We start from the raw sequence: 81,905 nt of genomic DNA on the forward strand, positions 1-81,905 counted from the left end.
CGACGGAGGAAGTGTGGGACGAGCTTCTGGACGTGAACGTGAAGGGAATGTTCTTCTGCGCGCGGGCCGTCGCTCCGTACATGAAGCGGAGCGGCGGCGGCTCGATCGTCAATCTCGGCAGCATCGCCGGGACGACGGGGCTCGGCTCCTCGCTGCCTTACGCCGTCGCGAAGGCGGCGGTTCACGGGCTGACCCGGTCGCTCGCGAAGGCGCTCTCCCCGGATATCCGGGTCAACTGCGTCGTTCCGGGCGCCGTCGCGACCCGATGGTGGGAAGGGCGGGAAGAGCAGATGAAGAAGCTCGCGCCGAAGCTGCTGCTGCAGCGGATCGCCGAGCCCGAGGACATCGCCCGGCTGATCTGCGCCGCGCTGGAGCAGGAAGCGATGACCGGGCAGCTGATTACGGTGGACAGCGGACAGACCTTGTAGGGAGAGGCGGGCGGGCTTTAAGCGCCCGCCTTCTTGAAGTACCGGTAAATTTTCTCCAGCTTCGCCGCGTGCCTCCCCTTCGGGCTCTCCATGTTCCCGAACTCGAAGAACTTCACCTTCTTGATGCCCACGTAACGGAAGAGGGCCCTTCTCATGAGCGTCTTGTGCGCGTTGTTCAGCCAGAACAGCGGATAGAGCGGCGGCCCCTTCATCGTCGAGACGCATACGACCGACTTCCCCTTGAGCAAGCCTTCCGGAAGCAGCTTCCCGCTGTCCCGGTAGGCGAAGTTCGCCGCGAACATCCGGTCGATGTATCCGAGCAGCATCGCGGGCGGCCGTCCCCACCAGATCGGGTAGATCAGCACGATCCGGTCGGCCCGCAGGAGCTGGTTCCGGTACTTCTCGAGGGCCGGATCCTTGTGCATATCTCTCCGGCGCTTGTTCTCGTTGAAGACCAGCACCGGATCGAAGCCCTCTTCGTACAGGTCGAGCACCTGCACCTCCGAGATTCGCGGGTTCTCGCCGCTTCCCTTCAGCACTTGCTGAAGGAGAGCGTAGCTCAGGCTCTGATGGTTCGGGTGCGTGTAGATGACCAGCGTTTTCATGAAGTCCACCTCGTTAATTATCATTTGATAAGCAAATCCTACCACCTCCTTCATTTAGTTGTCAAATGATAATTGTATTTCGATAACCAATTTGGTATCGTGGCAGAAAAGAGGTGATTCCGTGGACCAGTCGGAACTGTTCCGGAAGTTCGTCGACTTCACGGCGGCCGTCCATCAGGTCAAGCACAAGCTCACGCGCGACATCAAGCTCGATTCCGTAACTCCCGTGCAATACGGCATTCTCGAATACGTCGCGGTCAGCCAGCCCGTCACCCTGAGCGACATCAGCGACTGCCAGCAGCTGTCCATGCCGAACGCGAGCCGCGAATTGAAGAAGCTCTCCGAGCTGGGGCTGTGCGAGAAGTTCGCCGCGGCGGACGACCGGAGGAAGCAGTACGTTCGGCTCTCCGCCAAGGGACAAGCGATGATGGACGAGGCCTTCGGGCGCGTCGAGGTCCGCTTCAAGGAGCGGATCCGGGGCGCGTCGGACGAGGAGCTGGAGGAGATCGGCCGGGCGCTCGAGCTGCTACGGTCCAAGGTGTTCGATCCCGGGCGGCGGCCGGACGGGTGAAGCGGCGGGCGATCGGGGGATGAGGGGCGCATGACTCCTGGAACGAAGACAAGCTCTCCGGATCGGACCGGAGAGCTTGTCTTGCGCGTCGCGCGCGATTTATTCCAGCGAGCCCATGAATTCGTCGAGGTCGCGGGCCGCCTTCGATTGGTTGCATTCGTTGCACGCGCAGACGCAGTTGACCGGGGTCGTGTGGCCGCCCTTCGCGCGCGGCAGCAGATGGTCGATCGTGTCGCCGTATTGCCCGCAGAAATGGCACGTGTAGTTGTCCCGCGTCAGGATGAGACGGCGGAACTCCTTGTTGCTGTAGATCCGGCGGATCGTATGCCGGTTGACGACGACGGCCGCGTGCTCCTTCACGAGGGTGATCGCCAGCTCCGGATCGACCTCCTGGTACCAGCGCCGGCCGTTGTCGGTCTTGCCGCGCATGCGAATGAAGCCCTGGCGCGTCGGTCTCAAGGCGGACGCGTCGCCGGGATCGGTCTTATGCGATTTGGGCTTGATCTCCGCGGGCGCCGCGGCGGCGATCTCGGCGGCGGCCGGCTTCTTGGCCTTGCCCTTGCCGCGCCTGCGGCGGCGCCGCTTCGCCGGGCGTTCCGCCGGCGGGGAAGCCTCCGCGGGCAGGGCGGCCGACGCAGGCGAGCCGGCAGCCTCCAGCATCGCCGCCGTCCGCGTCTCCGCCTCGGCTGTCGGCGTCCCCTGCGGCGGAACGCCGGCAGGCCGCGGATCGCTCTCCGTTCGCGGAGCGGCCCCCGCCTTCCGGGCGGCCGCCGTCCGGACCGCTTCCGAAGACGCGGCTTCCGCCTCGGCCAGCTTCCGCCGGCAGGCCCGGCAAGTGCCCCGGCGCCGCAGGCGCCCCGCCCTTCGGCCGCTTCTCGGGAGGAACTCCGAGAGCGGCTTGTACGTCCGGCACTGCGCGCACAGCTTGAGCGCCGCGTCCGGCTCCTGTCGATGAACATCGGTAGTCGTCATAGTAGCTTAAGTATACCATATTTGCCTCTGCGGGGATTATCGGAGAACGCGGCAAGCGCCGGGTCGGCCGCCCGCTTCTCAGCTTCCCATGCCGCTCTCGCGATACCACGCTACCGTATCCCGCAGCGTCTCTTCCAGAGGCCGATACGCCAGCCCCAGCTCCCGGACCGCCTTCGCGCCGCTCGTACGCTTCCTCTCCGTCATCACCTTCAGCTCTTCCACGGACAGAGCCGTCTCCTTGTTCCTCCAGGAAGCGATTCTCTCGCTCATCCAGGCGGAGAAGTAGACGAGGGGGAGCGGGTACTTCTTCGCGGGGCCCCAAACCCCGGACACCTTCTCCAGAATGCGGAACAGCTCCTCCAAGCTCGTATAATGGGCCGACAAAATGTAGCGCTCCCCGCCCGGCGCCCGATCGGCCGCGCGAATCATCGCGGCCGCCGCGTCGCGGGCGTCCACGACGTCGATGCCGGAAGGGAACGAGCCCGGAAGCTTCCGGCCGAGGAAGTTCAGCACCAGCTGCCCGCTCCCCGTCGGCCCCGCGTCTCCCGGGCCGAACATCCAGGCCGGGTGTACGGTGACGATCGGAACCCGATGGCTCCGCGAGAACTCCTCGATCGCCAGGTCGCCGACGGCTTTGCTCCGGCCGTACGGGTTAAGCGCTTCGTCCGGCTCCATCCGGTCGCTCTCGACGCTGACTTCCCCATCCGGCCTCTTGCGGATCGTCGCGTTCGTGCTTGTATGGACGATTTTGCCCACTCCATACTTCTCCGCCAGCTCGAACAGACGAATCGCGTTCGCGACGTTCGTCTGCTCCAGGCCGCTGCGATGGCTCCCCTGGCGGAACGACTCCCGGAAGTAGGCGGCCGTATGGAACAGCGCGTCGCAGCCGTCCATTCGGCCAGCCCACTTCCCCATATCCCCGAGATCCCCCTCGACGATCTCCACGTTGGCCAGGCCGCCCAGCATCCTCGCCGCCTTCTCGGCCGACCGCGCCAGCGCCCTCACCTGCCAGCCTTGCTCGGCCAATTGGCGAACGAGGTTGTTCCCGAGCAGTCCCGTCCCTCCCGTGACAAAAGCGCGCATCCTCTTCATCCTCTCTCAATTATTTATTAGTCAATAAATAATGGGGCAAAAAAAAGAAGGCCGGGAGAAGCATGCGTTAATCGCCTTCCATCCCGCCCTGCGCCCGCGAGCCTTTCCTTGTCCGTCCTCATTCTTCCATCGAGTTCGAGGCGCGATCGCATTCAATTTTATTTATTGATAAATAAATCATATCCGAACGGAGGACTCCCGTCAAGAAGTCCCCTCCAAGCTCTCCCGCCATGCTCTCTCGCCTGCGCCCCGTCAGGCCTCACCTCAGATGATCGACGATCGCGCGCCCGGCCGTCCTCCCCGTGAACAGACAGCCTCCCAGGAAGGTGCCTTCCAAGGCGCGGTAGCCGTGCATGCCGCCGCCCCCGAACCCGGACGCTTCGCCGGCCGCATAGAGGCCGGGGATCGCGCTGCCTGCGGAATCGAGCACCCGCCCGGACAGATCGGTCTGCAAGCCGCCGAGCGTCTTGCGGCTGACGACTCGCAGTCGGACGGCGATCAGCGGGCCGTTCTTCGGATCGAGCAGGCGGTGCGGCCTGGCGACCCGAATCCAGCGGTCCCCCCGGTAACGGCGAGCCCCGCGGATCGCCGCGATCTGAAGGTCCTTCGCGAACGCGTTGTCGATCTCCCGGTCCCGCGCGAGCAGCTGGCGTTCGATCTCCGCGAGGCTCAGCAGGTTCGCTCCGGCCCGCTCGTTCATCCCGGCGACGAGCTCGGCCAGGCTTCCGGCGACGACGAAGTCCTCTCCCTTCTCCATGAACGCCCGCACCGGAGGGGCAGCTCCGGGCAGCGCCCGGCCGAGCACCTGCCGGACGCTCTTCCCGGTCAGGTCCGGGTTCTGCTCCGAGCCCGAGAGCGCGAATTCGCGCTCGATGATCTTCTGCGTCAGAATAAACCACGAATAGTCGAAGCCCGTTCTCCGGAGGGCCTCCAGCGTGCCCAGCGTATCGAAGCCGGGGAAGTTCGGAGCGGGGAGGCGGCGACCCCGCGCGTCCAGCCAGACCGAGGACGGGCCGGGAAGGATGCGAATCCCGTGGCGGGGCCAGACCGGGTCCCAGTTGCGGATGCCTTCCGTGTAGTGCCACATGCGGTCCCGATTCACGAGGCGTCCGCCCGCTTCCTCCGCGACGCCCAGCATGCGGCCGTCCACGTGCGCCGGCACGCCGGAGAGCATCTCGGCGGGAGGGTCGCCCAGCCGCTCCCTCGGCCAATTCGCCCGAATGAGATCGTGGTTGGCGCCGATTCCCCCGCTCGCGACCAGCACGGCCCGCGCCCGGTACTCGAACGAGCCGGCCGCATCCGCCGAGCTTGCCTCCCCGCGCGCCGCCGCGCTCGGGACGAGGATGGAACCGCTTGCGCCGACGACCGCTCCTTGCTCCCGGATGAGGCGCTCGACGCGGTGGCGCGGCCGGTAGTCGATCCGTCCGTTCCGCCGATGCTCCATGATCCGCTTCTCGAAGGGAGCGACGATCGCCGGCCCCGTCCCCCATACGATGTGGAACCGGGGAACGGAATTGCCGTGACCGTCCGCCAGATAGCCTCCCCGCTCCGCCCATCCGACGACGGGGAAGAAGCGGATTCCCATTCCGCGGAGCCAAGCCCGCTTCTCCCCGGCCGCCCAATCGACGTAGGCTTCCGCCCACTTCCGTCCCCAGTAATCCTCGTCCTCGTCCCGATCGAAGCCGGCGGAGCCGAACCAATCCTGCAGGGCCAGCTCCCGGGAATCGCGAATGCCCATCCGCCGCTGCTCGGGCGAATCGACCAGGTACAGCCCGCCGAACGACCACCATGCCTGGCCCCCGAACGACGCCTCCGGCTCCTGGTCGAGCAGCAGCGTCTTCCTCCCGCCGTCCGCGATCTCCGCGGCCGCCGCCAGTCCCGCGAGCCCCGCGCCGATCACGATGGCATCGTACTCCATGGCCCGACCCTCCGCTTCCTCTTCGTCTATGCAGCAAAAGGCAAGGGACTCGCTTCCCTTGCCTAGGCTCTCAGCGTAAAAATACGATATCGTTCCGCGCCTGTCAATCCCTGGACGAGGTGCCGGTCTTCTCGCTAGCCTTCTATTCGACGACGGCGGTGACGATCGCCCCGCCGATATTGTCGCCGGATATCTCGTACTCGCCGCTCTCCGGCACGGGGACGGTCGTCTTCCCCTCCACGGGATAGTACGAGATCCGATACTGCACGCCGTTCACCTTAGCGGAGAAGACCTTCTTCTCCTTCAGGAACTCGAGGTACTCCTCGAGGGCCAAATTCCTCTTTTTCATAATCGCGCTATGGGGGAGCCCGACGTAACGGAAGTGCCACGGCTCGAACTTGATGCCCGTAATCTCCGTCTTGTCCTTCGGATAACGAAGGATGAACCCGTACTTCCAAGCGTTGTCGCTCAGCCACTTGCCTTCGGGCGCCCGGCTCATCTCCGATTCGGTCGATCCGATATCGAGGGACAGGCCCAGATTGTGCTCGCTGTGCCCGGCCGGCATGGCCGAATCCGCCCCCATCTCGCGGAACAGCTCCTCCTGCTCGTCCTCGGTCCGATAGCCGCTGCTGATGAGGAAGTGGCTCACCCCGTCCCGCTTCGCGGCCGCCGTCATCGCCAGGAACTTCTCCGCGATCGAGCGCGACAGCCGGATCGAGCCGTCCAGCAGCCCGTAGCCCCGCACGAGCTCCTTGTTCCCGTACAGCTTCACCACGTCGGTCACCACGGCCTCCGGACGCACGGGATGGTCCTGGTCGACCAGAATGAGCGAGCCCCGGTAGACCTGGTCCTCCGCGATCTCGATCGTCGGAGTCGTCTCCTCCGGAACGGCCGGCTCCGCCTCCGGTACCGTCTCCTTCGGCCGCGTCCTCCCATTCTCCGCCTTAGCCGCCCCGGTCTCCCGGGGAATCTCGATTCCCGGCGCCGGAACCGGATTCGCCTCCGCCGCTTGCGGCAGCTGCCGGACGAGCGCGTAGCCTCCGATCAGAGCCGCGATCGCCAGCCCGATGGCCCGCTTCTTCACTGTCGTTCTCCCCTCTCGATAACTCAATACTATAAGATTAGGGAGAACAGTTTAATAATTTCCCGGCAAACTCTTTAAACTTTCCTTAAAAATGTCTGGCAGCCTCCAACAAAAGACGCCCTCGCGGGCGCCCTTCGCGTTCTTCTATTCCCGTACCGCCGACAGCGCGGCATCCAGTGCCCCGATCACCCTGTCGCACCAGAGGTCGAACTCCGGGTCCTCGACCTGATGCTCCGGATGGTCCAGTATATAACGCACCGTCTGCCTGATCCCCTGGTCGAGCCGGGTCGTCGCCACGAAGTCCGGAACGAGGCGCTTCAGCTTCGAGTTGTCGAAGACGACGGAATTGGCTTTGTCCCCGAGCAGGCCGCCCCGGTAATCGACTTGGCCGCACGCCGCGAGGAACTCCGAGGACACGTGCACGGCCCGCAGCTTGACGCCCAGGGCATCGGCGATCGCTTCGTAGATCTGGTTCCACGTCACCGTCTCGTCCGAGGTGATGTGCACCGACTCGCCGATCGCGTGCAGGTTGCCCATCAGCCCGATGAAGCCCTTGGCGAAGTCGCTGTTATGCGTCATCGTCCATAAGGAAGTGCCGTCGCCGTGGATGATAACCGGCTTGTTCTGCAGCATCCGCTTCGCCACCTGCCAGGTTCCCTTCTTGCCGTGCACGCCGAGCGGGATCGAGCGTTCGTCGTAGGTGTGGCTCGGCCGGACGATCGTGATCGGGAAGCCGTTGTCGCGGTACTGCTTGATCAGATATTCCTCGCAGGCGATCTTGTTGCGGGAATACTCCCAGTACGGATTGGATAGAGGAGTGCCTTCGGTGATCCGGTAATCGGACAGAGGCGTCTGGTAGGCGGAAGCGGAGCTGATGAAAATGAATTGCTTCGTCTTCCCGTTGAACAGACGGTAATCCCTCTCGAGCTGCGACGGGACGAACGCGATGAAGTCGGCCACGACATCGAACTCCAAGTCCCGGATCAGCTCGGCGACCTTCGCCTCGTCGTTGATATCCGCCTGAAGAATTCGGGCTCCTTCCGGCAAGGCCCCGTTGCGGTTGCCCCGGTTCAGCAGATACAATTCGCAGCCTTCAGCCAGCAGCCGCTTCGTAATGGCCGTGCTGATCGTCCCCGTTCCTCCGATAAAAAGCGCTTTCATAACTCCACCTCCGCATGTTGGTCCAAACGAGTATCATCGCTTGCCACCCCTAAGATAACACGCGTTCATAACGATTACAAACCCCTTCCCGGGCATGGCCCGGGAAGTTGAACTTTGAGCGCCGGCGACCGGAAGCGTCGGGCGCGGCCTTCGCGATCTTGCCGTTCTACTCCCGGCGGGGCGCGATCGCGTGCAATTTCGGACCCGGAAGGTATACTGAAGGAATGAGGCTTGGCCAAGGAGGAACGTACGATGGGCACGGACCGAATCGAATACCGGCATACGGCGCCGAAGTCGCTTCTGAACAGGGGCACCGGCTTCCTCTCCGGATACAGCCACTCGCTGAACCCTTACGCGGGCTGCGCGTTCGGATGCTCCTACTGCTACGTGAGACGGATGCCGGTCGCCGCGTTCCGCGGCGCGGAATGGGGAGCCTGGGTCGACGTCAAGCGGGAAGCGGCGGCTCTCCTTCGCAAGGAGCTTCGGCGGGAGAAGGCGAAGGGGCCGGTCACCCTCTTTATGTCTTCGAGCACGGATCCTTATCAGCCGATCGAATACAAAGAGGAGATTACGCGCTCGCTGCTCGAAGTCATGGCGGAGGACCCGCCGGACTTCCTGTTCGTGCAGACGAGAAGCCCGCTCGTCAGGCGAGACGCCGATCTCTTCGCCCGGCTCGGACGGAAGGTCCGGGTCAGCGTCACGGTGGAGACGGACCTGGAGGATATCCGGAAGCGGTTCTCGCCGGCCGCCCCTCCCATTCCCGCCCGCCTGAAGGCTCTGAAGGAATTGTCCGCCGCCGGCATTCCCGTTCAGGCGACGATCGCGCCTATCCTGCCGAGCAGCGAGCGATTCCCCGAGCTTCTGAAGCCGGTCGCGAATCGGGTATGCATCGACGACTACTTCATGGGGGACGGCAGCGGAGGCCGCCGGACGCGCAGCTTGGGCATCGAAGCGATCTATCGGGAGCTCGGTCTGGAACAATGGTACGGCCCTGACGCTTACCGGATCGTCTACGAGAGAATGAGGCGGGTCTATTCGGAAGAGCAGCTCTTCGTCAGCCGCGATGGCTTCGAACCCTAAGAGGGGCTAGTTAAAAGATGGATAAAAGCTGCAACTTCTCCTATTCGTTCGCGTAGAAATCAGAGACTTCCAAGTCGTGAATATCTTAGCTCTATCTATTCTACCGAACAAGGAGTGCACGCCCGAATGAAGCTCAAGAAGATCAGCGCCTTCCTGCTCTCCCTCGCGGTCATGCTGTCCGCGTTCTCGGCCGCCTCCGCCGCCGAGAAGAAGCCGATGACCGTTCTGGTGAACGGAACCGCGGTTCCGACCGGCGACTGGCAGCCCGTCGTCGAGAAGGGGACGACCTTCGTTCCCATGCGCCCGCTGTTCAGCCAGCTGGGAATCCAGCTGGATTGGAACGGCCGGACGCAGACCGTCACGGGCACCAAGGATAACCTCACGTTCACGATCCAGATCGGAAGCCCGAACGCCACGGTGAACGGCCAGCCGAAGACGCTCGCCGCGGCGCCGCGGGCGATCCGCGATTCCGCTTACGTGCCGCTTCGCTTCATCGGCGAAGCGGCCGGCTACAAGGTCGGCTGGAATTCGGCCGCGAGCACGATCACGCTGGACTCCGCCGAAGCCCAATCGGCCGGCAGCACTGGATTCCTGTGGAAGACGGAGAAGAACGGCAACACCGTCTACCTGCTCGGCTCCATCCACGTCGCCAACGAGGCCATGTACCCGCTCCGTCCGGAGATCGAAGCCGCCTTCAAGGCGTCCGATTACCTGGGCGTCGAAGTGGACATGTCCAAGCTCGACCAGGCGGCGATGCAGAAGCTCGTGCAGAGCACCGGCGTCTATTCGGACGGCACGACGCTGAAGGATCACGTCTCGGCGGACACCTACGGGAAGGTCGTCGCCATCCTGAAGGGACGCGGGCTGCCGGAGAATTCGTTCGACACGTTCAAGCCTTGGGTCGTCGCGCAGACGATTCCTTCGCTGCAGATGCTCGAAGCCGGCTATCAGTCCGACCTCGGAATCGATATGTACTTCATGCAGAACGCCGCCAAGCAGAACAAGCCGATCGTCCAGCTGGAGACGGCCGAAGAGCAGCTCGGCATGTTCGACGGCTTCTCGGCCGGACTTCAAGAGGAGATCCTTCTCGAAGCCATCAACGCTTACAACAACCCGAGCCAAAGCGCCGGAACGGCCATCGACGAGATGTCCAAGATGTGGGTCGAAGGGGACGAGGAAGCGCTGGTCGGCCTGACGAAGGCGACCGCCGCGAAGCCGGAGTACTACAAGGCGCTCGTCGCCGACCGCAACGCCGGCATGCTGGAGAAGATCGAAGGCTATCTGAACGGCGAAGAGAAGAAGAGCTACTTCATCGTCGTCGGCGCGCTCCACATGCTGGGCGACGACGGTCTCGTGACGAAGCTGAGAAGCGACGGCTTCGCGGTGGAGAAGCTGTAACGACAAGTCTGTGGGATAGAGGAACGGGCCGCCCGCGGGGCGGCCTTTTTTTTGTGCGGACGACCCTTGCACTAGCGGAACTTGTCCTATTCGATTTGGATTCGGACCCGTCTGTCTCGAGAAGGCGCTTGGCTTGAATGCGTACGGAAAAACATACAGTTCCCTCTCGAAATGGCGCCTTACTTGAAGAGTGTATGAATATTCATACAAACTCCTCCTCGATAAGACACCTTCCTCGAAGGGTGTACGAAAATTCATACAAATTCTTCTTCAATTAGGCACTTTGCTTGAAGAGTGTATGAAAATTCATACAAATTCCTCCCCGATAAGGCACCTTGCTCGAAGGGTGTATGAAAAATCGTACAAAAGCTCACCATTCGAAAAATCGCCGCCTGCTTGACGGAACCGCGCGAGGTTCCGCCCTCTATCGCGAACTGGCCTCCCCGCCATAGCTCGCGGTTCTTCCGCATCGCCCGATTCTTACGACCTCCTCGCGCCGGGACGGCCGACCGGGCCTCCGCCCGGACCGAGGGTCGCGCGATCGGCCATCGGAACGAGGCGCGGCCGGCGGCCCGCCCGTGCCAGGACGGCCAGCCGGGCCGCCCCGAGCGCCAGCGCCGCGATCGGCGCCAGGAACAAGGCATGGCCGTATCCCGGAAGGAACAGCCGGACGACCGGCCAAGGAACGAGCAGCCGGGGCACGAGCGCCAGCACGGCTCCCGGAATGAGAAGATAGAACGCGACGATGAACAGGATTCGCGCAACGCGTCGCACCGGCCCGCCCGCGGCCTTCGGATCGCGGCGGAACAGGCGGAAGACGGACCATACGCCCGCCGCAGCGACGATTAGCAGAATCGCGTTCAGGATCGCGAAGATTCTCGTGTAATCGGACGGGACCGGAACGGGCGGACGATCGTGAACGAGGCTGCGAATTCCCGTCAGAATCGCGTCGTAGGAATCGATATGGAAGAAATCCATGGCATTGATCAGAAGAACGATTCCGTATTCGCCGTCTATCATCATTTTCGAATAGGTATTCTCGGTGGACCCGTCGTGAGAGACGACGCCCCCGCCCGTCGTCCACCCCATCGCGTAATGCATGCCGTCCCACATGTAAGCGGCCGGAGCGTGCATCCGGTTGACGCCGGCTTCGGAGAGCACCTCCCGATCCTTGTATCGTCCTCCGTTCATCTGCGCGATCAGGTAGTTCGACATGTCCGCCGCGCTGGACACGAGGTACCCGGACGGTGTCGTGCCCGGGTGATGGGCTTGCTTGGTCGGAACCATGAAGCCGAGCACGGGCTGGTATCCGGTCGCGACCTCGCCGGCCGGCGCCTCCTCGGCGGAAGGATAGCTGCTCGTCATGCCCAGCGGCGCGAAAATGCTCTCCTTCACGTATTGGCCGAAGGGCATGCCGGATACGGCTTCGACGATGCCTCCCAGAATATCGTAGTTCAGATTCGAATACTGATAGGCGGAGCCGACCGGGCTTGCCAGCGAAGTGTTCCGAAGGCTCTTCAGATGCTCTTCCAAGGGCTTGCCCCCGCGGGTCAGGGAGACTTGCCCGGAATGGGTGGACAAGCCGCTCGTCTGGAACAACAGGTGCTTGACGAGGATGCGCTTGGAAGCCTCTTCGTCGGCCAGCCGGAACCAGGTCAGATAGCGCTGGACCGGAGCCTCGAGATCGACCTTCCCCGCCTCGACGAGCTGCATGACCGCCAGCGCCGTGATAGACTTGCTGGTTGAGCCGAGCACGAACGGAGTCTGCGGCGTCACCGGCTGCCGGTCCGGACCGGAGATGCCGTAGCCCTTCGTATAGAGAATGCGGTCGCCCTTGACGATCCCGATCGCCGCGCCCGGAAGACGCAGCTTTTCGACCGATTCGTTCATGAATTCGTCCACTTTGTCGTACAAAGTTTTATTCGCTTCCGGCTCGGCCGCGGCCGGCGAAGGGAGCCCTCCGGCCAGCGTCGTCAGCGCCGCGATCGCGAGGATGCCGCGGGCAAGCATCGATCTTAGCTTGAAATTTCTCATCATCCTGTCTCCTTGCGAAGGGCAAAATGGAGAGCGCCCCCTCTTCTATGCCGTAAGTATAAGCGATCTCCGCCCGGTCTCTAAGCGATTTACCTTACAGCAGACTTACAGTTTTGTAAGAGAAGTCCTCGAAGTTCGCGATTGCTAGTTGGTCTAACTGCAGGGAAACTTCTAACAAAACCTTACTCGACAAGGGGTCATTCCGGATGAAGGCAGCATTCCGTTCCGGCAGCCACAAATGAAAGCGCATTCAAACAAGAATATGCTTCGGTAGCGCGCTTCGACAGCACGCTTCAAAAATAGGGTTCTTAAATTAGCCTTGAATTACTGTCCAGTCCATTATATTCTATTGCCAATTCCATACAGGGACGGTGTTCGCTTATGGCATCTATCGAGGACAAGCTCCGAAGCGCCGGAATCGTTCTGCCGGAGGGCAGCTCGCCGGCGGCCAACTATACGAATTGCGTCTTGGTTAACGGATTGCTGTTCGTCTCCGGCAAGGGACCATCGGGCAACCCCCGCGGCAAGCTCGGGGCCGACTATTCCACGGAGGAAGGCTACGGGTTCGCCCGATCGGCCGGGATCGAAGTGCTGGCCGCCGTCCGGGAAGCGGTCGGCAGCCTGGATGCCGTGAAGCGAGTCGTGAAGGCGCAGGGCTTCGTGAACGCGACTCCCGACTTCGCCGAGCACCACAAGGTGCTGAACGGCTTCTCCGATCTGATGACGGAGATATTCGACGAACGCGGGAAGCACGCCCGGTCCGTGTTCGGGGCCAACTCCTTGCGAGATCAGTTGCCCGTTATCGTGGACAGCATCTTCGAGGTCCGAGCCGGCTCCTGACGGACGGCCCGGCCTCTCCCCGGTATCGACCGGCTCAACGCATCGTCGGGCTTATGCATGTCGGCTTAATGGTGTCATCCGGTTTATGGCGTCGTTCCACTCAAGGCATCGTCCGGCCCAAGTCCTCGGCGCCGTCGCCCTCTCCGCCGCTTCGCTTGAACTCGATATGCATGTATCCCCACCCGCACATGTCGTTCAGCACCGTCCCCAGCGTCCGTCCGTGGTCGGACAGCTCGTACTCGACCTTGGGCGGGATCTCGGGGAATTCCCGGCGCACGATCAGGCCGTCCTTCTCCAGCTCGCGAAGCTGATGGGCGAGCATTCCTTGCGTGATGCCCGGAAGCAGCCTTCTCAGCTCCCCGAACCGCTTCGTTCCTTCATGAATCAGAATGAACAGAATCAGGGGCTTCCACTTGCCCCCGATCGCTTGAAGAGTCGCCAGGATGCCTTCCGTGCGTTTCGGATCGCGCGTTTCTTCCCTCATTTTCTCCTCTTCCCTTCGTTCCGGTTTATCCCTCTTGGCGGAATCCTCTTGTAGGTTACTTTAACAGAGTACGCAGCGATTAAACAGTACGACGGCAATGCGTACCTAGTACGTTTTACCGTACTATGCGCGGGCCTTAAAGGTACCGGCGACCGTACCAAGTACGTATAAACTGCGTACTTTGCAACCGCTTCGCTGTCCGCAATAATGGGGGTGTACATCGCGATGTAACACCCGAATCGAAAGGAACCCCCGTTATGAAAATCATGCTGATCGCCGCGCATCCCCAACTCGATCGGTCCCGCGCCAATCAAGCCTTGCTCGGCGAGCTCAAGGAAGACGCCGACATCTTCATTCGAGACCTGTACCGCGAATATCCCGATTGGAACATCGATGTGGAGAAGGAACACCGCTTGCTGCTGGAGTACGACCGGATCGTATTGCAGTTCCCCTTCTATTGGTACAGCTGCCCCCCGCTTCTGAAGAAGTGGTTCGACGACGTCCTGACGTTCGGCTGGGCGTTCGGCCCCGGAGGCGACCGTTTGTTAGGCAAGGAGTTCCTCGTCGGCACGACGGCGGGAGGACCCGATCGCTCTTATCGCGCGGGAGGCGACAACCGGTTTACGGTCGATGAGCTGCTGCGGCCGATCGAGCGGACACTTACCAAGTGCAACGGAACCTACCTTCCCGCCTTCGTCGTTTACGACGCCAATCAAAGCGCGGGCGCGGAGCTCGCCCGCGAGGCTCGCCGGTATGCGGAGCATATCCGGACGCCGCAGTCCGCCCTCGCCCACTAAAATGCCCAAGAGGCCACCCGGCAATGGGATGGCCTCTTCGGATTCACATCTTGTCCGCCGCGATCAGAAGGAAGATCGGCCGGCGGGCTTCGTCCCGCATCTCGGGGTACTTGGCCAGCAGTTCCGGCGCGGGCCCGGGTTCCGCCACCTTGCGGATGGCGAAGCCGGCCTCGATCAACGCGTTCAAGTGGGAAGCGACGGTGCGATGATACTTGACGACGTCGTGCCCGAGGAAGCGGGCGCGCCGAGAGCCTTCGTCGAAATAATGATCGACCGGCCAGTGCAGCCGCTCTCCGTTCGGACCGTAGTGCCAGTCCTGGGCGGCGAGGGCCGTGAACACCGGATGCTCGACGGAGAGGACGAAGGAGCCCCCCGGAGCGAGGATGCGGTGCACCTTCCGGCAGACGTCCTCGAAGCTCTCGACGTAATGAAGCGCGAGCGAGCTGATCACCGCGTCGAATTCCCCTTCCGGGAAGTCGAGATCTTCGATCGCCATCCGCCGGTATTCGATCGCCGGGTCGTCGGTGCTCTCCCGGGCGCGTTCGAGCATCTTCTCCGACAGGTCGATGCCGACGACCGCCCGGGCCCGCCTCTCGCGGGCGTACCGGCAATGCCAGCCGTAGCCGCAGCCGATGTCGAGCACCTTCTTCCCGTTCAGGTCGGGAAGCATGTCCCGGAAGACGGGCCATTCGCCCGCGGCTTCCAGTCCGCCGGCCGAACGGGGCATTCGGCTGTAATTCTCGTAGAACCCGGGGTCGTCGTATTTGTTCTGCCTCATGCGAGACTCCCCCTCATCGGCTTACATCATGACCAGCAGGTAGAACAGGATCGCGATCACGAAGCGGTACAGGGCGAACCATTCCAGGCGGAGGCGCTTGATGATCTTGAGGAACGTCACGACCGCGATCATCGCGACGATGAAGGCGGTGACGAAGCCGATCAGGAACAGCACCAGATCGTCCGCCGTCAGGAACTCGCGGCTGTCCCACAGGTCGAGCGCCGTCGCGCCGAGCATGACCGGCACCGAGATCATGAAGGTGAAGTCCGCCGCTGCCTTCTGGCTCGTGCCGAGCAGCATCCCCCCGGAGATCGTCGAGCCCGACCGGGAGAAGCCCGGCCACAGCGCGAGACATTGGAACAACCCGATTCCGAACGCTTGCCCGTAGCTGATATCGTCCGTCTCTTCGGCCGTAATCCTCCGCTTGACCCGGGCGGCCACGATCATCAGCACGCCGCCGGCGACGAGCGAGATGAGGACGGGGCCGGAGCCGAACAGATCGTTCTTGATGAAGTCCTTGGCGACGAGATACACGACAAGCGCCGGGATCATGGCCAGGATCATGTGGACGGCGTTGATCTTCTTGCGGGAAGAACGGGAGGAGAAGTCGAACTTGACCAAGCCCTTCAGAATGTCCATGTAACGGCCCCAGTACAGCACGAGAACCGCCATGACCGCGCCGAGCTGGATCACGATCTTGAACGTGTCGGCCGCTTGTCCTTCGAAGCCGAGCAGGTCTCCGAACAGAATCATGTGGCCCGTGGACGATACGGGGAGGAATTCCGTCAAGCCTTCGATGGCGCCCAGAATGAGAGCGCAAATGTAATCGTACATTTTCGAACGAGTCCGCCCTTCCAAATAAACTAGAATCCCAATAGAATCCGACAAACGAGGCAGCGATAGGAGCATAGCGCCCTCTTCGATTGTAAACAGATTAGCCGGAGTTCACAAGTTTACGGAGTCCTTAGCCCGCCAGGCCTACCTCCGCGCGTCTCTATTCTATCGCCCGATTCTTTATTCCCGCTTTCCCGCTTCTTAAAAGTTTATTAATTTCCGCCAGGGGGCCTGTCCGCAGGCCAAAAAGGAGGAGAACCCTCTCCCGGCCGGGCGGGGAGAGTCCGTTCCTCTCGCGTGTCCTTGCGATGCCTGTCGAGTTCCTTCCTCGCGCCTTCCTCGTTCCTCGTTAATCGGACTCGGACGGGACGGCGCTCCCGGCGCCGACCGGGCGAACCTCGGAAGCCTCGCGCTCCTTCTCCGCGTGCAGGACGGCCAGCTTCCACCCGGCCGCCACGTTCACGACGGCCAGCGCCCCGAACAGGAAGTAATCTCCCCATGGCTCCGGAAGCAGCAGGTCGGCCAACAGCCATCCGCCGGTCACGCCAAGCCCCAGCGCGGCTCCCTTCCAGCCAGCAATCAAGCGATCGATCCTCATTCGCACAACCTCCCGTTGGTAAGCTCGAGCTCCGCGAATGCGCAGGCCAACCCGCGAAGGGCCTCGTTATCCTTCTAAAAACCAGTTTATGTCGGACGAACGGGCGAATATGCTTGCCGCAAGGAGGGTTCATAGGCGGCCCCCTCGGGCTTCCGGGACAAAATAACGCCTATACGATTCGTTCGAATCGAAAATCCGCTGTTTTTGGCGAATTAGCGTCTCCTCGGTTCGTTAGCCTCCTCCCCCGATCGAAACGGGAACCAGGCCAAAAGATAGAAGCTCAACGCGGCGCAATCACCATAGAGACAGGCGACTCTGTACCCGGATAACATACGGTGTGCGAACGGGACAGCCATCGATAAAAAAACAACCGAAAAGGCGACGGATCGCCTTCCGGTTGCTCTGGGATAGTCTTCGCGAGGATCAAGCGTGGAAGTCGAGGCCCGAATGAACGGCCTTGACGTATTCGGCGCGGATGCAGAAGTCGCCGAAATGCTCGCCTTCAAGCCGCTCCTTCGCGTAGCGGTTGAAGATCGGCCGCAGCTCCCCGAGAATCTCGGCTTCGCCGATGTTCTCGCGGTACAGCTTGTTCAGCCGGTTGCCGGAGAAGCCGCCGCCCAGGTACATGTTGTACTTGCCGGGAGCCTTCCCGATGAAGGAGAGCTCCGCCAGCGCCGGGCGGGCGCAGCCGTTCGGGCAGCCCGTCATCCGGATGACGATCTCGTCGTCGCGCAGGCCCGCTTCGTCCAGAATCAGCTCGAGCTTGTCGAGCAGCGTCGGCAAGTACCGCTCCGACTCCGCCATCGCCAGGCCGCACGTCGGAAGAGCGACGCAGGCCATGGAATTCCTCCGGAGAGCGGAATAGGCCGCCCCGTCCGTCAGCCCGTACGCTTCGATGAGCTGCTCGATCTTCTTCTTCTTCTGGCTCGAGACGTTGCCGATGATCAGGTTCTGGTTCCCCGTCAGGCGGAAGTCCCCCGTGTGAACCTTGGCGATCTCGCGCAGGCCGGTCATGAGCCGGTAGCCGTCCTCGTCCTTCACGCGGCCGTTCTGGATGAACAGCGTGAAGTGCCACTTGTTGTTGCTGCCCTTCACCCAGCCGTAACGGTCGCCGTTATGGTCGAAACGATACGGGCGCGCCTCCTGCAGCTTCCAGCCGAGCCGCTTCTCCAGCTCCTCGACGAACCACTCGATGCCGCGGTCGTCGATCGTATATTTGAACCGCGCGTGCTTGCGGACCGAACGGTCGCCGTAGTCGCGCTGGATCATGACGGTCTTCTCCGCGAGGTCGACCGCCTGCTCCGGCGTAATGAAGCCGATGACGCGCGCCAGCTGCGGGTACGTCTTCGGATCGCCGTGCGTCATCCCCATGCCGCCGCCGACGGCGACGTTGAAGCCGAGCAGCTTGCCGTTCTCGTGGATGGCGATGAAGCCGAGGTCTTGGGAAAATACGTCGACGTCGTTAGACGGCGGCACGGCGATGCCGATCTTGAACTTCCGCGGGAGATAGACGGGACCGTAGATCGGCTCCTGCTCTTCTCCGTCGCGGCTGTCGACGACCTTCTCCTCGTCCAGCCAGATCTCGTGATACGCGCGCGTGCGCGGATCGAGATGGTTGCTGATCGTCTTCGCCCACTCGTAGACTTGCTCGTGAACCTCGGATTGATACGGGTTCGGATTGCACATGACGTTGCGGTTGACGTCGCCGCAGGCGGCCAGCGTGCTGAGCAGCTCCTTGTTCACTTCCTGGATGAGGCTCTTCATGTTCCACTTGATGACCCCGTGAAGCTGGAAGGACTGCCGCGTCGTCAGGCGGATCGTTCCGTTCGCATATTTGTGCGCGATCCGGTCCATCATAAGCCATTGCTCCGGCGTGACGACGCCCCCGGCGGCGCGCACCCGCACCATGAACTGGTATGCCGGCTCGAGCTTCTGCTTGTTCCGTTCGTTGCGCAGATCGCGGTCGTCCTGCATATAGCTGCCGTGGAACTTCATGAGCCGGTTGTCGTCCTCGGAGATGGAGCCGGTAATCCGGTCCTTCATCGACTCCGTGAGCGTTCCCCGCAGATAGTCGCTTCGGCGCTTGATGTCCTCGACGTCGCTGTGAGGCGCGCTGTTCGGCGACAGTAGGTTGTTGTCTGACATTGCCTTATGCCTCCTTGCTGATCTATGGCCTGCCTCGGGTTCGCGGGTCCGCGAGTCTTAGTAGACGTCCCGTTGATATCTCTTTTGCTGCTTCAGCTCGTTCAGGTAAGCCGCCGCTTCCTCGTCGCCGAGTCCGCCTTCCTTCTTCAGGATGGCGATCAGGGCGTTATGCACGTCGTGCGCCATCTTCTTCTCGTCGCCGCAGACGTAGACGGCCGCTCCCTCTTGCAGCCACCGGTACAGCTCCTTGCTATGCTCCAGCATGCGGTGCTGCACGTACACCTTCTCGTCGGTGTCGCGCGAGAAGGCGACGTCCATGCGGGTCAGCACGCCTTCCTTCAGCCAGCGCTGCCATTCGACCTGGTAGAGGAAGTCGGTGGAGAAGTGCTGGTCGCCGTAGAAAAGCCACGTTTTGCCCGCGGCCCCGGTCTCTTCCCGCTCGCCCAGGAAGGCGCGGAACGGAGCGACGCCCGTGCCCGGCCCGATCATGATGATCGGCGTGTCCGGGTTGGCCGGAAGCTTGAAGTTCGGGTTGTCCTGCACGAACACCGGCAGCTTCTGGCCCGGCTCCAGCCGTTCGGACACATAGGTCGAGCAGACGCCGTAGCGGACGCGGCCGTGGGACTCGTAATTCACCTTGCGGATCGTCAGGTGCACTTCGTCCGGATACGCCTTCGGGCTGCTGGAGATCGAGTAGAGGCGCGGCGGAATCTTCCTCAGGATGCCCAGGAACGCCTTCGCCGGAACGCCCTTCAGGTCGTAGTCCTGCGCCAGATCGAGCAGGTCCCGCCCCTTCGCGTATTCCTTCAGCTCCGCTTCGCGTCCGGCGGCGAGCAGATCCTGGAGCCCGCTGTGCGGAGCGAGCGCCGCCGCTTGCTCGATGAGCGGCTTCGTCAGCACGGTGATCTCGTAATGCTTGGTCAGCGCTTCCTTCAGAGGACGCTCTTCCGAGCTCTTCGGAAGCGGAACGGATTCGTCCGGGTTCCATCCCATCGCGGCGATCAGCTCTTCGACGAGACGCGGATGGTTCTGCGGATAGACGCCCAGGCTGTCGCCCGGCTCGTATTGAAGGTTCGAGCCTTCCAGCGAGAGCTCGAGATGGCGGGTCTCCCGCTGGGAGCCGCGGCCGTTCAGGTTCAGGTTCTCAAGCACGTCGGCCTCGAACGGGTTCGAGCGCGAGTATTCGGAAGCGGTGCCGGCCGTCGGGGTCGCGGAAGCGCCAGGGGCCGCCGCTTGCGCTCCGGCGGCGCCGGAGGCTTGGCCCAACGCGGCGAGGACGCTGTCGATCCACTGGCCGGCGGCTTCTTCGAAGTCGACGTCGCAGTCGACGCGCGGCGCGAGGCGCTTGCCGCCCAGCTCTTCGAGGCGCTGGTCGAAGTCTTTGCCCGTTTTGCAGAAGAATTCGTAAGAGGTGTCGCCCAGCGCCAGAACGGAGAACGGCATGCCCTCCAGTTGAGGCGCTCTCTTGCTATGCAGGAACTCGTAGAAGGAGATGGCGTTGTCGGGCGGATCGCCCTCGCCTTGCGTGCTCACGACGACGAGCAGGTTGTCGACCTTCTTGAGCGTGTTCGGCTTGAAGTCGATCATCGCGGAGAGCGTCACCTGGAAGCCTTGTCCTTGGAGCTTCTCGGTCAGCTTCTTCGCGATCTTGTGGCTGTTCCCGGTCTGCGAACCGAACAGCACGGTCACTTCCTTGGAGACGGCCGGCGCGGCGGCGGCCGGAGCCGGCTGCGGCGCGCCCGGAACGATGGCCGTCCCGGCCGGAGCGCCCGCGCCCTGGAGCGCGGACAGATAGCCGCTCAGCCAGATGCGCTGCCCTTCCGTCAGAGTGGGCAGCAGGCGGTTAAGCAGATCCACCTGCTCTTGCTGGAACGGACTGTTTGTTACTTGAAGCATGAACCCCACACACCTCGCTCGCATGTCATCGGTGATTTCCCGATCATTCTGATATCCTTTTCAGGCATTGTACTATCCAAGGTACCATGCCGCGCGGCCGGTAACAAGTCAAATGATTTTATAGCATTTATAAGCGGAGGCAATAGATCGGGCGGGGGTCGCCGGCGTTGGCCGAGCCGTCGGGAGTCCGGCATCGGGCCGGCATGGGCCGGCATTGGAAGGCCGGCGGGAGCGTCGGCGGGACTGGTGACGACGAGACGTCTCCGGAATCGACGCTGATCGGCGGCGCGATCCATTGCGCCGATCTCCTCTCCATTCAGTAATTTCTATAATGATGCAGAAAAGAATTCTCGTCCCGAACCGCGATCCCCTTCGCGGCCGGCCCCAATCAAAACGAGCCCAAGTCGCGGACTTGGGCTCGCCATGCGTGCTTGCTGCCTTATGGGGAACGCCTATCCCCCTCCCGCCGATCCGGCCCTCCGCCTCCGCCGCTCGCTTCCGTTACGGCGCGGGCGCAGACTCGAGCCCCTTAAGGTGCGGGCACGGATTCGGGCGCAGGCCCGGGGGCGGCGTCGGGTTCAACCGCAGGCCCGGGGGCGGCGTCGGGTTCAACCGCAGGCCCGGGTACGGCATCGGGTTCAGCCTCCGGCCCGGGGGCGGCGTCCGTCTCGGCCGAAGGCTCGAGCTCGGTTGCGGGCGCCGGCGCCGGAACGATCCGGATATCGTCGATGAAGGCGGTGTTGTCGCCCGTCGTCGTCGTCGCCGCGAACCGGACCTTGTGCTTGCCCGGCGCCGCGAACGTGAAGCGGTCCGTCGTATAAGCGGCATAGCTGCCGGACGACGGCGCGAACGAGCCGACCGCCTGGTCGTCGACGTAGACGGTGAACTTCTGCTGCCCGCCGAAGCCGGCGCGCCTGGAAGCCTGGAACGTAATCGCGTACGTCCCCGCCGGGAACAGAGCCTCTTGGCTGAATTCGCCCGGGGCGCCGTTAACGGTCTGCAGGTAACCCGCCTGCGTCCCTTCCGGAGCGTCGGCCGCGCCGAAGACGCTGCCGTTGCGGATGACGCCCGCCGTCGCGGCGAAGGTCCACGGACCGGCCGTGCCGCCGAACTTCACGCCGTTGCCGTTCGTCACGGCCGGCGTCTCGAAGCCGCCGTTGCCGATCTCGGCCTGCTCCGGAATAGCGATGCGCTCGATGCCGACCCCGTCGATCCAGGCCGTGCCCTCCCCGCCCGCGGCCGAGAACCGGATCTCGTGCGCTCCGGCGTCCACCGTGAAGAAGTCCGTGCCGAACGCCTTGTAGCTTCCCGCCGGAGGCGTATACGTACCGACGACCCGATCGTCCACCCGCACCTCGATCGCCCGCGTGCCGCCGGTCGCGGCCCGGAAGTTCAAGGCGTACGTGCCCGCCGGGAATTCGACGCTCTGAACGAACGATCCGCCGTCCGTCACGTAAGCCGCCTGCACGCCGAGCGGGGCTCGCGGCGCGCCTTGCCCGCCGCTGCCGCGGATGACGCCGGAGTTGGCGTCGAAGCTCCAGCCCGCGGTCGGGCCGGCCAGCGCTTCTCCGTCCGCGACGGCCGGCGTCTCGAAGCTGCCGTTCGCCGCGTACGGAGCTTCCGGTTGGACCGGCAGCGTAATGCGGACGTCATCCAGGAAGGCCGTGTTGTCGCCGGTCGTCGAGGCGGCCTGGAACTTGATGACGTGCCGCCCGCCCTCGGTCGCGAACGGCTCCGTCCGATACAAGACGTACTCGCCCGTCGTCGGGGCGTACGAGCCGATCACCGTGTCGTCGAACAGAACGTCGAACGTCTGCGTGCCGCCGAAGCTCATCCGCTTGGCCGCCTTGAACGACATCTGATAGGTGCCCGGCTTGAAGTTGATCGACTGGCTGAACCAGCCGTTCACGCCGCCGTCCGTCTTCAGATAGCCGGTCTGGACGCCTTGGGGCGCGTCCGGCGCCTGGAACACGGAGCCGTTATGCTGGACGCCGGCGCGCTCCGTGAACGTCCAGCCGTTCGTCATCGGGCCCCATCGGGCCGAGGAGGTCGCCGGCTTCTCGAAGCCCGCGTTGTAGAAGGTTACGACCGGAAGCTCCTCCGGAACGTCCGGGCTGTAGAAGCAGCGCTTCGGCACGCCCGGAGCCGGGTCGCCGAACACGTCGGCGCTGCACTCCGTTCCGTCCGTCAGCACCTTGTAGTTGAACAATCCGTCCGCGCCGAACGCGACGATCGCCTCTCCCTGGAAGTCGCACCTGCCTTGGCCTTCGTACATGCAGAAGGTATATCCGTCCGGCGAATTGCTGACGTCGCCGATCTGGTAGAACGCCGAAGCCGTGCCCGAAGGCTTCTTGCCCGCCTTGAACGCCTTGGCCTTGTACAGCGCGAGCGAGCCGTTGTTCAGAATGATCGGTTTGGTATACAGAGAAGAAGATTCGGTCGGCGTGCTGCCGTCCGTCGTGTAGCGAATCTGCGCCCCCGGCGTCGCGGAGGTCAGGAACAGCGCCTCGGCCGACGGATACGGTCCCGGGGCGAGGCTGAACCGGGGCGCCTCGACGGTGCTCGGCACCGACCTCGGCAGCACCTTGACGAGCGAGATCGCGTAAGCGGACGGATCGCGGACGCTGGCCGCCTTCACGGCGACGTAAGTCTCGTCCGTCACGTTCGGCGCGTGGTAAACCCCGGTGTTTTTGTTAATCGCGCCTTTGTTCTTCGGATCTCCCTTCTTGTCGCCGACGATGCTCCACGCGACGCCGCCCGCCTTGTCGACGACTTCGGCGCTCAGCTGCAGCTTGTCGCCCGACTTCACCGTCGGCGTCAGCGGCGACACCTTCACCTGCGTCGCGGAAGGGGCCGTCGTATAGACGATGACGCTGTAGTCGCCGCCGATGCCGGCGTCGCGGAACGACGTTCCGGCCCGGAACGAACCGGAGGACTCCGGCAGAACGGCGTTGCCTTCCGGCACGACGTCGCTCCGGTATTCGTGCTTGGCGAACGTCTTGTTCACCGCGAGGGAGCCGAAGTCGAACGAGACGTCCTTCGCGGCCCCTTCCTTGCTCTCCAGCAGAATCGTATAGTTGCCGTCCGGCGACTTGAAGGCGGCCGCGCGTACGTCGGGGGAGTCCGTCTCCACCTTCAGCACTTGGCTGTGCGCCGGAATGTAGCGGGTCAGCAGGCCGCCGATGTAGAACGTCTTGCGGGGCTGCATGCCGAGCAGCAGCGAATCCCACATCGTGTAGTTGCCGTTCGTCCCGCCGAACGGATCCGGGCTCCACGTGCCGTTCAGCTGCCAGATAAGCGCCGAACCCACGCCGGAGTTGGCCGCCTGAATGACGGAGTTGGCGTAGCCGGCGTTCCAGTTGCTGTCGTTGTCGCCCGCCCAGCCGAATTCCGTCAGATGGACCGGCTTCCCTTGGACGAAGTTCTTGCGGGTCCGGATCTGGCCGCCCAGCCCGTCGTAGCTCTCGCCGTACACATGGAAGCTGTAGGCGTCGAAGACGTCGCCGGCGTGCTCGCTCATGTACTGCGTCCAGGCCGGGGCGCCGGACTCTTCGGGTCCCCAGATCTGAACCCGCGAGCGCAGGCCGTCCGCCGCGAGCCGGTCGCTCGCCTTGCGGGCCATCTCGGCGTAATACGCCTGCTGGTCGCCGGGAACCTCGTAGTCCCAGCTGCCGTTCGGCTCGTTGTAAAAAGTCAAGTATTTGACGTTCGAGTATCCCCGCTCGTCGAGCAGATGCTTCAGCAGCGCCGAAGCCGAGGCCGCGTAGGCGTCCAGATCCGCGGGCGCGCTCTCCGCCTGCGGAACGTCGGGGAACGTGAACCAGTCGTGGACCTTCGAGCCGTTTTTCCACCCGAAGTCCAATTCGATCTCGGTGCCGGCTTCCTTGAAGGCGTCGAGGTACGCGTAGAAGCCCTTCATCTCCGGACTGTCCCACGTATAGACGCCCTTCTCGGGCTCCATCCAGTCGATCTGGAACCAGACCCGCGCCACCTTCGGGCGCACGGTCAGAATCCGCTTGCGGTCCATCTCCCAATGCGCTTCCGTGTAGCCGAACTGCGTCGTTCCCTTCATCAGGTTCGCGGGAATGACGTTCACCCCGACGCCTAGAAAATCGTCCTGCACGACCTGGTCCGGATGAACGCGGACCGCAGCCCGGATCGGCTCGGACGCGCCGCCGATCTCTTCCGCGCCGATCTCCGCCGCGGCGGACGCTCCCGCGGGAATCGCCGACGGCAGCAGCAGCGAAGCGGCCAGCGTCAACGCCGCCGCCGTTCGGGCAACCGAATGCTTCACTCGATTCATTCCGATTCTCCTCTCGATTCGAAGCGACATGGTTGTTGCAGAGCCGGTTCGGCCCTTCGCGGCCTCGTCTCACCTCCCCGCTGTCCGTCTTCTTCAATCTTAAAGGCGGGTAAGCGCTTGCAAAATGAACATTCTGCGGATTGGCTTGAACGGTTTGCGCCTGGCCGCCCGCTCCCGCCGGCGGAGATTGAACGATCTTGAGAAGGAGTTGAATAATCTCTTCGCGGGCATCCGCGCGAAGGCTGTCTAGGGCGGCAGACGCCGCGGAATCTCGGCAGCTCGGGCGGCAGAGGAGGCGCCGCATTCCTTCCATAGCCGGGAATGCGGCGAGGCGGGCTGCCTGCTTCCGGCGAATCGAAAAAGCGGGCCCGCGCCCCAGGAGGCGCAGACCCGCTTGCTTCGTTCGCCGGCTGCCGCCGCGGCGGCCCGGAGGTCCGGCCTTAGTCCTGCAGGCCGTGCTCCGTTCGGAGCCGCGCGACTTCGTCGTTGTAGAACTTCGTGAACTCGTCGGCCCCGGCCTTCTTGAAGGCCGCGATCGCGTCTTGCTTGTTCTTCGCGAAGGCGGCGTCGTCCTTGGACAGGATGATCTTGGCCGCCTCCCGGGCCGCCAGCTCCTTGAGCGCCGCTTCTTTCTTTTTCCAATCGTCCGTCAGCGTCACTCCCGGCACCGTGTTCCGCTTCAGAATCTCCTCGTCGGACATGCCGTTCATCCAGGTCGTGAACGTGGTCAGCTTGCCGTCGTTGATCATCTTCTCGAACACTTGACCCGAATACTCCGCGCCGTAGTGCTGCGCGAAATCCTTCTCGAGCGGAGTCGCCGCCTTCGCCAGCGCTTCTTCGGTGTTGAACAGGTTGACCGGCTGGCCGTCGTTCGGGTTGACCATGTCGCCGCCGAGCCCGATGATGTTCAGGTCGAGCCCGAGCCCGGACGATTCGAGCGCCGCGCCGCCCGCCGCCTTCAGAGAGAGGGTCTCCTCGGTCAGCGTCGGCTTGCCGTCGACCCGATTCCAGTCCTTGCCTTCCGCGCCGTTGTACATCGTGCGGGCGCCGTCCAGCGAGAAGATGTAGTTGAGGAAGTCCATCGCCTTCTCGGGGTTCTTCGAGCTCTTCGAGATCGCGTACGACTTATCCTGCCAGCCGAGCGGGTTGACGCCGCCCGTCCAGGCGAGCTTGCCGGCCGGCACGACGATGAAGCCCTTGCCGTCGCTCGTATGCTGCGCGTTGAAGTCGCCCATCGCCCAGGTGGCGGGTCCGACCACGAGCTGTCCGGCCGTCGCCTTGGCCATGTAATCGTTGTTCTTCATTGTGAACGAGTCCGGATCGAGCAGGCCCCTGCGCTGAGCCTTGTTGTAGAAGTCCATGGCGGTCCAGAAGTTGGAGCTCTCGTCCGTCAGCACGCTGATGAAGTCGTGCCCGCCGACCTTCGCGGCCGTCAGGTCGCTGGTCGCGCCGGTCAATTCCGTGAACGTAAGCGGCGGAATCAGGTACGGCCACAATCCCCAGTCCTGCCACATCGAGACGCCGTACACCTTCTTGCCGTCCTCGGTCGTCGGATGCTGCTGGACGATCTGCTCCAGTGCGTTCAGAAGATCGTCCATCGTGTTCAGCTCGGGAGCGCCGATCTCCTTGTACCAGTCCCAGCGGATCGTCGGGCCGATCGTGATCGGCTTGACCGCGGTTCCCGGCTTCGGCTGCACCTGCGGCGGCAGGAAGTACAGCTTGCCGGTGCCGTTGCTCCAGTTCTTCTTGCTGTACTCGACGACCGTACCGATGTTGGCGGAGATATCCTTGCCGCGCTCGGCCAGCATGTCGTCCATCGGAACGATGAGGTTGCCCTCGATCAGCTGCTTCTGGTACTTGTTGACGTCCGCCCGGACGATGTCCGGCAGGTCGCCGCTCGCCAGCAGCACGTTGAACTTGTTCTCGTCGGCTTCGACGTATTCGATCTTCACGCCGACCTTCTCGGCGATCGCCTGGGCGACCTTGCTGTCCGGATACTTGTTCCACTTCGTGCCCGGCTCCATGACCAGCACCCGCAGCGTGACGAGATCCTCCTTCTTGCCGGAATCCGCCGTCGCGGATGCGGAAGGCGATCCGGAAGAGGATGCGCTCGGACTCTCCCCTGCCGCGTTGTTCGAACCCGAATTGCCGGAACATGCCGAGAGCAGCAGCGCCGTGCTCATCAGCATGACGGCGGCCGGCTTCAGTGCGCCTTTCTGTCTCATTCGGTGAACCCTCCTTGTAGGAACTAGAGATCTATAATTATCGGCCTATGGGGCCGGATAATCCAATACCGGGCCGATCGGCGCCGGGCCAATCTACGACCGGATAGCGGCAACGGGGTCAGCCCTTCACCGCGCCCATCATGATGCCTTTGACGAAGTACCGCTGCAGCAGCGGGTAGACCAGCACGATCGGCAGCGTCACGAGCATCGTGATCGTCATCTGGATCGACTGCGGGGTGAGCGTGCGGACGAGGTCGCCGCGGTTCAGCTGCTCGGTCGTCGCGTTCGCCAGGTTGCTGGACTGGTTGAGGAACGTGTACAGAACGAGCTGCAGCGTCTGAAGCTTCGGATTCTCCACGAGGAAGTAGTTGTCGAACCAGGTGCTCCACTGCCCGACGGCGGCGAACACGGCGATCGTGGCGATGATCGGCATCGAGAGCGGGAAGATGACGCTCGTGAAGATGCGGAAGTAGCCGGCCCCGTCGATCTTCGCCGATTCCTCCAGGGAGGCGGGAAGCTGCTCGATGAACGTCTTGATCAGGATGACGTTGAAGCCCGCGAGAGCGCTCGGCACGATGTAGAGCAGGAAGTTGTTCTGCAGGCCGTACGTCTTCATCGTCAAGTACCAAGGGATAAAGCCGGCGTTGAAATACATCGTGATCAGAACGAAGCGATAGACGTACTTGCGCAGCAGCATCTCTTCCTTCGTGATCAGGTAGGCGAAGAACGAGCAGCAGAGCACGGTGATGATCGTTCCGAGCACGGTCCGGGACAGCGACACGATCGCGGCGTCCTTGATGCCCGGCAGGCCGATCGTCTTCTGGTACGCTTCGAGCGAGAAGCCGGCCGGCCAGAAGGTGACGCCCTTCTGGGCTTCGATGGAATCGCTGATCGAATAGATGAAGATATAGTAGAACGGATAGATGGTCGCGAGAATCAGCAGCGTCAGGACGAAGTAGTTGATGCCGTTGAAGGCCGCGTCCTTCCAATGGATCGGGCGCCTGCGCCGCGTTCCGGCCGCGTCCGTCCGGCCGGCCGCTTGCGTGCTTGCGTGGGAATTCATGGGCGGTGCTCCTTTCTCGGCTGCCGGTTACACGATGCCTTGGCCGCGGAATTTCTTCGAGAGGAAGTTGACGGTGAACAGGAGAAGGATGCTGATGACCGACTTGAACATGCCGACGGCCGTCGAGTACGAGTAGTCGCCCGTGACGAGGCCGAGCCGGTAGACGTACAGGTCGAGCACTTCGATCCGGTCGGCTACCATGACGTTGCTGAACACCAGGTATTGCTCGAAGCCGGCGGACAGCAGATTGCTGATCGAGAGCAGCAGCAGGACGATAAACGTCGGCATGATGCTCGGAATCGTAATGTGCCCGATCGTGCGCAGCCTCCCCGCGCCGTCGACCTTGGCGGCGTCGTACTGCTCGCTGTCGATGCTGACGATCGCGGCCAGGTAGATGATGGCGCTCCACCCGACTCCCTTCCAGAGCAGCAGCAGCGTCTGCACCGTCCATACGCGTTCGTAATTGCCGAGCACGTTGACCGGAGTGTCGCTGATGCCCAGATGGGAGAGGATCGTGTTGACGGCTCCCTCCGTGCTGAACATGCTGAACGCCAGGGCATAGACGATGATCCAGCTGATATAATGGGGCAGCGTCGACACCGTCTGCACGAGCCGCTTGAACCACCCGCTCCGGACCTCCGACACCATGACCGCGAACAGCATCGGGATCGGGGCGGTCAGAATCGAGAGGAAGCTGAGCGCCAGCGTGTTGACGAGCACCGGTCCCATCCGGGGATCGCTGAACATATCCCGGAAGTTCTGAAGGCCGATGAATTCGGTCTGGTTAATCGGGATGCCCGGATGGTAGTCGAAAAAAGCGTAGGTCCAGCCGAACAACGGCACGTAGTTGAAGGCGAGAGCGAACAGGACGAAGGGCGACGCCATCAGCAGCAGCTTGACTCCGTCTTTGCGGAAGTGCTTCGATCGGGCGGCCGCTTTCGGTTTTTTCGCCGTGAGGGTGAGGGCCATGGTTGTTCTCCTTTGCTCGGGGTCTGTCTCTCTATGCCTTAATGATAGCGCTTCAACCCTCGGCCCCGAATGAAGGATCTGACGATCTCGTTGAAAAAAAGCGGGGAGCTCGCGGCTCCCGATTTGAACGATTTAACGATTCGGTTGAACGATTCTCATGAACCCGATTCGGTCGCATCTAAACGGCCGAAGGGCAGCTTCCGCTGCCCTTCCTCCTTCCCGATATTCCGTTACGCTCCCCCGGCGGGGAGGCGCACGACGACCTCCGCCCCCTTCTCCCTCGGCTCGAAGCGAAGCCCGTACTGCGGCCCGAAGTAGAGCCGGATCCGCTTGTTCACGTTGCTCAGGCCGATCCCGCCGCCTCCTTCGGACGCCTGCTGACTCTCTCCGGAATCCAGCAGGCGGTTGAGCTCATTCAGCCGCTCCGGCTCGATCCCGACGCCGGAATCCGTCACCCGGATGCGCAGCTCCCCGCCCTCGGTCTCCGCCGCGATGGCGATGTAGATGGCGCGGTCCTCCTCCTGCCTGCCCGCGGCGATGGCGTTCTCGACGAGCGGCTGCAGGATGAACCGAGGCACTCGGCAATCGAGAACCGGCTCGTCCACGCCGATCTCGAAGCGGATGCTGTTGTTGAACCGCATGTTGATGATCTTGATATAGTTCTCCAGGTAGCTCAGCTCGTCGCGCAGCGAGCACATCGGGTCCTTGCTCTTGAACACGGGCCGGAGAATGTTGCCGAGCGCGACGATCGTGTTCACGATGTTGTCGGCCTTGATCATCGTCGCCATCCAGCGGATCATATTGAGCGTGTTGTACAGAAAATGAGGATTGATCTGATACCGCAGCGCCTCGATCTCCAGCTCCCGCTTCGCCTCCTGCATGCGGTTGTTCTTGTCCAGCAGGTCGACGATGCTGAGCGACATCTCGTTGAACCGCCGGACGACGATGCCCAGCTCGTTGTCGGGGACCGAATCGAACGTGACCCCGAGCTCCCCGCGGCTGACGTCCTTCATCTTCCCGGCCAGCAGCCGAAGGGGCTTGATCATCTTGCGCAGCCAGAAGTACGAGACGGCGAACATGATCAGGATGCTGCACAGGAACACGGCGATCAGAATGCGCTGCACGGCCAGAATCTGCCCGGAATACAGCTTCAGCGGAATCTCCTTCACGGCGTACCAGCCGGCGTCCTGAAGCTTGTAGTAGACGAGCTGGTACGAGGCGTTCCCCGCCTTGTCGTCGATGCTGCCGTAATCCGCGGCCTGCTCCTCCGAAGGCCGGAATACGCTCCGGGTGCCGATTCGCTCCGGCCGGCTGCCCGACAGGATGTTCCCTTGCGCGTCGACGATGTACATGTCGCCGTCCGACGGATCGAGATCCGCGGAATAGAGGGAAGCCAGGTACCGTTCGTCGACGTTGAAGATGAGGGTGGCGCTCGTCTTCGGGTCGTAGATCGCCCGAACGCCGCGGATCATGCTGAAGAGCGTGCCGTCCTTGTCGCCCGTCAGGTAAGGGTTGAAATACGATTTGCGCAGGCCGCCCTGAATAATCATGTCCGGGAACGCCTCGACCGAGCGCTTGAACACCTCGGAGCCGAAGAAGGTCCGGTTCCATTCCTCCTTCGACTGAACGAGCGTCGTGTCCCCGCTGCCGCCCATCGCTCCCTGGTTCTCCGTCGTCAGGTAGATGGAATGAATATAGCCGTAGTTGCTGATGAACTTCTCGATCTGAGCGTGGAGCATGTTCTTGTAGCCCAGGAATTCCAGCTCGCTTTTGTCCGACAAATGGAGCAGCATCTGCTGGATCTGGTCGTCCAGCAGGAACAGCTTGGAGAGCCGGTCGACGTCGCCGACGAGCCCGTGAATGTTGTGGTCCACCTGCTGGAACTGCTGGTACAAGAGCCGCTGGTTCTGGTCCTTGATCTGGTTCAGCATGAACGTGTAGATGATGTAGGACGCCGCCGACAGCACGACCAGGCTGATGATCATGAAGAACACGATCAGCTGCGCGCGCAGGCTCTGCGGCCGAAGACGCTTCGCCAGCTTCATGCGTCGGCCTTGGCGCCGGCTCCGGTCAGCCATTCCCGCCGGTATTCGTTCGGGTTGAGGCCCGTCACCTTCTTGAACACCTTGCTGAAGTACGTATACTCCGGCGAGAAGCCGACGGCGACCGCGATGTCGGACGACTTCATCGGCGTGCCGGCCATCAGCTCCTTCGCCCGCTCGATCCGGTACCGGTTCAAGTAGTCGATGAACGTGATTTGCAGTTCTTTTTTGAACAGGTTGCTCAAGTACCCGGCGCTGAGCTTGACGTAGTCCGCGACCGACTGCAGGCTGATATTCTCCGCGTAATGCAGCTTCACGTACTGGATCGCCTTCGCGATCTCGTCGCTCATCTGCAGCCGGCCGTGCGCCTGCTTCGCCAGCTCGGCGACGTAGGCCGCCGCCTCGTCCAGCATGCCGGGCAGCGTGTCGTTGTCCTCGATGCGCTCGGTGATGTTATAGAGCAGCGCGCGCTCGTTCTGGTTGCTGTCGTACATCTGCGTCGCGACCCACTGCACGAACTGGAACAGGGCGATCGTCACCGTCTTCCGGTCGCCCGCCTGCTCCTCGATCGAGGCGAGCCAGCGCTCGTACTCGTCCTGCTTCGCCTTGGGCAGCAGCGAGCGGATCGGCTCGTAACGGCGCAGGGCCGCGAGGCGGCTCCGGACGCCGGACGTCTCCGCCGGCTGCCCGGCGGCATGCAGCTGGCCGGGTCCCGCCAGGAACTTGCGGCCCAGCGCCTGCTGCGCTTCCGCGTGCAGGGAAGGCAGGGAGGCGTAGCCGCTGCGCACCGCGCTCGTCCCGAACGAGACGGAGCCGTTGAAGTACGTCCGGATCGCGTCCTGGATGTGCTGCAGGACGACGCCGGTCTCCCGGACGATGCCCTGCTCGGAATGAAGATCGTCGTAAGCGAACAGGAGCAGGTAGCGGTTGTCCTCGAGGTGGAAGGCCTCGCCGCGCTTGTGAACGGCCAGAATCTCGCCGAGGGCGTTCAGGATCGACATTTTGACCAGATGGCCGTGCTCGTCCTTGAACTTCTCCTTGATGCGGGAATACCGGTCCAGCTCCATGACGCATGCCTGGAGCCGGACCGGCGACAGCCGCAGGCCGTTGCGGGCGACGAACGCGGCGAATTCGTCGGCGCTGAAGATGCCGTAGAAGAGGAAGTCCTTCAGCATCTTCTCCTTGACCAGGTCCAGGTTGGTCGGATACGTCCCCGGACCCGGCCCCGGTCCCGTCCCGGCTCCCTCTCCGGACGAAGGCGCGGACGCGGACCCGGAGCTGCCGTCCCGCTGGGCGAGCTCCTCCGCGACTCCGCTCAGCACGGAGGCGATCTCGTCCTCGGTCATCGTCAGCTTCAGGATGTAGTTGGAGACGCCGAGCGACATCGCCTTGCGCGCGAGCTCGAATTCCTCCAGGCAGCTCAGCACGACGACGCGCGTGCGTTTGTCCCGCTCGCGGATCCGCTCGATGAGCTGCATCCCGTCCATGCGGGGCATCCGGATGTCGGTGATGACGACGTCCGGCTTCTCCCGCTGGTAGAAGTCCCAGGCCGCCTGGCCGTCTTGAAGGTCGGCGGCGACCTCCATGCCGAAGCGGCTCCAGTCGACCGAGTTCTTGAGGCCGAGGCGGACGAGCATCTCGTCTTCGACGATCAGCACCCTATGCATCGCGCACCTCCTTCAGGCCCAGCACCCAATCGCAGCCCCGGCCGCTGGACGGCGCGTCGAACCGCCGGATGCCGTCCCGCGCGTACCGCCCGGCTTCGGACGTCGCGCCGGTGCGCGGATCGAACCAGAACGCGTCGACTTCGACATCGGCTTCTTCCGCCTGCCCAAGCCGCCCGAGATCGACCTCCGCGAACAGCCCGTTCGGGCAGTAGACGAGCGCTCCGCCCTCGACGCGGGCCGCGACCATCCGGTTCGAGCCCGGGAAGTTGCGGGCGAGCACAGTCGGGTCCGGAACGAGCGTCTCGAAGCGCCGCTCTTCCATGAGCGCCTTCACGTGCCGCATCTGGCTGGCGCCGGGCCGGTTCAGCGCCGTCTGCCAATCCATGAGGAAGAACGCCCCGGGCTCGGTCATGTCGGCCGAAGCGCAGGCGCCGCCGCACATCGACCAGACGGAATGATGGCCGTACGTGTGGCCGCACGCCCCGGACAGCGCCGCGTAGTAGGCCGCCCGGCGCACGTCCGCTTCGTCGAAGTAGCCGTTCGCCGGATCGAAGCCGATCGGGATGTCCTCGTAGCACGGCTCCGCGTCCAGCGTCGGCTTGACCGGCAGCCGCGCGTAGTCGGCCGCCACCCGCAGGTCGTTCGCAATGGCCGCTTCGCCGTGGCCCGATTGGATCATGTTGAAGTCCAGCCACGGGGCGTCGTGCAGGTGATAGGAGGAGGACTCGGCGCCCTTGGGGTGGAACGTGCGGAGATGGGCGCCGCCGTCTCCCTCCCGGAGCCCTTCCGCCATCGCCTCGACGATGGCGAAGTGCCGGGAGGTCTGCAGCGGCCGGTCGCCTCCCAGCACCCAGACGATATGGGGGCGGTCGCGGTACCTCTCGCCGAGCCAGCGGCCGTAGATCCGCGCGTTCTCCGGCGTGAAGATCTCCGGCCCCTTGCCCCACATCCGGTTGAACTTGTCTCCCCACGTCGGCAGCAGGGCGACGTACAGGCCGAAGGAAGCGGCGGTCTCGACGACGAAGTCGACGTGATCCCAGTAGCTGTTCGGGCCTTCGACGTCGGGCTCGGCCGGGTCGGGCGCTCCGGAAGCCCCGAAGCGAAGCGGCAGCCGGCCGTAGGCGTTGCCCGTCGTGACCCCTTCGAATTCCGCCAGCGCCACGGCCTGCACCGTATTGAAGCCCTGCCCGGCCCGGGTCCGCAGATACCGCTCCGCTTCCTCCCGGTTCAGCTTGTGGAACAGCTCCCACGCCGTATCCGCCAGCCAGAAGAACGGCGTCCCGTCTTCCCGCTCCAGGTAGCGTCCGCTCGCATGAACGCGAAGCCGCTGAATCGTACTGCTCATAGCCGAACACCTCCGCTTCGTACGCCTTTATATCCAATAGCATCCAACAACAAACAACAGTTTATGATAGCCTAAGCATAACACAAGAACGGCGGGCCTTGTATCCGAAAAATGAAGCCGCTCTAAAGGCGGCCAAGAGCGGCTTGAGTCGGCTGAATGCGGCTAATTGCAGCTATTGCAGCTATTGCAGCTATTGCAGCTAAGCGCGGTGAAATGCGGCTAAATGCGGTTAAACGCGGCTAGGAGCGGAACGCGAACGCCCGGGCCGGATTGCGCCGCATCAGCTTGCGAAGCTGGGCCTCGTCCGCTCCGGCGCGCGCGAGCAGCGGCAGGAACCGCTCCGCGAGATGCGTCAGGCCCGGCGTTCCGCCGTAGGCCGCCAGACGGGCGCGCGTCGTATCGAGCCCGAGCAGCAGCCGGTCCTCGAGCCCCGCGGCCAGCATCCGGGCGATCCATTCGGCCTCGGCCTCGTCGCTGTGGTATTTGTAACGGCCGATCGTGTCGTACTCGAGGTACGCGCCTTCGCCGGCGAGCTCGAGATGCGCCTTCGGATCGTCCAGCTTCCGGTCCAGATGGCACAGAATGATCGCCTCGGCCGGCACGCCCCGCTCCCGGTAGAAGCCGAACAGCCAGCGCGCCTGCTCCGGGCTCTCCGTATGGCACATGATCGGAGCGCCCGTCGCCAGCGAGGCGCCGGCCGCCGCCGCGAACCACCGCTTGTCGGGGTCCGCCATCCGCTCGGCGTCGACCGCCGTCTTGATAAGGCCGGCCCGGGCGTCGACGCGGGATGCCGCTTCCGGCTCCAGCCGGTCGGTGCCCGCGAGCATGCCTTCTTCCAGCTCGCCGACGAACAGCCGCGTCAGCTCCTCCTCGCCCAGACGCCGAATCCAGTGGTCCGGCGGGTAGAACGCGAGCTTGTGGAAGCCCGTGGAAGCGACCGCGTGCACGTCCGCCTCGGCGGAGACGAGCGCCAGCTCCGCCTCCATCCGGCCGCAGCCGAGAGGTTGGGCGTCGACGACCGCCCGGCCGCCGGCGTCGCGGAACTCCCGCAGCTCGCGGAGCGTAAGCTCGTAGTCGTCGATGCGCAGATCCGCGTTCACCGTCTGCGGATGGCCGGGGGCGAGGAACAGATGCTCGTGGCTGTGGCAGAAGCCGAGCTTCTCCGGCGGAATATCGCCGCGCACCGTGCGGATGAAGCCGCCTTCCGCGCTCTTGCTCGCCTTGCCGGCGCCATCGCCCGTCCTTCCCGCGCCGCCGATCGCCCTTCCCGCGTCCGCGCCCGCCCTTGTCTTGCGCTCCATCGGGTTCCCTCCGTTCGGCGAATTCCCTCTCCTTGTCCCCCTAACCGGCGTTATACGAGAGAGAAGACCCAATAATAGAATTCGTTCCAAGCCCGCGTCTCGCCTTCCTGCACGTACTCGAGCCGGATCGCGAGATCCGTCTTGCCCGCCGTGTAAGCGGCCGGAATGTCGAATTCGTCCTCCAGCCAGCGCTTATACGGATTGCGGTCGGCGTAGTACCAGCTTCGCTCCTTCACCCGGACGCCGTCCACGTAGACGTTCGCCCGCTGCCGCCCGGTCGCCTGGTCGGATCTCCGGCGGAGACGGACGCCCCGGTTGCGCGGGTCGACCGATACCACGAACTCGCTGCTGCCTTCGGTCTCGTGCCCGGTATCGCGCAGCACGCGCCCGGTGCCGTCCTCGTATTCGCTCTCCAGCGTATAATACCCCCGGCTGCCGGCCGTCCGGTAGACGTGCGCGCCCTCGGACGCCTTGTTGCCGACGTCGAGCTCGTCGGTCAGAACCATCCCCGGCCCGTCGACGCCGTAATAGAACAGAACGCCGGAATGCCTCAGGTACTGGTTGTTGTACTCTCCCGACTCGATGCCGAAGACGAGCTCCCGTTCGAAAGGATACCAGTCTCCCCCGCACAGCCGGACCATCGACCAAGGGTTGTCCGGCAGCCCGTCGTACGCGCTGGACGGGTTCGTCTCGGGCGGCGTCGGGAAGCCCCACCCGTAGCACACCCAGCTCTCGGAGCCGTCGCTCTCGACCTGGGGCGTGGCGTTGCCGTCGATGCGCACGCGAACGTCGCCCTCGCAGCTGATGACGTTCGGCTTGCGGGCCCAAGCCGTTACGTGGCCGGCCACGAGGTGGCCTCTTCCTTCGATGCGGCCGATGAGGCTGTCCGCTCCCGGCGTCGCCTTCGGCCCGTAGTAGGCGGACGACCGGAAGTAGCCCGCTTGCCCTTCGGCGTACGGCGGCGAATCCGGATCCGCCTTCGAGTATCGCGTCTCCCACCGGGCGAACCGGACGGGCTCGGTCCCCCGGTTGATCAGCTCGATGCGGGCGCCGCGCCAGTACGGCATCGGGAAGTAGTTGTAGCAGCTTCCGTCGGCCCGCCGGCCGTGCGACAGCACCCCGACGGGGTTGTACCCGAGCTCGTTCGCGAAAAAAACGCCCGCCGGACACTCCACGTCCGGCTTCTCGTGCCCGTCCCACGCCGCGCGGACCCACAGCTGCCCGAGCCAGCCTTCGCCGCCCGCGCTTGGTTCCGATTCCGGCTCCGGCTCCGCCAGAATGGCGGCCACGCAGCCCGCGCCGCGTTCGTCCAGCGCGAGGACGGACTCGCCCGGCGCGATCGTCAGCCCGCGGAGAACCGCGGCTTCGTACGGCTTCGCGGGCGCCGGCTTCGGGTCCTCGCCGACCCGGCTCCACCTCTCCAGCACGCGGCCGTACGGCTCCCGGCCGGTGAACGTCTCGATCCCATCCGCGTCCGCGTACGAGTGGCAAACGACGTGGCCCCACCCTCCGTCGCCCTTGTTCGGACCCTTCAGCCGGAGGTCCGTCGTGATGCGGCACGACTTGGCGTACGGCATCGGCACGAAGCTGCGCACGACGCGGATCGGCCCGCGCCCGTTGTCCTCGGGGCCGAGATACGCGTCCGCGAGCGGCCTTACGAACGGCGGCTTCGTGCCGAACTCCGAAGGCTTGATCTCGAAGCGAGGCGTCTCCTCGCCGTCGAAGTAGAAGCGGAACGTCGGCTCCTCGCTCTCCGGGTAGCGATGCTGCACGAAGTTGTAAATGCAGCCGGGACCGTCGACGTCGAAGATGACCCATTCGCGCCCTTCCCGGTACAGCCACCAATCCCAATCCGCGTTGAAGCCCTGCTTGTCGATGCTGCCCTCGTATCTGACCTGAACGCCGTCCCGAAGCGCCGGCAGCAGATCGAATCGCTCCAGATTCGCCAGTCCTCTCGGCGGCGGTGTCTTGCTTGCCATATTTGTCTCCTCCGTCCTTTTTTGGGCATTCCGAAGAACCAGACCGCTTCGCCGGAAGCGGTCTGGCAGTCAGGGTCGGGCGATCAGCCGTACAGAGGACCGTAGGCGGCGCAGGCTCGGAAGTCGGCGCCCTCCGGGTCCTTCGTGCCGAACGCGCTCCACGAGCTCGGACGGAACAGGCGCTTCGCACCGACGTTGTGCATGTTGACCGGAATGCGGAGAATGCTCGCCAGCGTGATGAGATCGGCGCCGATATGGCCGTAGCTGACGACGCAGTGGTTCGAGCCCCAGTTCTCCATGACCGCGTAGACGTCGTCGAACGCGGGGTCGCCGGGCACGAGGTTCGGCGCGAACCAGGTCGTCGGCCACGTCGGCGTCGTCCGCTCGTCCAGCTGGGCGTGAACCGCTTCCGGCAGCTCGACGGTATGCCCTTCGGCCAGCTGCAGCACCGGCCCGAGCCCTTCGACGAGGTTGATGCGAGCCATCGTAACCGGCATCCCGCCCCGCGTCAGGTAGTCGGTCGAATGGCCGCCCCCGGCGAATTGATCCATGTACGTCGGCCGCCAGGACGTCGCGGCGAGGCAGCGGTCGATCTCCTCGTCCGCGATCTCCCAATGCGGCTTCAGCGCCGGCTCGCCGTCCCGCATCATCTCCCCGGTGCCGTCCAGCGCGGCCGGGCCGGAGTTGATCAGGTGCAGGACGCCGCCCGCCGCCCGCCCTTCGAGCCGATGGCCGGTCGCCCGCTCCACCGCCTCCGGGCTCCAATACGCTCGGACGTCGGCGAAGATCTGCGCCGTGTTCGTCAGGTAATGCTGGAACAGCATCGTCGCCGCGTTCAGGTTGTCGTTCTCCGTCGCGACGATGTACGGCTCGCGGGCTCCGTTCCAGTCGAACGAGCTGTTCAGCACCGCCTCCAGGAAGTCCGCGCTCGGGAAGTGGTCCGTCCACTCCCGCTGGCCCTGGAACCCGGACGCGATCGCGTTGTAGCCGTACGCCTCCTCCTCGTGCCCCATCTCGGCCAGCTTCGGATTGCCGACCATCAGGTCGCGGACGATCAGCGCCATCTTGACGACCGTCTCCCAGTTCCGCTCCTTCCGCTCGTCCGGAATGACGAGCTCCGCCGGGTTCGGATCGGGGCCGATGCGGCACTTCTCGCGCACCCAGGCGAGAGCGGTCCGGAACTCCTCGGGATCGTAGATGCCGCGTTCGATGCGCCTCGTCACCTCGGTCATGTCGACGTAGGCGTTCTTCATGCCGAGGTAGCGCCGGTAGAACGAGTCGTCCACGATGCAGCCCGCGATGCCCATCGACACCGAGCCGATCGACAGGTACGACTTGCCGCGCAGCAGCGCGGCCGCGAGGCCCGCCCGGGCGAACTGCAGCAGCTTCGCCTGCACGTCGTCCGGAATCGTGCGGTCGTCCATGTCCTGCACGTGGCGGCCGTAGATCTTGAACACCGGCAAGCCCTTCTGGTTGTGGGCGGCATGCAGCGCGCCCATGTAGACGGCTCCCGGCCGTTCGGTGCCGTTGAAGCCCCACACCGCGTGCGGCAGCTGCTTATTCGTCTCCATCGTCTCCAGCGGGTAGCACCAGCCGGACGCGACGGTGACCAGCACGCCGACTCCTTCCTTCGCGAAGCGGTCCGCGCATTGCGCGGCCTCCTTCAGGCCCGAGATGCAGACGTCGTTCACGACGCACTCCACCGGCGACCCGTCGGGATACCGCAGCGTCTCCGACAGCAGCCGCGCGGCCTCCCGCGCCAGCTCCATCGTCATCTCCTTCGTCGCCGCCTTCACCAGCTTGCGGCGGTCGATGATCGGCCGGATGCCGATCTTGGGGAATCCGTTCTCATAGCGATGCGCCAGATCCGCCACTGTTCTCTCTCCTCCGCTCTATTTGTCTCCGATGCCGAGCCGCTCCTGACCGGATCGCGATCAACCGAGACCGTACTCGGCCATCTTGCCGCGGATGAAGCGGACGCCTTCGGCGACGAGCACGTCGCCGCTCGGGGCGAGCTGCCGCCATACCCACGTGTTCATGTTGTCGGTCACGTCGACGAACGACTCCAGCGCCGCGTACCCGGCATAGTTCAGCTCGGCCAACGCCCGGAATATCGCGTCCCAATCCACGAGCCCCGTCCCCGGGATGCCGCGGTCGTTCTCGCAGATGTGGTAATGGATCAGGTCGGCGCCGGCCGCCTTCGTCGCTTCGTAGAAGCTTTTCTCCTCGATGTTCATATGGTAGGTGTCGAGGTGGATCTTGATGTTCGGCTCCCCGATCATCGCCTTCAGCCGCAGCGCCTGCTCGCACGTGTTGATCAGGTTCGACTCGTAGCGGTTGACCGGCTCCAGCCCGATCTGCACGCCGAGTTCCCTCGCGTAGACGGCCGCTTCCCGCAGCCCCTCGGCCGCCCAGTTCCACTCGTCCTCCGTCGGTCGGGCGTTCGCGTTCTTGACGTGCTCCGAGTAGACGACGCCGGAGAGGTTCGTCTTGCCGATCTCCGCCGTCGCGCGCGCGCAATCCTTCAGGTATTCGATCCCCTTGGCGCGAATGGCCGGGTCCGGACTCGTAATGTCCGTGCCGCGAAGCAGCACCGTCGACGTAACGGCGTCGAGCTCCGCGTCCGCAAGCCGCTTCTTCACGGCGGCCGCGTCGAACGTGTCCAGCGTCATGAGCGGAATCTCGATAAAATCGAGCCCGAGGCGCTTCACCCGGTCGATCAGATCGAGCGTGCCGTTGCTCCATTGGGAGCACCAAGCGTATGCATGAATGCCCAGCTTCATCCCGTCTCCACCCCGTTCAAATGTTGTAGAACTTGCCGGGAGGCCATAACCCCCATCTTGTCGACGGCCTGCATCGTCGAGGCGGCGCAGTGCGACCCGACGACCAGCCGATCCGACGCCAGCAGCCCGGGACGGTCCGGCGGCTCCTTCTCGAACACGTCGATGCCCGCTCCCCAGATCCGCCCGCTCTCCAACGCTTCCAGAAGAGCGCTTTCATCGATGAGGCCGCCCCGCGCCGTGTTGACGAGAACGGCCGTCGGCTTCATGAGGCCGAACTCCCGCTTCCCGATCATGTGGCGAGTCTCCGACGTCAGCGGCACGTGCAAGGTGACGAAGTCCGCCTCCCGGAGAAGATCGTTGACGGCCGGCACATACGTCACGCCGTTCGCCGCCGCGAACGCCTCGTCGCGGACGGCGTCGTAGGCGAGCACCCGCATGCCGAAGCCTCCCGCCCGCCGGACGACCGCCTTGCCGATCTGGCCGAGCCCGATAAGGCCCAGCGTCCGGCCGTTCGCGTCGACGGCGGTCCGCTTCGTCCAGTCGCCTTCCCGGCAAGCGCGGTCGATCGGCACGACGCGGCGCGCGGCCGCCAGCAGCAGTGCGAACGTATAGTCCGCCACGGCTTCCGTGTTGGCCCCGGCCGTCGTCGTCACTTTGATGCCCCGCTCGGCCGCGTAGCCGATATCGATATTGTCGGTGCCCACGCCGTATTTGGCAATGACCTTCAGCCGCGGCGCCCGCTCCAGCACCTCGCGGTCGAGCGGATCGACGCCGACGATGACGGCGTCGGCATCGGCGATGCGCTCGATCATCTCTTCCTTGGCCAGGATGCGGCCCGTCGGGTTGCGCACGACCGTCAGCCCCCCCTCGGTCAGCAGATCGAGCGGCTCGGAGCTGTGCGCGGCGAAGGATCGGGGCGTGACCAGCACGTTCATGCCCATCGCGTATCCCTCCTTACGCCCACTTGGGATTGTCGACGATGGCCGGCTTGCCGCCTTGTTCCACGACGATTTTCCGGAACCCCTTCGTCTCGATGCTTCCGTAGTCGTGCCCGGCGTCCGCCCGGAACGCGTAGAACGTAATGAGCGGCTCCGTTCCGGTGTTGACGCTGCGGTGCGCGTACCGTCCCGGCACGTAGACGGCCTTGCCCGGGGAGAATTCCTGCGCGTCCCATTCGCCCTCGGGGTTCTCCATCAGCATGAGGCCGCGGCCTCCGATGCAGTAGTACACCTCCGCGGTGTCGAGAACGGTGTGGAAGTGCCCCTTGGTCATGTAGTACTCGTCCCCGACTTTGCCCGGGTAGACGATGCTCGTGCCGAAGGCGAGGTTGCCGGCGGTCTCGGTAATGCCGAGCTCGTGGAATTCGTAGAGCAGCGGATTGCCTTGCGCGAGCAGCGCCTCGGTCGCCGCGTCGTCGGCGTACATCCCCTTCATCTGAGTCAGATAACGCTTGAGAGAAGGCTTCGTGTCGGACAAGCCGTTGTTCAGGCTGAAGTAGACGGCGAACGGATCGGGATTCGCGGGATTGGCGGGGGTTGCGCGGTTTGCTTGGTTCGGGGCGAAGCTCATCTCGCTTCCTCCTTTCGATTCTGTCCCTGCTGTTGCAGCTCCTTCGCGATCCGCTCGAGCCGCAGGAACGTCGGCCGGTCGATGCGGAGATGGAACACGTCCTGGATCACCTGGGTCCAGCCGTGAAGGAAGTAAATCCAGCCGTCCTCGACGCGCAAGCCTCGTTCCGCCTTCTGCGCTTCGGCTTGCTGAAGGAACAGCAGATCGCCGCGGTAGTTCAGCTCCCAGACGAGGCTTCCCTTGGGGAACTTCGCCTCGTTCGTCAGCGGCGAGCCGGGGCGGTCCTTGCCCAGGCCCGTGGCGTTCACGACGAGCGAGAACTCCGGCAGCCCGCTCAGCACCGCGTCGTTGTCCGCCGGTTCCGGGCAGAGCCGGTATTCGAACCGCGTCTTCGTGTCGAGGCGGCCGAGCAGCTCGCGCGCGGAATCGAGCCGGGCCTGGCTGCGGTTGCTGATGACGATCCGGGACGGGACGTTGTCCCCATGCTCCGGCCGCGTCAGATACGAGCAGATCGCCAGCGCGCTGCCGCCGGCCCCCATGAGGAACGCCTCGCCGCCGCGGGCCCAGTGGCCCTCCGGTATGAACGCCTCCATGGCGAGGCCGCTGGAGATCGGGTCCTTCGCCGCTCCGAGCAGGCGGCCGCCGTCCTTGGAGATCGAGGACAGCTCCTCGAATTGGACGGCATAGCCGTCGAGTTCGTCGAACAGGCCGCGGGCGGCCCGGAAAAGGTCGATCTTATGCGTCGTGACGAGCGCGCCGAGCGCGTTCGGGTCGTTCTTGATGAACGAGACCGCCTCCCGGTACCGCTCCGGGTCGGCGTGGATCGGCAGGTCCATTCCCTTGATGCGGGCGCCGGCGAGCCCCAGCTCCTCGGCCCACAGCGGGAACAGCTTCATGATGGAAGACGAGCCGGTCGTGACGCCGATGAAGTAGAAGGTCGGCCGGTCGTTCGGTTCGTATGGCATGGCAGTCGTTCCTTTCGGATAAGTGGATGATGACGGCTATGAAAAATGCCTCTCGGTTGCGGCGGCGACGATGGCGGAAAACGGGATATTGCGCGAATGGGAGGGACCCGGCGGCCTGCTTCGGCGCAGCCTCCGGCTCCCGCCCTACTTCAGGTTCCCGTACAAGGCCGCCAGCGCGTCGACCGCTTGGCGGTAGCGCCGCGCCGGGGCGGCGTACCGCTCGCGGCTTCCCGGCTCCGGCTCGTAGACGTCGCCGTACGCCAGGAACGACTCCGCCGTCGCGGCCAGGTCGCCGAACAGCCCGACGCCGTACCCCGCGATGACGGCGTTCGCCGTCAAGGCCGAATCGACGCTGCGCAGCGTCCGCACCGGAATGCCGAGCACGTCGGCCTTGATCCGGTTGAACAGCGCGCTCTTCGCGCCGCCGCCCGCCGCGTTGACCTGGCGGTAGGGAATCTCGCCGGCCAACCGCTCCAGGATGTCGAGGTACGAGCGATACTCGTAGGCGATCGACTCGAGGATGGACCGGTACATCGCCGCCTTGCCGTGCGACCAGTTCAGGCCGAGCCACGCCCCGCGCAGGTCCGCGTTGTTCGGGCAGACGCTGCCGCCGAAGTGCGGCACGAACAGCAGGCCGTCGCTGCCGGGCGCCACGCCTTCGGCCATCCGGTTCAGCTCGTCGAACGGGAGCGCCGCCGCCTCGTCCGGGCTGACCAGCGCGCGGTACCACGCGAGGCATTCGCCGCCGCCGTTGATGTACGCGAGCGGGGCCCACAGCCCCGGGACGACCGAGCGCGCGAAGAGGAGCGTCTTCGTCTCGGCGTCCGGGTTGTACCGGTCGACGCAGCAGGCGAGCACGGAAGCGGTTCCGGCGATGTCCAGCAGCTGGCCCGGCCGGACGAGGCCGCCTCCGAAGGAAGCGGCCGCCGTGTCGCCGCAGCCCGCGACGATCGGCGTGCCGGCGGCGAGCCCGGCGGCCGCCGCGTAGTCCGCCCGCAAGCGGCCGACGATGTCCCACGGCCGCACGATGGCGGGCAGCTTGGCGGGATCCAGGCCGAACGCTCCGGTCAGCTCGGGCGACCAGCGCATCGCTTCGACGTCCGCGAAGCCGGAGAAGTGCAGGTGCGTGTAGTCGACGAAGGCCTCGTCCGCGGTCAGCCCCGCCAGCCGGCCGGCGACGTAGGCGCTCGGCACGACGAACTTGGCGATCCGCTTGTAGACGTCGGGCCGCTCCCGCTTCCACCACAGCTTCTTCGGCCCGTGCGCGTAAGTGACGGGGGCTCCCGTGATCCGGATAACCGCTTCCTCTCCCCAGGCGCGGATCTGAGGCATCGCCGACTCGCAGCGGGTGTCGAGCCAGGAGTCGTACGGCGTGACGGCGTTCCCCTCCCGGTCGATGCCGAGAATGCCGGCCATCTGGCCGTCCAGTCCGATCGCCGCGACCTGGCCGGCGGGGACGCCGGAAGCCTCCAGCGCTTCCCGGACGCTCTCGACGACGGAGACGAGCATCTCCTCCGGATCCTGCTCGACTCGGCCGCCCGCGCCCCGGATGAGACGGGAAGGCCGGAACGACGAGGCGACGACGGCGCCCTTCTCGCTTACGATCGCCGCCTTCGTCCCTTGGGTGCCGATATCGGCGCTCACGATGTACTGCGTCATTTGCCCAGTCACCCGCTCTCTCTCAATCGAACGTTACCAGCGTCTTGATGCCGACCGAACCCGACGCGGCGGCCACGGCCTGCCCGAATTCGGAGATCGGGAACCGGTTCGACACGAGCTTGTCGGCGTCGATCAGGCCGCTGGCGATGAATTGCAAGGTTTTCCGAAAATGATGGTTGTTCGCCTTCGTCGAGCCGGTCGCCATAATCTGTTTGTAGTGAATCCGGTTCGTATCGATCAAGGTCGGCGTCGCGCTCTTCGGCAGCCCGCCGAAAAAGTTGATCCGCCCGTTCGTCGCCGTCACCTCGACCGCCAGCCGCTGCGCCTCCGGCGAGGGGTTGGCCGTCACGCAGACGTCGACGCCTCTCCCGCCGGTCCGTTCCAGGATGCGCTCGCGAAGCCCCTCCGCCTCGAGCGTGACGAGCGAACCGTCGATCGTCTTCGCCAGCTCGAGCCGGCCGGGCGAACGGTTCGCCAGGAACACGCGGCCCGCTCCGGCCCTCCTCGCCAGCTGGGCGTACAGGATGCCGATCGTGCCGGCCCCGACGATCAGCACGTCGTCGCCGAGCCGGACCGGGCATACCTGCAGGCCGTTGTACACGCAGGCGAGCGGTTCGGCCAGCGCCGCCTGGTCGAAGGTGACGCCGTCCGGCAGCTTGGCGACGTTGCCGAACCTAACCGCCGCTTCGGGAATGACGACGTATTCGGCGAAGCCGCCGTCGAGCTGCACGCCGAGCGCCCGGTAGTCGGGGCAGAGATGATAGTCGCCCTTCACGCACTCGTCGCAGATGCCGCAGCCGATGTTCGGGGCGACGGCGACCCGGTCTCCGGCGGCGTAGCCCGCGACCGCGCTCCCGACCTCGGCGACGACGCCCGCGATCTCGTGGCCGAGCGTTCGCGGCGACGACGGGCCGATGCCGGCGAACCCGTTCGCGATCATCCGCAGGTCCGTGCCGCAGATGCCGGCGCGCTTCACCCGGAGCAGAAGCTCGCCCTCGGCGATGGACGGCTTCGGCAGCTCCGTCACGCGCACGTCGTTGATGCCGTACATTTGCGCCGCAATCATCATCGTTGTCACCCTGTCATTGTTTTATATTCTTTATTGTTATTTGCTGTTATATCTGAATCATAGGCCGAGAAGGAACCGATGTCAACGCTTAAATCGTTGTCCATTAGCAGATTGTTAGAAAACAATAACAAATGATATAATTGTTTAACCTTATCTTATCTGAAAATGGAGCGGAATCATGAGCGACAAAGCGACGGAAGTGTTATTCGCGGAAGAGAGGAGAGCGCGCATCGTCGAGCTGGTCAACGAACGGAAGAAGGTGCTCGTTCCCGACCTGATCGAACGGTTCAAGGTGTCCCCGGCGACGATTCGCGGCGACCTGCGGGACCTGGAAGCCGCCGGCCTCATCAAGCGCACGCACGGCGGCGCCATCCCGAGCGACTTCGCCAAGGTCGGCTTCGAAGCCGATACGGTCTCGAAGAACGTCAGCCATCTGGCGGAGAAGCGGCTCATCGCCCAGGCGGCCGCGGCGATGGTCGAAGACGGCGACATCATCATCCTCGACGCCGGCACGACGACGCTGGAGATGGCGAATCTGCTGCGCGACAAGCGCAACGTCACCGCCATCGTCAACGACCTGAACATCGCGACGAGCCTGCAGCCGTTCGAGGGCGTCAACGTCATCGTGCTCGGCGGAACGCTGCGCAAGAACCTCCACTGCACGGTCGGCCCGTTCGCCAACAACCTGCTGTCGGAGCTCAACGTCGACAAGGCGTTCCTCGGCTCGAACGCGTTCAGCGTGCAGAAGGGCTGCACGACGCCCGACATCAACCAGGCGGAGATCAAGAAGATCATGGTGAAGGTCGCCACGCAGGTGATCGTCCTGTGCGACAGCAGCAAGATCGGCAAGAACTCGTTCCTGCAATTCGCGCCGGCCGGGGAGATTCATACGTTCATCACCGACTCGGGCGTGGAAGAATCCGTGGCGAACGAGCTGACGGAGCTGGGCGTGGACGTGAAAATCGCGAAGGCCTAGCGGGCCCAAGCGATACGCGATTCTCGCGAAGCCATGGCGGGATCAAGCGCTGCGCGAAAGCTTGCGATGCCCTGGCGAGATCAAGCGTTGCGCGAAGCCGTATCCGTGCTCGGGCTGAGCTTAAGCCGGGCGGCCTCTTCGGGCCGTCCGGTTTTTTGCGGCGTTTTATCCCCAATGCCTCCGGCCTCGTCGTTCCGCCAGCCTCAGTCCGCCAGCCTCACCAGCTCGCCTCGCGCGAGCGAAGCGTTGCCCGCCTCGACGATGCGGACGGCCATCATGCCGTCATATCCCGTCACCGCGGGCGTCCGGTCTTCGCGGATGCAGGCGATGAAGTCGGAGTCCTCCGCCAGATAAGCCTCTTTAAACAGCGAACGCCAGCTGTTCATGAACGGACGCTGAAGCGTCTTGTCCCGGCGCGCGGTGACGATCGTTCTCTCGTGCGTCTGCCCGAGATAGATGACGCCCTCGGTGCCGAGAATCTCCACCCGGCTGTCGTAGCCGTATTGGACGCCCATCGCCCCGTCGATGCTGCCGAGCTTGCCGTCCGCGAACCGGGCCGTCATCGCGACGGTGTCGTAGAAGTCCGGGAACTCCTCCCGAATGTCCGGGCAGCGGAAGTTGCCTCCCGCCGCGTGAACCTCCGCGATCTCCGAGCCGGCGAACCACCGCAGCGTGTCGATATCGTGGCTGTTCACCTCGGCGAGAGGGCCGTTGCTCTTGCGAATGTCGTACATCCACGGCATCGGCGTGCTGGGCCCCCGGGTCAGCGACTTGACCATGACGACGTCGCCGATCGCCCCGGCTTCGATCTGCCGCTTCGCGTCCCGGAAGCTCTCGTCGAACCGGCGCATGAACGCCAGCTGCAGCTTGACGCCTCCCCTCTCGCACGCTTCGATCATCTCCTTGCATTCCGCCTCGTTCATCGCCATCGGCTTCTCGCACAGCACGTGCTTGCCCGCGGCCGCCGCGGCGACGACGATCTCCCGGTGATAGACCGTCGGAGTCACGACGACGACGGCGTGAATCGATTCGTCCGCCAGGGCGTCGCGGTAATCGGTATAGACCTTGTCGACTTCGAGCGACCGGGCCGCCTGCTCGGCCGCCTCCCGGTTCGGATCGGCGAATGCCGCCAGCCTCGCGTAGGGAACGCTCTTGCGGAAGTTGGCCGCATGAATCATGCCGGCTCGGCCCGCGCCGATGACGCACACGTTGACGATATCGGGTGCCATGAGATCCCGCCTTTGCTGAATAATATTATTTATTATCATTTACTATCATATTTTATTGTATAATGTATAGTCAATTGTTATTTGCGATTGAAAAGCCAAAAAAAACCGCAAACCCGAACGGTCTGCGGTTCTCTCGGTTCTCTTTTTTTTCCAATCTCCAAGCCTATCCTATGCCTCGAAAAAAATGACGCCCGGGACCGACCTCCCGCTCCTTCGCTTCCGCCCCGTCAACTCCCGCGGGCAGAGCGACGACGGCCGTCGTCCCCTCGGGAATCTCGACCTCCAGCTTGAAGCGTCCCGCTTCGCGCCGCCACGCCGATACGACCGTCCCCTTGACGGTGTCGAGACGGGCCTCCGCCCATTCCAGCCCGGTCGGCGGGCAGGGCCGGATCTCGATCCGCCCGTAGCCCGGCGTCAGCGGCCGAATGCCGCCGATTCGGGTGTAGAAGGACGCGCCGATCCCGCCGAACATCGCGTGGTCGTGCGAGTGCATGCCGCCCTTGAAGCTCCACTGCTCCCACAGCGTCGTCGCCCCTTGCGCGATCTGCCAGCCGAAGCCCGGGTACTCTTCCTTCTTCAGAATCCCGTAGGCCAGATCGATGCGGCCGTTGTCCGCCAGCACGTCCATCAGATAACGGGTTCCGTAGATGCCCGTGTCCAGATGGCCGCCCTTCTCCGCGATCGCCGCCTCCAGCCGGTCCGCGGCCGCTTCCCGCTCCCCATCCGGCACCATGCCGTAGGCGAGGGGCATGAGCTGGGCGGTCTGCGAGCCGCTTCCGTAAACCCCGCCTCCCCGGTAGAACCGCTCTTGGAAGGCCAGCCGAACTCTCGAGGCCCGTTCCGCATACTTGGCCTCGTCCTCCGCCAAGCCGAGCGCGCCGGCCGTCTGCGAGACGACCGTCGTTTGCCGGTAATACAACGCCGTGTTGACGATCGCGACCTCGCCGAAGTAGTTGTCCCACCCGTCTTCGTTCGGCGGACACCAATCTCCGAAGCCTTCCGTCACGATGCCGTCCGGCCACTTCTCCGCCAGATAGTCGACGTAGGAACGCATCGCCTCGTAATGCCGCTCCAGCGCCTCCTTATCCCCGTAATACCAGTACAGATGCCAAGGCAGCGTCACCTTGTCCCCGCTCCAGTCCGGGTTGGACAGGCTGTCCTCGATGTCGGCCAGCCACTTGCGATAATAAAGGCGCATGCCGAAGTTATGGATGGCCGCCTCCTCGACGACGGCCGAATCCATCAGGCACGGCGTCCTCTCGTCGCGCTGGCAGCAGTCGGTCGGGATGCTGACGAGGTTGTTCAGCACGGACCAGCGGATGTTGCTCTGCAGGCGCGTCAGCAGCCCGTCGGAGCAGGCGAACCGCCCGGTCTCCCGGACGTCCGCGTGAATCGGAACCGCGGCCGCCTCCAGCAGCTCCGCGTCCCCGCTCGCCTCGACGTACCGGAAGCCGTGGTACGTGAAGCGCGGCTCGTACGACTCGACGCCCGAGCCTCCGAGGACGTAGACGTCCGTCGCGGCGGCGTTGCGGTTCGTCCACGGATCGATATTCCCTTCCGCGTCGATCAGCTCGCTGTACTTCAGGACGACCCGGCTGCCCGCCGGCCCGCGAGCCTGGATCCTGACCCACCCGGCGATATTCTGGCCGAAGTCGTAGACCCGGACCCCTTCGCGCGGGCGCAGAACGCGGACGGGCGCTAGCGGCGGCCAGGCGACGACGGGCGGCTGATCGTTCGGCTCGAGCCGGCCCTCCGGCGGAACGGCCTCGACGGCCGGCGCCCAGCCGTCCGCCTGGAATTCGTACGTGTCCCAGCCGGCCAGCTCCCGGTCTCTTCGTCCGTCGAACGTCTCCCCGTCGTAGATGTCGTTCTGGAGCAGCGGGCTGTCCGCCGTCCGCCACGTCTCGTCCGTGACGATCCGCCGTACGGAGCCGTCCTCCAGCTGCAGCTCCAGCTCGAGAAGGACCGCCTTGTCCCGCTTCCACTTCCAGCCCCAGCGGGAATAGTTGAGGTTATACCCGTTGCCGAGCCACAGGCCGATCGCGTTCCCGCCGCGCCGGATCAGGGGCGTCACGTCGTACTCGTCGTACAGCAGACGCCGCTCGTACGGCGAGTTGGCCGGCGCGAGCACCCGGCCGTCGGCTTTCGCCCCGTTGACGCGAAGCTCGTACCAGCCGATGGCGTAGGCGCGAACGACGGCGCGCGCGACGGCGCCTTCCGCTTCGAAGCTCTTGCGGAAGAGCGGGCTGTCCGCGGCGAGCGGGGCTTCGCACAGAGACAGCTGGCCCTCGTCCAGCCGCAGGCCGCTCCCGGAGCCGTCGATCCGGCCGGCGCCGAACTGGATGACGCTCGGATCGTAGAACCGGTTGACGTACAACGCCCGGCCGGTCTCGTCGTAGACGCGGAGCTCCCGGAAGACGGCGGCCTGCCCCGGCCCCGTCGCGAAGCCGACCGTTCCGGCCCGCCCGGCGGAGGCCGGGGCGGCCAGCGCCGGGCGGCCGTTCAAGCGAACGCTCCACGCGTCCTCGCCTTGCTCGATGCGCACCGCGACCGTCCAAGGCGGCGGCGGCTTCAGCTCCTCCGCCTCCGCTCTGGCCCGCTCCCGGCGCACGCCGTCCTCCGTCTCGAATAGAACGACGCAGCCCTCCGCCGCGTTCAGCTCGACGCCGGCATAATGCCGCTCGTCCCGAACGCCGAACAGCACGCTCGCGCCCCCCGCTTCCACGGCGACCTTCGCTTCCAGCGCGACCCGGTCCCACTCGCGGGCCTCCTTCGCCGGCCTCGCGATCCACCGGGCGGACCCGTCCGCGAATCCGGCCCGGTCGCCGGCCGATGGCGATTGTGTTCTTGGCGTCCCTGTCATTGGCGCCCCCTCCTTGTTCCTTCCCTGGCTGCATTCCGGCTTCGGCTTCCGTCAAGTCCGGACGCTTCCACCCGGTCCTCTCGCAATCCGGCTCTTGCGGCTCGGTCCTTGCGGTTCGGCCCTCGGGGTCAGCCCCGTCCTTCACCGCCCGTCCGCGCCCGTCGCCGGAGCGTTCCACGCGCCGACTCGCAGCCCGTCCAGCCGCGCCCGGCTCCCCGCTTCGAAGGCGATGCGCCGCTCTTCGCCCGGGTACAGGCCGAAGTCGTTCTCCTCCAGATAACAATCCCAATCGTCGGGGAAGCCCTCCACCGTCACCCGCACGGCCGGAACGTCGCCGGAATTGCGAATGGCGATGACGCTGCCTTCGCCCGAGCGCTCGATCCGCCATTCCAGCCGCGTCCCGGGCAGCCGTCTCAGCGGGGCGTCCGGCAGCCCCGCGTACAGCTCGAACGCCTTGACCGCCTCTTCGCCCGGATATTCGTTGTCGTTGTGAACGTGCGCCCTCTCGAAGGCCGCCAGCTCCTCCGGCTTCGGCTGCGCGTTGAACCAGTACCACTGGTCCGACAGCAGCGTGCCGTCGGCGGCGCGAAGCGCCACCGCGAGCAGGAACGGGCGGATGTCGTCCGCGGACGGAAGCGCCGCCTCGATCCGGCCGAGTCCGCGAGTCTCGTTCGCTGCCAGCGTCAAGCCTTCAACCCGCTTCGCTCCCAGCACTCCGAACCCGCTGCCGTACAAGACGGCGGTGACGCTGGCGCCCTCGAGCGGCTCCCGCGTATCGTTCGCGACATGCAGCTCCGCCGCGAACGTCTCTCCCTCGCGCCAGCCGTCCAGCTTCTCCGCCGTCGCGAACGCGGAGCGCGGCCGGCACGCCTGCAGCGCCCGGTAGTAGCTCAGCTTGGGCGTCCCGTAGAAGTCGACGACCGCCCACGAATGGCCCGGGAACAGGTCCGTAAACTTGTAATACCAGAACCCCGTCGCCGAGCGCCCCGCCCGGGACCGCTGCATGTCCGCCGTGAACCGGATCGAATCGCCCTGCGCCGTCTGCGAATACAGAATGTAATCGTCCCAGCCGCGAATCGGGCCGTACGCGCCGTAACGCATCACCTTGATGACGTCCTTCAGGCCGAACTGGTGGAAGTGCGCCAGCCACCCCCGGCTCTCCTCGGTCGGAGGCCACGAAGCGAGCTCCTCTTCCGGCACGTAGCGGACGCAGCTCGACCGGTTCGTCATGCTGGGGATGCCGAATTCGCCGTAGAACACCGACGGCATGCCCAGCGTAGCCGCGTCCAGCGGCTCCCCGAAGTGATAGACGTGCCAGTTGTGCACGCTCCCGCCCCACGGGTCCGTCCGGTGGAACGGGCGCGACGGATCGAGCTGGCGGCACCGCCGGCCGACGAGGAACAGGCCCTCGTCCGCTCCGCCGTGCGGGCCGTTCTCGTTGCCCCCGCCCCACATGACGAGGGACGGATGCGAACGAAGCCGCTTCACCGACTCGGCCACCTGGCGATCGACGACGCCGAGATCGGTGTGCGGAGAATCGATCGGTCCCCAACAGAAGGGGAACTCCTGATAGACCATAATGCCCTTCTCGTCGCACAGCCGGTAGAAGCAGTCGTCCTCGACGATGCCGCCTCCCCAGGCGCGCAGCATCTGCACGTTCCCGCGGCGGGCCAGCTCGAGCATCCGCTCGTACTTGGCCTCGGATTGCTCCAGCATCGGATCCGTCCAACACCAGTTCGCTCCCTTGACGAACATCGGAACGCCGTTCACGACGAACTGCCAGCGGTACTCGGTCTCTTCGGCCGTATCGGCCAGCGGACGCATCTCCACCGTCCGGACCCCGAACGCGACGGACTCGCCGTCCGCCGGCTCCCCGTCCCCGACGCCGACCTGAAGCGACAGCCGGTACAGGGAGGGATCCCCGTAGCCGATCGGCCACCACAGGTCCGGGTTCGGCAGCGCCACCTCGGCGCGCAGCTTGTTCAGCCCGGGCGCGATGTCGACTTCGCTGAGGAAGCGCAGGGCCGCGGCCTCCGCGCCGCTTCCTTCCCGGCGGATCTCCCCGCGAACGGCGGCCTTCGCGAAGTCCGGCAGCCGGCTTCTCAACGAATAGTCCACGAGCAGCCGCGCCTCGTTGTCCGCGATCGAAGCCGTGACGACATAGACGTCGGCGACCGAGACGTCCGGCTCCGCCCGCAGCCGGACGTCCTTCCAGATGCCCTGCGAGATCAGGTGCCCGTAATGCCAGCCGTAGCCCGGGCTTCCCTTCAGCAGGCCGTTCCACGACTGCGGCGCCTGATCGATCCGCACGACGAGCTCGTTCTCTCCGTCGAAGCGGACGAGATTCGTGACGTCCAGCTCCGGGCCGCCGAACATCCCCTTGTGATGGCCGAGCGACATCCCGTTCAGGAATACCGTGCCCGAATAGTCGAGGCCGTCGAACCGCATCGTCAGCCTCCTGCCGCGCCACGCCTGCGGCGCCTCGAACGTCTTCGCGAACCACCAATCCATCCGCTCGGCCCGCGTCCGGCGGAACCAGAGCGGCAGCTCCTTCGGCTCGCCGTGCTCCTCCAGCTCCTCCAGCGTGTTGGCGTTCCAATAAGGATCCGCCAGCTCGCCTAGCTCCGCAAGCGCCTTCTGCACCGTCGTCGGAACCGTCACCTCGCTCCAGCCGCCGCGGTCGAAGCCCGGCTTGTACCAGCCTTCGGCCATCCCCGGGCTCTCGCGGCCCCGCCTGCCGAACCAGCCGGTCGAGGGAGCCGGGGAGCCCGGATCGGCCGGTTCGCAGCCCTTCATGCGCCAGGCGCCGGACAGGAGCAGCTCCTCCCGGTCGAAGCGTCCTACGGGACGATCCCCGGGCAGAGCGGCCGCTTCCCGGACGGGCATCCGGCTCTCCGCCTCCACCAGGGCATCCCCGTGAAGCGAGGATCGGGCGTAGGCGTCATCCTGCGCTTCGTCGAGATAACGCTTTCCTTCTATCGGTCGATAATCGTTCACGTCGGCCATCGTCTTCCCTCTTTTCCGAATGGATCCGTAATCTGACCCTATTATCTGTTGCCTGCCTTTATTAGTCAATCGTTTTTTATTGTTTATTGTTATGTTTTGTTGCTATGACCTTCTCTTCTGCGGATGCAAGAAGATCCAAAAGAGAAAGGCGGATCCGCTATATTTACAACCCCGACCAATTGGTTTATATTGGGTACCAAGATGGATAGATGGTAGGCCATTCGGCCTAGTCCACCCAGCGTTTGCGGACAAACAGTCACCCGGGGAGTGAGCGGACAATGGCCACGATGCTGAGCCGGCACCAAGTTTTACTGAGCGTATTCGGAGGCTTTGTTTTGCTTCAGTACGCTTTGTTTCCTCTAATAAGCGATCGGACGGTTCTGATCCTGACGATCGAGACCCTTCCCTACTTCTTCTCCTTCTTCGCCCTGCGGCGGATCGCCCGCGCCCACCGGAACCATCACCGCCTGTTCTGGAGCCTCTTATCCTGGGGAGGCCTATGCTATGCGTTCGCGCTGCTGGCCTGGGCCGTCTACGATGCGGCTCTGGGAATCCAGGCCCCGACCGCGAGCGTCGGGGATGCGCTGTGGAGCCTGCAAAGCGCGCTCTATGTAAGCGCTCTCGCTTACTTGTTGGCGAAGGAGAGCGGAGTGAAGCGGGGAATCCGCTTCCTGTTCGATACGGCCATCGTCGTGACGGTCGTCGGCACGATCGGCTGGGAATTCGTCATCCGTCCGCAGCTCGGCTCCTTGCTGGCCGCCGAGGGCTGGCGGGCCGTCGCCGCGACGGCGTCGTACCCGGTCTCCGACCTGGCCATTCTGTGCAGCTTGTTCATGCTGTACTGCGACCGCTGCTTCCCCTATCCCCGAAGCGTCTTCGTTCCGTTCGTCTCCGGCTTCATCGTGTACGTCGTCGCGGATGCGGCCTATCTGTTCCAGGTCGCTTCGGATACCTACCGGATCGGCGGCTGGGTCGATCCCTTGTACGCCGCCATGGTCCCGTTCCTCGTCCTGGCCGGCTCCCGCTCCACGACCGCCTTGCCCGACGGCTCCCGCAGGCCGAAGGACGACGCAGCGAACCCGAAGCTGAAGTACCTCTTGTTGTACGGCGGCCTGATCGCGCTGCTCGCCTTCGCGGTCGTCCAGACGGACGCGGATTCGCTGAACGCCGTCTTCCTCGCGAGCATGGCGATCCTGACGCTCGTCGTCGTCCGCCAAGTCACGGTTCTGCTCGAGAACGACGCGCTGATGGCCAAGCTTCAGCGAACGCTGCGCAAGACGGAAGCCCTGGCCCTCTATGACCCTCTATCGCTGCTGCCGAACCGCCGCTTCTTCGAGAAGCAGGCGTCGGAGGACCTTGAAGCGGCGAACCGGGCGGCGGACGGGGAGCGGAGCCTGGCCGTCCTGTTCCTGGATCTCGACCGGTTCAAATACGTGAACGACGGCTTCGGCCACGAGGCCGGCGACGCGCTCCTGCTGGAGGTCGCGCAGAGGCTGACGAAGCTGGCGGGAGGACGTCACTTCGTCGCCCGCATGGGCGGCGACGAGTTCACGATGCTGTGCAGGGGACTCGGCTCCGAGCGGGAGCTCAGGGAGTTGGCCGAACGCGTCCTCGGCGAGATCGGCCGGCCGTACCCGTTCGGCCCGGACGGGTTCCGGGCGACGGCCAGCGTCGGAGTCGCCGTGTACCCGAAGGACGGAACGACCGTCGCCTCCTTGCTCAAGAGCGCCGACATCGCCTTGTACAAGGCGAAGTCCCAGGGCAAGAACCGGGCCGTATTCTATTCGGAGCGGTTCGACCGGGTTCTGTCGCTCCAGATGGCGATGGAGACCGAGCTTCGCAAGGCGATCGAGCGCGACGAGTTCGTTCTTCATTATCAGCCGCAAGTCGATGCCGCCAGCCGGAAGCTCGTCGGCGTCGAAGCGCTCATCCGCTGGCAGAAGCAGCCGGGCGTCATGGTGTCCCCCGCGGAATTCATCCCGCTCGCGGAAGAGACCGGCCTGATCGTGCCGATCGGCGAATGGGTGATCCGCACCGCCTGCCGGCAAGCGAAGCGGTGGATGGACGCGGGCGCTCCGGAGTTCCACATGTCGGTCAACCTCTCGCCCCGCCAATTCAGCGAAGCGAACTTCGTGGAGGTCGTCTCCTCCGTCCTGGACGAGACGGGGCTTCCGCCGGATCGGCTCGTGCTCGAGATTACGGAGGGAATCGCCATTCAAGACGTGCGCGAGACCGTCGAGAAGCTGGTTGCTCTCAAGCGAATCGGCGTGCTCGTCTCCATGGACGACTTCGGGACCGGGTATTCCTCCCTCGCGTACCTGACGCTCTACCAAGTGGATGCGCTGAAAATCGCGCAAACGTTCATCAGCGGAGTGTCGGCCGATTCCGACCGGGCTTCGATCGTCAAGGCCATTCTGGCGATGGCGAGCAGCCTGAGGCTGACGGTTATCGCGGAAGGAGTCGAGACGGAGGAGCAGTACCTGTTCCTCAAGAACCATGGCTGCGACTGGATTCAAGGGTACTACTTCCATAAGCCGCTGTCCGCGGAAGAGGTAAGCCTCCTGTTCGCGGAGGCGGCCGCCTGAGGCGGCGATAACGCCTTCGCCTATCGGCCGGCGGCGAGATCCCGCAGAATCTCCCGCGCCGCGAGCTCCCCGGATTCGACGGCTCCGTTCATGTAGCCCGGATGCAAGACGGAGGTATGCTCTCCCGCGAAGAGGATATTGCCTTCCCGCTCCCCCGCCATGCCGGCGAACTTCGTATACTGGCCGACCTTCCAATACGAGTAGGCTCCTCGGGACCACTCGTTGCAGAACCAAGTGTCCAGCGTCGATAAGCCGTTCCAGCATTCGGAGCCTCCCGGCAGGACGAGATCCAGCTTGTTCAGAAAATCGGCCGTCGCCCGGACGGTCTCCTCCGTCCCGGCCTTCCTCCGCGCCGCCGTCTCTCCTCCGGTATAGTTGGCGAGAATGCCCGAAGAGCCCGCCTGCGCCCGCGAAGAATCGAACGTCTGCTGATAGCCGACGTCCGCGAACGTCTCGCCGTTGTTGCCCGCCTCGTGCCAGAACCGGCGGGCGAATTGGACGTGCAGCTTGGCGTTCGCCCCCATGCCCAGCTCTTCGATCGCGGCCTTCTTGAGCGGCCGGAAGCCGGCTCCCTCGTAATCGAGCGTCCTTAGCACCGAGAAGGGGATCGCGAGAATCGCCTTGTCCGCCACGACCTCCCGCTCCTTCCCTTCGCCGCGGAACCGGAGACGGATCCGCCCGGCCCCGTCGCGCTCGATCCCGGCCAGGGGAGAGCGAAGGCATACTTGTCCCTCCAGACGGGCGGCCAACCCGGCCGGAAGCCGGTCGTTGCCTCCCCGGATGCGGAAGCACTCGTCCGAATCCCCGTAGATCCGGAATCGCCCGCCCGGTCCGCCGCCGAGCAGGTACAGCAGATTCAGCGCGCTCTGCTCCCGGACGTCCGCCCCGTACTCGACCTCGTATGCCAGCTCGAGCAGCCGGCCGAACCGGGAGCTTCGTCCGCCCGGCACGATCTCGTCGATGTAGCCGGCGACCGACTGATGGTCGAGCTCGTATCCGCGCCGGGTATACCGATTGTACTGCGTCGAATCCCCGGCTTCCTCCAAGTCCTTCCGCAGCCGGGGCAGAACCGCCTTGAAATCGCGGGCCGCTTCGTCGTACGTATAGGGACGCCCATCGAACGAGTAGAGGGGACGAGCGCCCGCGGGCTCCGCCCGGACGAGATGGTCCAGCTCCAGGCCGAGCTCCCGCGCCAGCTTCCGGATCTCGCGGTGGCCGGAATCGATGAACTCCCCTCCGCGCTCGACGGTCTGTCCGTCTTCGAAGAAGCCTCTTCTCGTCCAGCATCTCCCCCCTGCCCGGTCCGAGGCTTCGTAGACGGTCGCGAGCACTCCTCGCTGCTTCAACCGATAAGCCGCCGTCAGTCCCGCCAGCCCCGCGCCGACGATAACGATTCGGGGCGAATGCGGCGCCGAGCCCGAGCCGTCCGGGAGCGGTCGGGGCTTCCCGCCGCTCGCCGTTGCCGATGCGGACGCCGCCGGCGGAGAACCCTGCCGTTCCCCCATGAAGGCTTGTCCGCCGCGGGGACGTTCCCCCGGCTCCGCCGTTGCCGCCGCATAGAGACTTCGCAGCCGATGGACCAACCATGTATGCGCCATTGAACAACAACCCCTTCACGCAAACCTAAAAAAGCCATGCCTTGCGGCAAAGAGACCGATCGCGCGATCGTCGTCCTTGCTACAAAATATGCATGGCTTATCCGATTGCGTAGGTGGGAGAAGCGGGCGATCCGATGGTTTCCTGCGATGCTTCAAGCGAGGAACGCATGCCGAACGGGCGGCTGCCCGAAATTCTGGATAATATTTACGGCAATGCAAACAATATGCCGGCGGGGAAGCGAATAGCCGGAACGATCGCCCGATCGCGGCTTCAAGGCAGGTGCTAACGAGCATGAAGAGTCCATCCCGGCGCCCGATGGCCGTCCTAAGCACATTCGGCGTCACTCAATTACACCGGCAGAATCCTTATATGGTGGCTTGGTGGTCCGCCGTTTTCCCCGGATTCGGGCACTTGCTGCTTAATCAATATCTGAGAGGGACTCTGCTCACCCTGTCGGAGGTCATCATCAATACGCTCGCGCATATTAACGAAGCGATGATTTATTCGTTCTGCGGTCAATTCGAGCAAGCCAAGTCCGTTCTGGAGCCCCGGTGGGCATTCGGCTATCTTCTTACGTACTTGATCGCCATCTGGGACAGCTACCGCTCCTCTTTAAACCAGAACAAGCTGTTCCATCTCGCCTCCATGGAGAACGAACCGATCCCGAGCCTCCGCCTCTTCTCCGCCGAGATCCAATACGTCGAGCAGCGGCGCCCACTGACCGCCATCGCGTTCTCCTTCCTGTTCCCGGGCACGGGACAGCTGTACAACCACCGGTTCGGCCTTGCCTTCTACGCCATCTTCTGGTGGTGGGTATACGCCTCGCTGTCGCATGCTTACGAAGCCTTGATGTACCTGTTGATCGGACAGCTGTCCAAAGCGAATCAAGTGCTTCATCCCCATTGGCTGTTGTTCATGCCTTCCGTCATGGGGGGCTCCGTCTATCATTCCTATCTGACGACCCTGGAGCATAACAAGCTCTTCGCCCTGGAGCAGCGACAACATCTAACCGGCCGCTACCGCTCGTCGGAGGTTCGGCTTCTCGACGGGGCAGGTGCCGGTTCATGATCGTGATCGGCGCCTTCCGGCATTCCCTTGACCTGGAGCAGGCGCTCTCGGTGCTGGAGAGGAGCGGCATCCCGCGCAAGCAGCTGCTCGTGGTCGCCATGGACGGCGAGCCCGACGTGCCGATGCCTTACTCGAGCCGAACGAAGGACCTTCATTCCCAAGGAGTCGAGCTGGGCTTCGCCTGCGCCACCGGTCTGGCCGTCATCGGCGCCAGCACGGGATTTATCGCGCCTTGGGGCCCTATTCTCGGCGGGCTCGCCGCCGCCATCCTCGGCTTCGGGATCGGATTCGGCATACGCTGGATTCACGCCAGACGGCTCCGTCTTCGGCCGATGCCGAAGAACCTCCCGGAGGTGACCGTCATCGTCCGGTGCGCGGAACACCAGTCGCCGCGCGTGCTGGAGATCATGTGGACGTATAACGCCATGACGGTCGGCCTGGCCGACGCCTGAGCGGCGGCACCGGCTCGTCCGCTCCGTCCGTTAGACAAGACAACTCTTCGGGCCATCGTCCCGACGAACCAATTCCCTCGGATGGAATATTCTGCAACAAATGACAATTGCGGAGGTCCATTCATGCTCCCTTCCTACGGACACGTTATGCAGTGCGAAGAGATTCCGCTCGAGTTCCCCATGCAGCATCAACCCGGGACGCCTGGGCAGCCCGGGTTCGAATCGCTGATGAATCCAAGACCGGTATCGGAGCTCTCCTCCCGAATCCCGTCCGGCAAGCTGCAAGGCAAGGTCGCCCTTATTACCGGAGGCGACAGCGGAATCGGCCGGGCGGTCGCCTACCTGTTCGCCGCCGAAGGAGCGGACGTGGCCATCGTCTACCTGAACGAGCACGCCGACGCGGCGGAGACGCAGGAGCGCGTCCGGCGATTGGGACGAAGATGCTTGGCGATTCCCGGGGACATCGGCGACGAGGTCTTCTGCCGCCAAGCCGTCCGGCGGACGGTATCCGAATTCGGCCGGCTCGACGTCCTGGTCAACAACGCGGGGACGCAGTACTTTACGACCGACATCATGCAGATCTCCGCGGGTCAGATCGAGCGCGTGTTCCGGACGAACGTCTTCTCCCAGCTCTACCTCGCCCAAGCGGCGGTTCCCTATATGCGGCCGGGGAGCTCCATCATCAACACGAGTTCCATCGCGGCCTACGAAGGGTACCCGGGATTCGTCGATTATACGGCGAGCAAAGGGGCGGTAAGCGCGTTGACCCGCGGGCTCGCGGCGTCCCTGATCGGAAGGGGCATCCGGGTCAACGCGGTATCGCCGGGAAGAACGTGGACCCCCCTGGTCGCCTTCACGTTCCCTCCCGAGATCTACTCCGTGTACGGGCACGTTACTCCGATGAAGCGGGCGGCCCAGCCCGCCGAGATCGCGCCCGCCTACCTGTACTTGGCTTCCCCGGATTCCGCGTACGTGGTCGGGCAGACGCTCCATGTCAACGGCGGGGAATATCTCGCCGGTTAGCCGGCGAGAGAGGTCCGCGGATCGGGCGGGTTACTCGCCCTTGATCTGCTTCATCATCGTCGCGATATCGATCCAGCCGCGATGCTCGGCGATCTTGCCGTTCTCCGCGCGATATCTCCGATACAGCGTGACCTCCATGGAGCGTCCCGTCGGCGCGTTGCCGAAGAACATCCCCCGGTGCGTGCCCCGCACGGTCATGCGGACGAGAACCGTATCCCCTTGGCCGAAGATCTCTTCCACGGCGTATTGCTTGTCGGGGAACGCCTCCAGAATGCGCGCGGCGAACTGCTTCAAGCCTTCCTTGGATTGATAGGACAGCTCTTGGTAATCGTCCGACAGATAGCGATCGACGCACTCCAGGTCGTTGCGATTCCAGAATTGCTCGATAAACTCGCTCACCGTCTCGACAGGGCTTGGATTCTTCGCGGTCATAACCGAACCTCTCCTTTTTTATGTGAAGATGGGAAAATCGGACTTCGATTCCGGCCGGACCGTTACGGCCGGGATTGCAGCTGGGGCAGCAGCAGCCCCGTATCGAACCAGCCGCGGTGCTCGAGGATGCGGCCGTCCTCCAAGCGGAATTCCCGGAACTGGGTCCCCTTGATCGTCCGGCCCGTGGCCTCGATTCCCGCGAACGCGCCGGCGTGCGTGCCGGTCATGGCGATCCGGGCGACGGCCTTGTCGCCCTGGGCCAGAATCTCTTCCGCGGCGTACCGCCGATCCGCGAACGCTTCCGTCCATTGCCCGGCGAAGAATTGCTCCGTCCGCTCCAGAAGCTCCCGATTCGCGGGATCTTCGATAAACGCTTTTACCGCCTCCGCGTTGTTCCGCTCCTTGCTCGTCATCCCTTACCCTCTCCTTTGATTGTTTTCATTATAGGTTACTAATTAGTCACCTGTTGCCGTTAAAAAAAGGCTCCTTCGCTTCAATTGACGGCCGGCGTCCGGGCCGCCAGCTTCCCGGTCAGCTCCAGGAACTTCCCGAGCGCCGCCTCCACGCGGGCTCTCGTCGCTTCATCCGTCGGAACGCCGTCCGGACCGAACGAGTTCGCGCCGCCGCCGATGGAGATCCATTCCGGGCTATTCACCCCGTGCAGATTGCGCACGATCGTCTGCAGATGCGTGAGCGAGCTGACGCCGAGCGGGCCGCCGGCGGAGCTGACGGACAGGACGGTCTTGCCCGCGACCAGATCCGGGTTCATGTAATCCAGAGCGTTCTTCAGCACGCCGGACAGAGAGCCGTGATATTCCGGAGTCGCGAGAACGAGGCCGTCCGCTTCCGCCACGGCTTCCAGCATGCGCCGGACGTTCGGGTGGAAGTCCCAGTTGTCCGCCGAGAACAGCGGCAGCGGCCATTCGTACAGATCGACGAACGTCGCCTCGATCTGCCGGGAGAGCAGCCGCTCCTCGATATGCCGGAGAAGCCGCGTGCTCGAAGCTTGGGCGCGGTTGCCGCCCGCGATTAACGTGATTTTCATAAAGAATCCTCGCTCTCTCGTATGGGTATGGGGAAGTTCGGGATCCGAATCGTTCCGCCGCCGGCTGACAAAGCGATTCGGATGTGTTAACATGTGACTGCAAGGTCACTTTTGTTATCCTCATCATACGTTACCATTTGGTCACGTGTCAAGAGGGATATTCGCATTTGGATACGCCCATTGTCCGGAAGGAGGCGTCGCGATTGGACGACCCCATATTCAAGGCGCTTGCGGACCCCAGCCGACGTACGCTCCTCGATCTTCTGCACGCCTCGGACGGGCGGTCGCTGAACGAGCTGTGCGCTCCGCTCGACATGTCCCGGTTCGGCGTCATGAAGCATCTGAATATTCTCGAGGAAGCCGGGCTGATCACTACGAGGAAGGTCGGGCGCGAGAAGCTGCATTATCTGAACGCGGTGCCCATCCGCCAGATTTACGACCGGTGGGTGAGCAAGTACGCCGAGCCGTGGGCAGCCGGGCTGACCGCCCTGCAGAACGAATTGGAGAGGGAGACGAATATGACGACGAAGCCTCGGAACGTAAACCGGATCGCCATCAAGGCGAAGCCGGAGCAAGTATGGCAGGCCCTTACGGAACCGGCCAAGACATCGAAATTCTGGTTCAACTGCTCGATCCGGTCGGATTGGCAGGTGGACTCCGCCTTCGAGCTGTGGAGCGAAGACGGCGCGAAGAAGGCGGAAGGCGTCATCCTGGAGCTGGACCCTCCGCGCAAGCTGACGCTGAGCTGGCGGTTCGTCTCGTTCCCGGGCGTGGACGGGGATTCTCCGTCGCGCATGACGTGGGAGATCGATCCGCATGCGGAATTCCATGGCGTGACCCTCGTCACCGTCGTGCACGACGAATTCGAGCAGGCCGCGGCCACCGCGAAGGTTCTCGAGAACGGCGTGCCGATCGTCCTGTCGGGCCTGAAGTCCCTGCTGGAGACCGGCTCCTCCCTGACCGGCGCCTGAACGGCGCCTGCGCCTGCAAGCCGGCGCGAAAGGGGCAGCCCCCAAGTCGAACGACTTGGAGAGGCTGCCCCTTCGCGTTGCTCCCGCACCCTTTAAGAATTCGTCGCCGCCGCCGAGCCGTCCTGCGGCGCTTGCTGTCCGTCCGCCGGCAGTTGGCCGTCGGGCGGCTGCTGACCGTCGGGCGGCTGCTGGCCGCCTTGCGGCATCCGGCCGCCGCCGAAGCCGCGTCCGCCTCCACCTCCCCGGTTGCCGCCGCCGGGGCCGCCCATCCCGCTGCGAGCCTCGGTGACTCCCGATTCGTTCAGCCACGTGACGACGGAGGAAGTCTCGAAGGAGACGACCTTCGTGCCGCCGGAGTAGTCGCCTCCTTCATAGAGGCCGCCCGTCGCGGTTCCGGTCGAAGTCCCGCCCGAGTAGAGCGTGTACGAAGCGTTCTGCTTCAAGTCCGGGGAGCTGATGAACACCGCCGAATAAGTCTTGGACGGCGCGAAGGTAACGAGGCCGTTCCCGTCCGCGTCTTCGAGGCGAACGATCGTGCCGGCTTGCTGCGTCTGCGAGTACGTCATCAAGATTCCGGGCTGCGTCGAGCCGTCGGACGAAGCCTGCGCCATGCCGGAGCTGCCGGCGGCGACGAGGAACCCGCCCGTCATGACGAAGGTGCCGTCGTAGTCGAGAGAGCCGTTGCCGTCGTTCGTCGGGCCGTTCACGAGCACGGTGCCGCCGCTCATCTCGATCGAGCCGTTCGCGTCCAGCCCGTCGCCTTGGGCATCGACGCTGAGGGTGCCGCCGCTGATCTTGAGCAGGTTGCCCGAATCGGCTTGCGAGCCCGGCCGGCCTCCGCCACCGCCGCCGCCACCGCCGCCGCCAGCGCCGCCGCCTTCGGCCTCGCTGCTAGTGCCGCCCGCGGCATTCACCCCGTCGTCGTCCGAGACGACGCGGATATCGCCGCCCGAGATGTCGATTGCGCGGGCCTCGATCCCCTCGTTGCTTCGCGAGATATCGATCTTCCCGCCCGAGATCTTGATCGCGGTCTCCGAATGGATCGCGTCGTCCCCGGCCTGGACGGATAACGTGCCCCCCTGGAGGTAAATGAAGCCCTTCGTCTCGTCCGTATCGTTGGTCGTCTTGACGGCGTCTCCTTCGGCATCGATGGTGATCGCGCCGTCTTGGACGGCGACCGTATCGCGTCCGACGAGCCCGTCGTCGGCCGACTGGATCGCGATCGTGCCGCCCGTGATCTTCAGATCGTCCTTGCTCTTGATTCCGTCCTTGTAGTTGCCTTGGACGGCGAGCTTGCCGCTTCCGTTGATCGTCAGATCGTCATGGCTGAAGATCGCCGCGTCCGGCTCGTCCGTCGAGGCGTCCGGGAAGACGTATTCCGCGCCGTCCGAGACGACGTTCTCCGTTCCTTCCGCCAAGGTCAGAACCAGCTTGCCCGCTTCCTCGACGTAGATCGCCGAGGAGTCGCCGTTATGAATCTCCGCCCCGTTCAGGACGAGGCGAACGACGCCCTTGTCGGCGACGTCGACCACGATCCGGCCGTCGTCCAGCTTCCCGCTCACCGCGTACGTGCCCGCCGCCGTAATCGTCACCGTGCCGTCCTTCGCTTCGGCTCCGGACCCGTCGATCGTCGCGCCCGTTCCGCTCAGCGCGATCATCGTCGGATTGGCCGCCGTCCAATCCGTGTAGGCGTCGTCGGCCTCGTACTCGACCTCCTGCGACGTGTCGATGCTCGCGAGCTGCGCGCTCGCCGCGGCATCGCTCGCTCCGGCCGTCGCGGTCGCGGTCGCCGCCGAGCCTCCGTCCCCCGCCGTATCGGACTTCGCGCTGCATGCCGACAACAGCGCGGCGACTAATAGAACGGCGCCGAGCTTCATTTTCCAAGAGTGTCTCATCGTTCATCATCCTCTCTCTTAATAGTCCGGCGTCGCCGGGGGATTCATCGTGAGCGTAATATCGAGATTGCCGTTCCGGCACCGGACGGCGTCGAGGAACTCCTTCTGGTTCGTGCGGGGATCCATCGTAATCGCATAGACGACCTCGTACAAGCTGCCCAGCTCGGTCGTCCGGACCTTCCTCAACTCGTAGCCGACGTTGTACTGTCTGAAAATCTCGTCGAAAGCCTCCTCGTACCCGAGATTCTCGGGAATCGTCACCTTGAGAAGCTTCTGCGACTCCTTCTTGCTTCCGATCTTCAGCACCTTGAGGAGGAACATCAGGGCGCAGAGCGCGACCGTGAACAGGACGGCGTAATCGTAAGCCCCGACGCCGCACGCGAGACCGCCCGCCATCGCGAACAGGACGAACGCGATATCCTTCGGATCGCCGGGAGCGCTCCGGAACCGGATGATCGAGAACGCGCCGGCGAGGCTGAACGCCCGGGCGATGTTGCTGCCGATGAGCAGAATAATGATGGCCACGATCGCGGGCAGCACGATCATCGTAAGCGTGAAGCTCTGCGTATAGGCGGGCTGCGTCTTCATGTACGTGAAGCTAATGACCGCGCCCAGCGCGATCGAGACCAGGATGGTGAGCAGGGCGTCCGAGAACGTGAGTTCCGCGGTCGCCGCCGTCGTCGTGAACAGGGATTCGATCATGAATGAATTCTCTCCTTCTCCAGTCGTCCGTTGCGGACCCATTGCTTGTATTCGTTGCCGTACTTCGAGAAGCTCGTCCGGAACATCCGGAGTTCCGACAGCAGGCGGGACAGCCAGACCGGAACCGTCTTCTCCGCCTTCACTTCCATCAGCCATTGGCCCCGCTCCAGAAGCGGCTCTCCGTCATCGCCGCTCTCCAGCCGGACGTCATGCCTCCTCGACCGGATGTTCGTGTCGAACGTGATCCGCAGATCCCGGTTGCCCTTGCAGAACATCGCGATCCGGTCGTAAGCCAGATACACCTTCGGCTGCAGCTCGTACCGCCGCAGGAAGTATTCGATCTCCCGAACCACCTGCCGGTTCATGTAGTCCTTCGGCTCCGGCGCCCGTCCGGTCCGGACGAAGTCGTACGCTTCGTTCAGCCTTAGCGCCGTCCTTCGCTTGTTGACGAGGCCGAACACTTTTTTCTTCAGCTCCAGGTATACCTTGCCGTCCGCCGCCGGGACGCCGTAAGCCCGGATGCGCAGCTTCTCCCGGTACTTCGGCTTCGCCAGGCTGCTGCGGATCAAGCTGTCGCGTTCGGTGTCGTAGTAGACGTTGCTGATGGAGTAGAACTTGCCGTTCCCGTTGTATTCGTCCAGCACCATATGCTCGAGCAGCCGGTTGTAGATCGCGTAGAACGCTTGGCTGTCCATCAGATACTTGTTCTCGTAGCGGTTGAATACCTCGATCGCCATCGGTTGCGCACCTTCCTTCCCGCCTGTCGGCTCGCCGTTCCATGCCTGTAATCTTAGAGCCGGAACCTTTAACGAATCTTAAATGCCGGGGACGCCTTGAAAATTCGTTGTTCCGAGGATAGGGCCGGATGGTACGATTAAGGTTGATTAAAGGTTCGCTTCCTATAATGGGCTTTAAGACGACTAAGACGAACGACCGAAGGGGAAGCCATCATGAGACTATTAATCGTGGAAGACGAGATTCATCTGGCGGAGGCGCTGACCCAGATTCTGAGGAAAAACCATTATTCCGTCGACGCCGTCCATGACGGCCAGTCGGGACTGGACAACGCGCTGAGCGGGATTTACGACCTGCTTCTGCTCGACATCATGCTGCCCGGGATGGACGGGATCTCCATCCTGAAGTCGATTCGCGCGGAAGGGATCGCGACTCCCGTCATTCTGCTCACGGCCAAGGGCGAGGTGGACGACAAAATCGCCGGGCTGGACCACGGGGCCGACGATTACGTGGCCAAGCCGTTCAACACGGGGGAGCTGCTGGCGCGGATTCGGGCGGCGCTCCGGCGCAAGGGCGAGGTCGTGCCGGACGACTCGCTCAAGTACGGCGACATCGAGCTGCACCCGTCGAGCCTCAAGCTGTCGTGCCAGGGGAAGGAGCTGAAGCTGATCTTGAAGGAGAGCGAGCTGCTCGAGCTGCTGATGACGAGAAAAAGCGCGGCGACGTCCAAGGAGCAGATCATCGAGAAGCTGTGGGGCTTCGATTCGGAGGTCGAGCATAACAACGTGGAGGTGTACATTTCTTTTCTTCGTAAAAAACTCGCGTTCCTCCAGTCGGCGGTCAAGATCAACACGATCCGCGGCGTCGGGTACGTGCTGGAGGCGAACGTCTGATGTTCAAGAAGCTGCGCAACCGGTTCCTCTTCTTGAATCTGGTCATCATTACGGTCATGATGCTGGTCGCCTTCGCGGCCATCTATACGATTACGTATCAGAACGTTCGGCGGGACATCGACATGGACCTGGGCCGGGTGGCGGACGCGTACCAGAAGCCGGACGGCAGCCGAGGGAATCCTCATCCCGGAGGGGGGCGAATGCCGGATGGCTTCGCGGGGAAGCCGATCCCGCCGGCGGAGCGGTCGGTGTCCTTCTCATTGAAGACCGACGAGCAGTGGAACGTGACGGAGACGGACTCCCGCTTCGACATGGACGAAGACTTCTACGCCCAGGCGGTCCGCAAGGCGTCCTCTCGCGGTCCGGGCAAAGGCCAATTCGACCTGGACGGAACGCGGTGGGCGTACGAGGCGCAGAAGCAGGCCGACGGCTACTCGATCGTATTCCTCGACGTGACCGCCCGGCAGAAGATTTTGACCAACCTCATCTATACGTTCCTGGCCGTCGCTCTCGCGATGCTCATCGTCATCTACTTCACGAGCCGCTTCTTCGCGAACCGCTCCATCGCCCCGGTCAAGGAGGCGTTCGAGAAGCAGAAGCGGTTCATCGCCGACGCGTCCCACGAATTGAAGACGCCGCTGGCGGTCATCAACACGAACGCGGACGTGCTGCTCGCCAACAGCGATGACGCGATCCGCGACCAAGCGAAGTGGCTGCACCATATCAAGTCGGAGACGGAGAGAATGAAGACGCTGACGAACGACCTGCTCTATCTCACCGAGATGGACGACTCGCGGGCGGGCATGCTGTTCTCGAACGTCGACGCGAGCGAAGCGGTGGAGAGCGTCGTGCTGACGATGGAGGCAGTCGTCTTCGAGAAGAACCTCGAGCTCGGCTACGAGATCGAACCCGGCCTGTTCGTCCGCGGCAGCGCCGAGAAGCTCAAGCAGGTCGTCATGATTCTGCTCGACAATGCCGTCAAATACGCGAAGCCGCCAGGGAAGATTGATTTGAGCCTGAAGAGGCGGCACCACGAGATCGTGCTGAAGGTGACCAACACGGGCGAGGGCATTCCGGCCGAGCATCTGGAGCGGATCTTCGACCGCTTCTACCGCGTCGATCCTTCCCGGTCCCGCAAGCATGGCGGCTATGGCCTGGGCCTCGCCATCGCCAAGTCGATCGCGGAGCAGCACAAGGGCCGGATTTATGCGAAGAGCGTGCCGAACGAGACGACATCGTTCTACGTTCATCTCCCGGCCGCGGCGAGGTAGGCGAAGGCGGGATGGGACGGGTTTTTTGGGAAGCGGCGGGGCAGGCAGCGGCGAACAGGAAGGCGGCGGATGCCCCTCATACGGGGGCAGAAGCCGCCTTTCGCATGGTCGGGGACGGGACGTATTGAAACCGCTCTCCGCATGTGCCACAATACGAAGTGACGTCGTCCCTATGGTTCTGCTTTTAGCCATCCTTATTATCGGAGGTACATAGACATGAGAACGATCAAGCTCGGCACCAGCACCCTCGAAGTTCCCGTCGTCGCGGTCGGCTGCATGCGCATCAACTCGCTGGACAAGGCTCAAGCGGAGCGCTTCGTCCGCACGGCGCTCGAGGAAGGCGCGAACTTCTTCGAGCATGCGGATATTTACGGCGCCGGCAAGTGCGAAGAGATCTTCGCCGAGGCGATCCAGATGAGCCCGAGCGTCCGCGAGAAGGTCATTCTCCAATCGAAGTGCGGCATTCGCCCGGACAAGGGCATGTTCGACTTCTCGAAGGAGCACATTCTGAATTCGGTCGACGGCATCCTGAAGCGGCTGAAAACCGATTACTTGGACGTGCTGCTGCTGCACCGTCCGGATACGCTCGTCGAGCCCGAGGAAGTCGCGGAAGCGTTCAACCGGCTCGAGAGCTCCGGCAAGGTGCGCCACTTCGGCGTCTCCAACCAGAACCCGATGCAGATCCAGCTGCTGCAGAAGTTCGTGAAGCAGCCGATCGTCGCGAACCAGCTCCAGCTGAGCATCACGAACGCGACGATGATCTCCCAAGGCTTCAACGTCAACATGGAGAACGCGGCGGCCGTGAACCGCGACGGCAGCGTGCTCGACTTCTGCCGCCTGCACGACATTACGATTCAGCCTTGGTCCCCGTTCCAGTACGGCTTCTTCGAGGGCGTGTTCCTCGGCAACGAGAAGTTCCCCGAGCTGAACAAGAAGATCGACGAGGTCGCCGCCAAGTACGAGGTCAGCAACACGACGATCGCCATCGCCTGGCTGCTTCGCCACCCGGCGAACATGCAGCCGGTCATCGGCACGATGAACGTCGACCGTCTGAGAGACTGCGTGAAGGCAGCGGACATTCGCCTGACTCGCGAAGAGTGGTACGACATCTTCCGCTCGGCGGGCAACATTCTTCCGTAACCGGCTATAGCCAAAGGCCGTCCCGGCAGGTCCATCGAGACCCGCGGGACGGCCTTTATCGCGTCGGCTCCCTATTCCGCCCATGTGAGCAATCCGGCACCTCTCTTTTCCCGGCTCTGAAGTCGTCCGATTCGGCGAATCCCTCTTAAGATGCCGTGGTCCAATCCTCCAGGCTCAGCCTGTCTACGACCTCGTAGCCGTTCCCCGGCCCGCCCGGCTTCACGACGACGGCCCCCATATAGGGGATCTCGCCCAGTCCGACCCCTCGCGGAAATCCGTGAGCCACGACGACCCGATTGGTTCCCGGCAGCGGAATCTTCTCCAGCTCCGCCCTCACTCCCGCCAAGATCTCGGTCCGTTCGGCTTGGGAGGCATTGCCCAGGGCGTTGACGCGCTGCCAGAACGGATCGGCCTGGACGTTCTCCGCTCCGAACGCCAACGCGGCGGATTGCCGGGTTCGGCAGAGGGGACTGGCGAGCACCGGCTTCTGAACCGGAATCCGCAAGCGCCGCAGCGCTTCCCCGAATCGCCTCGCCTGATCTTGTCCCAGCGCGGACAGATTCCTCTGGGTGGAGCAGTCGTTGACGTTCAGGTCGGGCCGGTCCTCTCCGACGGTCGCTTCTCCGTGCCGGACGTACAGAACATATCCGCCCTGGCGCAGCGAATTCAACAGCGACGGCGATAAGGGTCTTGCGGCGTGCAGGCTCTCCGCCGCTCCCTTCGCCGGCGCGGCCTGAACGATCAACAAAGTCAGCAGCAGCCATCCGACGAGCTTGCGCATCGTATCCGATCCTTCCTTCCGCGAGGTCCAGTCGGATGTAGTCTGCGCCGCGCCAGGAAAATCAAACCGTCAAAGGCTCGCATCCCTGGCCGCCGAATTACGCGGTCCAGTGCTCCGGCCGGCCGAGCCGGTCCGGCAGCCGCGTGCGGACGTCCCCGCGCGCCGAGTTGACCTGCGCCTGGGTCAGGAACAGCGCTCCCGCGAGGTTCGCCCCTCTCAGATCGGCGTCCCGAAGGTCCGCGCCGATGAGATCGGCTCCTCGCAGATCGGCTCCCCGAAGGTCGCAGGCGATCAGCAGCACGCCTCTCAGATTCGCTCCCCGCAGATCGGCGCCCTTCAGATCGGCCCCGATCAGATCCTTGCTCCTCTCGATCCGGCTCCGGACGCGAGCCGCCAGCTTCGGCCGGATCGGCCCGCGCACGAGCTCGCTGACCCGGAGCAGGCGCTCGTTCACGACGGCCCGGAGGGACGGAACGTCCAGCCCCAGCAGCGATTGCGGGTCCAGGCTCGCGAGCGCCTCCGTCTCCTCCATCGTCCGCCGCAGCTCCTCGCGCAGAGGGCGGGCTTCCTCGAGGGACAACGCTTCGTGCAAGTAGGCGAGCATCTCGTGAAGCTGCCTTACGATCGGGAAGACGTCGAACATCTCCTTCGCGATCGCAGGCTCGTCCCGCCAGCTGACTCCCCGGTACGTCCCCTGCGACACTCGCTGGCCCGCGCCGAAGCAATCGTAGACGGTGCAGCCCTTGAAGCCGCTGCTTCTCAGCCGCGGATGAATGCCGCAGCGGTAATTCTCGTCCAGGTTCCGGCAGGGGACTCCCCCGTCCTTGTCCTGAGCGAAGTCCGCCGAGCGCGCGTAGGGCAGCGCCACGCAGCAGAGCCCGAAGCAGCGCTCGCAATCGGCGGCGTACGGACGACTATTCATATTCCCCCAACTCCTCTGCTCATCCGCTCCGTCAGACTACCGCCCGCTCCCGGTCAGCAAGGGCCGGATATACCCGGCCAGCTCCCGGGCCGCGCGCTCATGGGCGGCCGCCCCCGGGTGGGCTCTGGCGCCGACCGTCTCCTCCGTCATATTGGGAAGCTGGAACACCGATACCTTCCGGTCCCCCGTCCTCTTCGCATAGGCGTCGACGGCGCGGTAGATCGCCGGCATCATCGGAGCGCCCAGCATGCCGTACGCCCAGACGATGTGCGCCTTACCGTTGCAGCGGCGGAGCTTGGCGAGGAAATTCTCGGCGGCCTTCTCGAAGGCGGCCAGATCTTCCTCATGGTACGTGCCGTCCTCGTTCAACCGCTGCTTATGCGTCGCCCCGGTCGCTTCGTCCGTCCAAGCGGGGGAATGGAAGGCGCCTCCGTCGTTCGTCCCGAGATTGACGACGACCGCGTCCGGCTGCCACGCCGCGAAGTCGTTCGGCCGGAACGCTCCGAGCGCTTCGTTCCTCTCTCCCTGAAGCAGCCCGCACACTTGCTCGTAGTAGTCGGGCACGTTCGCGCGCGGATTATTGTCCCAGCTCGTGAGGACGCCCCACCCGCTCTGGGAGATCACCCGGTATTCGGCGTTCAAGGCCTCGGCCGTCAACGCGGTATAGTTGCGAAGCGCGCTGAACCACATCGGGATCCAGTCCTCTTCCCCGACCGCCCCGATCGCGCCCTCGCCCGAGGTGATGCTGTCCCCGATGAATTCGATCCTGTACGGCTTCTCCGCGACCGGCAGGAACTCGCCGTCGAACTTCGCCGCGCGGATCTGCAGGAAGCACCCGGGATCTCCGCTCATCGCCTGCGTGTCCTTGACGATCCGCACGTTCTTCGCGACGCTCGCGTTCATCCCCCGGAAGACGCACGCCCAATGCCGTCCCGCCGCCACCATCTGCCGGCTCACCGGCTCGCCGTCGATCAAGATGCTGATCCAGGGCTCGTACGTGTCGTAACCCGCTTCGACTTCGATCCACAGCTCGGACCCCTTGGCGTTCAGCTCGATGCCGCTTCCCGTCCAGAACAAGGTCAGCGGGTCGAGCTCCCCCGTCGTCCGGCCGTGAACCTTGAGCTTCCCGGCTCCGATATCGGGCAATGCGTATTCGATTAGGTTTACGTTCGGTCTCATGCTGCGCGTTCCTCCTAACGATTCTCTGTCTACCGATTATAGCAAGTCGACGGGCGACTTCCCATCGGAAGCCGCTTGCGGGAAGACTTTCGTAAATTTTTTATAAAATTTTACGTAAAACGTGTTATATTAAGATTATTAACACATGTCGTCTAAGGAGCGTCGTTCTATATGAAAGGGATGAAAAAAATCGCGGAGCTCACGGGAGTCTCCGTGTCCACGGTATCCAACGTGCTGAACGGGCGGAGCAACGTCAGCCAGGCGACGAAGGAACGGGTGCTGCAGGTGGCCGCGGAATACGGTTATTCCCCGAGGACCCCGCGCAGCTCGATCAACGAGCATGCCTCCAAGGCCGTCGTGTTTATTTTCAGCGACTTCGATCGGGAATTTTATTTGAAAATCATCAACGGCATCAGCGACTATCTGTCGGAGAACGGCTACGACCTCATTATCTGCACGAGCAAGTCCAGCGCTAGCTTCATGCGCAGCAGCTTCGCTTCCGGGGCCATCGTGCTGGACAGCAGCATCACGGACGAATTCGTCGCTTCCGTCGCCGCGCCCGACTTCCCCGTCGTCCTGATGGACCGGATTCTGCCCGACTCCAGCCTTCATACGAAGAGCGTGGTGGTCGACAATTATCCCGTCATGTGCGAGCTGGTGCAGGGCTTGGTCGATAAAGGCTTCAAGAAGTTCGGATTCATCGGCGGCCTCGACTACACCTTGGACAACAAGGAGCGGTTCGGCGCCCTTACGGATACGCTGGCCCGCAATAAGATCGAGTTCGACCGGACACACTATTTCCACGGCAATTATCGCGAGAAAAGCGGCTATCAGGCGGCGAAGCTGATGATTCTAAGCAACGCCCTGCCGGAAGTCGTGGTGTGCGCGAACGACAATATGGCCATCGGGGCCATCAAGGCCTTCGAGGAAAACAACCTTCGGGTTCCGGAGGACATCTCCGTCACCGGATTCGACGACTCCGAAGCGGCGGCGATGGCGGGGCTCACGACCGTCTCCATCCCTCGCTACGAGAGCGGCTACTTGGCGGCCAAAGACTTGTTGGAGCTGATCAACGGACGGAAGCAGAGAGAGCCGTTCAAATTGTCCGCGACGAACATTAAATGGCGCAAATCGGTAAAATAAACGAATATTTTACATCGTTCTTCTTATAAAGTCAGTCGCTGTTGAAATAAATTTTACTGATTTCATTAGTAAATTTTATTGACCCTGAGGCGAGAAATGATTACAATACGTTTGTAAGCGTTTTAAACCTAAGATAGGGGGCATCACCATGCGCAATGTGAAGAAGGCATTCGGCATCGTAACGGCGGCGGCTTTGGTCGCGGGACTGGCAGGCTGCGGAGGCTCGAACGGCGGCAACGACTCCAACGCAAGCGGATCTCCTTCCGCCTCGGCCTCGGGTTCCGCATCCGCGTCCGCTTCCGCCGCTCCGGAGAAATTCGAGAAGATCTCGCTCTTCCAATCGAAGGTCGAGATTGCCGAGCCGTTGGAAGCGCTTGCCAAGAAATATAAAGAAGAGACGGGCAACGAAGTCGAAGTGTGGGGCTCGGCGGGCGACGCTTACGCGACGCAGCTGCAAGCGAAGCTCACCGCCGGCCAGGGCCCGACGGTCTTCAGCGTCGCGACGGGAGCCGAAGCGGAGAAGTTCAAATCGTACCTGTACGACCTGAGCAACGAGCCGTTCACGGCCAGCATCGCTCCCCACATGGCGCTGGAAGCGGACGGCAAGGTCGTCGGCGTACCGTACGGCGTCGAAGGGTTCGGCATCGTCTACAACAAGAGCCTGGTCGATCCGAAGGACGTCTCGAATCTCGATTCGTTCACGAAGACGCTGGAGAAGCTCAAGGCGGAAGGCAAGAACGGCTTCAGCCTGTCCCAGGAAGCGTACTTCCTGATCGGACACCTCATCAATATGCCGTTCGCCCTGCAAGCCGATCCGCAGGCGTTCATCGACAAGCTGAACAAGGGCGAAGTCAAGATGGCGGACACGAAGGAGTTCCAGGAGTTCGCCAAGTTCCTGGACGCGATCAAGGCGAACGGAACGAACCCGATGGAAGTGAAGTACGATACGCAGATGGGCGACTTCGCGACGGGCAAGACGGCGATGGTGCACCAAGGCAACTGGAGCTACGGAATGCTGAAGGATTACGGGGACCTGGGCTTCGACATCGGCATGATGCCGTTCCCGCTGGCGGGCAACACGAAGCTGTCGGTCGGCGTGGCCAGCAACTGGGTCATTAACGCCAAGGCTTCTCCCGAACAGATCAAAGCGGCCAGCGCGTTCCTGAACTGGCTGTTCACGAGCGAGACGGGCAAGAACGCGATCGTGAACGAGTTCAAGTTCATCCCGGCGCTGACGAACATCGAAGCCGACGATCTCGATCCGCTGTCCAAGGCCGTGTTCGAAGCGACGAAGAGCGGTCAGACCGTGACCTGGGCGTTCAACATGTTCCCGCAAGGGATCATCGTGAACGATCTGGCTCCGGCGGCCCAGGAGTTCTTCCTCGACAAGAACATGACGGGCGAGCAGTTCCTGCAGAAGCTGGATGCCGCTTGGGCCAAGGCGGCGAAGTAAGCAAGCCCCTTTCTAACGGGTCAAGATAGGTAAATGACGAGAGCCTAACTGAAGTCTACGTTAGGCTCTCGCCATTCCGCGGAAAAGAGGGAAGAACGATGAGCAAAAAAATGGATAAAGTCTGGTTCGCGGTCTTCACGGTGCCGCTGCTGTTCGTCTTCGCGACGGTCGTCATCATCCCCTTCCTGATCGGGATCGGCTACTCGTTCGTGAGCTGGGACGGCATCCCGGCCAATCCGAAAGTATTCGTCGGCTTCGACAATTACGCGAAGCTGTTCCAGGACGAACGCTTCCTCGCTTCCTCCTGGCACACCATCCAGTTCACGGTTCTGGCGCTGGTGTCCGTCAACCTGCTGGGATTGCTGCTCTCCCTGTTCGTCACGGCGAAGCTGCGCACCAGCAACGCGGCGCGGACGCTGTTCTTCATGCCGAACCTGATCGGCGGCCTGATTCTCGGCTATATCTGGCAGTTCATCTTCACCGACGCCTTCAAGATGGTCGGGGAGAAGACGGGGCTGCACAGCGTATTCTTCAACTGGCTTCTCGATCCCCAGTTCGCGATCTACGCGATGGTCGTCGTGTTCACCTGGCAGATGGCCGGGTATACGATGATCATCTATATCGCCGGCATTCAAGGAATTCCGGACGATCTGATCGAAGCCGCGAAGGTGGACGGCGCGAACCTGTGGCACCGGCTGACCCGGATCGTCTTCCCGCTGCTCATGCCGGCGTTCACGATCTGCCTGTTCTTGACGCTCTCCGGAGCGTTCAAGATCTTCGACGTCAACCTGAGCTTGACGAAGGGCGGGCCTAACAACGCGTCCGAGATGTTCGCCATGAACATCTTCAACGAGATCTTCGGGTACGGCCATTACGGGCTCGGCCAAGCGAAGGCCATCGTCTTTTTCCTGATCGTGGCGATTCTGACCCTGACCCAAGTCGTCATCACCAAGCGGAGAGAGGTGCAGATGTAATGAGAACAACAAGCAAATGGCTGCTGGAACTCCTGCTTGTCCTCCTCGCCCTCTGCTTCCTGTCTCCGGTCTACCTGATGGTCGTCAACTCCTTCAAGAACCGGGCCGAGCTGTACCAGAACGCCCTGGCGCTCCCTTCCTCCCTCAGCTTCCAGTACTACTCGAAGGCGATGGAGAAGATGAACTATTGGACCGCCTTCGGCAACTCGGTATTCGTCACCGTCGTCTCCGTCGTCATCGTCGTGCTTCTCGCTTCCATGACGGCGTGGATGCTGGTGAGAACGGACAACAAGCTGAGCAAAATCATCTTCATGGTTCTGGTCTCCACGATGCTCATCCCGTTCCAGACGCTGATGATGCCGCTCATGCAGGTCATGGACTGGATCCGCACGAATCTTCATCTTCCGATGCTGAACACGCACGGAGGCCTGATCTACATGAACGTGGGCTTCCATGCGAGCATGGCCGTCTTCCTCTACCACGGCTTCATCAAGTCCGTGCCGGTCGCCCTGGAGGAAGCCGCTACGCTCGACGGATGCAGCAAGTTCGGCGTGTTCTGGAGAATCGTCTTCCCGATGCTGACGACCATCACGATCACGATCGCGATTCTGGACGTCATCGCCATCTGGAACGACTACCTGCTGCCTTCGCTGACGCTGTCCGATAAGGGCCTGAGAACGATTCCCCTGTCGACCTTCTACTTCTTCGGGGAGTTCACCATCGTGTGGAACCTGGCCATGGCCGGGCTGACGCTTACGATTATTCCGGTCGTCATCTTCTACTTCTTCGCTCAGAAATATATCGTCAAAGGCATCGCGGCCGGAGCGGTCAAGTAAGGAACGGGCGCTGCGGCGCCGAATCGGCGCTCCGATCGCGGCGGTACGGCTTCTAGATGGAAACGGAGGGCAAGTTATGGCAGTCGGCAACAAAACCTGGTGGAAGGAAGCCGTCGTTTATCAAGTCTACTGGAGAAGCTTCTACGACACCGACGGGGACGGCTTCGGGGATCTGGAAGGCGTCATCCGCAAGCTGGACTATATCAAGGAGCTCGGCGTCGACATTATATGGCTCAATCCCGTGTTCGAATCTCCCGATCTGGATAACGGATACGACATCTCCGATTACGAGAAAATCATGCCGAAGGCCGGCTCCATGGAGACGTGGGAGCGGCTGCTCGCCGAGGTTCACGCCCGCGGGATGAAGCTGATCATGGATCTGGTCGTGAACCATACGTCGGACCGGCACCCCTGGTTCCTCGAATCGAAGTCGTCCCGAGACAACCCCAAGAGGGACTGGTATATCTGGAGGGACGGAAGCCCGGGGAAGCCTCCGAACAACTGGCGCTCCTACTTCTCGCCTTCGGCGTGGGAATGGGACGAGAGCACGGGGCAGTATTACTTCCACTCCTTCGCCCCGGAGCAGCCCGATCTGAACTGGGCGAACGAAGAGGTGCGGCAAGAGATCTATCGGATGATGAGGTTCTGGCTGGACAAAGGAATCGACGGCTTCCGGCTGGACGCGATCGCGCTGCTCGCCAAGCCGCGGGAATTCGCCGACGCGGAGCGTCCGGAGGACATTCGATACTTGACGAACCAAGCCGGGGTTCACGAATATCTTCAAGAGATGAACGAGCAGGTGCTCCGCCATTATGACATCGTCACCGTAGGCGAGACGGCGTTCGTATCGCCGGAGGAAGGGCTCAAGTACGTCGGCGAGGACCGCGGCGAGCTGAACATGCTGTTCCACTTCGAAGTGTGCGACGAGATGCCGTCCTGGGACATGAAGCGGTTCAAGGAGATTCAGAGACGCTGGTACAAGGGGCTGTGGGGCCGAGGCTCGAATTCGCAGTTCCTGAACAATCACGACCATACGAGGCAAGTGACCCGATTCGGCAACGACGGCCCGTACAGGGTGGAGTCCGCGAAGCTGCTGGCGACCCTGCTGCACACCCTGCCGGGCATTCCTTATATTTATCAAGGCGAAGAGATCGGCATGACCGGCGTGCGGTTCGACTCGATCGAGCAGTACGACGATATCGCGATGAGGAACCGCTACGCCGAAGAAGTCGCCGGCGGCCGGGATGCCGCGGAGGTTCTGCGGAGCCTTCAGCCGCTAAGCCGCGACAATTCGCGCACGCCCATGCAGTGGGACGATTCCCCGAACGCCGGCTTCACGGCCGGGACGCCCTGGATTCGCGTCAATCCCAACTACAAGGAGCTGAACGCGGAGCGCGACCGGTCCCGCCCGGATTCGATCTACCGCTACTACCAGAAGCTGATCGGCCTGCGCAAGAGCCATGAAGTGCTGGCCTACGGCGAATTCGAGGAACTGCCGGAGTGGATGGACAGCGACCGGCTCTACGTCTATACGAGAAGCTCGGGAGAGACCCGCTGGCTGATCGTTCTCAACCATTCGGACGAGAAGGCGGCTCTGGCCTGGCCATCCGTCTTCGCCGGAGTCTCCCGCGCGCTGCTGCTGTCCAACTATCCGGAGGGCGCGGACGAGGCGGGTCAGGCGGATCTTCTCGAGCTGAATCCGCACGAGGCGCGGATTTACGAGCTTGGCCGGTAACCCGTCGATAGATCGGGTTTGATCGTTATAGGCCGGAACGTCGAAGGCCGGATTCCCTCTCGGGAATCCGGCCTCTTCGCGATCTCTCGTCGCTTATTTGGCGTTGTCGAGGATCCGGGAGAAGGACTCGAGGTTCTTCGTCAGGAAGTCCTTGCTCTCGAAGGAAGCGTCCCGGAACTTGCCGTTCATGTCCTGCAGGAAGGCATCCAGACTCGAGGTGTCCGCCCCCGCGAACCGATTGTCGATCTTCGCGTTGTTCAAGAGATCGTTCGCCCGCTGGACCTCGCCCCGATATTCCCTCGTCCACTCCGGATGGTTCGCCAGCTTCCGCTGGAAGTCCATCAGAATCTTCGCGAAGCCGGAGCCGCTGCCGCCGCTCGACGCGTCCTTCAGGCTGGCCGCCGCTTGCTTCGCCGCCTCCGGATCGTACTTCTTCATCAGATAATCGATGTCGATATAATCGCCGGGCGCCCCCTCCGGCCGGCGAGGCAGCTCGATATAGGAAGCTTTGCCCGTCTCCGGATCGACCGTCCGGGTCTTGGCGTAAGCCGCGATCTTATTCATCGTCGTCATAAAATCGGCCGCTTCGCTCTCCGTCATGTAGTTGTCCGCGATGAACTTCGCTTGGGACAGTCCGCTCTCCAGCAGCGCCGCCCTCTCCCCTTCGTCCGACACGGATTCGTCCGGGACGAAGTTGCTCGAGATCAGGAAGTTGACCGCTTGTTCTACTTCCGGAGATTTGCCTTCGAGCAGCCGGTTCAAGGAGCCGTCGATCTCGGAGTTGAACATGCGCCTGAGGTAGCGATCCTGGACGACGCCCGGGGGCAGCTCCCTGGTGCTGATTCCCTCGGCCAGCCGCCGGGAAGCCTCGCTAATCTCCACGCTGTCGTGCTTGAGGCCGGGAATGGCCGGGCCGTACTCGAGCTTCGGGGCTCCGGCGTCTCGGGTATCGCGGTACAAATTCGGAAGCGCCGCCGCGCCGCCTTCGATTCTCATCGTCTTCTTCCTCCTGCTCTCCAATTCTCCATATCCAAGAGCGATATCTATATTTATCGGTTGGAGGCCCAAATTTTTCAAGGTTTGAAAACGATGAAGCGGCTAACCGAACACTTGGAACGAAGGCGAGCGGCGGCCTGTCCTGCCTTCCTTCCGCCAGCCTACTTCTTGTCCCGCAAGCAAGTCGCTCTCAGATAAGCCGTCAGGCTCTCGATGTTCTTCCGGACGTGCCGGTTATCGCCTTCCAGCTTGCTGAGCATAATGCCGCCTTCCATGACGGACAGGACGAACGTCGCCAGCGCGTCGACGTCGAGGCCTTCCCGGAACTCCCCGTTCCGGATGCCTTCCTCGATAATCCCCCGCATGGCGTCCAGCACGTTGTCCATCCCTTGGCGGGCCCTCTCGCGCAAGACCGGGTGGCTGTCGTCGCTCTCGGTCGCGAGATTCAACAGAGGGCATCCGCCTGGGAAGGGAGGGTCTTCGACGACGTTCTCGTATACTCTCAGATAGACGAGCAGCTTGCCCATCGCGGCCGATTCGCGCTCCAGCGCCTCCTGAATCTTCCGGTTCACGACGCCGCCCGCGTATTGATACGCCTCAAGGGCGATCTCGTCCTTGCTGGCGAAGTAGCGGTAGATGCCGCCCTTCTTGATGCCCGTCGACTCCGTGATGTCCGACAGGGACGACCCCGCGTACCCCTTCCGGTTGAACAGCTCGGCCGACTTCGCGACGATATGCTTGCGGGTGTTCTCTCCCTTGGGCAAGATCGGTTCCCCCTTGCTCGCGTTGCGATTCATTTCTTTTTATTATACCAGTTAAAAAATGGCTTTCCATGAGAATGCCCCTATGCTACAGTAAAAGATACCGATCGGTATCTTTATTGATTGTTTATTTCCTGTTAAGTCGGGAGGAGCGGAATATGGGAGCGACAGGATTCAAGGAACCGACGATGGCCTGGATAGGGTTGGCCTCGCTCTGGATCATCGGCTTTATCGGCGCGCTGATGCGGTTTATCATGGCTTTCTATCAAGTTCAAATCTCGGAGGATCTCGGGATTAGCCGGGGCTTCATCTCGACGGCCTGGTCGACGAACCTGCTCCTCGCGGCGCTGTGCGCTCCGCTTGGCGGGTGGCTCGCGGACCGTTACGGGCCGAAGAAGGTTCTTCTCGCCGCCTCGCTCCTCGGGATCGCCGGCGCGGGCACGGTCGCGTTCGGGCAGAACGAGATCGTCTTCTTCGTCGGGTACGGCATTATCTGCGGGTTCGCGGGGATCGGCTCGACGACGACCTATATGCTGATCTTCGACTGGTTCAAGCATCATCGCGCGAAGGCGACCGGCCTGCTGGCAAGCGCGTCCTCTCTGGGGCTCGCCATCACCACGCCGTTGTTCGTCTCGGCCGGCACGCTCACTTGGAAGGACGCGTTCCTCGCCTCCTTCGTCCTCGGCCTCGCGGTGACGGTGCCCGTCATTCTATTCGGAATCCGGGGAAGCCGGCCGGGCAACCGCCAAGCGGCGGAGATACCGGACGCCGACTCATCCGCGTCATCCGAGCGCCGGGAAGCGACGCCGGACGCGCCCCGGGCGCCGCGCATTTCGTTCCCCCCGGCGGCCGCCTACGCCCCCGTCTTCCTCGCGGTCGCGTTCGCGCTGTTCACGTGCGGCTTCAACATGGGGACGGTCGAGATGAACCTCGTCGCCATCCACCAGTTGGCGAACGTATCGCCGGAGACGATCGCGCTCGCCATGAGCGTGCTTGGCGTCATGGAGATCGCGGGGTCGCTCGCCGTCGGTTACGCGCTCGACCGGATCGATAAGCTCGTCATGATGACGCTTCTATACGGCGTGCGAATCGCCGGGTTTGCCGTGCTTTTCCTGCATCTCGGGTGGTCGCCCGTCCTCTTCGCCGTCGCGTTCGGGATCACTTACTTAAGCGCGATCCCGGGAGGGCTTCTGGTCGCCGGCGAATACGGCAAGGGAAGGGGCAAGCAAGCGGGCTGGCTGCTGCTCTTCCACCAAGCGGGGGGCATTCTCGGATCGCTGGTCGGAGGATTGTCCTTCGACTTCTTCGGCGACTATCAGGCGCTGATCGGCGCCGACATTCTGTTGTGCGCGCTCGCCGCGCTCGGCTACTGTCTCCTGTTCGCGACCCGTCATCGGCGGAGAAGAAGGAACGAAGCGATGGAATCCGCGGCCGGGTGAGGCGAAGAACCGGGTTGTCGCGGAAGGGCCGGGGGGGCTGCGGAAGCCGGCTAAGGGCGTCGATTGAATGTTTAGATAATTTGGACAACAGCCATTGATATTCGATCCCGGCCCGGATAATATATAAACCTGAATTACGAAAGTACC

The 81,905-nt window shown here is 63.5% G+C and carries 66 protein-coding genes (1 of these 66 only partly in view); 22 read left to right on the plus strand and 44 right to left on the minus strand.

Annotated elements, in window-relative coordinates:
- On the plus strand, positions 1-428 hold the 3' portion of the coding sequence (locus H7B90_RS20665) for an SDR family NAD(P)-dependent oxidoreductase (protein ID WP_185137788.1). Its footprint begins 313 nt before the window's first position; only the last 428 of its 741 coding nucleotides appear in the window; the start codon falls outside the window, past its left edge; it ends in the stop codon at positions 426-428.
- Positions 429-445: 17 nt separating this feature from the next.
- Here H7B90_RS20665 and H7B90_RS20670 read toward each other — a convergent pair whose 3' ends face one another.
- Positions 446-1,033, minus strand: coding sequence for an NAD(P)H-dependent oxidoreductase (locus H7B90_RS20670; RefSeq protein ID WP_185137789.1), 588 nt, complete (start codon positions 1,031-1,033; stop codon positions 446-448).
- A gap of 121 nt (positions 1,034-1,154) precedes the next feature.
- On the opposite strand from H7B90_RS20670, the gene H7B90_RS20675 reads away from it, so the two are divergent.
- Positions 1,155-1,604, plus strand: coding sequence for a MarR family winged helix-turn-helix transcriptional regulator (locus H7B90_RS20675; protein WP_185137790.1), 450 nt, complete (start codon positions 1,155-1,157; stop codon positions 1,602-1,604).
- Between the two features lie 99 nt (positions 1,605-1,703).
- Here the strand turns inward: H7B90_RS20675 and H7B90_RS33095 are convergent, their stop codons facing one another.
- The 5 genes from H7B90_RS33095 to H7B90_RS20700 form a co-directional block, all read right to left on the minus strand.
- Positions 1,704-2,576, minus strand: a complete 873-nt coding sequence (locus H7B90_RS33095) for an HNH endonuclease (protein WP_246578690.1) — start codon at positions 2,574-2,576, stop codon at positions 1,704-1,706.
- 78 nt (positions 2,577-2,654) lie between these two features.
- Complete coding sequence (locus H7B90_RS20685) at positions 2,655-3,659, minus strand: NAD-dependent epimerase/dehydratase family protein (protein WP_185137791.1); 1,005 nt, start codon at positions 3,657-3,659, stop codon at positions 2,655-2,657.
- Between the two features lie 268 nt (positions 3,660-3,927).
- Positions 3,928-5,586 carry an FAD-binding dehydrogenase gene (locus tag H7B90_RS20690; RefSeq protein WP_185137792.1) on the minus strand — a complete coding sequence of 553 codons (1,659 nt, stop codon included), beginning with the start codon at positions 5,584-5,586 and terminating at the stop codon, positions 3,928-3,930.
- A gap of 142 nt (positions 5,587-5,728) precedes the next feature.
- A complete protein-coding gene (locus H7B90_RS20695) occupies positions 5,729-6,670 on the minus strand; it encodes a M15 family metallopeptidase (protein WP_306421780.1) in 942 nt (313 codons plus the stop codon).
- Positions 6,671-6,814: 144 nt separating this feature from the next.
- Positions 6,815-7,831, minus strand: a complete 1,017-nt coding sequence (locus H7B90_RS20700; RefSeq protein ID WP_185137793.1) for an SDR family oxidoreductase — start codon at positions 7,829-7,831, stop codon at positions 6,815-6,817.
- A 252-nt stretch (positions 7,832-8,083) separates the two neighbouring features.
- Here H7B90_RS20700 and H7B90_RS20705 point away from each other — a divergent pair, with 252 nt between their 5' ends.
- Both H7B90_RS20705 and H7B90_RS20710 read left to right on the plus strand, forming a co-directional pair.
- Complete coding sequence (locus H7B90_RS20705; protein WP_185137794.1) at positions 8,084-8,911, plus strand: SPL family radical SAM protein; 828 nt, start codon at positions 8,084-8,086, stop codon at positions 8,909-8,911.
- Positions 8,912-9,037: 126 nt separating this feature from the next.
- A complete protein-coding gene (locus H7B90_RS20710; protein ID WP_185137795.1) occupies positions 9,038-10,309 on the plus strand; it encodes a TraB/GumN family protein in 1,272 nt (423 codons plus the stop codon).
- 480 nt (positions 10,310-10,789) lie between these two features.
- Here the strand turns inward: H7B90_RS20710 and H7B90_RS20715 are convergent, their stop codons facing one another.
- Positions 10,790-12,343 (minus strand): serine hydrolase domain-containing protein, encoded by a 1,554-nt coding sequence (locus tag H7B90_RS20715; protein ID WP_185137796.1) that lies wholly within the window; start codon positions 12,341-12,343, stop codon positions 10,790-10,792.
- Positions 12,344-12,724: 381 nt separating this feature from the next.
- Here H7B90_RS20715 and H7B90_RS20720 point away from each other — a divergent pair, with 381 nt between their 5' ends.
- On the plus strand, positions 12,725-13,183 hold the full coding sequence (locus H7B90_RS20720) for a RidA family protein (protein ID WP_185137797.1): 459 nt from the start codon (positions 12,725-12,727) through the stop codon (positions 13,181-13,183).
- 100 nt (positions 13,184-13,283) lie between these two features.
- Here H7B90_RS20720 and H7B90_RS20725 read toward each other — a convergent pair whose 3' ends face one another.
- Positions 13,284-13,667 carry a winged helix-turn-helix transcriptional regulator gene (locus tag H7B90_RS20725; protein ID WP_185137798.1) on the minus strand — a complete coding sequence of 128 codons (384 nt, stop codon included), beginning with the start codon at positions 13,665-13,667 and terminating at the stop codon, positions 13,284-13,286.
- Positions 13,668-13,924: 257 nt separating this feature from the next.
- Here H7B90_RS20725 and H7B90_RS20730 point away from each other — a divergent pair, with 257 nt between their 5' ends.
- Positions 13,925-14,464 carry an NAD(P)H-dependent oxidoreductase gene (locus H7B90_RS20730; RefSeq protein ID WP_185137799.1) on the plus strand — a complete coding sequence of 180 codons (540 nt, stop codon included), beginning with the start codon at positions 13,925-13,927 and terminating at the stop codon, positions 14,462-14,464.
- A 43-nt stretch (positions 14,465-14,507) separates the two neighbouring features.
- On the opposite strand, the gene H7B90_RS20735 is transcribed toward H7B90_RS20730, so the two are convergent.
- From H7B90_RS20735 to H7B90_RS20755, 5 genes are all read right to left on the minus strand, one after another.
- Positions 14,508-15,242: a class I SAM-dependent methyltransferase gene (locus tag H7B90_RS20735; protein ID WP_185137800.1), complete on the minus strand. Its 735-nt coding sequence runs from the start codon at positions 15,240-15,242 to the stop codon at positions 14,508-14,510.
- A gap of 21 nt (positions 15,243-15,263) precedes the next feature.
- Positions 15,264-16,076, minus strand: coding sequence for an undecaprenyl-diphosphate phosphatase (locus H7B90_RS20740; RefSeq protein ID WP_185137801.1), 813 nt, complete (start codon positions 16,074-16,076; stop codon positions 15,264-15,266).
- A gap of 349 nt (positions 16,077-16,425) precedes the next feature.
- The gene (locus H7B90_RS20745; protein ID WP_185137802.1) at positions 16,426-16,674 is read right to left on the minus strand and encodes a hypothetical protein; all 249 of its coding nucleotides are present in this window, start codon (positions 16,672-16,674) and stop codon (positions 16,426-16,428) included.
- A gap of 423 nt (positions 16,675-17,097) precedes the next feature.
- The gene (gene cysI / locus H7B90_RS20750; RefSeq protein WP_185137803.1) at positions 17,098-18,819 is read right to left on the minus strand and encodes an assimilatory sulfite reductase (NADPH) hemoprotein subunit; all 1,722 of its coding nucleotides are present in this window, start codon (positions 18,817-18,819) and stop codon (positions 17,098-17,100) included.
- A gap of 57 nt (positions 18,820-18,876) precedes the next feature.
- The gene (locus tag H7B90_RS20755) at positions 18,877-20,715 is read right to left on the minus strand and encodes an assimilatory sulfite reductase (NADPH) flavoprotein subunit (RefSeq protein WP_185137804.1); all 1,839 of its coding nucleotides are present in this window, start codon (positions 20,713-20,715) and stop codon (positions 18,877-18,879) included.
- 167 nt (positions 20,716-20,882) lie between these two features.
- Between H7B90_RS20755 and H7B90_RS20760 the strand changes: the two genes are divergently transcribed.
- Positions 20,883-21,038 (plus strand): hypothetical protein, encoded by a 156-nt coding sequence (locus tag H7B90_RS20760; RefSeq protein WP_185137805.1) that lies wholly within the window; start codon positions 20,883-20,885, stop codon positions 21,036-21,038.
- A 206-nt stretch (positions 21,039-21,244) separates the two neighbouring features.
- On the opposite strand, the gene H7B90_RS20765 is transcribed toward H7B90_RS20760, so the two are convergent.
- The 16 genes from H7B90_RS20765 to H7B90_RS20840 form a co-directional block, all read right to left on the minus strand.
- Positions 21,245-25,018, minus strand: a complete 3,774-nt coding sequence (locus tag H7B90_RS20765) for a chitobiase/beta-hexosaminidase C-terminal domain-containing protein (protein ID WP_185137806.1) — start codon at positions 25,016-25,018, stop codon at positions 21,245-21,247.
- Positions 25,019-25,458: 440 nt separating this feature from the next.
- Positions 25,459-27,243, minus strand: a complete 1,785-nt coding sequence (locus H7B90_RS20770; protein WP_185137807.1) for an extracellular solute-binding protein — start codon at positions 27,241-27,243, stop codon at positions 25,459-25,461.
- Positions 27,244-27,361: 118 nt separating this feature from the next.
- On the minus strand, positions 27,362-28,306 hold the full coding sequence (locus H7B90_RS20775) for a carbohydrate ABC transporter permease (RefSeq protein ID WP_185137808.1): 945 nt from the start codon (positions 28,304-28,306) through the stop codon (positions 27,362-27,364).
- Positions 28,307-28,333: 27 nt separating this feature from the next.
- On the minus strand, positions 28,334-29,275 hold the full coding sequence (locus H7B90_RS20780; protein WP_185137809.1) for an ABC transporter permease: 942 nt from the start codon (positions 29,273-29,275) through the stop codon (positions 28,334-28,336).
- A 230-nt stretch (positions 29,276-29,505) separates the two neighbouring features.
- Complete coding sequence (locus H7B90_RS20785) at positions 29,506-31,320, minus strand: sensor histidine kinase (protein ID WP_260411138.1); 1,815 nt, start codon at positions 31,318-31,320, stop codon at positions 29,506-29,508.
- Positions 31,317-32,984, minus strand: coding sequence for a response regulator transcription factor (locus tag H7B90_RS20790; RefSeq protein WP_185137810.1), 1,668 nt, complete (start codon positions 32,982-32,984; stop codon positions 31,317-31,319). The genes H7B90_RS20785 and H7B90_RS20790 overlap by 4 nt, the downstream gene beginning before the upstream one ends.
- The gene (locus H7B90_RS20795) at positions 32,977-34,329 is read right to left on the minus strand and encodes a glycoside hydrolase family 140 protein (RefSeq protein ID WP_185137811.1); all 1,353 of its coding nucleotides are present in this window, start codon (positions 34,327-34,329) and stop codon (positions 32,977-32,979) included. Before H7B90_RS20795 ends, H7B90_RS20790 begins: the two co-directional genes overlap by 8 nt.
- Before the next feature lie 239 nt (positions 34,330-34,568).
- Positions 34,569-35,630, minus strand: a complete 1,062-nt coding sequence (locus H7B90_RS20800) for a phosphotriesterase family protein (protein ID WP_185137812.1) — start codon at positions 35,628-35,630, stop codon at positions 34,569-34,571.
- Between the two features lie 50 nt (positions 35,631-35,680).
- The gene (locus H7B90_RS20805) at positions 35,681-37,609 is read right to left on the minus strand and encodes a DUF2961 domain-containing protein (protein WP_185137813.1); all 1,929 of its coding nucleotides are present in this window, start codon (positions 37,607-37,609) and stop codon (positions 35,681-35,683) included.
- Between the two features lie 83 nt (positions 37,610-37,692).
- On the minus strand, positions 37,693-39,483 hold the full coding sequence (locus H7B90_RS20810; protein WP_185137814.1) for an L-fucose isomerase: 1,791 nt from the start codon (positions 39,481-39,483) through the stop codon (positions 37,693-37,695).
- A gap of 60 nt (positions 39,484-39,543) precedes the next feature.
- Positions 39,544-40,392, minus strand: coding sequence for a sugar phosphate isomerase/epimerase family protein (locus H7B90_RS20815; RefSeq protein WP_185137815.1), 849 nt, complete (start codon positions 40,390-40,392; stop codon positions 39,544-39,546).
- On the minus strand, positions 40,389-41,333 hold the full coding sequence (locus tag H7B90_RS20820) for a phosphoglycerate dehydrogenase (RefSeq protein ID WP_221482111.1): 945 nt from the start codon (positions 41,331-41,333) through the stop codon (positions 40,389-40,391). The genes H7B90_RS20815 and H7B90_RS20820 overlap by 4 nt, the downstream gene beginning before the upstream one ends.
- Positions 41,334-41,346: 13 nt before the next feature.
- Positions 41,347-41,961: a glucose-6-phosphate isomerase gene (locus tag H7B90_RS20825; RefSeq protein WP_185137816.1), complete on the minus strand. Its 615-nt coding sequence runs from the start codon at positions 41,959-41,961 to the stop codon at positions 41,347-41,349.
- Complete coding sequence (locus H7B90_RS20830) at positions 41,958-42,926, minus strand: shikimate dehydrogenase family protein (RefSeq protein WP_185137817.1); 969 nt, start codon at positions 42,924-42,926, stop codon at positions 41,958-41,960. Before H7B90_RS20830 ends, H7B90_RS20825 begins: the two co-directional genes overlap by 4 nt.
- 144 nt (positions 42,927-43,070) lie before the next feature.
- The gene (locus H7B90_RS20835; RefSeq protein WP_185137818.1) at positions 43,071-44,585 is read right to left on the minus strand and encodes a xylulokinase; all 1,515 of its coding nucleotides are present in this window, start codon (positions 44,583-44,585) and stop codon (positions 43,071-43,073) included.
- Between the two features lie 22 nt (positions 44,586-44,607).
- A complete protein-coding gene (locus H7B90_RS20840; protein ID WP_246578687.1) occupies positions 44,608-45,651 on the minus strand; it encodes an alcohol dehydrogenase catalytic domain-containing protein in 1,044 nt (347 codons plus the stop codon).
- Between the two features lie 181 nt (positions 45,652-45,832).
- On the opposite strand from H7B90_RS20840, the gene H7B90_RS20845 reads away from it, so the two are divergent.
- A complete protein-coding gene (locus H7B90_RS20845; RefSeq protein WP_185137820.1) occupies positions 45,833-46,630 on the plus strand; it encodes a DeoR/GlpR family DNA-binding transcription regulator in 798 nt (265 codons plus the stop codon).
- 203 nt (positions 46,631-46,833) lie between these two features.
- Here the strand turns inward: H7B90_RS20845 and H7B90_RS20850 are convergent, their stop codons facing one another.
- The 3 genes from H7B90_RS20850 to H7B90_RS20860 all read right to left on the minus strand — a co-directional run bounded on the left by H7B90_RS20850 (position 46,834) and on the right by H7B90_RS20860 (position 53,728).
- Positions 46,834-47,859 (minus strand): Gfo/Idh/MocA family oxidoreductase, encoded by a 1,026-nt coding sequence (locus H7B90_RS20850; RefSeq protein WP_185137821.1) that lies wholly within the window; start codon positions 47,857-47,859, stop codon positions 46,834-46,836.
- 163 nt (positions 47,860-48,022) lie between these two features.
- On the minus strand, positions 48,023-50,722 hold the full coding sequence (locus tag H7B90_RS20855) for a family 78 glycoside hydrolase catalytic domain (RefSeq protein ID WP_185137822.1): 2,700 nt from the start codon (positions 50,720-50,722) through the stop codon (positions 48,023-48,025).
- 141 nt (positions 50,723-50,863) lie between these two features.
- On the minus strand, positions 50,864-53,728 hold the full coding sequence (locus H7B90_RS20860; protein WP_185137823.1) for a glycoside hydrolase family 2 protein: 2,865 nt from the start codon (positions 53,726-53,728) through the stop codon (positions 50,864-50,866).
- Positions 53,729-54,006: 278 nt separating this feature from the next.
- Between H7B90_RS20860 and H7B90_RS20865 the strand changes: the two genes are divergently transcribed.
- Positions 54,007-56,313 carry a putative bifunctional diguanylate cyclase/phosphodiesterase gene (locus H7B90_RS20865; protein ID WP_185137824.1) on the plus strand — a complete coding sequence of 769 codons (2,307 nt, stop codon included), beginning with the start codon at positions 54,007-54,009 and terminating at the stop codon, positions 56,311-56,313.
- A 20-nt stretch (positions 56,314-56,333) separates the two neighbouring features.
- Here H7B90_RS20865 and H7B90_RS20870 read toward each other — a convergent pair whose 3' ends face one another.
- On the minus strand, positions 56,334-57,911 hold the full coding sequence (locus H7B90_RS20870; RefSeq protein ID WP_185137825.1) for a flavin monoamine oxidase family protein: 1,578 nt from the start codon (positions 57,909-57,911) through the stop codon (positions 56,334-56,336).
- Between the two features lie 292 nt (positions 57,912-58,203).
- Between H7B90_RS20870 and H7B90_RS20875 the strand changes: the two genes are divergently transcribed.
- The 3 genes from H7B90_RS20875 (at position 58,204) to H7B90_RS20885 (ending at position 60,455) form a co-directional block, all read left to right on the plus strand.
- Positions 58,204-58,980 carry a hypothetical protein gene (locus H7B90_RS20875; protein ID WP_185137826.1) on the plus strand — a complete coding sequence of 259 codons (777 nt, stop codon included), beginning with the start codon at positions 58,204-58,206 and terminating at the stop codon, positions 58,978-58,980.
- Positions 58,977-59,432: a hypothetical protein gene (locus H7B90_RS20880; protein ID WP_185137827.1), complete on the plus strand. Its 456-nt coding sequence runs from the start codon at positions 58,977-58,979 to the stop codon at positions 59,430-59,432. The genes H7B90_RS20875 and H7B90_RS20880 overlap by 4 nt, the downstream gene beginning before the upstream one ends.
- A 123-nt stretch (positions 59,433-59,555) precedes the next feature.
- Positions 59,556-60,455, plus strand: coding sequence for a glucose 1-dehydrogenase (locus H7B90_RS20885; RefSeq protein ID WP_212961038.1), 900 nt, complete (start codon positions 59,556-59,558; stop codon positions 60,453-60,455).
- A gap of 30 nt (positions 60,456-60,485) precedes the next feature.
- Here the strand turns inward: H7B90_RS20885 and H7B90_RS20890 are convergent, their stop codons facing one another.
- The 3 genes from H7B90_RS20890 to H7B90_RS20900 form a co-directional block, all read right to left on the minus strand.
- Positions 60,486-60,887: an ester cyclase gene (locus H7B90_RS20890; RefSeq protein ID WP_185137828.1), complete on the minus strand. Its 402-nt coding sequence runs from the start codon at positions 60,885-60,887 to the stop codon at positions 60,486-60,488.
- Between the two features lie 62 nt (positions 60,888-60,949).
- On the minus strand, positions 60,950-61,300 hold the full coding sequence (locus H7B90_RS20895; RefSeq protein ID WP_185137829.1) for an ester cyclase: 351 nt from the start codon (positions 61,298-61,300) through the stop codon (positions 60,950-60,952).
- A gap of 80 nt (positions 61,301-61,380) precedes the next feature.
- Positions 61,381-61,932: an NADPH-dependent FMN reductase gene (locus tag H7B90_RS20900; protein ID WP_185137830.1), complete on the minus strand. Its 552-nt coding sequence runs from the start codon at positions 61,930-61,932 to the stop codon at positions 61,381-61,383.
- Between the two features lie 203 nt (positions 61,933-62,135).
- Here H7B90_RS20900 and H7B90_RS20905 point away from each other — a divergent pair, with 203 nt between their 5' ends.
- The gene (locus tag H7B90_RS20905) at positions 62,136-62,903 is read left to right on the plus strand and encodes an ArsR/SmtB family transcription factor (protein ID WP_185137831.1); all 768 of its coding nucleotides are present in this window, start codon (positions 62,136-62,138) and stop codon (positions 62,901-62,903) included.
- Between the two features lie 92 nt (positions 62,904-62,995).
- On the opposite strand, the gene H7B90_RS20910 is transcribed toward H7B90_RS20905, so the two are convergent.
- Genes H7B90_RS20910 through H7B90_RS20920 form a run of 3 tightly spaced genes read right to left on the minus strand, consistent with a single transcriptional unit; the run spans position 62,996 to position 66,237 of the window.
- Positions 62,996-64,798 (minus strand): carbohydrate-binding domain-containing protein, encoded by a 1,803-nt coding sequence (locus H7B90_RS20910; RefSeq protein ID WP_185137832.1) that lies wholly within the window; start codon positions 64,796-64,798, stop codon positions 62,996-62,998.
- Positions 64,799-64,816: 18 nt separating this feature from the next.
- Positions 64,817-65,500: a DUF4956 domain-containing protein gene (locus H7B90_RS20915; RefSeq protein WP_185137833.1), complete on the minus strand. Its 684-nt coding sequence runs from the start codon at positions 65,498-65,500 to the stop codon at positions 64,817-64,819.
- Positions 65,497-66,237 (minus strand): polyphosphate polymerase domain-containing protein, encoded by a 741-nt coding sequence (locus H7B90_RS20920; RefSeq protein ID WP_185137834.1) that lies wholly within the window; start codon positions 66,235-66,237, stop codon positions 65,497-65,499. The genes H7B90_RS20915 and H7B90_RS20920 overlap by 4 nt, the downstream gene beginning before the upstream one ends.
- 213 nt (positions 66,238-66,450) lie before the next feature.
- Here H7B90_RS20920 and H7B90_RS20925 point away from each other — a divergent pair, with 213 nt between their 5' ends.
- From H7B90_RS20925 to H7B90_RS20935, 3 genes are all read left to right on the plus strand, one after another.
- Positions 66,451-67,128: a response regulator transcription factor gene (locus H7B90_RS20925; RefSeq protein WP_185137835.1), complete on the plus strand. Its 678-nt coding sequence runs from the start codon at positions 66,451-66,453 to the stop codon at positions 67,126-67,128.
- Entirely contained in the window at positions 67,128-68,399 is a 1,272-nt protein-coding gene (locus tag H7B90_RS20930; protein WP_185137836.1) for a sensor histidine kinase, read from the plus strand. The genes H7B90_RS20925 and H7B90_RS20930 overlap by 1 nt, the downstream gene beginning before the upstream one ends.
- A gap of 216 nt (positions 68,400-68,615) precedes the next feature.
- Positions 68,616-69,539 carry an aldo/keto reductase gene (locus tag H7B90_RS20935; protein WP_185137837.1) on the plus strand — a complete coding sequence of 308 codons (924 nt, stop codon included), beginning with the start codon at positions 68,616-68,618 and terminating at the stop codon, positions 69,537-69,539.
- Positions 69,540-69,684: 145 nt separating this feature from the next.
- On the opposite strand, the gene H7B90_RS20940 is transcribed toward H7B90_RS20935, so the two are convergent.
- The 3 genes from H7B90_RS20940 to H7B90_RS20950 all read right to left on the minus strand — a co-directional run bounded on the left by H7B90_RS20940 (position 69,685) and on the right by H7B90_RS20950 (position 72,421).
- Positions 69,685-70,320: a histidine phosphatase family protein gene (locus tag H7B90_RS20940; RefSeq protein ID WP_185137838.1), complete on the minus strand. Its 636-nt coding sequence runs from the start codon at positions 70,318-70,320 to the stop codon at positions 69,685-69,687.
- A gap of 97 nt (positions 70,321-70,417) precedes the next feature.
- Positions 70,418-71,242, minus strand: a complete 825-nt coding sequence (locus H7B90_RS20945) for a pentapeptide repeat-containing protein (protein ID WP_185137839.1) — start codon at positions 71,240-71,242, stop codon at positions 70,418-70,420.
- A 36-nt stretch (positions 71,243-71,278) separates the two neighbouring features.
- The gene (locus H7B90_RS20950) at positions 71,279-72,421 is read right to left on the minus strand and encodes an SGNH/GDSL hydrolase family protein (protein ID WP_185137840.1); all 1,143 of its coding nucleotides are present in this window, start codon (positions 72,419-72,421) and stop codon (positions 71,279-71,281) included.
- A 171-nt stretch (positions 72,422-72,592) separates the two neighbouring features.
- Between H7B90_RS20950 and H7B90_RS20955 the strand changes: the two genes are divergently transcribed.
- The 5 genes from H7B90_RS20955 (at position 72,593) to H7B90_RS20975 (ending at position 78,562) form a co-directional block, all read left to right on the plus strand.
- Positions 72,593-73,564, plus strand: a complete 972-nt coding sequence (locus H7B90_RS20955) for a LacI family DNA-binding transcriptional regulator (RefSeq protein WP_185137841.1) — start codon at positions 72,593-72,595, stop codon at positions 73,562-73,564.
- Between the two features lie 148 nt (positions 73,565-73,712).
- Positions 73,713-75,017, plus strand: coding sequence for a sugar ABC transporter substrate-binding protein (locus H7B90_RS20960; RefSeq protein ID WP_185137842.1), 1,305 nt, complete (start codon positions 73,713-73,715; stop codon positions 75,015-75,017).
- A 98-nt stretch (positions 75,018-75,115) separates the two neighbouring features.
- Complete coding sequence (locus tag H7B90_RS20965) at positions 75,116-75,991, plus strand: carbohydrate ABC transporter permease (protein ID WP_185137843.1); 876 nt, start codon at positions 75,116-75,118, stop codon at positions 75,989-75,991.
- Complete coding sequence (locus H7B90_RS20970) at positions 75,991-76,827, plus strand: carbohydrate ABC transporter permease (protein ID WP_185137844.1); 837 nt, start codon at positions 75,991-75,993, stop codon at positions 76,825-76,827. The genes H7B90_RS20965 and H7B90_RS20970 overlap by 1 nt, the downstream gene beginning before the upstream one ends.
- A gap of 76 nt (positions 76,828-76,903) precedes the next feature.
- Positions 76,904-78,562: a glycoside hydrolase family 13 protein gene (locus tag H7B90_RS20975; RefSeq protein WP_185137845.1), complete on the plus strand. Its 1,659-nt coding sequence runs from the start codon at positions 76,904-76,906 to the stop codon at positions 78,560-78,562.
- A 93-nt stretch (positions 78,563-78,655) separates the two neighbouring features.
- On the opposite strand, the gene H7B90_RS20980 is transcribed toward H7B90_RS20975, so the two are convergent.
- Positions 78,656-79,558 carry a hypothetical protein gene (locus tag H7B90_RS20980; RefSeq protein ID WP_185137846.1) on the minus strand — a complete coding sequence of 301 codons (903 nt, stop codon included), beginning with the start codon at positions 79,556-79,558 and terminating at the stop codon, positions 78,656-78,658.
- Between the two features lie 161 nt (positions 79,559-79,719).
- Positions 79,720-80,322: a TetR/AcrR family transcriptional regulator gene (locus H7B90_RS20985; RefSeq protein WP_185137847.1), complete on the minus strand. Its 603-nt coding sequence runs from the start codon at positions 80,320-80,322 to the stop codon at positions 79,720-79,722.
- A 155-nt stretch (positions 80,323-80,477) separates the two neighbouring features.
- On the opposite strand from H7B90_RS20985, the gene H7B90_RS20990 reads away from it, so the two are divergent.
- Positions 80,478-81,758, plus strand: coding sequence for an MFS transporter (locus H7B90_RS20990; protein ID WP_185137848.1), 1,281 nt, complete (start codon positions 80,478-80,480; stop codon positions 81,756-81,758).
- Positions 81,759-81,905: the final 147 nt, after the last annotated feature.

It is taken from the genome of Cohnella xylanilytica (genome assembly GCF_014212175.1).
Classification (GTDB): domain Bacteria; phylum Bacillota; class Bacilli; order Paenibacillales; family Paenibacillaceae; genus Cohnella; species Cohnella xylanilytica.

Coding starts and splice junctions, on each gene's coding strand:
- H7B90_RS20965 (WP_185137843.1), top strand. CDS start 75,116: ATGAGCAAAAAAATGGATAAAGTCTGGTTCGCGGTCTTCACGGTGCCG.
- H7B90_RS20780 (WP_185137809.1), bottom strand. CDS start 29,275: ATGGCCCTCACCCTCACGGCGAAAAAACCGAAAGCGGCCGCCCGATCG.
- H7B90_RS20685 (WP_185137791.1), bottom strand. CDS start 3,659: ATGCGCGCTTTTGTCACGGGAGGGACGGGACTGCTCGGGAACAACCTC.
- H7B90_RS33095 (WP_246578690.1), bottom strand. CDS start 2,576: ATGACGACTACCGATGTTCATCGACAGGAGCCGGACGCGGCGCTCAAG.
- H7B90_RS20790 (WP_185137810.1), bottom strand. CDS start 32,984: ATGCATAGGGTGCTGATCGTCGAAGACGAGATGCTCGTCCGCCTCGGC.
- H7B90_RS20820 (WP_221482111.1), bottom strand. CDS start 41,333: ATGGGCATGAACGTGCTGGTCACGCCCCGATCCTTCGCCGCGCACAGC.
- H7B90_RS20770 (WP_185137807.1), bottom strand. CDS start 27,243: ATGAGACAGAAAGGCGCACTGAAGCCGGCCGCCGTCATGCTGATGAGC.
- H7B90_RS20955 (WP_185137841.1), top strand. CDS start 72,593: ATGAAAGGGATGAAAAAAATCGCGGAGCTCACGGGAGTCTCCGTGTCC.
- H7B90_RS20925 (WP_185137835.1), top strand. CDS start 66,451: ATGAGACTATTAATCGTGGAAGACGAGATTCATCTGGCGGAGGCGCTG.
- H7B90_RS20975 (WP_185137845.1), top strand. CDS start 76,904: ATGGCAGTCGGCAACAAAACCTGGTGGAAGGAAGCCGTCGTTTATCAA.
- H7B90_RS20815 (WP_185137815.1), bottom strand. CDS start 40,392: ATGAAGCTGGGCATTCATGCATACGCTTGGTGCTCCCAATGGAGCAAC.
- H7B90_RS20950 (WP_185137840.1), bottom strand. CDS start 72,421: ATGAGACCGAACGTAAACCTAATCGAATACGCATTGCCCGATATCGGA.
- H7B90_RS20670 (WP_185137789.1), bottom strand. CDS start 1,033: ATGAAAACGCTGGTCATCTACACGCACCCGAACCATCAGAGCCTGAGC.
- H7B90_RS20990 (WP_185137848.1), top strand. CDS start 80,478: ATGGGAGCGACAGGATTCAAGGAACCGACGATGGCCTGGATAGGGTTG.
- H7B90_RS20765 (WP_185137806.1), bottom strand. CDS start 25,018: ATGAATCGAGTGAAGCATTCGGTTGCCCGAACGGCGGCGGCGTTGACG.
- H7B90_RS20850 (WP_185137821.1), bottom strand. CDS start 47,859: ATGGCACCCGATATCGTCAACGTGTGCGTCATCGGCGCGGGCCGAGCC.
- H7B90_RS20915 (WP_185137833.1), bottom strand. CDS start 65,500: ATGATCGAATCCCTGTTCACGACGACGGCGGCGACCGCGGAACTCACG.
- H7B90_RS20970 (WP_185137844.1), top strand. CDS start 75,991: ATGAGAACAACAAGCAAATGGCTGCTGGAACTCCTGCTTGTCCTCCTC.
- H7B90_RS20700 (WP_185137793.1), bottom strand. CDS start 7,831: ATGAAAGCGCTTTTTATCGGAGGAACGGGGACGATCAGCACGGCCATT.
- H7B90_RS20720 (WP_185137797.1), top strand. CDS start 12,725: ATGGCATCTATCGAGGACAAGCTCCGAAGCGCCGGAATCGTTCTGCCG.
- H7B90_RS20705 (WP_185137794.1), top strand. CDS start 8,084: ATGGGCACGGACCGAATCGAATACCGGCATACGGCGCCGAAGTCGCTT.
- H7B90_RS20980 (WP_185137846.1), bottom strand. CDS start 79,558: ATGAGAATCGAAGGCGGCGCGGCGGCGCTTCCGAATTTGTACCGCGAT.
- H7B90_RS20800 (WP_185137812.1), bottom strand. CDS start 35,630: ATGGAGCGCAAGACAAGGGCGGGCGCGGACGCGGGAAGGGCGATCGGC.
- H7B90_RS20840 (WP_246578687.1), bottom strand. CDS start 45,651: ATGATTGCGGCGCAAATGTACGGCATCAACGACGTGCGCGTGACGGAG.
- H7B90_RS20725 (WP_185137798.1), bottom strand. CDS start 13,667: ATGAGGGAAGAAACGCGCGATCCGAAACGCACGGAAGGCATCCTGGCG.
- H7B90_RS20775 (WP_185137808.1), bottom strand. CDS start 28,306: ATGAATTCCCACGCAAGCACGCAAGCGGCCGGCCGGACGGACGCGGCC.
- H7B90_RS20895 (WP_185137829.1), bottom strand. CDS start 61,300: ATGACGAGCAAGGAGCGGAACAACGCGGAGGCGGTAAAAGCGTTTATC.
- H7B90_RS20880 (WP_185137827.1), top strand. CDS start 58,977: ATGATCGTGATCGGCGCCTTCCGGCATTCCCTTGACCTGGAGCAGGCG.
- cysI (WP_185137803.1), bottom strand. CDS start 18,819: ATGTCAGACAACAACCTACTGTCGCCGAACAGCGCGCCTCACAGCGAC.
- H7B90_RS20690 (WP_185137792.1), bottom strand. CDS start 5,586: ATGGAGTACGATGCCATCGTGATCGGCGCGGGGCTCGCGGGACTGGCG.
- H7B90_RS20715 (WP_185137796.1), bottom strand. CDS start 12,343: ATGAGAAATTTCAAGCTAAGATCGATGCTTGCCCGCGGCATCCTCGCG.
- H7B90_RS20835 (WP_185137818.1), bottom strand. CDS start 44,585: ATGACGCAGTACATCGTGAGCGCCGATATCGGCACCCAAGGGACGAAG.
- H7B90_RS20960 (WP_185137842.1), top strand. CDS start 73,713: ATGCGCAATGTGAAGAAGGCATTCGGCATCGTAACGGCGGCGGCTTTG.
- H7B90_RS20935 (WP_185137837.1), top strand. CDS start 68,616: ATGAGAACGATCAAGCTCGGCACCAGCACCCTCGAAGTTCCCGTCGTC.
- H7B90_RS20945 (WP_185137839.1), bottom strand. CDS start 71,242: ATGAATAGTCGTCCGTACGCCGCCGATTGCGAGCGCTGCTTCGGGCTC.
- H7B90_RS20785 (WP_260411138.1), bottom strand. CDS start 31,320: ATGAAGCTGGCGAAGCGTCTTCGGCCGCAGAGCCTGCGCGCGCAGCTG.
- H7B90_RS20875 (WP_185137826.1), top strand. CDS start 58,204: ATGAAGAGTCCATCCCGGCGCCCGATGGCCGTCCTAAGCACATTCGGC.
- H7B90_RS20805 (WP_185137813.1), bottom strand. CDS start 37,609: ATGGCAAGCAAGACACCGCCGCCGAGAGGACTGGCGAATCTGGAGCGA.
- H7B90_RS20825 (WP_185137816.1), bottom strand. CDS start 41,961: ATGAGCTTCGCCCCGAACCAAGCAAACCGCGCAACCCCCGCCAATCCC.
- H7B90_RS20755 (WP_185137804.1), bottom strand. CDS start 20,715: ATGCTTCAAGTAACAAACAGTCCGTTCCAGCAAGAGCAGGTGGATCTG.
- H7B90_RS20845 (WP_185137820.1), top strand. CDS start 45,833: ATGAGCGACAAAGCGACGGAAGTGTTATTCGCGGAAGAGAGGAGAGCG.
- H7B90_RS20830 (WP_185137817.1), bottom strand. CDS start 42,926: ATGCCATACGAACCGAACGACCGGCCGACCTTCTACTTCATCGGCGTC.
- H7B90_RS20795 (WP_185137811.1), bottom strand. CDS start 34,329: ATGAGCAGTACGATTCAGCGGCTTCGCGTTCATGCGAGCGGACGCTAC.
- H7B90_RS20730 (WP_185137799.1), top strand. CDS start 13,925: ATGAAAATCATGCTGATCGCCGCGCATCCCCAACTCGATCGGTCCCGC.
- H7B90_RS20735 (WP_185137800.1), bottom strand. CDS start 15,242: ATGAGGCAGAACAAATACGACGACCCCGGGTTCTACGAGAATTACAGC.
- H7B90_RS20900 (WP_185137830.1), bottom strand. CDS start 61,932: ATGAAAATCACGTTAATCGCGGGCGGCAACCGCGCCCAAGCTTCGAGC.
- H7B90_RS20740 (WP_185137801.1), bottom strand. CDS start 16,076: ATGTACGATTACATTTGCGCTCTCATTCTGGGCGCCATCGAAGGCTTG.
- H7B90_RS20870 (WP_185137825.1), bottom strand. CDS start 57,911: ATGGCGCATACATGGTTGGTCCATCGGCTGCGAAGTCTCTATGCGGCG.
- H7B90_RS20885 (WP_212961038.1), top strand. CDS start 59,556: ATGCTCCCTTCCTACGGACACGTTATGCAGTGCGAAGAGATTCCGCTC.
- H7B90_RS20940 (WP_185137838.1), bottom strand. CDS start 70,320: ATGCGCAAGCTCGTCGGATGGCTGCTGCTGACTTTGTTGATCGTTCAG.
- H7B90_RS20920 (WP_185137834.1), bottom strand. CDS start 66,237: ATGGCGATCGAGGTATTCAACCGCTACGAGAACAAGTATCTGATGGAC.
- H7B90_RS20890 (WP_185137828.1), bottom strand. CDS start 60,887: ATGACCGCGAAGAATCCAAGCCCTGTCGAGACGGTGAGCGAGTTTATC.
- H7B90_RS20745 (WP_185137802.1), bottom strand. CDS start 16,674: ATGAGGATCGATCGCTTGATTGCTGGCTGGAAGGGAGCCGCGCTGGGG.
- H7B90_RS20865 (WP_185137824.1), top strand. CDS start 54,007: ATGGCCACGATGCTGAGCCGGCACCAAGTTTTACTGAGCGTATTCGGA.
- H7B90_RS20930 (WP_185137836.1), top strand. CDS start 67,128: ATGTTCAAGAAGCTGCGCAACCGGTTCCTCTTCTTGAATCTGGTCATC.
- H7B90_RS20710 (WP_185137795.1), top strand. CDS start 9,038: ATGAAGCTCAAGAAGATCAGCGCCTTCCTGCTCTCCCTCGCGGTCATG.
- H7B90_RS20855 (WP_185137822.1), bottom strand. CDS start 50,722: ATGACAGGGACGCCAAGAACACAATCGCCATCGGCCGGCGACCGGGCC.
- H7B90_RS20860 (WP_185137823.1), bottom strand. CDS start 53,728: ATGGCCGACGTGAACGATTATCGACCGATAGAAGGAAAGCGTTATCTC.
- H7B90_RS20910 (WP_185137832.1), bottom strand. CDS start 64,798: ATGAGACACTCTTGGAAAATGAAGCTCGGCGCCGTTCTATTAGTCGCC.